The 115343-nt window shown below is 60.2% G+C and carries 106 protein-coding genes and 3 pseudogenes (2 of these 109 running past the window's edge); 66 read left to right on the top strand and 43 right to left on the bottom strand.

The features are described from left to right. Positions 1-1204 carry the 5' portion of an NADP-dependent isocitrate dehydrogenase gene (gene icd / locus ACA065_RS11965; RefSeq protein WP_065931181.1) on the bottom strand. It extends 53 nt beyond the left edge of the window, so 1204 of the gene's 1257 nt are visible here — the first part of the coding sequence; its start codon is at positions 1202-1204; the stop codon falls past the left edge of the window. Between the two features lie 493 nt (positions 1205-1697). On the opposite strand from icd, the gene ACA065_RS11960 reads away from it, so the two are divergent. The 9 genes from ACA065_RS11960 to aceA all read left to right on the top strand — a co-directional run bounded on the left by ACA065_RS11960 (position 1698) and on the right by aceA (position 12365). Then, positions 1698-3923, top strand: a complete 2226-nt coding sequence (locus tag ACA065_RS11960) for an NADP-dependent isocitrate dehydrogenase (protein ID WP_497694684.1) — start codon at positions 1698-1700, stop codon at positions 3921-3923. Between the two features lie 227 nt (positions 3924-4150). Continuing rightward, complete coding sequence (locus ACA065_RS11955; RefSeq protein ID WP_497694683.1) at positions 4151-4597, top strand: NUDIX hydrolase; 447 nt, start codon at positions 4151-4153, stop codon at positions 4595-4597. Between the two features lie 59 nt (positions 4598-4656). Next, positions 4657-5781: a tRNA 2-thiouridine(34) synthase MnmA gene (mnmA, locus tag ACA065_RS11950; protein ID WP_497694682.1), complete on the top strand. Its 1125-nt coding sequence runs from the start codon at positions 4657-4659 to the stop codon at positions 5779-5781. Next, positions 5778-6401 carry a high frequency lysogenization protein HflD gene (hflD, locus tag ACA065_RS11945; RefSeq protein WP_046068637.1) on the top strand — a complete coding sequence of 208 codons (624 nt, stop codon included), beginning with the start codon at positions 5778-5780 and terminating at the stop codon, positions 6399-6401. The genes mnmA and hflD overlap by 4 nt, the downstream gene beginning before the upstream one ends. A gap of 124 nt (positions 6402-6525) precedes the next feature. Next, positions 6526-7896 carry an adenylosuccinate lyase gene (purB, locus tag ACA065_RS11940; protein WP_497694681.1) on the top strand — a complete coding sequence of 457 codons (1371 nt, stop codon included), beginning with the start codon at positions 6526-6528 and terminating at the stop codon, positions 7894-7896. Positions 7897-7981: 85 nt separating this feature from the next. Next, entirely contained in the window at positions 7982-9148 is a 1167-nt protein-coding gene (locus ACA065_RS11935; RefSeq protein ID WP_497694680.1) for a ribosomal protein uL16 3-hydroxylase, read from the top strand. Further along, the gene (locus tag ACA065_RS11930) at positions 9141-9563 is read left to right on the top strand and encodes a GNAT family N-acetyltransferase (RefSeq protein ID WP_145164686.1); all 423 of its coding nucleotides are present in this window, start codon (positions 9141-9143) and stop codon (positions 9561-9563) included. The genes ACA065_RS11935 and ACA065_RS11930 overlap by 8 nt, the downstream gene beginning before the upstream one ends. Before the next feature lie 231 nt (positions 9564-9794). Further along, positions 9795-10532, top strand: a complete 738-nt coding sequence (locus ACA065_RS11925; protein WP_497694679.1) for a secretin N-terminal domain-containing protein — start codon at positions 9795-9797, stop codon at positions 10530-10532. A 507-nt stretch (positions 10533-11039) separates the two neighbouring features. Beyond that, the gene (aceA, locus tag ACA065_RS11920) at positions 11040-12365 is read left to right on the top strand and encodes an isocitrate lyase (RefSeq protein ID WP_003219577.1); all 1326 of its coding nucleotides are present in this window, start codon (positions 11040-11042) and stop codon (positions 12363-12365) included. A gap of 1117 nt (positions 12366-13482) precedes the next feature. Here aceA and ACA065_RS11915 read toward each other — a convergent pair. Genes ACA065_RS11915 through ACA065_RS11905 form a run of 3 tightly spaced genes read right to left on the bottom strand, consistent with a single transcriptional unit; the run spans position 13483 to position 16163 of the window. After that, positions 13483-14646, bottom strand: coding sequence for a lipase family protein (locus ACA065_RS11915; RefSeq protein ID WP_497694678.1), 1164 nt, complete (start codon positions 14644-14646; stop codon positions 13483-13485). A 6-nt stretch (positions 14647-14652) separates the two neighbouring features. Further along, positions 14653-15240 (bottom strand): NUDIX domain-containing protein, encoded by a 588-nt coding sequence (locus ACA065_RS11910; RefSeq protein WP_497694677.1) that lies wholly within the window; start codon positions 15238-15240, stop codon positions 14653-14655. Between the two features lie 53 nt (positions 15241-15293). Further along, positions 15294-16163, bottom strand: coding sequence for an SDR family NAD(P)-dependent oxidoreductase (locus tag ACA065_RS11905; protein WP_497694676.1), 870 nt, complete (start codon positions 16161-16163; stop codon positions 15294-15296). Positions 16164-16325: 162 nt separating this feature from the next. On the opposite strand from ACA065_RS11905, the gene ACA065_RS11900 reads away from it, so the two are divergent. Continuing rightward, on the top strand, positions 16326-17252 hold the full coding sequence (locus ACA065_RS11900; RefSeq protein ID WP_497694675.1) for an alpha/beta hydrolase: 927 nt from the start codon (positions 16326-16328) through the stop codon (positions 17250-17252). A gap of 192 nt (positions 17253-17444) precedes the next feature. Here ACA065_RS11900 and ACA065_RS11895 read toward each other — a convergent pair whose 3' ends face one another. Then, complete coding sequence (locus tag ACA065_RS11895) at positions 17445-18605, bottom strand: alpha-hydroxy acid oxidase (RefSeq protein WP_497694674.1); 1161 nt, start codon at positions 18603-18605, stop codon at positions 17445-17447. A 121-nt stretch (positions 18606-18726) separates the two neighbouring features. Here ACA065_RS11895 and ACA065_RS11890 point away from each other — a divergent pair, with 121 nt between their 5' ends. After that, the gene (locus ACA065_RS11890) at positions 18727-19512 is read left to right on the top strand and encodes a DeoR/GlpR family DNA-binding transcription regulator (RefSeq protein ID WP_497694673.1); all 786 of its coding nucleotides are present in this window, start codon (positions 18727-18729) and stop codon (positions 19510-19512) included. On the opposite strand, the gene ACA065_RS11885 is transcribed toward ACA065_RS11890, so the two are convergent. From ACA065_RS11885 to ACA065_RS11875, 3 genes are read right to left on the bottom strand one after another with little or no spacing between them, the layout of a single operon-like run. After that, positions 19477-20166, bottom strand: coding sequence for a DUF72 domain-containing protein (locus ACA065_RS11885; protein ID WP_497694672.1), 690 nt, complete (start codon positions 20164-20166; stop codon positions 19477-19479). The two genes, ACA065_RS11890 and ACA065_RS11885, sit on opposite strands and share 36 nt — an antisense overlap. A gap of 35 nt (positions 20167-20201) precedes the next feature. Continuing rightward, positions 20202-20633, bottom strand: coding sequence for a DNA methylase (locus ACA065_RS11880; protein ID WP_497694671.1), 432 nt, complete (start codon positions 20631-20633; stop codon positions 20202-20204). Positions 20634-20635: 2 nt separating this feature from the next. Further along, positions 20636-20848: a hypothetical protein gene (locus ACA065_RS11875; protein ID WP_497694670.1), complete on the bottom strand. Its 213-nt coding sequence runs from the start codon at positions 20846-20848 to the stop codon at positions 20636-20638. Between the two features lie 202 nt (positions 20849-21050). On the opposite strand from ACA065_RS11875, the gene ACA065_RS11870 reads away from it, so the two are divergent. Then, entirely contained in the window at positions 21051-21554 is a 504-nt protein-coding gene (locus ACA065_RS11870; protein WP_497694669.1) for a DUF4142 domain-containing protein, read from the top strand. 28 nt (positions 21555-21582) lie between these two features. Continuing rightward, positions 21583-22143 (top strand): type 1 glutamine amidotransferase domain-containing protein, encoded by a 561-nt coding sequence (locus tag ACA065_RS11865; protein WP_497694668.1) that lies wholly within the window; start codon positions 21583-21585, stop codon positions 22141-22143. A 63-nt stretch (positions 22144-22206) separates the two neighbouring features. Here ACA065_RS11865 and ACA065_RS11860 read toward each other — a convergent pair whose 3' ends face one another. Next, entirely contained in the window at positions 22207-22413 is a 207-nt protein-coding gene (locus ACA065_RS11860; RefSeq protein WP_497694667.1) for a PLDc N-terminal domain-containing protein, read from the bottom strand. Positions 22414-22575: 162 nt separating this feature from the next. On the opposite strand from ACA065_RS11860, the gene ACA065_RS11855 reads away from it, so the two are divergent. The 4 genes and pseudogenes from ACA065_RS11855 (at position 22576) to ACA065_RS11840 (ending at position 24430) form a co-directional block, all read left to right on the top strand. Then, positions 22576-23133: an ATP-dependent Clp protease proteolytic subunit gene (locus ACA065_RS11855; RefSeq protein ID WP_159955561.1), complete on the top strand. Its 558-nt coding sequence runs from the start codon at positions 22576-22578 to the stop codon at positions 23131-23133. 189 nt (positions 23134-23322) lie between these two features. After that, on the top strand, positions 23323-23799 hold the full coding sequence (locus tag ACA065_RS11850) for a PA2171 family ribosome-binding persister protein (protein WP_497694666.1): 477 nt from the start codon (positions 23323-23325) through the stop codon (positions 23797-23799). A 161-nt stretch (positions 23800-23960) separates the two neighbouring features. Next, positions 23961-24080 (top strand): annotated as a pseudogene (locus ACA065_RS11845) (KGG domain-containing protein); the annotation flags it as partial. A gap of 59 nt (positions 24081-24139) precedes the next feature. Beyond that, positions 24140-24430 (top strand): hypothetical protein, encoded by a 291-nt coding sequence (locus tag ACA065_RS11840; RefSeq protein ID WP_497694665.1) that lies wholly within the window; start codon positions 24140-24142, stop codon positions 24428-24430. Here the strand turns inward: ACA065_RS11840 and ACA065_RS11835 are convergent. Continuing rightward, entirely contained in the window at positions 24427-24831 is a 405-nt protein-coding gene (locus tag ACA065_RS11835; protein ID WP_497694664.1) for a winged helix-turn-helix transcriptional regulator, read from the bottom strand. The genes ACA065_RS11840 and ACA065_RS11835 overlap by 4 nt on opposite strands. 91 nt (positions 24832-24922) lie before the next feature. On the opposite strand from ACA065_RS11835, the gene ACA065_RS11830 reads away from it, so the two are divergent. Continuing rightward, entirely contained in the window at positions 24923-25837 is a 915-nt protein-coding gene (locus ACA065_RS11830) for an aromatic alcohol reductase (RefSeq protein ID WP_497694663.1), read from the top strand. Here the strand turns inward: ACA065_RS11830 and ACA065_RS11825 are convergent. Both ACA065_RS11825 and ACA065_RS11820 read right to left on the bottom strand, forming a co-directional pair. Beyond that, positions 25812-26357, bottom strand: a complete 546-nt coding sequence (locus ACA065_RS11825) for a putative natural product biosynthesis protein (protein WP_497694662.1) — start codon at positions 26355-26357, stop codon at positions 25812-25814. The genes ACA065_RS11830 and ACA065_RS11825 overlap by 26 nt on opposite strands. A gap of 62 nt (positions 26358-26419) precedes the next feature. Further along, positions 26420-26803: a DUF2946 domain-containing protein gene (locus ACA065_RS11820; protein WP_497694661.1), complete on the bottom strand. Its 384-nt coding sequence runs from the start codon at positions 26801-26803 to the stop codon at positions 26420-26422. A 180-nt stretch (positions 26804-26983) separates the two neighbouring features. Here ACA065_RS11820 and ACA065_RS11815 point away from each other — a divergent pair, with 180 nt between their 5' ends. The 4 genes from ACA065_RS11815 to ACA065_RS11800 all read left to right on the top strand — a co-directional run bounded on the left by ACA065_RS11815 (position 26984) and on the right by ACA065_RS11800 (position 30892). Next, positions 26984-27592: an SCO family protein gene (locus ACA065_RS11815; protein WP_497694660.1), complete on the top strand. Its 609-nt coding sequence runs from the start codon at positions 26984-26986 to the stop codon at positions 27590-27592. Beyond that, a complete protein-coding gene (locus ACA065_RS11810; RefSeq protein WP_497694659.1) occupies positions 27592-28059 on the top strand; it encodes a copper chaperone PCu(A)C in 468 nt (155 codons plus the stop codon). Before ACA065_RS11815 ends, ACA065_RS11810 begins: the two co-directional genes overlap by 1 nt. A 205-nt stretch (positions 28060-28264) precedes the next feature. After that, positions 28265-29887, top strand: a complete 1623-nt coding sequence (locus ACA065_RS11805) for an argininosuccinate lyase (RefSeq protein ID WP_497694658.1) — start codon at positions 28265-28267, stop codon at positions 29885-29887. A 90-nt stretch (positions 29888-29977) separates the two neighbouring features. After that, positions 29978-30892, top strand: coding sequence for a LysR family transcriptional regulator (locus tag ACA065_RS11800; RefSeq protein WP_497694657.1), 915 nt, complete (start codon positions 29978-29980; stop codon positions 30890-30892). A gap of 82 nt (positions 30893-30974) precedes the next feature. On the opposite strand, the gene ACA065_RS11795 is transcribed toward ACA065_RS11800, so the two are convergent. From ACA065_RS11795 to ACA065_RS11775, 5 genes are all read right to left on the bottom strand, one after another. Next, entirely contained in the window at positions 30975-32201 is a 1227-nt protein-coding gene (locus ACA065_RS11795) for a biotin carboxylase (protein WP_497694656.1), read from the bottom strand. Positions 32202-32332: 131 nt separating this feature from the next. Further along, on the bottom strand, positions 32333-33436 hold the full coding sequence (locus ACA065_RS11790; RefSeq protein ID WP_497694655.1) for a mandelate racemase/muconate lactonizing enzyme family protein: 1104 nt from the start codon (positions 33434-33436) through the stop codon (positions 32333-32335). Between the two features lie 4 nt (positions 33437-33440). Beyond that, positions 33441-34505 (bottom strand): hypothetical protein, encoded by a 1065-nt coding sequence (locus ACA065_RS11785; RefSeq protein WP_497694654.1) that lies wholly within the window; start codon positions 34503-34505, stop codon positions 33441-33443. Between the two features lie 47 nt (positions 34506-34552). Beyond that, positions 34553-35527 carry a hypothetical protein gene (locus tag ACA065_RS11780; RefSeq protein ID WP_497694653.1) on the bottom strand — a complete coding sequence of 325 codons (975 nt, stop codon included), beginning with the start codon at positions 35525-35527 and terminating at the stop codon, positions 34553-34555. A gap of 450 nt (positions 35528-35977) precedes the next feature. Further along, positions 35978-36307 carry a DHCW motif cupin fold protein gene (locus ACA065_RS11775; RefSeq protein WP_497694652.1) on the bottom strand — a complete coding sequence of 110 codons (330 nt, stop codon included), beginning with the start codon at positions 36305-36307 and terminating at the stop codon, positions 35978-35980. Between the two features lie 140 nt (positions 36308-36447). Between ACA065_RS11775 and ACA065_RS11770 the strand changes: the two genes are divergently transcribed. Further along, positions 36448-36933, top strand: a complete 486-nt coding sequence (locus ACA065_RS11770) for an HIT family protein (protein WP_497694651.1) — start codon at positions 36448-36450, stop codon at positions 36931-36933. Positions 36934-38120: 1187 nt separating this feature from the next. Here ACA065_RS11770 and ACA065_RS11765 read toward each other — a convergent pair. Continuing rightward, on the bottom strand, positions 38121-38594 hold the full coding sequence (locus tag ACA065_RS11765; protein WP_497694650.1) for a GNAT family N-acetyltransferase: 474 nt from the start codon (positions 38592-38594) through the stop codon (positions 38121-38123). Between the two features lie 176 nt (positions 38595-38770). Between ACA065_RS11765 and ACA065_RS11760 the strand changes: the two genes are divergently transcribed. After that, complete coding sequence (locus tag ACA065_RS11760) at positions 38771-39106, top strand: hypothetical protein (protein ID WP_497694649.1); 336 nt, start codon at positions 38771-38773, stop codon at positions 39104-39106. Here the strand turns inward: ACA065_RS11760 and ACA065_RS11755 are convergent. Continuing rightward, the gene (locus ACA065_RS11755) at positions 39096-40709 is read right to left on the bottom strand and encodes an ATP-binding response regulator (protein ID WP_497694648.1); all 1614 of its coding nucleotides are present in this window, start codon (positions 40707-40709) and stop codon (positions 39096-39098) included. The genes ACA065_RS11760 and ACA065_RS11755 overlap by 11 nt on opposite strands. Positions 40710-40823: 114 nt before the next feature. On the opposite strand from ACA065_RS11755, the gene ACA065_RS11750 reads away from it, so the two are divergent. After that, on the top strand, positions 40824-41426 hold the full coding sequence (locus ACA065_RS11750; RefSeq protein ID WP_497694647.1) for a LuxR C-terminal-related transcriptional regulator: 603 nt from the start codon (positions 40824-40826) through the stop codon (positions 41424-41426). Here ACA065_RS11750 and ACA065_RS11745 read toward each other — a convergent pair. Then, positions 41423-41857, bottom strand: a complete 435-nt coding sequence (locus ACA065_RS11745) for a GNAT family N-acetyltransferase (RefSeq protein ID WP_497694646.1) — start codon at positions 41855-41857, stop codon at positions 41423-41425. The two genes, ACA065_RS11750 and ACA065_RS11745, sit on opposite strands and share 4 nt — an antisense overlap. A 209-nt stretch (positions 41858-42066) precedes the next feature. Here ACA065_RS11745 and ACA065_RS11740 point away from each other — a divergent pair, with 209 nt between their 5' ends. The 4 genes from ACA065_RS11740 to argE are packed head-to-tail and all read left to right on the top strand — an operon-like array spanning position 42067 to position 45663. Next, on the top strand, positions 42067-43398 hold the full coding sequence (locus ACA065_RS11740) for a flavin-containing monooxygenase (protein ID WP_497694645.1): 1332 nt from the start codon (positions 42067-42069) through the stop codon (positions 43396-43398). 24 nt (positions 43399-43422) lie between these two features. Then, complete coding sequence (locus ACA065_RS11735; protein WP_497694644.1) at positions 43423-43833, top strand: RidA family protein; 411 nt, start codon at positions 43423-43425, stop codon at positions 43831-43833. A 10-nt stretch (positions 43834-43843) separates the two neighbouring features. Then, entirely contained in the window at positions 43844-44521 is a 678-nt protein-coding gene (locus ACA065_RS11730; RefSeq protein WP_497694643.1) for a DUF1028 domain-containing protein, read from the top strand. Continuing rightward, a complete protein-coding gene (gene argE, locus ACA065_RS11725; RefSeq protein WP_497694642.1) occupies positions 44518-45663 on the top strand; it encodes an acetylornithine deacetylase in 1146 nt (381 codons plus the stop codon). The genes ACA065_RS11730 and argE overlap by 4 nt, the downstream gene beginning before the upstream one ends. 1158 nt (positions 45664-46821) lie before the next feature. Here the strand turns inward: argE and ACA065_RS11720 are convergent. Next, positions 46822-47733 (bottom strand): LysR substrate-binding domain-containing protein, encoded by a 912-nt coding sequence (locus ACA065_RS11720; protein WP_010171799.1) that lies wholly within the window; start codon positions 47731-47733, stop codon positions 46822-46824. A 250-nt stretch (positions 47734-47983) separates the two neighbouring features. Here ACA065_RS11720 and ACA065_RS11715 point away from each other — a divergent pair, with 250 nt between their 5' ends. The 14 genes and pseudogenes from ACA065_RS11715 to ACA065_RS11650 all read left to right on the top strand — a co-directional run bounded on the left by ACA065_RS11715 (position 47984) and on the right by ACA065_RS11650 (position 62149). Continuing rightward, positions 47984-49399: a purine-cytosine permease family protein gene (locus ACA065_RS11715; protein WP_497694641.1), complete on the top strand. Its 1416-nt coding sequence runs from the start codon at positions 47984-47986 to the stop codon at positions 49397-49399. 198 nt (positions 49400-49597) lie between these two features. After that, positions 49598-49987, top strand: a complete 390-nt coding sequence (locus ACA065_RS11710; protein WP_497694640.1) for a hypothetical protein — start codon at positions 49598-49600, stop codon at positions 49985-49987. A gap of 565 nt (positions 49988-50552) precedes the next feature. Continuing rightward, positions 50553-51281, top strand: coding sequence for a hypothetical protein (locus ACA065_RS11705; RefSeq protein WP_497694639.1), 729 nt, complete (start codon positions 50553-50555; stop codon positions 51279-51281). A 31-nt stretch (positions 51282-51312) separates the two neighbouring features. Continuing rightward, positions 51313-51573: pseudogene (locus ACA065_RS11700) on the top strand (transposase domain-containing protein); the annotation flags it as partial. A 149-nt stretch (positions 51574-51722) separates the two neighbouring features. After that, positions 51723-52289: a GNAT family N-acetyltransferase gene (locus ACA065_RS11695; RefSeq protein ID WP_497694638.1), complete on the top strand. Its 567-nt coding sequence runs from the start codon at positions 51723-51725 to the stop codon at positions 52287-52289. Between the two features lie 809 nt (positions 52290-53098). Continuing rightward, entirely contained in the window at positions 53099-53629 is a 531-nt protein-coding gene (locus ACA065_RS11690; RefSeq protein ID WP_497694637.1) for a hypothetical protein, read from the top strand. A 647-nt stretch (positions 53630-54276) separates the two neighbouring features. Further along, on the top strand, positions 54277-54570 hold the full coding sequence (locus ACA065_RS11685) for a fructose-bisphosphate aldolase (RefSeq protein WP_497694636.1): 294 nt from the start codon (positions 54277-54279) through the stop codon (positions 54568-54570). Between the two features lie 145 nt (positions 54571-54715). Beyond that, a pseudogene (locus ACA065_RS11680) lies at positions 54716-55028 on the top strand (GNAT family N-acetyltransferase); the annotation flags it as partial. Between the two features lie 266 nt (positions 55029-55294). Continuing rightward, a complete protein-coding gene (locus tag ACA065_RS11675; RefSeq protein ID WP_497694635.1) occupies positions 55295-55681 on the top strand; it encodes a hypothetical protein in 387 nt (128 codons plus the stop codon). A gap of 187 nt (positions 55682-55868) precedes the next feature. Further along, positions 55869-56360, top strand: a complete 492-nt coding sequence (locus tag ACA065_RS11670; RefSeq protein ID WP_497694634.1) for a GNAT family N-acetyltransferase — start codon at positions 55869-55871, stop codon at positions 56358-56360. 322 nt (positions 56361-56682) lie between these two features. Continuing rightward, positions 56683-57123, top strand: coding sequence for a hypothetical protein (locus ACA065_RS11665; RefSeq protein WP_497694633.1), 441 nt, complete (start codon positions 56683-56685; stop codon positions 57121-57123). A 70-nt stretch (positions 57124-57193) separates the two neighbouring features. Then, positions 57194-57619: a GNAT family N-acetyltransferase gene (locus tag ACA065_RS11660; RefSeq protein ID WP_497694632.1), complete on the top strand. Its 426-nt coding sequence runs from the start codon at positions 57194-57196 to the stop codon at positions 57617-57619. 121 nt (positions 57620-57740) lie between these two features. Next, a complete protein-coding gene (locus tag ACA065_RS11655; RefSeq protein WP_497694631.1) occupies positions 57741-61202 on the top strand; it encodes a hypothetical protein in 3462 nt (1153 codons plus the stop codon). Positions 61203-61273: 71 nt separating this feature from the next. Beyond that, complete coding sequence (locus ACA065_RS11650) at positions 61274-62149, top strand: AraC family ligand binding domain-containing protein (RefSeq protein WP_497694630.1); 876 nt, start codon at positions 61274-61276, stop codon at positions 62147-62149. Here ACA065_RS11650 and ACA065_RS11645 read toward each other — a convergent pair. Further along, positions 62091-62678 (bottom strand): LysE family translocator, encoded by a 588-nt coding sequence (locus tag ACA065_RS11645; RefSeq protein ID WP_497694629.1) that lies wholly within the window; start codon positions 62676-62678, stop codon positions 62091-62093. The genes ACA065_RS11650 and ACA065_RS11645 overlap by 59 nt on opposite strands. Before the next feature lie 203 nt (positions 62679-62881). On the opposite strand from ACA065_RS11645, the gene ACA065_RS11640 reads away from it, so the two are divergent. Further along, positions 62882-63469, top strand: a complete 588-nt coding sequence (locus ACA065_RS11640) for a TetR/AcrR family transcriptional regulator (protein ID WP_497694628.1) — start codon at positions 62882-62884, stop codon at positions 63467-63469. A gap of 45 nt (positions 63470-63514) precedes the next feature. Here ACA065_RS11640 and ACA065_RS11635 read toward each other — a convergent pair whose 3' ends face one another. Beyond that, the gene (locus ACA065_RS11635; protein ID WP_497694627.1) at positions 63515-64399 is read right to left on the bottom strand and encodes an NAD(P)/FAD-dependent oxidoreductase; all 885 of its coding nucleotides are present in this window, start codon (positions 64397-64399) and stop codon (positions 63515-63517) included. A 144-nt stretch (positions 64400-64543) separates the two neighbouring features. Between ACA065_RS11635 and ACA065_RS11630 the strand changes: the two genes are divergently transcribed. Continuing rightward, positions 64544-64990 carry an Rrf2 family transcriptional regulator gene (locus ACA065_RS11630; RefSeq protein ID WP_497694626.1) on the top strand — a complete coding sequence of 149 codons (447 nt, stop codon included), beginning with the start codon at positions 64544-64546 and terminating at the stop codon, positions 64988-64990. Here ACA065_RS11630 and ACA065_RS11625 read toward each other — a convergent pair. From ACA065_RS11625 to ACA065_RS11615, 3 genes are all read right to left on the bottom strand, one after another. Next, on the bottom strand, positions 64987-66432 hold the full coding sequence (locus ACA065_RS11625) for a mechanosensitive ion channel domain-containing protein (RefSeq protein WP_497694625.1): 1446 nt from the start codon (positions 66430-66432) through the stop codon (positions 64987-64989). The two genes, ACA065_RS11630 and ACA065_RS11625, sit on opposite strands and share 4 nt — an antisense overlap. 177 nt (positions 66433-66609) lie before the next feature. Then, on the bottom strand, positions 66610-67476 hold the full coding sequence (locus tag ACA065_RS11620) for a pirin family protein (RefSeq protein WP_497694624.1): 867 nt from the start codon (positions 67474-67476) through the stop codon (positions 66610-66612). Between the two features lie 76 nt (positions 67477-67552). Beyond that, positions 67553-68758, bottom strand: coding sequence for a multidrug effflux MFS transporter (locus ACA065_RS11615; protein ID WP_497694623.1), 1206 nt, complete (start codon positions 68756-68758; stop codon positions 67553-67555). 101 nt (positions 68759-68859) lie between these two features. Between ACA065_RS11615 and ACA065_RS11610 the strand changes: the two genes are divergently transcribed. The 5 genes from ACA065_RS11610 (at position 68860) to ACA065_RS11590 (ending at position 79099) form a co-directional block, all read left to right on the top strand. Then, positions 68860-69966 carry an efflux RND transporter periplasmic adaptor subunit gene (locus tag ACA065_RS11610; RefSeq protein ID WP_497694622.1) on the top strand — a complete coding sequence of 369 codons (1107 nt, stop codon included), beginning with the start codon at positions 68860-68862 and terminating at the stop codon, positions 69964-69966. Positions 69967-69968: 2 nt separating this feature from the next. Continuing rightward, the gene (locus ACA065_RS11605) at positions 69969-73052 is read left to right on the top strand and encodes an efflux RND transporter permease subunit (protein ID WP_497694621.1); all 3084 of its coding nucleotides are present in this window, start codon (positions 69969-69971) and stop codon (positions 73050-73052) included. Positions 73053-73198: 146 nt separating this feature from the next. Beyond that, on the top strand, positions 73199-77992 hold the full coding sequence (locus tag ACA065_RS11600) for an RHS repeat-associated core domain-containing protein (protein ID WP_497695336.1): 4794 nt from the start codon (positions 73199-73201) through the stop codon (positions 77990-77992). A gap of 2 nt (positions 77993-77994) precedes the next feature. Beyond that, the gene (locus tag ACA065_RS11595) at positions 77995-78375 is read left to right on the top strand and encodes a hypothetical protein (protein WP_497694620.1); all 381 of its coding nucleotides are present in this window, start codon (positions 77995-77997) and stop codon (positions 78373-78375) included. 307 nt (positions 78376-78682) lie between these two features. Next, positions 78683-79099 (top strand): hypothetical protein, encoded by a 417-nt coding sequence (locus ACA065_RS11590; protein WP_497694619.1) that lies wholly within the window; start codon positions 78683-78685, stop codon positions 79097-79099. Between the two features lie 212 nt (positions 79100-79311). Here the strand turns inward: ACA065_RS11590 and ACA065_RS11585 are convergent, their stop codons facing one another. The 4 genes from ACA065_RS11585 to ACA065_RS11570 all read right to left on the bottom strand — a co-directional run bounded on the left by ACA065_RS11585 (position 79312) and on the right by ACA065_RS11570 (position 83206). Next, the gene (locus tag ACA065_RS11585) at positions 79312-80541 is read right to left on the bottom strand and encodes a M20/M25/M40 family metallo-hydrolase (RefSeq protein WP_159955491.1); all 1230 of its coding nucleotides are present in this window, start codon (positions 80539-80541) and stop codon (positions 79312-79314) included. A 49-nt stretch (positions 80542-80590) separates the two neighbouring features. Continuing rightward, positions 80591-81649 (bottom strand): diguanylate cyclase, encoded by a 1059-nt coding sequence (locus ACA065_RS11580; RefSeq protein WP_497694618.1) that lies wholly within the window; start codon positions 81647-81649, stop codon positions 80591-80593. A gap of 88 nt (positions 81650-81737) precedes the next feature. After that, a complete protein-coding gene (locus ACA065_RS11575) occupies positions 81738-82370 on the bottom strand; it encodes a LysE family translocator (RefSeq protein WP_497694617.1) in 633 nt (210 codons plus the stop codon). A gap of 11 nt (positions 82371-82381) precedes the next feature. After that, complete coding sequence (locus tag ACA065_RS11570; protein WP_497694616.1) at positions 82382-83206, bottom strand: sugar phosphate isomerase/epimerase family protein; 825 nt, start codon at positions 83204-83206, stop codon at positions 82382-82384. A 138-nt stretch (positions 83207-83344) separates the two neighbouring features. On the opposite strand from ACA065_RS11570, the gene ACA065_RS11565 reads away from it, so the two are divergent. Then, positions 83345-84754 carry an aminotransferase-like domain-containing protein gene (locus ACA065_RS11565; RefSeq protein WP_497694615.1) on the top strand — a complete coding sequence of 470 codons (1410 nt, stop codon included), beginning with the start codon at positions 83345-83347 and terminating at the stop codon, positions 84752-84754. Between the two features lie 4 nt (positions 84755-84758). Here ACA065_RS11565 and ACA065_RS11560 read toward each other — a convergent pair whose 3' ends face one another. Then, entirely contained in the window at positions 84759-84890 is a 132-nt protein-coding gene (locus ACA065_RS11560) for a hypothetical protein (RefSeq protein WP_497694614.1), read from the bottom strand. A 157-nt stretch (positions 84891-85047) separates the two neighbouring features. Here ACA065_RS11560 and ACA065_RS11555 point away from each other — a divergent pair, with 157 nt between their 5' ends. From ACA065_RS11555 to ACA065_RS11545, 3 genes are all read left to right on the top strand, one after another. Beyond that, positions 85048-85788 (top strand): response regulator, encoded by a 741-nt coding sequence (locus tag ACA065_RS11555; protein WP_159955481.1) that lies wholly within the window; start codon positions 85048-85050, stop codon positions 85786-85788. After that, on the top strand, positions 85785-87089 hold the full coding sequence (locus ACA065_RS11550) for an ATP-binding protein (RefSeq protein WP_497694613.1): 1305 nt from the start codon (positions 85785-85787) through the stop codon (positions 87087-87089). Before ACA065_RS11555 ends, ACA065_RS11550 begins: the two co-directional genes overlap by 4 nt. A gap of 177 nt (positions 87090-87266) precedes the next feature. Then, complete coding sequence (locus tag ACA065_RS11545; RefSeq protein ID WP_497694612.1) at positions 87267-88349, top strand: LLM class flavin-dependent oxidoreductase; 1083 nt, start codon at positions 87267-87269, stop codon at positions 88347-88349. Positions 88350-89377: 1028 nt separating this feature from the next. Here ACA065_RS11545 and ACA065_RS11540 read toward each other — a convergent pair. After that, positions 89378-90172, bottom strand: a complete 795-nt coding sequence (locus tag ACA065_RS11540; RefSeq protein WP_497694611.1) for a class II aldolase/adducin family protein — start codon at positions 90170-90172, stop codon at positions 89378-89380. Between the two features lie 147 nt (positions 90173-90319). Continuing rightward, entirely contained in the window at positions 90320-91225 is a 906-nt protein-coding gene (locus ACA065_RS11535) for a LysR family transcriptional regulator (RefSeq protein WP_177019188.1), read from the bottom strand. 211 nt (positions 91226-91436) lie between these two features. Here ACA065_RS11535 and ACA065_RS11530 point away from each other — a divergent pair, with 211 nt between their 5' ends. The 7 genes from ACA065_RS11530 to ACA065_RS11500 all read left to right on the top strand — a co-directional run bounded on the left by ACA065_RS11530 (position 91437) and on the right by ACA065_RS11500 (position 98456). After that, positions 91437-92048, top strand: a complete 612-nt coding sequence (locus ACA065_RS11530; protein ID WP_497694610.1) for a cysteine dioxygenase family protein — start codon at positions 91437-91439, stop codon at positions 92046-92048. Next, positions 92045-93628 (top strand): rhodanese-related sulfurtransferase, encoded by a 1584-nt coding sequence (locus tag ACA065_RS11525; protein WP_497694609.1) that lies wholly within the window; start codon positions 92045-92047, stop codon positions 93626-93628. Before ACA065_RS11530 ends, ACA065_RS11525 begins: the two co-directional genes overlap by 4 nt. Before the next feature lie 99 nt (positions 93629-93727). Then, positions 93728-94702 carry an ABC transporter substrate-binding protein gene (locus ACA065_RS11520; protein WP_497694608.1) on the top strand — a complete coding sequence of 325 codons (975 nt, stop codon included), beginning with the start codon at positions 93728-93730 and terminating at the stop codon, positions 94700-94702. Between the two features lie 14 nt (positions 94703-94716). Next, a complete protein-coding gene (locus tag ACA065_RS11515; protein WP_497694607.1) occupies positions 94717-96081 on the top strand; it encodes an LLM class flavin-dependent oxidoreductase in 1365 nt (454 codons plus the stop codon). Beyond that, complete coding sequence (locus ACA065_RS11510) at positions 96078-96203, top strand: hypothetical protein (protein WP_497694606.1); 126 nt, start codon at positions 96078-96080, stop codon at positions 96201-96203. Before ACA065_RS11515 ends, ACA065_RS11510 begins: the two co-directional genes overlap by 4 nt. A gap of 125 nt (positions 96204-96328) precedes the next feature. Next, positions 96329-97495 carry an acyl-CoA dehydrogenase family protein gene (locus ACA065_RS11505; protein WP_497694605.1) on the top strand — a complete coding sequence of 389 codons (1167 nt, stop codon included), beginning with the start codon at positions 96329-96331 and terminating at the stop codon, positions 97493-97495. 13 nt (positions 97496-97508) lie between these two features. Beyond that, positions 97509-98456, top strand: a complete 948-nt coding sequence (locus tag ACA065_RS11500; RefSeq protein WP_497694604.1) for a D-isomer specific 2-hydroxyacid dehydrogenase family protein — start codon at positions 97509-97511, stop codon at positions 98454-98456. Between the two features lie 131 nt (positions 98457-98587). Here ACA065_RS11500 and ACA065_RS11495 read toward each other — a convergent pair whose 3' ends face one another. From ACA065_RS11495 to ACA065_RS11475, 5 genes are all read right to left on the bottom strand, one after another. After that, complete coding sequence (locus tag ACA065_RS11495; protein ID WP_497694603.1) at positions 98588-99475, bottom strand: LysR family transcriptional regulator; 888 nt, start codon at positions 99473-99475, stop codon at positions 98588-98590. Positions 99476-99641: 166 nt separating this feature from the next. Further along, entirely contained in the window at positions 99642-100259 is a 618-nt protein-coding gene (gene ycaC / locus ACA065_RS11490; RefSeq protein ID WP_128590381.1) for an isochorismate family cysteine hydrolase YcaC, read from the bottom strand. A 23-nt stretch (positions 100260-100282) separates the two neighbouring features. After that, entirely contained in the window at positions 100283-102121 is a 1839-nt protein-coding gene (locus tag ACA065_RS11485) for an amidohydrolase (RefSeq protein ID WP_497694602.1), read from the bottom strand. After that, the gene (locus tag ACA065_RS11480) at positions 102118-102708 is read right to left on the bottom strand and encodes an antibiotic biosynthesis monooxygenase (RefSeq protein ID WP_497694601.1); all 591 of its coding nucleotides are present in this window, start codon (positions 102706-102708) and stop codon (positions 102118-102120) included. The genes ACA065_RS11485 and ACA065_RS11480 overlap by 4 nt, the downstream gene beginning before the upstream one ends. Positions 102709-103756: 1048 nt before the next feature. Beyond that, the gene (locus ACA065_RS11475) at positions 103757-104665 is read right to left on the bottom strand and encodes a LysR family transcriptional regulator (protein WP_497694600.1); all 909 of its coding nucleotides are present in this window, start codon (positions 104663-104665) and stop codon (positions 103757-103759) included. A 204-nt stretch (positions 104666-104869) separates the two neighbouring features. Here ACA065_RS11475 and ACA065_RS11470 point away from each other — a divergent pair, with 204 nt between their 5' ends. Then, complete coding sequence (locus ACA065_RS11470; RefSeq protein ID WP_497694599.1) at positions 104870-105268, top strand: helix-turn-helix domain-containing protein; 399 nt, start codon at positions 104870-104872, stop codon at positions 105266-105268. Between the two features lie 58 nt (positions 105269-105326). Then, positions 105327-108089, top strand: coding sequence for an ATP-binding protein (locus ACA065_RS11465; RefSeq protein ID WP_497694598.1), 2763 nt, complete (start codon positions 105327-105329; stop codon positions 108087-108089). Here the strand turns inward: ACA065_RS11465 and ACA065_RS11460 are convergent. Both ACA065_RS11460 and ACA065_RS11455 read right to left on the bottom strand, forming a co-directional pair. After that, complete coding sequence (locus tag ACA065_RS11460) at positions 108036-109535, bottom strand: ATP-binding protein (RefSeq protein ID WP_497694597.1); 1500 nt, start codon at positions 109533-109535, stop codon at positions 108036-108038. The genes ACA065_RS11465 and ACA065_RS11460 overlap by 54 nt on opposite strands. Positions 109536-109630: 95 nt before the next feature. Beyond that, positions 109631-110581 (bottom strand): GlxA family transcriptional regulator, encoded by a 951-nt coding sequence (locus ACA065_RS11455; protein ID WP_497694596.1) that lies wholly within the window; start codon positions 110579-110581, stop codon positions 109631-109633. Between the two features lie 181 nt (positions 110582-110762). On the opposite strand from ACA065_RS11455, the gene ACA065_RS11450 reads away from it, so the two are divergent. Both ACA065_RS11450 and ACA065_RS11445 read left to right on the top strand, forming a co-directional pair. Next, positions 110763-111485: a pirin family protein gene (locus tag ACA065_RS11450; RefSeq protein WP_497694595.1), complete on the top strand. Its 723-nt coding sequence runs from the start codon at positions 110763-110765 to the stop codon at positions 111483-111485. A 147-nt stretch (positions 111486-111632) separates the two neighbouring features. Beyond that, on the top strand, positions 111633-111980 hold the full coding sequence (locus tag ACA065_RS11445; protein ID WP_094953413.1) for a hypothetical protein: 348 nt from the start codon (positions 111633-111635) through the stop codon (positions 111978-111980). Between the two features lie 62 nt (positions 111981-112042). Here ACA065_RS11445 and ACA065_RS11440 read toward each other — a convergent pair whose 3' ends face one another. Continuing rightward, positions 112043-113041, bottom strand: a complete 999-nt coding sequence (locus ACA065_RS11440) for a quinone oxidoreductase family protein (RefSeq protein ID WP_497694594.1) — start codon at positions 113039-113041, stop codon at positions 112043-112045. Positions 113042-113143: 102 nt separating this feature from the next. On the opposite strand from ACA065_RS11440, the gene ACA065_RS11435 reads away from it, so the two are divergent. Further along, positions 113144-114007 (top strand): LysR family transcriptional regulator, encoded by an 864-nt coding sequence (locus ACA065_RS11435; protein ID WP_497694593.1) that lies wholly within the window; start codon positions 113144-113146, stop codon positions 114005-114007. Between the two features lie 220 nt (positions 114008-114227). Here the strand turns inward: ACA065_RS11435 and ACA065_RS11430 are convergent, their stop codons facing one another. Further along, positions 114228-115016 carry an ABC transporter ATP-binding protein gene (locus ACA065_RS11430; protein WP_497694592.1) on the bottom strand — a complete coding sequence of 263 codons (789 nt, stop codon included), beginning with the start codon at positions 115014-115016 and terminating at the stop codon, positions 114228-114230. Next, a protein-coding gene (locus ACA065_RS11425) for an ABC transporter permease (RefSeq protein WP_497694591.1) crosses the window boundary here: on the bottom strand, positions 115010-115343 show its 3' portion. The gene runs 656 nt beyond the window's last position; the window shows 334 of its 990 coding nt (coding positions 657-990); the start codon falls outside the window, past its right edge — the gene reads right to left on this strand; the stop codon is at positions 115010-115012. The genes ACA065_RS11430 and ACA065_RS11425 overlap by 7 nt, the downstream gene beginning before the upstream one ends.

Below are 115343 nucleotides of genomic sequence, written 5' to 3'. Positions count from 1 at the left end.
CGCCCTCCATCAAGCGCTCGAAGTCATAGGTCACGGTCTTGGCCGAAATGGCGCCATTGGTGCCCTTGATAATCAAGTCAGCCGCTTCCGTCCAGCCCATGTGCCGCAGCATCATTTCTGCCGACAGAATCAATGAACCCGGGTTGACCTGATCCTTGCCGGCATACTTGGGCGCAGTGCCGTGGGTGGCTTCGAACATGGCCACGGTGTCCGACAGGTTGGCCCCCGGTGCAATACCGATACCGCCCACCTCCGCCGCCAGGGCGTCGGAAAGGTAGTCACCGTTAAGGTTGAGCGTAGCGATCACATCATACTCAGCCGGACGCAGCAGGATTTGCTGAAGCATGGCGTCGGCAATTGCGTCCTTGACCACCACATTCTTGCCGGTTTTCGGGTTTTTGAACTGCATCCATGGGCCGCCGTCGAGCAGGGTCGCGCCAAACTCTTTCTCGGCGATGCCGTAGGCCCATTCTTTGAAGGCACCCTCGGTGAACTTCATGATGTTGCCTTTGTGCACGATGGTCAGCGAATCACGGTCGTTATCCACTACATATTGCAGGGCTTTGCGCGCCAGGCGCTCGGTGCCCTCTTTGGAAACTGGCTTGATGCCAATCCCGCAGTCCTGATCGAAGCGGATTTTGGTGACACCCATTTCTTCTTTCAAGAACTTGATGACCTTGATCGCCTCCGGCGAACCGGCTTTCCATTCGATACCGGCGTAAATATCCTCGGAGTTCTCACGGAAAATAGTCATGTCAACATCGCCGGGCTTCTTGACCGGGCTGGGCACACCTTCAAACCACCGCACCGGGCGCAGGCACACATACAGGTCGAGCTGTTGGCGCAGCGCCACGTTCAACGAACGAATGCCACCACCGACCGGGGTCGTCAACGGGCCTTTGATGGAAACCACGTAGTCCTTGACCGCATCCAGGGTTTCCTGGGGCAGCCAGGTGTCCTGGTCGTAAACTTGAGTTGCTTTCTCGCCGGCATACACCTCCATCCAGGAGATTTTGCGCTTGCCGCCATAAGCCTTTTCAACAGCTGCGTCGACTACCTTGATCATCACCGGGCTGATGTCGACGCCAATACCGTCACCTTCTATATAAGGGATGATCGGTTGATCAGGAACATTGAGAGAATGGTCTGCATTGACGGTGATTTTGTCGCCGACTGCCGGAACCTGAATCTTCTTGTATCCCATGCTGAACTCCATCTATGGATTGAACATCTGGCTGCGTTCGAGCCTACTCCAGATAAAAGGCGACTGAAACCTCGCGCCCCGCTCATTTGCCTCGAAAACAGCATAATTTGTCGCCTACAAGCCTGAAAGAAACGGCAAAATCGCCAATCTTGAGCATATCGTGCGACTTTGGTCGCACCTGGCAACCTGCGACCTTTAGACCAATGGACGACACACCTTTTGTATGAAGGCTCGGCGTAAGCATAGCGACCTATGTATAATGCCGCCGCTGACCCAAGAGTCACGACGGTGGACCGCTCTAGAACGATGCCCTCCGCCAGAAAGCAGGACTACTACAATAGTCCACCCGCTTGACGCTCGACTGATGCAACCCAACATCACCGCGAAGAAACCTCGACATTTCGCTCATGGATGACTTTGAACGAACGCGCTCCACCCGGCGCATCTCGAGTTTCTGCGCACGCTTTCAGCAAAGAAGAGAGTTAATCCGAATATGCCCACCCGCTCGAAGATCATCTACACCTTCACCGACGAAGCCCCAGCCCTCGCCACCTATTCACTGCTGCCTATCGTAGAGGCCTTCACCGCTTCCGCTGATATTGCTGTGGAAACCCGCGACATTTCCCTCGCCGCGCGCATCCTCGCAAGCTTCCCCGAGCAACTGGGCGCCAAGGCTATCCCGGACCACCTCGCCGAACTGGGCGACCTGGCCGTTACGCCTGAAGCCAACATCATCAAGCTGCCTAACATCAGCGCCTCGACGCCGCAGCTGCAAGCGGCGATCAAGGAACTGCAGGCCCAGGGCTACGCCCTGCCGGACTACCCGGAAACCGTAACCACCGACGCGGAAAAAGAAACCCGTGCACGTTACGACAAGGTCAAGGGCAGCGCCGTGAACCCGGTACTGCGCGAAGGCAACTCCGACCGCCGCGCACCGCTGTCGGTCAAGAACTATGCGCGCAAGCACCCGCACAAAATGGGCGCCTGGGCAGCTGACTCCAAGTCGCACATCGCGCACATGAGCAACGGCGACTTCTACGGCAGCGAAAAAGCCGTACAGATCGAAGCCGCTGACGCGGTGAAGATCGAGCTGATCGCCAAAGACGGCACCGCGACCGTCTTGAAAGAAAAGACCTCGCTACAGGCCGGCGAAATCATCGACACCGCCGTGCTGAGCAAAAAAGCCCTGCGCAGCTTCATCGCCGCTGAAATCGAAGACGCCAAGAAACAAGGCGTGCTGCTGTCGGTTCACCTCAAAGCCACCATGATGAAGGTCTCCGACCCGATCATGTTCGGCCAGATCGTTGCCGAGTTCTATAAAGACGCCCTGGCCAAGCACGCCCCGTTGCTTGCGCAGATCGGCTTCAACCTGAACAACGGCATCGGCGACCTGTACGCTCGCATCAAGGCCCTGCCTGCCGAGCAACAGGCGCAAATCGAAGCTGACATTCAAGCGGTCTACGCCGCTCGCCCATCGCTGGCGATGGTCAACTCCGACAAAGGCATCACCAACCTGCACGTGCCGAGCGACGTTATTGTCGACGCCTCGATGCCGGCCATGATCCGTGACTCCGGCAAAATGTGGGGCACCGACGGCCAGCTGCACGACACCAAGGCGGTGATCCCGGATCGCTGCTACGCCACCATCTACCAAGCCGTCATCGAAGACTGCAAGGCCAATGGCGCTTTCGACCCAACCACCATGGGCAGCGTGCCAAACGTTGGCCTGATGGCGAAGAAAGCCGAAGAGTACGGCTCCCACGACAAGACCTTCCAGATCAAGGCTGACGGCGTTGTCCGCGTCACCGACAGCAAGGGCAACCTGCTGATGGAACAGGCTGTTGAAGCCGGCGACATCTTCCGCATGTGCCAGACCCAAGACGCGCCGATCCAGGACTGGGTCAAACTGGCCGTCAATCGTGCCCGCGCCAGCAACACCCCGGCCATCTTCTGGCTGGACCCACAGCGCGCGCACGACGGCGTGGTAGTCGAGAAGGTTCAAGCCTACCTCAAAGACCACAACACCGACGGCCTGGACATCCGCATCATGTCGCCGGTCGACGCGATGAAGTTCACCCTGGAGCGCACCCGCAAGGGCCTGGACACCATCTCGGTGACCGGTAACGTATTGCGCGACTACCTGACCGACCTGTTCCCGATCATGGAACTGGGCACCAGCGCCAAGATGCTGTCGATTGTGCCGCTGATGAATGGCGGCGGCCTGTTCGAAACCGGCGCCGGCGGTTCGGCTCCCAAGCACGTGCAGCAACTGGTTGAAGAAAACTTCCTGCGCTGGGATTCCCTGGGCGAGTTCCTGGCCCTGGCGGCCTCCCTTGAGCATTTGGGTGTGACGTACAACAACCCGAAAGCCCTGGTACTCTCCAAGACCCTGGACCAGGCCACCGGCCAGTTCCTTGACAACAACAAGTCGCCATCGCGCAAAGTTGGCAACATCGACAACCGCGGCAGCCACTTCTACCTGGCGCTGTACTGGGCTCAAGCCCTGGCCGCCCAGACCGAAGACACTGCACTGCAAGCGCAGTTCGGCGAACTGGCCAAAACCCTGAGCGACAACGAGGCGACCATCGTTGCCGAGCTGAACGCCGTACAGGGCAAGCCAGTGGACATCGGCGGCTACTACGCGCCGAGCCCAGAGCTGACCAGCAAAGCCATGCGTCCAAGCAACACCCTCAACGCGGCCATTGCCAAGTTGAAGTAAGGTTGTAAGGATGCAAAGAAGCCCCGGCCCCGTGCCGGGGCTTCTGTTTGTGCCCAGCGTTTTTTTTCTGAAACAACCGGATAAAAATGTGGGAGCGGGCTTGCTCGCGAATGCGGTGTACCAGTCGCCCGATGCATAATCTGACCCACCGCATTCGCGAGCAAGCCCGCTCCCACACTGACCGGTGCCGACAGTAAAATTCCTGCACACTTGATCGAGGCCGTTTTATGACCTGGCAACCCCACATCACCGTCGCCACTATCGTCGAAGACAACGGCCGCTTCCTGATGGTCGAAGAGCTCAAAGGCGGCCGCGCCGTGCTCAATCAGCCTGCCGGCCACCTGGACCCGAACGAAACCCTGACCGAAGCCGCCATGCGCGAAACCCTCGAAGAAACCGGCTGGGACGTCGAAGCCACCGGCATTGTCGGGATCTACCTGTACACCGCGCCCAGCAATGGCGTGACCTATCAGCGCGTGTGCTTCACCGCCAGGGCCTTGAAACACCACCCGGACTATCAGCTCGACGACGGCATCGTCCGCGCCCGCTGGCTGACCCGTGACGAGCTGATGGCCCTGCGCGACGACTGGCGCAGCGAGCTGATCATCCGCTGTATCGATGATTATCTGGCCGGCCAGCGCCACAGTCTCGAATTGATCCGCCCTTCTCTTTAGCCTTGCGGGCGCGAGCCTGCTAGAATCGCGTCCTTTTTCAAGACACCCGTTGAAACCCTATGCGTGATCCAGCCCCTTCTGACACACAAAAGAAGCGCGTCATCGTCGGCATGTCCGGCGGCGTGGATTCTTCCGTTTCCGCCGTTCTGCTCATGGAGCAGGGTTATGAGGTGGAAGGCCTGTTCATGAAGAACTGGGAAGAAGACGATGGAACGGAATATTGCACCGCCATGGACGACCTGGCGGACGCCCAGGCCGTGTGTGACAAGATCGGTATCAAGCTGCACACCGCCAACTTCGCCGCCGAGTACTGGGACAACGTGTTCGAGCACTTCCTGGCCGAATACAAGGCCGGCCGCACGCCGAACCCGGACATCCTGTGTAACCGCGAAATCAAGTTCAAGGCGTTCCTCGACTACGCCATGATCCTGGGTGCCGACCTCATCGCCACCGGCCACTACGTGCGCCGTCGCGACGTTGATGGCCGCACAGAGCTGCTCAAAGGCCTGGACCCGAACAAGGACCAGAGCTACTTCCTGCACGCCGTCGGCGGCGAACAGATCGCCAAGACCCTGTTCCCGGTGGGCGAGCTGGAAAAACCCGAAGTGCGCAAGATTGCCGAGCAGCACGGCCTGGCCACCGCCAAGAAAAAGGACTCCACTGGGATCTGCTTTATCGGCGAGCGCCGCTTCAGCGATTTCCTCAAGCAGTACCTGCCGGCACAACCGGGCGAAATCAAAACCACCGAAGGTGAGGTCATTGGCCGCCACCACGGCCTGATGTACCACACCATTGGCCAGCGCCAGGGCCTGGGCATCGGCGGTTTGAAAGACGCCGGTGAAGAGCCGTGGTACGTGCTGGTCAAGGATCTTGAGAACAACGTGCTGATCGTTGGCCAGGGCAATGAACACCCGTTGCTGTTTTCCGGCGCCCTGCTCGCCTCCGAGATCTATTGGGTCAACCCAATCGACCTGAGCACCCCGCGCCGCCTGACCGCCAAAGTGCGCTATCGCCAGAGCGACCAGCCCTGCACCCTGGAAAAAACCGCCAACGGCTATCGCGCCACCTTTGATGACCCGCAACGCGCGGTCACACCCGGCCAGTCCGTGGTGTTCTATGACGGCGAAATTTGCCTGGGTGGCGGTGTGATTGAAGTCGCCGAAGCCTGGAGCAACCCGGCATGAGCCCGACCCAGGAGCAATTGACCGCACTGGGCGGGGTTTTCCTCGCTGCGGTGCTCGTAGACAAGATCGCCAAGACTGGCCAGGTCACCGAGGCAGGCCTGACCTGCATGCTCGGCAGCCTGCTGATCCGCGACCCCAAGGACACCTTGGAGGTCTACGGTGGCGACGATCTGGCGTTGCGTGAAGGTTATCGCGCGCTGATTGGCGCCCTGGAGCGCGACCCCAGCACTCTGCAGCGTGAGCCCTTGCGCTACGCCCTGTCGATGCTCGGCCTTGAGCGCCAGCTGGCCAAGCGTGACGACATGCTCGAAACCATCGGCAAGCGCCTGCCGCAGATCCAATCCCAGGTGGAACACTTCGGCCCGGCCCACGAAAACGTGATCGCCGCCTGTGGCGCGCTGTACCAGGACACCTTGAGCACCTTGCGCCAGCGCATTCAGGTGCACGGCGACATGCGCAACCTGCAACAACCGAACAACGCCTCGAAAATCCGCGCCCTGCTCCTGGCCGGTATTCGTTCGGCGCGGTTGTGGCGCCAGTTGGGCGGTCATCGCTGGCAGTTAGTGATCAGCCGACGCAAATTGCTCAAAGAGCTTTACCCGTTGATGCGCAACGAATAAGTCGCAGCAACCTGATTGTTTATCGCCTCACGCGTAATACGCCGGTCAGTTGGCAACGGACCGGCGGATTTTTTCATGTATGATACGCGCCCCATTTCGTTGCCCGACTGTCCGAGAACACCCCATGCAGCTTTCTTCGCTCACTGCGGTTTCCCCTGTTGACGGCCGCTACGCCGGCAAAACCCAGGCCCTGCGCCCTATTTTCAGCGAATACGGCTTGATCCGTGCGCGTGTCCTGGTTGAAGTGCGCTGGCTCCAGCGCCTCGCCGCCCACTCTGCCATCAGCGAAGTGCCGGCGTTTTCCGCCGAAGCCAACGCTGTATTGAACAGCCTGGCGGAAAACTTCTCCCTGGAGCACGCCGAGCGTGTGAAAGAGATCGAGCGCACCACCAACCACGACGTTAAAGCCATCGAATACCTGCTCAAAGAGCAAGCGGCCAAGCTGCCGGAACTGGCCAAGGTCAGCGAGTTCATCCACTTTGCCTGCACCAGCGAGGACATCAACAACCTGTCCCACGCCCTGATGCTGCGCGAAGGCCGTGATGACGTGATGCTGCCGCTGATGCGCCAGACCGCCAACGCCATTCGCGAACTGGCCATCCGTTTCGCCGACGTGCCGATGCTGTCGCGCACCCACGGTCAGCCGGCCTCGCCGACCACGCTGGGTAAAGAACTGGCCAACGTGGTGTACCGCCTGGAGCGCCAGATCGCTCAAGTCGCCGCCGTACCGCTGCTGGGCAAGATCAACGGCGCCGTGGGCAACTACAACGCCCACCTCTCGGCCTACCCGGAAATCGACTGGGAAGAAAACGCCCGCGCCTTCATCGAAGACGAGCTGGGCCTGGGCTTCAACCCGTACACCACGCAGATCGAACCGCACGACTACATTGCCGAGCTGTTCGACGCCATTGCGCGCTTCAACACCATCCTGATCGACTTTGATCGCGATATCTGGGGCTACATCTCCCTGGGCTACTTCAAGCAGCGCACCATTGCCGGTGAGATCGGTTCGTCGACCATGCCGCACAAGGTCAACCCGATTGACTTCGAAAACTCCGAAGGCAACCTCGGCATCGCCAACGCCCTGTTCCAGCACCTGGCCAGCAAGTTGCCGATCTCCCGCTGGCAGCGCGACCTGACCGACTCCACCGTACTGCGCAACCTCGGCGTGGGCTTCGCTCACAGCGTGATCGCGTACGAAGCCAGCCTCAAGGGCATCAGCAAGCTGGAACTCAACGCGCAGAAAATCGCCGCTGACCTGGACGCGTGCTGGGAAGTATTGGCCGAGCCGATCCAGACCGTGATGCGCCGCTACAACATCGAAAACCCCTACGAGAAGCTCAAAGAATTGACGCGCGGCAAGGGCATCAGCCCCGAGGCGCTGCAAACTTTCATCGACGGCCTGGACATGCCAGCCGCTGCCAAGGCCGAGCTGAAACTGCTCACCCCGGCCAACTACATCGGCAACGCGGTGGCCCAAGCCAAGCGCATCTGATTTAGCGCAAGCCCTCTTGAGACGCCCGGCCGCGCCGGGCGTTTTTATTCCTGTCTTAAAAGTGCTTTCTTTCAATAGGTTACACATGAATCCTGATATTCCTCTTCAACTTCTGGGCGGCATCACGGCACGCGAGTTCCTGCGCGACTATTGGCAGAAAAAACCGCTGCTGATCCGCCAGGCCATTCCTGATTTCGAAAGCCCGATTGATGCCGACGAACTGGCAGGCCTGGCGCTGGAAGAAGAAGTTGAATCGCGCCTGGTGATCGAACACGGCGAGCGCCCCTGGGAACTGCGTCGCGGCCCGTTCGCCGAAGATGCCTTCAGCACCCTGCCAGAGCGTGAGTGGACCCTGCTGGTGCAGGCCGTCGACCAGTTCGTGCCGGAAGTGGCCGAGCTGCTGGAGCACTTCCGCTTCCTGCCAAGCTGGCGCATCGACGATGTGATGATCAGCTTCGCCGCACCCGGCGGCAGCGTTGGCCCGCACTTCGATAACTACGACGTGTTCCTGCTGCAAGCCCAAGGCAAGCGCAACTGGAAAATCGGCCAGATGTGCAACTCCGAAAGCCCGCTGCTGCAGCACGCGGACCTGCGCATCCTGGCCGAATTCGAACAAAGTGAAGAATGGGTGCTGGAGCCGGGCGACATGCTTTACCTGCCGCCGCGCCTGGCGCACTTCGGCATTGCCGAAGATGATTGCATGACCTACTCGGTGGGCTTCCGTGCGCCAAGTGCGGCTGAAGTGCTGACCCACTTCACCGACTTCCTCAGCCAGTACCTGACGGACGAAGAGCGCTACACCGACGCTGACGCCCAACCGGTCAGCGACCCGCATCAGATTCAGGGCGACGCCCTCGACCGCCTGAAAAGCCTGCTGGCCGAGCACATGAGCGATGAGCGCATGCTGCTGACCTGGTTCGGCCAGTTCATGACCGAGCCACGCTACCCGGAACTGGTGGCCGGCGAAGAGTTGGGCGAAGAAGACTTTATCAACAGCCTGGAAGGCGGCGCGATACTGATCCGCAACCCAAGCGCGCGCATGGCGTGGTCGGAAGTCGACGACGACGTGCTGCTGTTCGCCAGCGGCCAGAGCCGTTACCTGCCAGGTAAACTGCGCGAGCTGCTCAAGCTGGTGTGCTCGGCCGATGCACTGCACAGCGAAAACCTTGGCGCATGGCTCGCGGACGAAGATGGCCGCGATCTGCTGTGCGAACTGGTCAAGCAAGGAAGCCTGGGATTTGCCGATGAATAAGATTCACGTAAGTGTCGCGGACTGGCGAAAGGATATCGACGAGATTCGGCGCATTCGTGAAGCGGTGTTTATCGCTGAACAATCGGTTCCACCTGAGCTTGAGTGGGACGCGGACGACGCGGACGCCGTGCATTTCCTGGCATTCGAAGGCGACTTTCCGATAGGCACCGCACGCCTGCTGCCCAGCGGCGAGATCGGGCGCGTATCGGTGCTCAAGGACTGGCGCGGCTTGAAAGTCGGCGACAAGCTGATGGAAGCCGTGATTGGCCTGGCCGAGCAACGTGGCCAAACCAAACAGTTCCTGAGTGCCCAGGTGTATGCGGCGCCGTTTTATGAGCGGCTGGGTTTCAAGATTGTCAGCGATGAGTTTCTTGAAGTCGGGATTCCGCATGTCGATATGGTGCGCGAGGGCTGATCCAAAACCCAGTCGCTCCCTTCGCGAGCAAGCCCGCTCCCACACTTGACCGAGTAGATCCTTTGGAATGCGGTCGAATGTGGGAGCGGGCTTGCTCGCGAAGGCAATTTCAGCAACACCCAAAAATGCCCTGCTACGCCAGGGCATTTTGCCGTCTACGATTCAACTTGCGACCTGCCAGGCCGACAAACTGGCACTATCACGCCTAAATGACTCGCAGAGATAACGGACATGTCCCTACGCACCCTGCTCACCGCCCTCCTCCTGACCGCCAGCGCCTCGGCAATCGCCGACACCGCAGTCGTCAACCTGAGCAATCGCACCAGCGCCGACCTGCTGCCTGTGGCGCAGAACTTCATCGGCAAGGACGGCACCGTCAGCGCCTACGGCAACCAGCTTATTGTTAACGCTGACCCTGGCAAGATCCAGGACCTGCGCGCCCTGCTCGCGCAGCTGGACACGCCCGCCAAGCGTCTGCTGATCACCGTCGACACCAATGAAAACAACCAGCAGAACAGCGGCGACAGCCAGACCCGCATCATCAGCTACGGCACCGCCAGCCGTGACGGCGGCATCCAGCAGATCCAGGCCAGCGAAGGCGTGCCCGCGCTGATTCAGGTCGGCCAGAGCGTGCCGCTGACCACCACCCAGCCTGACGCCTATGGTCGCCCGCAAAACCAGACCCAGTATCGCAACGTCACCCAAGGCTTTTACGTCACTGCCAGCGTCACCGGCGAGACCGTACACCTGGCCATCAGTACCAACCGTGACCGCATGAGCCAGGAACGTCCCGATGTAGTGAACGTGCAAAGTACCGACACAACTGTCAGCGGCCGCTTGGGTGAATGGATCCCGCTGGCCGGCATCAATCGCGAGACCCAGGCCGATAAATCCTCTACAACCCGCAGCTACTCTACTCAGGGCCGCGATGACCTGACTTTGCGGGTCAAGGTCGACGCCCTGAACTGAAGCACCGAAAACTGACTGATGAGTCGTCTTAGACTAAAGATGTAGTGCTTTGAAAAAAGCACTACAAAACATTTGACGATCCAAAAAAGCCTGTGCATGATGGCCTCGCTCCCGCTAATCAGGGGCCCTGGCAAGGGCCTTCGGATCGCCGCTCTAAGCTACCCACCTGAGCCGATTCGTGTCTGTACCGCCCACAAGGTGTGTTTGACGAGGTTGCGACTGGAACGAAGTTGTCCCGAGGGACGGAAGCTAACCAGGTAACCCGGCTACACACTGATGAACCGTACAAAGGCCCACGATGCCCGAAGACCGTTCGCAGTTCGCCCTTACCTGCTCGACTCCTCCTCTCGCAATGCGTTCGTCCCGTCGCCTTCCCCGCCAAACCTGACTTGACCGCCTAAGCTTCTGGTCAGCGAGCAGCCATCACCACGCATTGATTACGTGGCTGGCAAACGGAATTTTCAACCTAGTAGATTTTCCATAAAAGACGCGACGAGGTTTTTCCCCATGGCACTGACACGCGAACAGCAAATTGCAGCCCTTGAAAAAGACTGGGCTGAAAACCCACGCTGGAAAGGCGTAACTCGCGCTTATTCCGCTGCTGACGTCGTCCGCCTGCGTGGCTCGGTTCAACCTGAGCACACCTTTGCAAAACTCGGCGCCGAGAAACTGTGGAAGCTGGTCACCCAGGGTGCCAAGCCGTCCTTCCGCCCCGAGAAAGATTTCGTCAACTGCATGGGCGCCCTCACTGGCGGCCAGGCAGTCCAACAGGTGAAAGCCGGTATCCAGGCGATCTACCTGTCCGGCTGGCAAGTGGCAGCGGACAACAACTCCGCTGAATCCATGTACCCCGACCAATCGCTGTACCCGGTGGACTCTGTACCCACCGTGGTCAAGCGCATCAACAACTCGTTCCGCCGTGCCGACCAGATCCAGTGGAAAGCCGGTAAAGGCCCGGGCGACGAAGGCTACATCGACTACTTCGCACCGATCGTGGCCGACGCTGAAGCCGGTTTCGGCGGCGTACTGAACGCCTACGAGCTGATGAAGAGCATGATCGAGGCTGGCGCTGCCGGCGTGCACTTCGAAGACCAGCTGGCTTCAGTGAAAAAATGCGGCCACATGGGCGGCAAGGTACTGGTTCCGACCCAGGAAGCTGTGCAGAAGCTGACCGCTGCTCGCCTGGCCGCTGACGTGGCCGGTACACCGACCATCATCCTGGCCCGTACCGACGCCAACGCGGCTGACTTGCTGACCTCCGATTGCGACCCGTATGACCAGCCGTTCGTCACCGGCGAACGTACCCAGGAAGGCTTCTATAAAGTCCGCGCCGGTCTCGACCAGGCCATCGCTCGCGGCCTGGCCTACGCACCGTACGCCGACCTGATCTGGTGCGAAACCGCCAAGCCAGACCTGGACGAAGCGCGTCGCTTTGCTGAAGCGATCAAGAAGGAATACCCGGACCAACTGCTGTCCTACAACTGCTCGCCTTCTTTCAACTGGAAGAAGAACCTGGACGACGCGACTATCGCCAAGTTCCAGCGCGAACTGTCCGCCATGGGCTACAAGCACCAGTTCATCACCCTGGCCGGCATTCACAACATGTGGCACAGCATGTTCAACCTGGCGCACGACTACGCTCGCAACGACATGACTGCCTACGTGAAACTGCAGGAGCAGGAGTTCGCTGACGCGGCCAAGGGTTACACCTTTGTGGCGCACCAGCAGGAGGTGGGCACTGGCTACTTCGACGACATGACCACCGTGATCCAGGGCGGCACCTCGTCCGTGACTGCGCTGACCGGCTCGACGGAAGAAGAACAGTTCCATTGATTGATTGATTGATTGATTGAGTACACGGCCATTGCGGCTCCATGGAAGACCTAACCGCAATGCCGCACGATCTGACGCCCCGACTGGTTCGGGGCGTTTTTTTGCGTGTTTGAATGGGGGTGTATATCCGTTATTTGGGTGATGGCGGGTATCGGTTCCGCTCTTACAGCGGGTCACTTTTGGAAAAGAGCCCCAAAAGTAACCAAAAGGGCTCTTGCCCCACCACTCGGCACCTCGCTTAGGCTCGGTGTGCCCGCACTCCGGCTTTGGAGCGGGGGCCGCCGCGATGGGCCATCCATGGCCCAGCGCGGCTAAACCGGCGTCCTGCCGGTTTACCCCCGCTCCAAAGCCTGCGTTCGGCCAGCGTGGTTTAACGGGGCGCCTAAGATCAAGATCAAGATCTACAGCACGGCGGCCTAGTAGCCGACCTGAGTGGTTGAATCAAAAGCAAAGCCAAGGCGGCCTGACAGCCGACCTGCTTACTGAATCTGTTCTCGGTCTAATTGTGGGAGCGGGCTTGCTCGCGAATGCGGTGTGTCAGTCAGTTTATTTGTAACTGGCCCACCGCATTCGCGAGCAAGCCCGCTCCCACATTTTGGATCTCAGTACATCAGGTAGATGTGTGTACTCGGTCAAAGGTGGGAGCTGGCTTGCCTGCAAAGGCATCAACTCGGTGTACCTGATGTACCGAGGTGTCTGCATCGCAGGCAAGCCAGCTCCCACAGAAAAGCAGCTCTGCTTCTGATCTGCTTTTGCCCTGTTTTTGCCCTGCTTTTGCTTCAACCACTCAGGTCGGCTACTAGGCCGCCGTGCTGTAGATTTTGATCTTGATCTGACAGGCCCCGTTAACCACGATGGCCGAACGCAGGCTTGAATCCGTGGGTAACCCGGCAGGACGCCGGTTTAGCCGCGCTGGGCCAAGGATGGCCCATCGCGGCGGCCCACGGATTCAAGCCGGAGTGAGGGCATGCCGAGCCTAGGCGAGGCACCGAGTGGTGGGGCAAAGACCTTTTGGTTACTTTGGCTGGGCCGGCATTCCGGGCGTTTGCCAAAAGTGACCCGCTGTAAGAGCGGAACCCCACGAAGCCGTTACCGCAGCAACGGATATGCACACCAATCACCCCCCACAATTCCCCAAAATCCCCTCCCCCGCAAACGCCCGCCGAACAAACCCGGTCGAATCCCGCAGCGACCCATTAACCGCCCCGGAATGATCCAACTCCGGATAAAAATGCCATTCAACCCGATCCCCCGCCTTACACGCATCCCGCACCAAAGCCTTCTGCCCCGGCACAAACACATCACGGTCCTTGCCCCCGGTGCCAAAAAACACCGGAATATCCGTCTTCAGCGAGGGATACGCCGACTCACGATTAACGAGGTCCAGCGCCCCCGTGGGCGAACGCTTGAAACTGTTATTGAAGGTCAGCCCATCCGCCACCACTCGCTGCTCAATAGCATGCAGACACGCCTCCTGGCTGGCCTTGAACGCCGGCAGCGCCTGCTCGGCCAGGTAATCAGCCGGCACAAAAGACGAATCCAGCAAGCTGGCAGTGCTCAGGCGCAACACGTTATAGGCAAACGTCGGCACCACCGAACGCCGCGCATTTTCAAGCTCCAGGCTTTTGCCCTGGGCATGCACAGAAGCATAGGGCGTCCCCGTCGCCACCACCCCCACAATGTCCACCTCCGGCGCGTAGCCCTTGGCCGACACCGCCGTGGCAAACGCCGCCCGGCCGCCCTGGGATTGCCCAAACACCACCACCCGTTTCGACAACCTGAACTGCGCAGCGCCGACCGCACGGATGCTGTCCAGCACGCCATAAGCCAGCGGCCGCGTCAGCCCGTAAGGATGCAACCCCGGCGTACCCAGCCCCTGATAATCGGTGGCAACAATCGCATACCCCTGGTCGAGCCAATAATTGAGGTAGCGTGTATCCCGTGGGCTGCGCGCGTTCAGCGATGGCGCGCAACGATCAGCACTGCCGACCGTACCATGCGCCCACGCCATCAGCGGCCAACCACCCGCGGGCGGTATGCCCTTGGGCACAAACAGCGCACCGGACACCGCAATGGGTGTGATGGTGTCGAGCCCATCGGTGGAGGAATACAGAATCCGCAGGTTCTGCCCAGCCGACGCCAAACTCTGTTGCGGCGTCAATGCTTCGCTGCGCAGCAGCGTCCCCGGCGCTTTCGGCACCGGGTCAGTCCAGGTATAGAACGTGTCGGCAGCGCTGCTACTGCCCACCACCAGCACACACAGCCAGGCACACCAGCGCATCAAACGTCACCAGCCTTCTTTCAACATGCGCAACTCCAGGTGCTGCAACAGCATGATGGTTTTGCCGTCGACAATCTCACCGCTTTGCACCATCGACAAGGCGTGCTCAAAGCCCAACTCCAACACTTCAATATCTTCCCCCTCGTCGATCAGGCCGCCGCCGCTGCCGACCCGATCCGCCGCGTGGTACTCGCCGATAAAGAAGTGAATCCGCTCGGTCACCGAGCCTGGGCTCATGAACGCCGCATAGATTTTTTCTACACGGCCGACGCGGTAGCCGGTCTCCTCTTCGGCCTCCAGGCGAATGCGTTCCTCCGGGCTGGCGTTATCCAGCAAACCGGCTGCAGCCTCGATCAAGTAACCGGGGTAATCATTAACGAAGGTGGGCATGCGGAACTGCCGGATCAACAGCACCGTGCGCTGCTCGCGGTTGTACAACAGGATGGTCGCGCCATTACCCCGGTCATACACCTCACGGGTCTGGGCTTGCCAGCTGCCATCCCTGCGACGCAGGTCGAAGCTGTATTTTTTCAACAGATACCAGTTGTCCGAAAGGGTTTCTTCGGCGGTGATGCGCACGGGACTGTTCTGCATGGTCGGGCCCTTGTTCAAATGCGCAGGAGCATGTCGCGCCGACATCGTCAGCGTCAAGCCGGCCCGGCCTCAACCACCGGGGTTTGCTTAATGCGCTCCCACGCGGCGGCAACCGCTTGAGCGCTGTCGGCCTTGATCCGCGCCAGATTGCGCGGGTACTCCACCCCGGGGTTTTCAGTGAACCGCGTTGCGGTAAATTGGCCATTGCTGGCACGCAGGATGTAGCCGCTGTCCTGGCACTGCGCCGAGGCGAGGAACAGCACGCCCGGCGTCACCCAGTCCGGCTTGAGTTCGTCCGGCTCCTCGGTCACGCCCCACATACGCGTCTTGGCCACCGGCGAGATCGCGTTGACGCGTATCCCGGCTTCAGCACCTTCATGGCTCAGTGCGTTCATGATGCCCAGTTGCGCCATCTTGCCAGCGCTGTAGGCCACCAGGCCGGTTTGCTCGTATTGCGTGTACATAGCGCGGTCGCTGGTGGTCAGGATGATACGCGGCGCGGTTGACTGCAGCAGGTGCGGCCACGCGTGCTTGCACAACCAAAGCGGCGCGTAGAGGTTGATGTCCATGGCACGTTGCAGGAACGCAGCGTCGAGGTCGGCAATGTTCTGGTAACCCACCCAACCGGCGTTGTGGATCAGAATATCGAGCTGGCCGAATGCCTCGATGGCATCAGCGATCAGTTGCCGGCAGCCTTCATCCGTGGATAAGTCGCCGCCATGCCCCACCACCGTCAGCCCTTCGGCACGCAGGGCCTCGGCAGCCGCTTGAACCACCGACGCATCGGTGCCTGCGCCGACCTTGTCGGCCCCACTGTCGCTGATCACAACACGCGCGCCAGCAAGGGCCAGTGCCCGTGCATAACTGAGGCCCAGCCCGCGTGCGCCGCCGGTGACGATTGCGGTTTTACCGGTGAAATCCATGTGTTTGCTCTCCTGTTCAGCCCACCACCCTAACAACCCGTGTGCGCATTGTTCAATGCTGTAACACTTTGCAAGCAATCCCCATTCACGGCTGTCGAATTAATTCCTGCCACCAGAAGCCATCTGGTAAAACCCGAGCTTCGCTTTAGTCCTGGAACCTTCATGTCATCTCGTTTTCTCTCTCGCCTGGGCCTGCGCTGGTTTCCCCTGCTGTGCATGGCGCTGTTGATCGTCGGCCTGCCGGTGGGTTGCGCCGTGCTGCAACACAAAGAGCGCGAGCTGGTGTTTCGCATCGAGCCGGGCACGGCCGGTTGGTTTACCGGCCTGCCCAAGGCGGTACAGGAATTCGATATCAAGCCCGCCAGTTTCAAATCGGGGCAGAACCTTCACGGCTGGTGGTATCCGGCAGACAACAAGGACGCGCCGGCGATCCTCTACTTGCACGGCGTACGCTGGAACCTCACCGGCCAGCTGTTTCGCATCGAGCAATTGCACGCGCTGGGCTTCTCGGTGCTGGCCATCGACTATCGCGGCTTCGGCCAAAGCCACGGCGATTTACCTTCGGAAACCACCGTGTATGAAGACGCACGCATCGCCTGGGAACGCTTCCAGGTGTTGCAACCCGACCCAGGCAAACGCCTGATCTACGGGCATTCCCTGGGGGGCGCAGTGGCCATCGACCTCGCGGCAGAGTTGAGCAAGCAGACACCCGTGCCCGTGCGCGGGCTGGTGATCGAATCCACCTTCACCTCGCTGGGAGATGCGGCCGCCGCCGTGGCCAATACCTCATTGCCGGTGCGTTGGTTGCTGTCGCAAAAATTCGACTCCATCGACAAGATAGCCGACGTGCATATGCCGCTGCTGGTGGTGCACGGCCTGGCCGATCAGTACGTGCCGCCGCGTTTCAGCCAACAATTGTTTGAAGCCGCGCAGGAACCCAAGCGGCTGTTGCTGGTGCCGGGCGCCACCCATAACAACAGCATGAACCTGGCCGGGCGCAGTTACGGGCAGGCGCTGGACACCTTGATGCGAACCAAGGCGCCAGCACAGGTCGTGACGCACTCCACAGGCCGTGATGGCGACTCATAAAACTGCTTTTCGGCACTGGGTTCGCGCTTGGCTGTCAAGCGTAAACCCTGCCCATACTGGCCCGCGTCGAAAGTTGATCAAATATTAACCGAGGGTTAAATCGCCAACCCTGCCGGGCCTTCGCAAAGTTATCCACAGAGATACCCACGGTTTTCGTGGACAACTCTTTTTACTTTTTTACGTTTTTTTTGCTCAGTAAACGCCTGTGGGAAACGTACCTGGCAGCAAAATCTCGCGATTCACAGCGCGTATATCGTTATAGCCACACAGCGCCATCGACACGTCCAACTCACGGGCGATGATGTCAAGGGCCCTGGTCACGCCCGCTTCGCCCATAGCACCCAAACCGTACAAATGCGCTCGACCGATCAGGGTGCCTTTGGCACCCAATGCCATCGCCTTGAGCACGTCCTGGCCGGAGCGGATGCCACCGTCCAGCCACACTTCAATCTGCTCTCCCACCGCCTCAACAATTGCCGGCAGCTGGCTGATACTCGACGGTGCGCCGTCCAGCTGACGGCCACCGTGGTTGCTCACCACCAACGCATCCGCGCCGGAATTGGCCGCCAGGCGCGCATCTTCCACATCGAGGATGCCCTTGATAATCAGCTTGCCGCCCCAGCATTTCTTGATCCACTCCACATCGTCCCAACTCAGGCGCGGGTCGAATTGCTGGGCGGTCCACGACGACAGCGAACTCATGTCCGCCACGCCTTTTACGTGGCCGACGATGTTGCCGAAACCACGGCGCTTAGTGCCCAGCATGCCCATTACCCAGCGTGGCTTGGTGGCCATATTGAGGATATTCGGCAGGGTCAGTTTGGGCGGCGCCGACAAGCCGTTAATCAAGTCCTTGTGGCGTTGCCCAAGGATCTGCAAATCGAGGGTCAGTACCAGCGCATCGACGCCGGCAGCTTTGGCGCGCTCGATCAACTGCTCGATAAACCCCCGGTCGCGCATCACATACAGCTGAAACCAGAACGGCTGGCCGACGTGCTCGGCGATGTCCTCGAGCGAGCAGATACTCATGGTCGACAAGGTGTAGCGCAGGCCGAACGCGGCAGCGGCGCGGGCGGTGAGGATCTCGCCATCGGCATGCTGCATCCCCGCAAGCCCCGTCGGCGCCAGGGCAACCGGCATGGCCATGTCCTGGCCGATCATGGTGGCGCGAATCGAGCGCTCATCAATATTGCGCGCCACACGCTGGCGGAATTTGATGCGGGCAAAATCACTTTCATTCGCCCGGTAAGTGCTTTCAGTCCAGGAGCCGGAGTCGGCGTAGTCGTAGAACATCCGTGGGACACGTTTTTGCGCCAGCTTGCGTAAGTCTTCGATGGTTGTAATCAACGACATCTAGGTCACCTCTCCCTGAACTGAGCCCAGAGAGTAACCGCCCATCGACCGTGCAACCAGTCATTGCGTTTGTATCGACAGAAGCCTAATCTCGCATAAAACCGCACAAAGACGCACAAACATGCATAACACTCATCAAGCCATTGACCTGCCTTCGTTACGCAAACAGAAAATCCTGTTGCTGCTGGAGCGCGACGGCAAAGTCACCGCCTCTGAATTGGTTGACCACTTTGCCGTGTCCCAGGACACCATTCGCCGCGACCTGGGTGAACTGGCCGCCGCCGGACTGTTGCAACGTGTGCACGGCGGCGCCCTGCCCCGGCCCAAAGACACCGGCAAGGACTTCTTCACCCGCGTCGGCGAGACCAACGAGGTCAAGCGCCACTTGGCGCAACTGGCGGCTGATCGCGTGGAAGACGGCCAGATTGTGCTGTTCGATTCCGGCTCCACCACGCTGCAGATTGCCCAATCCTTACCGCGTTCGATCCGCCTGACCGTGGTCACCCCGTCGCCGATGATTGCCATCGCCCTGGCCGACCATCGCGATGTGAAAGTGATTTTGGCCGGCGGCCAACTCAACCCTGCCACCTTGTCGACCAGCGGCCAGGAAGCCGTGCGCCTGATCCAGAGCATCAAGGCCGACCTGCTGTTTACCGGCGTGTGCGCATTGCATCCGCAAGTTGGCATCAGCTCGCTGCATTTCGATGAAGTGGCGGTCAAGCAAGCTCTGCTCGACAGCGCCTCCCACGTGGTGGCCGTGACCATGGCGGACAAGCTCGGCGCGGTGGAACCCTTTGTGGTGGGCCCCTGCAGTCGCATCCATACGCTGATTACCGAATGGCATGTGCAGGGTGTTGAGGCGTATGAGCAGTTAGGGCTGGAAGTGCTGCGGGTCGAGGTCGAGTAGGTATAAGGCGTCGGCCACGGCATGGCCGCTGGCGGTGTTGTCGAAGATGCACCAGGTGGGAATGCCCGCTGCAACGGATGCGTTCAGCTGGCGCGCAAACGCCTGCACACGTTCCGGCCCATAAGCGCTGTGATAAATGCGCGGCGAGCCATGCAGACGCCAATACTGCACACCCTGCCAGCCTGGGCCCGCGTCGATGACGGGTGGGTCGGCGACCACCCGGCCGATGTGCAACGCCTGCAACAACGCCTCAGCTTCAAGCCATGAGGGGTGACGCGGTTCGAGTACTACGGCACCGAAAAACCGCTGGCGTAATGCAGTGAAAAACGCCGTAGCGACAGCAGGTTCATAGCTCAGCGAAGGCGGTAATTGAACCAGCAAACAACCCAGCTTTTCATCCAATTGCAGGCTCTGCTCAAGAAACTCATCCAGCGCCGTTTCGCATCGCTGCAAGCGCAGTTCATGGGTGATGCGTTTGGGCACCTTGACCGAAAAACGAAACGCCGGCGGCACCGATTGCGCCCAGCGCTCATAGGTCTTGGGCAGGTGCGGCCGATAAAACGAACTGTTGATCTCCACCGCATTAAAGCGCGAGGCATAGCGCTGCAAATGCGTGCCTTCACCTGCAAACGCCGGCCAGTGCTCACGGGGCAAACTCCACCCCGCACACCCGACGTAAAGCGCTGGCGTCAAAACAGTACCTTGGCGGCATCGCGCATGAAAATCTCGATGGTTTTGGGCCCCACGCCGTCGAACTCACCCAAGCGTTTTTCGAAGGCCAGGCGATCTTCGCTGGCGCTGCGGATATGGCTGATCTTGCCGCCGTACTCGGCGTTCAGTTTGGCACTGAGGTCGAGCAGCCGCTGCGCGGTGGTTTCGTCATAACGCACGTAATGCGCGCGCCCGAGCATCGTCACCAGCTCACGCGAGGTGCAGTGCTGCAACTTGCGCGCGGTATCGCGGCCCTGCTCCTCCACAATCACCTTGTAGGCCTGCGCCGCGATCGGCGCCTGAATGCGCTTGCCCATCAAGAAACTGGCGATAAACCACTTGAACAAGCTGCCGTCATCTTCGGGCTTGAGCTCAATGCCCAATTCAGACGCCGTAATCGACTTGGCCATGCTCAGTGGCCCAGCTTGCGCTCGGCCTCGGCGGCCTGCTCGTTGATGGCGTCGGTCTGACGTTCGGTGTCCTTGATCGAGGTGGGCGTGAGCACCTTGTCAACGGTTGCAGTCTTCGGGTTAGGGCGCTCCAGGGTCTGGCCCTTGGCGGGCTTTTCAGTGCCTTTCTGAGCGTCTTGCGAACTGATAGGGGCTGGGGTTTTATCGGCAGTCACAGTCTTTCTCCAAGCAGTTGAAGGCCCGCAAAAAATAGCGGGCAGCTATGCAGCAGAGCCCGTCGGATTTCGATAGTTCAAGGAAATTGCCGTGCAGCACCACCGGAGAAAAAAGCGCGAATTAATTTAAACCTTTTGCCGAGGGCCCCGCTCAACAGTCAGGTACGGCATCACGCCACTGTTGATTTCAAGGAGATCCACCATGACTACTCTGCTGATGAAACAAATGGGCCTGACCTTTGTGCTGGTTGCAGGCTCGATTTCCACGGCCATGGCCGCCACGTCCAACAGCTTCGTCGACGACGCCGCGCAAGGCGGTATCACTGAGGTGGAAGCCGGCAAGCTGGCCCTGGAAAAAAGCCGCGCGGCCGACGTGAAAACGTTCGCCCAACACATGGTCACTGACCACACCAAAGCCAACGAGGAACTCGCGGCATTGGCGAAGAAGCTGGATATCGAAGTGCCGGATGATGCCGCCCTGACCGACAAGGCCAAGAAAGCCATATTGGAAATGCGCGACGAATCGTTCGACAAGGCTTACGCCAACAACCAGGTGGCCGCCCATGAAAAAACCGTTGAATTGTTCAAGAAGGAAGCCGCTTCCTCGGACCACGCCGAGTTGAAGGCTTTCGCCAGCAAGACCCTGCCGACCCTTGAAGCCCACCTGAAAATGGCCAAGGAGCTGCAAGCCAAGTACGACCATTAATTTTCACTGACCCAGGAGACACTCGACCATGAGTTCGCAACTCAACGGCAAGAAAATCCTCATCATCACCTCCAACACCGGCATCGAGCGCGATGAGCTGGTCAAGCCGCTGGAAGCGCTGCGCGGGTATGGCGCCACGGTGATACACGCTTCCAGCAAAGGCGGCACCACCCAGACCTTCGTCGGTGACACCGAGAAGGACAAAACGGTGGAGTCCGACGCGAAGCTGTCGGAGGTGGCGGGCGGTGATTTTGACGCGCTGGTCATTCCCGGCGGTACTGTCAACGCCGATACATTGCGCCAGGATGCTGCGGCGTTGGCCCTGATCAACGACTTCGCCAAGGCGGGTAAAACCATCGCCGCGATCTGCCACGGGCCGTGGGCGCTGATCAACGCAGGCGTGATCAAGGGCAAGACCCTGACCTCCTACAAAAGCGTGCGCATCGACCTGGAAAACGCCGGTGCGGCCGGTTGGGTGGACGCAGAGGTCAAGGAGTGCAAGGCCAATGGCTGGACCTTGATCACCTCGCGTACGCCGGATGACTTGCCGGCGTTCAGCGAGGCAATTGCCAGGGCGGTTGCCGGCTAAACCAGCCGTTTGACGCAAAAAACAGGCGCCCCATGGGGCGCCTGTTTATCGTGTTGCTTGGCGTCAGCTTTTGCGCTGATCAGCCATCTCGCGTTTTGGCCCGAACATGGCCCAGACAATCAGCCCGAACAGCGGCACAAAAATCAGAATAATCAACCACAACCCCTTGGTCTCCCAGCCACTGGTGCTGCGCAATACGACGTTGATGGCCCACAATTCCAAAATCAACAGAACAACCGCCAAAATGATCCAGATAGTTTCCAATTGCATAGTTCACCTCCTGAGGTCTATGCATTAGGTCAAGCAGATCGCCCGAGGGTTCCATCCGATTTGCAGCCAAGCGCTCACGCCCAACGGTTGCGGCTAATCCGGCGCGACCTTCTAGACTGAACACTGAATCACCTCGCCTGCATTGAATTAAGGAGGTTTGGGATGACCGAGCACGTTATCCACTTTCACTGCCAGATCGACCAGGGCACCACGGAACGCTTTCGCGACTGCTGCCTGGATGCTATCGGCGAAGGCGCCAGCTCCCTGCTGCTGAACCTGTCGACCACCGGTGGCAGCACCAATTTCGGCTTTACCCTCTACACCTTCCTCAAGGCGCTGCCGGTGCCGTTGTGCGCGATTAACGCGGGCAATATCGAATCCATGGGCATCATCATGTTCCTGGCGGCCGACCGCCGCATCACCACGCCGCACTCGCGTTTTCTGATCCACCCGATGAACTGGTATTTCAGCCAGAGTTCAGTGGACCACCAGCGCCTGCGCGAATACCTGTCGAGCCTGGACAACGACCTGGCGCGCTACGTGAAGATCTATGAGCTGGAAACCACTCAGGCCGAGACCCAGCTGGATATTTTCAAGTGCCTGTCGGCTGAGGAAAAAGTCATCGCCGCGCATGAATCGCTGGCTTACGGGATCGCCCATGAGGTGCAGCAGGTGGTGTTTGCTGAAGACATCAAGCATTGGAAGGTCAGTGGTGGCTAGGTGTGGTGTATTGCAATCCGCCCGGTGCCCGACCATGCAAGCTGCACGAAGACGGTGACGGCCGACTACGTTTATATCGTTGATTAACAAAGAATTTATAAAATCGTTCAAGTTGGTACACCTGATGCAACCTTTAACGCACGAGGTGCGCATTTCGACGCGCCCGCACGCTATCCGTGAGGTTCCACCATGAATGCCATCGACCTTCTCAAGGCTGACCATGAACGCGTCAAAGCGCTGTTGACTCAACTGAGCGAGTCCACCGAACGCGGTGTCAAGAAACGCACTGAACTGTTGGCCAAACTCGAAATGGAAATCAGCCTGCACACAAGGCTTGAAGAAGAGATTCTGTACCCCGCCTTTCGCAAAGCCGGCGGCAAAGAGCAGGACATCATGTACCACGAAGCCAAGGAAGAGCACCGCACTGTCGACGCCTTGGTACTGCCCGACCTGAAACAGACCGAGCCTTCGACCACCGAATTTTCCGGCCGCGTAAAAGTGGTCAAGGAACTGTTGGAGCACCATATCGAAGAGGAAGAAACCGAAATGTTTCCTCAGGCGAAAAAACTGCTCGGCAAGACCGTGCTTGAAGCACTGGGCGCAGAAATGGAAGCCATGAAAGCGGCGCACAAAAAAGCCCTGGGCGCCAAGCCGCTCGCGGCTTGATGGCCGTTCGTCGCATGGGCCCGAACTTTTTCAAACTTTGATTCCGATTACGCATTCCCAATTATGCGACACCGTTGATTCATTCATTGAAGAGGGATTTGAAGATGGCTACCAGCGGAAAACCCACCCCAGGTGCAGGCGGTAAAGCCAAGCCAGATGCAGCCAAGAAAAGCGGCGGCCAAGGCTCCGGCGGCAATGTTGCCAATGACCGTGAAAAAGCTTCTGAAGCCGGTAAAAAAGGCGGGGCACACAGCTCCGGCGGCGGCAATAAGAAGTCTTGATTGACGCGTTACCGTGGCCCGGGTTTTCCGGGCTTCGGTTCAAGCAAGGGGATAGAGTCATGAAGACCAGTATTTCCCACAGGATGTTGCTTATCGCCGGTTTGTCAGCCCTGCTCGCAAGCCCTGCCTTCGCCGCCTTCGGCGATGCCATTACACCCGCGACGAACTCGCTGAGCGGTAACAGCGCCGCCGGTTCGGCCTTGCCTCCAGGCACCTACCCCAGCAGCCCTTCCGACAGCGATAAAAAAGCTGACACGCCGCCAAAAGAAAAGGCGTCTACCAGCGGCACTACGCCCAAGCAGCCCGACAGCAAAAAAACCAAGAAGAAGGCGCCGCGTAACGGCAGCTAACGGCCCTCGCGTTGGTCAAACTGCTCCCGCGCGTGGCGAAAACCCTCGCCGTTTTCCACCACCCAGGTCCACAGCGGAATCATGTGTACCAGCAACTGCGTGCCGAGCGCCGACAGCGCGTATTCGACCTTGGGCGGCACTTCCTGAAAGTCATGGCGCACCACCAGCCCATCGCGTTCCAGCTGGCGCAAGGTGCGCGTCAGCATGCGCTGGGTGACGCCCTGCATGCGCCGGCCGATCTCGGCGTGGCGTAAGCGTCCGGACACGCCCAGCACGTGCACGATGCCCAATGACCAGCGGTTGCCAGCATGCGTCAGCACCTCGCGCTTAAGGCCGTCATCGTCAGCGCTCAAGGCGTCGCAAGCGGCTTGCGAGCGGCGGATGATCTCGTCGTTATCCATGCGGGTCTCCCGGTATCACTGGTGTGCCTTCTTATGCGCGGCGATTAATTCTGCAAGCATGCCACGACTTTCAACACAGACGGAGAACCCTATGAGCGCCTCTTCCATTCTGGTACTCGGTGCCGGTGAACTGGGCATGGCCGTACTGCGCGAACTGGCCGCCTTGGCCACGCCGCAGACCACGCGCATTGCCGTGTTGCTGCGCCCCGCCAGCTTGCATGCTGCGCCGGCGCAGACATTACGTGCGCTGGGTGTCGAGTTGTTGGCCGGCGACCTGCAGCACGACAGCCAAAGCACGCTCGCCACGCTCTTTTCGCCCTTCGCCACCGTGATCTGCTGCACGGGTTTCGCCGCAGGCCCCGGCACTCAAACCAAACTCGCACGGGCAGCCATTGAAGGCGGTGTACAACGTTATATACCTTGGCAGTTTGGCGTGGATTACGACGTGATCGGGCGTGGCAGCCCGCAGGATACGTTCGATGAGCAACTGGATGTACGTGACCTGTTACGCGGGCAACAAGGCACCCAATGGCTGATTATCTCCACCGGCATGTTCACCAGCTTTCTATTCGAACCCGCGTTCGGCGTGGTCGACCTGGCGCAGAACCGCGTGCATGCGCTGGGTGACTGGGACACCGCCGTCACGGTGACCACACCGCACGATATCGGCCGGCTGACCGCACAGATCGTGCTGGCCGAACCCGCGCTCAGCAACCAAGTGGTGTACACCGCTGGCGATACGCTGACCTATGGGCAGTTGGCCGATACGGTGGATGCAGCACTTGGGATCACACTCAAGCGCGAGCGTTGGTCAGTGCCGACATTGCTGGAGGGCTTGGCCCACAACCCCGACGACAATTTGCAGAAGTACCGCGCGGTATTCGCCCAAGGTCACGGCGTGGCCTGGGACCCCGCCGCGACCTTCAACGCTCAGCAACACATCGGCGTGACCAGCGTCGCGCAATGGATTCGCCAGCACCTCACGGCACCGGCAACCAGCCACTGAAACCACCCTGCCGGGTCAGCGGGCACCAGGCAAAATCCCACGCTGTGGCCGGTAAGCCTTGGTGTTCCACGCCAGCAACCGCGGCGCCCTTCCAATCGACAACCCTGGAACCTCGCCAGGCCAGGACCACGCCCTGCGCCTGGCTGTCATCGGTATTAATCCAACAGGCAGCCGCCGCGGCCATAAAGGCTTCGATGGGCTCGTCATCAATGTGCGCTCGATAGGCCGAGCCCAACAGCCAACGGCAGACGTTCAGGTGATACGTCCAATCCAGCGGCGGTTGGTTGCGATACGCCCAGGTCATGAAGCTGCGAAACAGGTTCAACCCTTCTGGCGGGTCGAGCTTGAGCAGCGCCGGGCAGATGTCGAACAAGGTGTGCCAATACGGCAGCAGACGCGCATCCAGGTGCACGAAGCAGCGGGAGTTGCTCGGGTATTCAGGCAGTGTGGGTTCCGCGCGCAGGCGGCGGGACGCCTTGCTGGCCAGGCGGCTGGCGCCTGCAGGCAATAGAGGGGTCATGAAACGCACTCACAGTCGTGACGATAGAACGCCTCCTGATCACAGGAAGCCCAAGGCACACGTCAGAATGCAGGGGAAGCGCGGGGGTTGGCCGAGGGCCAGGAATAGCGTGGCGGGGCCTTGTTGCGTCGCTCATGGGCCGGGCGCGGAGTTTGCCCCAGGCCCAACAGCCACGCCAGGCCGATGAGGAATACGATGGCGACGGTCACGGCCGAACACACCGGACAGGCAAAGTAGTTCGAGATGTTGCCAGAAGACGGGTTACCTAACCCTTTGTCGGAAAGTGGCGCCTGGCTACCGTCCACCGAACAGAAGGCCCCGCCGATGCCATTGAGCTGCTGGCCGAGCATCTGCCCATGCCCCAAACCGCAGGCGAACAGGTTCATCAGCACGCAAAAGTACAGGGCCCAGGCGATCAGCGAACGGTCAGGGTGGCTCAATTTCATGGCGGCGACTCTACCACCGAAGCCCTGACGGGATGAAGCATCGCGCGCCCCTGTGGCAGAACGTCGCAGATTACGTGGGCTGGCCGGGGTTGATAGACTGTGCACCCGCATCATTACTCCTTTTCAAAGCCTGAACTGTAGATCCAGAGCAATGCAGGCGTTTCACAGGATGCACAGTTGATGAGTACGTTATTCACCCGCCGCAAAGTGCTGACCGGTATGGGCCTGCTGGGCCTGGGCAGCCTGCTGGGCGGCTGTGACTACAGCCCCAAGCTGAACTTCAAGTACGGCAAGGACCTCAGTGACAAGATCATGGGCCGCACCTTCAAGCTCAAGAACACCGACGGCGAAACCGTCACCCTGAGCTCGTTCCGTGGCCTGATGCCGGTGGTGTTCTTCGGCTTTACCCAGTGCCCCGCCGTATGCCCGACCACCCTGGCGCGCGCCGCCCAGGCCAAGAAGCTGATGGGCCGCGACGGCGAGATCATGCAAGTGGTGTTCATCACCCTCGACCCCGAGCGTGACACACCGCAAATTCTCGACAAATACGTCAAGGCCTTCGACCCAAGCTTCGAAGCGCTGTATGGCACCCCGGAAGAAATCGCCGTGGCCGCCAAAGAGTTCGGGATCTTTTATGAAAAGATCCCCGCCGGCGACACCTACACCCTGTCGCACACGGCCACCAGTTTTGTCTTCGACACCCGCGGCAACCTGCGCCTGGGCCTGTCGGCATCCCTTACCGCTAAAGAGTGCGCAGAAGACCTGCTCACCGTCATGGAGGTCTGCTAATGACTGCCGCTCAACACCTCAAACGCACCCTGATCGGCTTGTCCTTGCTGGGGCTTGCGGCGCACGCCAGCGCCCAGGTAATGGTGACCGATGCGTGGGTGCGCGCTTCTGTGCCGGGGCAGCCGTCCAGCGGCGCGTTCATGACCGTGACCGCCGACAGCGACAGCAAACTGCTCAGCGTGGCGTCGCCGGTGGCCAAGGACGTGCAGATCCATGAAATGAGCATGAAGGACGATGTCATGCGCATGGGCCCGGTGGATTCGGTGGCGCTGCCTGCCGGTAAAGCGGTCAAGCTCGACCCGAACGGTTACCACGTGATGCTGATGGGCCTGACCGGGCAGATCAAGGAAGGCGACGTGGTGCCGCTGACGCTGACCGTGGAAAACGCCAAGGGTGAAAAACAGTCGATTGAAGTGAAAGCGCCGGCCCGTGGGTTGGATGGTATGGACCATAGCAAGATGCACTAAACCGCTTCTGTGGTGACGGTGGCTGTTGTGACAAGCCCACTTAGTGTGGAAAGCGGGCTTGTCGCACGCACTCCATATCTAAAACCTCTGCCATCAACACTTACGCAATATTTTCAATCTGCCAACCAACCCGATAGCCTGATTCTGCCGCGCGCGCATCACAGCGCACGACGGCTCATAATTCCAAAAATAATCGGGTATCCCTGTGAACACATCCCCCCGCGCCCTCAAAAGCCTGCTTCACCTGGCTGTGGCCTTCGCCCTGTTCAACAGCGTCAGCGCCTATGCGGCCAACACCGGCGAACTGCCCTGCACCACCACCGAGCAATGCGCGGCCCAGGCGGCCAAAGTCGGCGCCACGCCCGATAGCTCCAACACCGAGCACAAGGCCAAGGGCGACCCGACGCAAACCCAGTTCGCCTGGCTGAACCGCATCAACAAAGCCTCAATCGTAATGCTCACCGAAGAAGGCATCGTCAAGCCCGAGATGGGCCAGAAGATCGCCGGAGGCGTGCGGTACGCCATCGCCCAGGCCGACCAGCCCGGCGGTACACGCCCCAGCGACGTGCTGCAGCTGGAAAAAATCATGACCGACAAGATCGGCCCTGAAGCCTCGTTGATCCACTCCGGCCGCAGCCGCCAGGACATGCTCGCCACCTACCGCCTGGCCGCCCTGCGCAGCCAAGTGCTGGCCTACAGCGAGGCCCTGAATGCCACGCGCTTGCGCCTGCTGAACATCGCCGACAAGAACGTCGACACGCTGGTGCCTGCCTACACCAACGGCGTGCAGGCCATGCCCATCAGCTATGCGCATTATCTGCTGGCGTTTGAAGCTGCGTTCGACCGCGATGGCCAGCGCATACGCGAGCTCTACACCCGCTTGAACCAGAGCCCGATGGGCACCGCCGTGTTGGCGAACTCAGCTTACCCGCTGAACCGTGAACGCCTGGCTGAGTTGCTGGGCTTTGATGGCGTGCGCGAGAACTCACTGGATTCGAGCCAGGTCTCGACCTACGACATTCCCATCGAGGCAGCCAACCTGGCGTCGTCGTCGGCGATTCGCGTGGGCGCGATGATTGGCGATATCCACACCCAGTACCACCAGATCCGCCCATGGTTACTGCTGGATGAAGAAGCCACCTACACCAGCAGCGCCATGCCGCAAAAACGCAACCCCGGTTTGCTGATGCGGGCACGTGAAAGTGCCTCGGACGTGGTCGGCCTGGCCCAGGCCGTCACCTTGCGTGCACACAACGTCACCCCCGGCATGACCGACTACAAGTTTGCCTTCGACTCGCTGGGCGTGTTCCGCTCGACCCAAGAGATGTTCAACAGCATGGACGCGGTACTCGACGCGCTGCGGATCAACCCGCAGCGCGCGCTGCAAGAACTGGAAGCGGAATGGACCACCTCAATGGAGCTGGCCGACACCCTGGAGCGCCAATACAAGGTGCCGTTCCGCATCGGGCACAGCTTTGCCTCGTTGATCGTCACCGAAGCTCGCAGCAACGGCACCACACCGAAAACCTTCGCGTATGCCGACGCGCAAAAGCTGTATAGCCAGGCGGCCGACAAGTACAAGTGGACGCCCAATACCTTGCCGCTGGATGAGGCGGGCTTTCGTGCGGCGTTGTCGCCGACCACCATGGTACAAACGCGCAAAGGCACCGGCGGCCCGCAGCCGCAAGAGGTCAAGCGCATGCTGGTGGAGGCGCGCACGGCGTTGGAAGCGGATCAGCAATGGTTGAAAGAGCGGCGTGAGAAGCTGCAGAAAGCTGAAAGCAATCTGGACAAGGCCTTCGACAAGCTGGCCGACAGCAAGCGCTGAACAGATTGTGGTGACCGGGGGCTTTGGGCATATTGACTGCCGGGCCGCCTGCGGCCGCACACCTCACGTCTTGTCACGGGATAGGCCACCATGGAACTTCGCCATTTACGCTATTTCATCATGGTGGCCGAAGAACGACATTTCACCCGTGCCGCTGCGCGCCTGAATATGCAACAACCCCCCCTCAGCCAACAGATCCGTGCCCTGGAGCAAGAGCTCGGTTTCGACCTGTTCAAGCGCCACCCCAAGGGCGTGGACCTGACCGCCGGTGGCCTGGTGTTCCTTGAAGAAGCACAGATCATCCTCGCCCGTGTGGAGCACGGCGCCCTCAAGGCCTCGCGCGTCGCCCAAGGCGTCGAAGGCACCCTGGCGCTCGGCTTTACCAGCTCCGCCGCTGCTCACGCGCTGATCCCGCGCATCATCCGCGCTTACCGCGAGCGCTATCCTGCCGTCGAATTGACGATCAACGAAGGCAGCGCCCGCGAATTGACCGAAGCCGCCATCGAAAAACGCATCGACATCGGCATCCTGCGCGCGCCGGTCAGCACCCATCAGAGCCTGACCTTCCACCGCCTGCTTAACGAAGAAATGCTGCTCGTCCTGCCCATCGGCCATCCGCTGCTAAGCGACGCCGGCAGCGCCCTGCCGCTCACCGCGCTCAAAGACGAACGCTTCATCCTGGTCCGCCGCCCTGGCGCGCCGGGCATGTACGCCAACCTGATCAAGGCCTGCCAGAACGCCGGTTTCGAACCCAGGATCGCCTTTGAAGTGGAACGCATGCTCACCAACGTCAGCCTGGTGGCGGCCGGCGAAGGCATCTCGGTAGTGCCGGCCTCGATGCGCGATGTGCACCGCGAGAGCGTGGTGTACTGCCGGATCAAGGACGCCAGGCCAACGCTGCTGGCGCCGATCACCCTGGTGCGGCGCGCGTTCAATCCGTCGGCGCCACTGCAGAATTTTATTGGCTTGGCACGTATGTTGGCGGTGGTTTATCGCAAGGGTTGAGTCATCGCGTGAACGCGCTTGGTGAGCAGTTCAACTGCGCTAGTAATCAGGTAAATGATAGGCCCGCGAGCTTCAATGCCCATCATAAAATACACATCCTGGACTCAATTGCCGAAGTAAACTCAAGCAACCTCGCACGCAGGTCGTTGTACTCAGTAGCGCAGATTATGATCTCACCTAGAAAGTCCGAGTTATCTTGGGGGCTGTCGGTAACGTAATCTCCAACGTGCTTTGAGTATCGATAATCGCTCACCTCTACGCCAAGCTCAGCGCCGATTTGTTCGATATCCGCAAGCGCCGTTAGTGTCCCAGACGTTGGAGCTTTAATTAGCCGGATACCGGCGTAGCACTGAGCAACTGGCGACATGGGGTGAACAACACCGGTAACAGCCCACCGCACCCACATTTCCCAAGGATTGAGATCCTTAAATGATAACTGGGCCAAGTCCCAAATGTGCAGACCTGCCGGTCGCATGTTTGTTTCTACTGCTGCGGTAAATCCTGATCGAGAAAATATTTCGTTATGATAAGCCCCACCACTTGGCACAAGTCGGCGCATGTGATGCCCTGCTGCGTCAACCTGGAGGCGGATATCTTCGGATAAGGGTGCAGGCACAATTTGCTGTATTTCTGCGCGGAACGCCCCCGTTGTTGTCTGCTTTTCGGTGATCCATGTGCATCCCGCCACATAGTCCCAGCTGTACTCTTGAGCGTTCTCGATCAACTCTTCAACGATAACGCCGGCAGTGTGATAGCGGCTCATGTCCGACCAGATGGCATCACACTGGTCGAGGGACGAAACGACGTGGCAGCCGCGGCTATTCCCTTCGTTCGCCGGTTTGACGAACGCCCGACCGCCGAGCTCAGCTACAACGCTCTGGAACTGCTCTTTTGATCGGACATGAACGCAACGAACGGGCTTATAACCTGGAATGTGAGCCCGACTGTTCGCATCCCGGTCACGAAAGACGCGTTTATCGAGGCCCGCGAGCGCATCGCCCGGATCAATCCCCGGCAGGCCAAAATGTTTGGCAAGGTTCGCCCCAAGCGGTACTCCGGCATCTGAAAACGGCAAGATGCCGATTGGCTCAAACTTGAAATACTCGAGTGCTCGGCACACCCTTTGAGTCGCCTCATCCAACGAGTCGTAGGTGAGCGTGCACGCGAGTACTTCATCTGCGGCGTGGCGATCAGCCTCTTCAATTGTCGGCGTCACCAGTAGCAGTTTCGCTCCGAAGAGCTGTTGGCAGGCGTTGCGTATTTTTGGGATGTCATAAATTCGGACATTATTGTATCCAACGACGATCAAGCATTTTTCCATTTCTCTACCCGCCCTTCGGTTAAATATTACCCAAGCAAACAGTTAGCCGCACCTCGATCGGTCAAACTCAAGAGCACGCTCATGCCCCTGCGGGCGTCACCAGAAACAATGGCCACCCGCTAATTAACAGTAACGACTGGCTCTACGCCCTCAATGCCGTCTATTCCTAATCCGGGACCGTCACTGAGTACCAACTTATTCGCCAACATAGTCACCCCACCCATAACAGGGTTGTGAGCGATCAACGCCATGGGGTCGAGATCAATAAACCTGAAGTTCCGGCCGGAACAAAAACTCGCGATGGCTGCGACCCCTATGGGCGATTCCATCAGGCAGGTGGCTGCGCAAATTTTTGAGCGTAGCTGAGCGAGGTCGTAGACCATCCTCGCGGCGCGGATACCACCCAGTTTCATGAGCTTGATGGCGACCCCATCTATTAACTCGTCACTGATGAGATCAACGGCTGCGTGCGGTGATGAACAACTTTCGTCCGCTAGCACAGGAATGCGTGAGGCCGCGGCTAATCGAGCAAGAGAGGAAGGTTCGGTTGACAACACTGGCTGCTCTATAAAAGAGAGATTTGCTCCGATAGCGTCCATGCGCACCGCAAATTTCAAAGCGTCCTTTTCACTCCACGCCTGATTGGCGTCGACGCCGATCTCAACCTGCCCCCCTACCGAACGTCGTATTTCCTGGACCCGTCTAATATCGGTGTCTATTCCCTGATCGGACCCAAGTTTGAGCTTCAACGTAGTAAAACCATTGCTGACAGCGGCGCAGGCGTCGCTGACCATTTCATCAAGCGAATTGTGGGAAATGGACATGCCGGTTGTTAGCTGATTGTTATTACCACCGAGAAAGCGATAAAGAGGAAACCCTGCTGCCTGAGCGATCAGGTCGTGTACGGCCATGTCAATTGACGCTTTGGCGGCCGAGTGTCCGACAACAGCATGGTCTATTGCGGTCAGGAGCTGTTCGAAGCCAGCGATATCATTGCCGATCAATCTTGGCGCGAACATGTCTTTCACAACCGACAGTATTGAGTCGACACTTTCGCCGTTCATTCGCACAGCGGGGGTCGCAACGCCATGACCCCGTAGACCGCAATCCGTTTCGATCTGGACAACGACGTCCTCAATACTTTCAACATAACGAAGTGCTGAAACAAACGGCTTGCGCAGTGGTATCCGCAGCACACCAAGTTTAATTCTTTTAATTCTCATTCTATCAAACCGCCTTTGATCTGCTGGGCACATTCGAGCCTACGATAATCAGCACCGCCGTTATCAGAAAGACACCGCCCAGCACTGACACTATTGAAGCGGCCATTTCCGAAGTATAGTAACGTGAGACCAAGGCACATAAACCACCGCCAACGCCGACGGAGACCTCCTTGATAAACAGGCAGTTGTTTCGCGCACCGAAAACGTCCAGGTAACTGGCAAAGCATTCGACTATTGAAAGCGTCAACACCCACATAAGTGCCCCGTAGAATGTGGCAGCCTGAAATACTCCCGGGTTTGCAATCACACAGAGGCCAATGAACATCGCCAAAAACGTTGCAGTCATCGCCCCCCTGTCGCCGGTGATCCGCCCTGTAATCCTGACGACCGCCTGTTGAAAAGCAACTATAAAAAAGCTGCTCGCAAGGACAATCAAACCGTACCACTGCGCAAGGCTTCCCGTGGTTGTAACGATGTACTGCGGCAGCAGGGTAAATGGGCTGTACAACTTGATGCCCATTGTTAACCCCAAGAGCACCCACGCCAGCCGGACAGCCATTGATGCATTACTGCCTGCGGGAAGATCGACGCGCGCCCGGGACAGAGCGGCGTATCGGGCAATATACGCAGCAATCAACAAAACCATAAAACAGACTGACGCAACAACAGCGTTACTCTGCACCGGTAATGAAAGGGCGATGCCGGCAACTATCACGCCCGAGTTTATCGCAATTTTATTCCGTGAAGCGGCACTAATATTTTCGGCAGCATACGCTCTTATCAGGTAGCCAGCGACACTGACACCCGTGCCTATCAACACAGCCCCCATCACCAGAAAAATCTGGCCAGGCAGTAACAACAACAGGGTGCCGAGCGCCGCGACCAGTATAGCTACAGGGATTGAGTTCCTCCTGAAATGTAAAAAAAACAAAGGAGAAAAGATCAAACAAAAACGACTACCAAAGATAAGTAGCGCGTTCGATATGGGATCAAACCATAACGTAGCACGCCCCAAAATTGTATACAGCGCGGCCGCGACAATCAGCCTGACAATGAAAATACCTTTCATTAGTTATCCTTGATGTAACCGAAGACACGAGCCGGCTGAGCGCTCTCTCAGGGTAACAAATACGCGCCGTACTCCTGTACCAAGGACAAATTGTGCCGAGGGCCTTTGCTTCGAAAGAGAAGACGTGGTGTGTCATGAAAATTTATTGCATGGAGGTTAGCGGGGTACTCAACACCCAACGGTATGACTGGCCGGGCATGCAAAACCTTGTAATTTGCCATGATAAAAAAAGTGCCCGTCGCGGCAGCTGAATATACGGGCGTCCATGAGGGGATTTTCAGGCGTAGCGTTCGAAGAAACTCGGCGTCATCAGAGCGGGTCGGAATCATACGTTCGCCAACGTCGGTATCAATGCGAAAATCAAGGTAAAGTTGAACCCCATAAACCGGGTCATATTGAACAAGTTTACGCTCAAAACTTTTTGATGAACGGACGTTCTTTCCTGATCGAAAAACAGCGGTTATCTGTGCAAGTCGCGATAACTCTGCCTCACTCAGACACTCAATAATCGTTTTTACTGGAAAACATTGTGTTGGGGTGGCTGTTTTGTCTCGACAGACTGTGAGTGCAAGAAGGTCAGTTGATTCAGCCTCGTACAAATCATCGCAGTGAGGTGTAATTTCGCCGGCACCGTTCCCCCAGTCGCGATATTTTTCACCGCCGGCTTTCAGAAACAGAGCCTTGTGATGTTCATAGGGATACTTAACATCTCGAAGATGAAACAGTTCACACAGCGCTTCATGAACGATCAGCGCAAGGCGATAGTTGTCCGTATGGAAGACACCTGTCAAACACACTGCCGACACCCCATTCTTTCCGACACGCTCAAAATAATCTTTGTCGTCTTTTCGCAACACAGTGCTCAACAAAGAGATCAACTGTAGCTTTAACGCATGATTGGACGGGTCCGAATGATGAGCCTCCCACCAGCGTTCCACGTGCTCGGCTACATAATTTACATCCCGCGTGACGACGTGTTCTCGGCGAATCTGATCGCGTATAAAACCAGGCGTTAGTTTCATTTAAAATCCCTTTAAATCCCATGGGCATCTTGCCTTGTTAAGGAGAGATCCTGCTTCCTAGCATCGTGCAACACACATGATGGTAAATCCCCGTCGACCGCCAATACCTGACAGGTGCTTAACCAACGCGTAAATTCGAATTTATACTAGTCCAATGATCACAAATAACCAGTCCAACCCCGAAAAAAGCTGCTTCCTACAGACCAACAGGAAGTGACTGTAGTACCCAACGAGGCATCCCCTCGTTATTTTTTATGGATATCGTACTGTCTGAAACAGCAGTCCAGCGCTTAGTAATGATAATTCAGGGTATTAATGCCAGGTTGTATCAACAACAGTAAGGGGAACAGCAACTGGGTTCGCTTTTTGGAAAACGCCTAACCAAAGGCTGAAAAACGCTTGCCCGTTAACCTAATGGGCAAGCTGGTTCCTGGCTTAATACCAGAGAGGTCAATCCACCACAAATAGCTTGGCGCCAGTGACCGTAGATGACCGATGCCCTTCCATGTCATTGCCCACCTGGTAACTCATCCCGGCCGTCAGGGTGAACTGGCGGCCGTCTTCCAGCTCTGTGTGCAATTCTCCTTCGAGACACAGCAGCACATGCCCGCGCCAGCACCAGTGATCGGCCAGGTAACCTGGGGTGTACTCGACCATGCGCACGCGGGTGGTGCCAAAGTGGCCGGTGCGCCACAGCGCACTGCCGGTGACGCCTGGGTGAAGTTCGGGTTCGACGGTGGACCAGTCGGTGGTGCCAAACGGGACAGCGGTCAGTTCCATGGTGAGCTCGGTGGTCAGTTAACGTGCCTCGACCCTATCCGCCCGACACGCGTAGCGATAGACACAGATCGACGGCTTTTGTGGGATACAGCCGCCCGCGCTTGTTATCCTGCCTGCCCTGCTCTCATGGACGCGTGCTTATGCAGATCGACCCCGCTTTCATCCTTTACGAAACCGAGCACTGGCAGCTTAACCACCACCTGGCGTCGAAGCTGCCAGGTTACCTGATGCTGGGTGCCAAAGCGCCAATCGACTCGCTCGCCGATATGCCGGAGGCCGCGCTGGCGGAACTGGGGGGCTTGCTGGCGAAAACCCAGCGGGTGATGGAGGCGCAGTTGCAGCCAAAATGGTTGTATATCAGCCGCTATGGGCACATGCCGGGCTTGCCGCTGCACTTTCATTTCATCCCGGTATATGACTGGGTAGAGCACGCGTTCTGGCAGGACCCGCGTTATCGCCTGCTGCAAAACTTTGGCGCGCAGGACCTGGCGCAGACGCTGACTGATGGGGCGGAGTTGACGCTGTTTGTGTGGCGCGAATTCAGTGAGAGTCTGACACCGCCGGTGATTCAGGGGGATTCGGTTGAGCGGGTTATCGAGCGGTTACGCGCGGCATTTCAAGCCTGACCGTGCCCCCTGTGCGAGCTGGCTGCGAAGGCGGCGGCACTGTTGGAATAGTTGTTGCCTGACCCACCGCTTTCGCGGCCTCGCTAAAGCTCGACGGCTCCCACAGGGGATTCGCTGTGTGGGTTAAATCGCGGTTTGTTGCTTGACCATCGGGGCGGTGAGTGAAGATCCAGTGTGGGAGCTGTCGAGCCTTGGCGAGGCTGCGAAGGCGGCGGTACTGTTGGAATAGTTGTGCCTGACCCACCGCTTTCGCGGCCTCGCTAAAGCTCGACGGCTCCCACAGGGGATTCGCGGTGTTGGTTAAATTGCGGTTAGGCGCTTTACCATCGGGGCGGTGAGTGAAGATCCAGTGTGGGAGCTGTCGAGCCTTGGCGAGGCTGCGAAGGCGGCGGTACTGTTGGAATAGTGTTGCCTGACCCACCGCTTTCGCGGCCTCGCTAAAGCTCGACGGCTCCCACAGGGGATTCGCTGTGTGGGTTAAATCGCGGTTTGTTGCTTGACCATCGAGGTGGTGAGTGAAGATCCAGTGTGGGAGCTGTCGAGCCTTGGCGAGGCTGCGAAGGCGGCGGTACTGTTGGAATAGTGTTGCCTGACCCACCGCTTTCGCGGCCTCGCTAAAGCTCGACGGCTCCCACAGGGGGTTCGCTGTGTGGGTTAAATCGCGGTTTGTTGCTTGACCATCGGGGCGGTGAGTGAAGATCCAGTGTGGGAGCTGTCGAGCCTTGGCGAGGCTGCGAAGGCGGCGGTACTGTTGGAATAGTGTTGCCTGACCCACCGCTTTCGCGGCCTCGCTAAAGCTCGACGGCTCCCACAGGGGATTCGCTGTGTGGGTTAAATCGCGGTTTGTTGCTTGACCATCGGGGCGGTGAGTGAAGATCCAGTGTGGGAGCTGTCGAGCCTTGGCGAGGCTGCGAAGGCGGCGGCACTGTTGGAATAGTTGTTGCCTGACCCACCGCTTTCGCGGCCTCGCTAGAGCTCGACGGCTCCCACAGGGGATTCGCGGTGTGGGTTAAATCGCGGTTTGTTGCTTGACCATCGGGGCGGTGAGTGAAGATCCAGTGTGGGAGCTGTCGAGCCTTGGCGAGGCTGCGAAGGCGGCGGCACTGTTGGAATAGTTGTTGCCTGACCCACCGCTTTCGCGGCCTCGCTAAAGCTCGACGGCTCCCACAGGGGATACGCGGTGTTGGTTAGATCGCGGTTAGCCGCTTGATCATTGGGATGCACGCCAGCGCTAGCCCCGATGGTGAGTGGTAGACCGCCTGTACATCACCCACGTAACCGCACGCCCGGTAGAAGCTCGTCGCGTTCAAGGTCGCGTCCAGCACCACCGCTTCAATCGCCAGTTCCCGCGCAACGTTTTCCAAGTGATCCAGCATCGCCTTGCCATACCCGCGCCCAGTGAAGGCGGGCAGCACAAACAACGCACCCACTTCGTTGTTGTCGAGGTCGAGCATGCCGGTGACCACCGGCTCACCGTTCACCCAGCCCAGGTAAAACAGTTTATCCATCAGCGCGCTGTAACCGTCTTCGGCGCGGCCACGGGTCCACAGCAGCATCTGTTCGCAAGTGTAGGCGCCGATGCATTGGCTGCGGATGGCCAACAGGCGAATGTCAAACGCCGCCTGGGCGTCCGCTGGGGTGGCGCGTTTGATCTCTAGCATTGCTCTCTCCGTCCATGACCTCATCGTGCCATTAGCACACTTGTGCTAATCGACCCCTGTACCCGGCGGCGCTATATTCCCCGGCACTTCCAGCGCTCCCCCCGGCACCGTGCGTTTATCGCGCGTGGGCGTAGTGCGCGCTGAAAAAACCATAACAACCCCAAGGAAGAAACACCATGAACCTGCACTCCCCCGTTACCCGTCTCACCCTGCTTGGCGCCCTGATCATTGGCGCTGCCGGCTGCAGCAATATGAAACCCACCGAAGATCACCTCAAGACGCTGTCGGAAACCAACCTGGGTGAACCGGTGAAACGTATTTCCAATGTGCGCAGCGACACCACGACGACCTATTACACTGCCAACACCGCGTCCGGTGATTACAACTGCACAGTCCCGAGCGGCGTTGCCGGGGCACTGCACGTTATAGGCAGCTACGGGATGATCAAGCCTGCAGCCTACTGCCAACCCAAAGGCGCACGAGGTAACCCACTGCAGGGGTTCATTCGGTAATGGCCTGCTGGCTCAAGTCCCGCAGAACACCGCGCAGTTCAGCGGGCCGCACCGGTTTGGAGAGAATCGCGATCTGACGGTCATGCAAGGCGGCCTGGATTTTCTCCACGTCGTGCCCGGTCAGGATCAACGCCGGCACCGCCCAGCCGCGTTGCTGGCGCAGGGCGTCGATGCACTCGATGCCGGTGGCGTGGTTGCCCAGGTCATAGTCGGCCACGATGATGTCGCAGCCGCTGACCAGGTCCTGCCCGCTGGATTCGGCCTGCACCTCACACCCCCAGCGCTCCAGCAAGGCCTGGGTGGCCAGCAGCACGTTGTGGTCATCTTCCACCAGGCAGACTTTCAGACCGGTCAGCAAGCCGGCCTGGCGCGCATCGTCGCGCACGGCCGGTTGGCGTGGCGCGGTAGCCCGTGCCAGGCCATACAGGCTCACAGAAGTGCCATGCCCCACCCGTGAACGCAGGCTCACTTGCACGCCCATCAACTGCCCCAGGCGCTTGACGATGGACAGCCCCAGGCCCACGCCTTCGACGTCCTTGTCACGCAATTGGCGCACCCGATAAAACTCTTCGAAGACCTTCGCCTGATGCTCCTCGGCAATCCCCCGCCCTTGGTCATGCACCTGCACCGACAAACCACCGTCGCGCATGCGCACGCCGATCAGCACCGGTCGTTGCGCGCCGTATTTAAAGCAATTGGAGAGCAGGTTTTGCACCATCGTCGCCAACATCGCGGGGTCGACCTGCACCCAATACGCACACGGCCGCAGGCGCAGTTCCACCCCAGCCCACTGCGCCGCCTCGGCGTGCTGACGCACCAGGTCGGCGAGGAATTCGCCGAGGTGGATCACCTGGTATTTGGGCAGCAAGCGGCCGTTGTCGAGCGTGTAAAGGTCAAGAATCGAGCGAAACAGCTGCGACACGTTGAGCAGCGAGCGGTCGATATTGTCCACCAACCGCTGCTCGTCATCCCCGAGCTTTGCTTCACGCAAGCACGCAGTGAACAGGCCAATGGAGTGGATAGGCTGGCGCAGGTCGTGGCTGGCCTGTGCCAGAAAACGCGACTTTTCCAGGTTGGCGGCGATGGCTTCTTCGGAGGCCTTGCGCGTGCGTTCGAGCAAGATATGGGCGTACACCGGAATCACCGTGCTGGTGATCATCAGCATCAGCACCATGAACGGCTGCGCCTGCCAGAGTGGCGTCAGCCGATACACGATCAGCAGTGCAAGCAAGGCCAAGCCCGTGGCAATCGCCAGGTAGCGCGAGCCATAGCGCATGCCATTGCCGAGGTTGACCCACACCATCACTGCATACAGCGGCAACGCCGCTTCACCGCCCACCACCAGGCCGAACGAGGTGCCAGTGTAGTCGTGGACCATGCCGAAAACCCGCCGCGCCGGGTAATGCCCGGGCCAGCGCGCGATCACTTGGCGCAGCGCGATGGAGGCCAGCAAAAACACGAAGATATACAGGACGACCGGCAGGTAGGTGCTGATCGAATGCCCAGGCAAAAAACCCAGCGCGCCGATGTACACAATGGCGATGGCGGCCACCACAATGCGCAGGTTGGCCTGGTCGAGTTCGGAGTTGGTCTCATGACTCATGGGGTACGTCCTTGTGCGGCAATCGATCTATCCTCTACGCCCCAGCGGCGTCCCTGTGGCGCGGTGCTAAAGTAGCATGCCACAGCACAATTTTGCCCCAGGAAGGAGCACACCATGACCGGCCGGATCATCATCGCCGACGACCACCCGATGTTTCGCGAGGGCATGCTGCGCACCGCGCAGCGACTGCTGCCCGAGGCCGTGGTGCACGAGGCTGGCGACCTGGACACAGTGCAGGCGCTGATTGGCGATGGCAGCGACGTCGACACGCTGATCCTCGACCTGCGCTTTCCCGGCCTGACCTGCATGAGCCAACTGGCCGCCCTGCGCCAGCAACTGCGGCGCACCACCTTGATCGTAGTGTCGATGGTGGATGACCCGGCGCTGATCGATCAGGTCATGGCCTTGGGCGCCGATGGTTTTATCGGCAAAAACATCACCCCGGATGAAATCGGCCAGGCGCTGCTGGCGATCCGCGAGGGCGAAGTGCTGGTCAAATTCGCGCCTTCGGGCCTGCTGCCGCTGGACACCCACACCCTCACCGCCCGCCAGCAAGAGGTGCTGCGCCTGATCGCCCAAGGCAAGACCAACAAGGAAATCGCCAAGGCCCTGGCGATCTCGCCGTTTACCGTGCGCATTCACGTGTCGTCACTGCTGCGCAGCTTGAAGGTGCCCTCGCGCGCGGCGGCGGCCGTGAAGTATTCCGGCGAGTTCTAGGCGTTTTCGTGGCCGGAGCGCGTGAATGAATAACGGTCGATATCCGTGCGCAGTGTCCAACCCTGGCCCTGCCAATACTGGGCGGCGCGGGTGTTGGTTTTGAACACGTCGAGGTGGCATTTGTAGATGCCCAGGTGCTCCAGCGCATCCAGGCAACGCTGGGTCAACGCCTGCGCGATGCCCTGGCGGCGATAGTCCGGCAGCACCAGTAAATGTTGCAGATAACCCCGCCGGCCGTCATGGCCGCACATTACGCAGGCGATCACCTGGCCGTCAGCTTCAGCGACAAAGCTCATCTGCGGGTTGCGCGCCAGGTAGCGTTCGGTGGCCGCGCGAGAGTCGGCATCGCGCAGGGAAATGCCAGGAGTGTTTTGCATGAGGGCGAGAATGGCGTCGTAGTCGGCGGTGGTCATTACGCGGATCGTCGGCATGACATCTATCCAATCTGGGAGCGGCTTGCTCGCGAAGGCGGTGGGTCAGTGAAGGCTATAGTGACTGAAAAACCGCCTTCGCGAGCAAGCCCGCTCCCCTATTTTTTGATCGGCGGCGTTACGCACACCGCTCTGCATCCGATATTTATGCTCTGTTCAAAGCTTAATAATATTTTATTAAAAACCGCCCTCCCCCTAGCCTTTAAGTCATGCCCAAGCTGAATCCAACTGCATTACGCAAGGACAGACACATGACGCAAGCAATAACAACAATAGACACGCTGGTAGTCGGCGCCGGTCAGGCTGGCGTGGCCATGAGCGAGCACCTGAGCAAGCAAGGCGTGCCGCACTTGGTGCTGGAGCGCAGCCGTATTGCCGAGCGCTGGCGCACCGGGCGTTGGGATTCGTTGGTGGCCAACGGGCCGGCCTGGCATGACCGCTTTCCGGGCCTGCAATTCGATGACGTGGCCGCCGATGGCTTCGCGCCAAAAGAGCGTGTGGCGGATTACTTTGAAGCCTATGCACGCAAGTTCAACGCACCGATCCGCACCGGTGTGGACGTGACCTCAGTGGTACGCAATGTCGGCCGCCCTGGCTTTACCGTGCACACCAGCGAAGGCGTGATCGAAGCCAACCGCGTCATCGCCGCCACCGGGCCGTTCCAGAAACCGGTGATTCCGGCGATTGCGCCTAAAGACACCGCGCTGCATCAGATTCACTCCGCCGACTACCGCAACCCCGCGCAACTGCCAGCCGGCGCCGTGCTGGTGGTAGGCGCAGGCTCGTCCGGCGTGCAGATCGCCGATGAGTTGCAGCGTTCCGGTCGCCAGGTGTACCTGTCGGTCGGTGCTCACGACCGCCCACCACGCGCCTACCGCAACCGCGATTTCTGCTGGTGGCTGGGGGTGTTGGGCGAGTGGGATCAAGCCGCGATGAAGCCCGGCCGCGAGCACGTGACCATTGCCGTAAGCGGCGCCCACGGCGGCAAGACCATTGATTTTCGCGAGCTGGCCCAGCAAGGCATGACCCTGGTCGGCTTGACCCAAGCCTTCAACGGCACCACCGCCACGTTCCAACCCAACCTGGTGGAAAACCTGGCACGCGGCGATGAGAACTACCTCGCCCTGCTGGATGCGGCGGACGCCTATATCCAGCGCAATGGCCTCGACCTGCCGCTGGAGCCCCAAGCCCGCCGTGTGTTCCCGGATGCCGAGTGCATCAAAAAACCGATTCTGGAACTGGACCTGGCCAAGGCCGGTATTACCTCGATCATCTGGGCCACCGGGTTTGCCGTGGACTACAGCTGGCTGAAAGTCGATGCGTTTGACGCCGCCGGCAAACCGCAACACCAACGCGGCGTGGCCGCCGAGTCGGGTATCTACTTCCTCGGTTTGCCGTGGCAATCGCGCCGTGGCTCGTCATTTATCTGGGGCGTATGGCACGACGCCAAATACGTGGCCGACCATATTGCCATCCAGCGCCAATACCTCGAGTACCGCGCAGCCGCACCGGTGGTTCACACATCGCCTGTCAGCGCCTGATCACTATTTTCTGGAGTTTTTTTGATGCCTACTCACACTCGCATCCGCATGTTCAACACCAAACAAACCTACCCCAACCAGAGCCTGGATAACGACCTGTGCCAAGCCGTGCGCGCCGGCAATACCGTGTACGTGCGCGGTCAGGTGGGCACTGATTTCGACGGCAAACTGATTGGTCTCGGCGACCCGCGTGCCCAAGCCGAACAAGCGATGAAAAACGTCAAGCAACTGCTTGAGGAAGCCGGTTCCGACCTGTCGCACATCGTCAAGACCACCACCTACCTGATCGACCCGCGCTACCGCGAGCCGGTGTACCAGGAAGTCGGCAAGTGGCTCAAAGGCGTGTTCCCGATCTCCACCGGGCTGGTGGTGTCGGCCCTGGGCCAGCCGCAGTGGCTGATGGAAATTGACGTGATCGCCGTTATTCCCGAATAAGGAGCCACCCATGACCTTTTCCATCGTCGCCCGTTGCGCGGACACCGGCCAGCTGGGCATCGCCATCAGCTCATCGAGCATCGCCGTGGGCGCCCGTTGCCCGTGGTTGCGGCCCGGTGTGGGTGCGGTCTCGACCCAAAACATCACGTTGCCGGCGCTGGGCCCGGACGTGCTCGACCTGCTCGAACAAGGCCTTGAGCCGGCCGCCGCCGTCGACAAAGCCCTGACGCGCAACGGCTATAGCCAATACCGGCAACTGACGGCGATTGATCACCTGGGCCGCAGCGTGCATTTCAGCGGCAGCGAAACCCTCGGCACCCACAACGCGGTGTCGGGCGAACAGTGCGTGGCGGCGGGCAATATGCTCGCCGACCGCGCGGTGATCGAGGCGATGGTCAAGGCGTTCGAACACGGCGAAGGCCAGCTGGCAGACCGGCTGTTGGCCGCCATGCACGCCGCCATCGCCGCCGGCGGCGAAGCCGGGCCGGTGCATTCCGCCGCCGTGGTGGTGGTGGGCGAACTGACCTGGCCGATCATCAACCTGCGCGTGGATTGGGCGGATGAAAACCCAATTGGCGAACTGCAAAAACTCTGGGACGCCTACCGCCCGCAGGTGCAGGACTACATCGACCGCGCCCTCGCCCCCGACCGCTCCCCCGGCTACGGCGTGGCCGGTGACGCACGATGAGCAGCAGCCGCCAATTGCTGCAAACGCTGGTGGGGTTTGATACCACCAGCCGCGAGTCCAACCTGCAGTTGATCGAGTACGTGCGCGATTACCTTGCAGGGTTCGGCGTGGCCAGTGAGTTGGTCTACAACGAGGAACGCAGCAAGGCCAACTTGTTTGCCAGCCTCGGCCCGGCGGACCTGCCGGGCATTGTGCTGTCGGGGCACACCGATGTGGTGCCGGTGGACGGCCAGCCGTGGACAGTGCCGGCGTTTGAATTGACCGAGCGCGACGGCAAGCTGTTTGGCCGTGGCACGGCGGACATGAAGGGTTACATCGCCTGCGTGCTGGCGCTGGTGCCGGCGTTGGTCGAGGCAGATCTGTGCCTGCCGGTGCACATCGCCCTGTCTTACGACGAGGAAGTCGGTTGCCTGGGTGTGCGCTCGTTGCTCAAGGTGCTGGAGCAACGGCCAGTGAAGCCGATGCTGTGCATTATCGGCGAGCCCACTGAGCTTAAGCCGGTACTCGGCCACAAGGGCAAGTTGGCGATGCGCTGTGATGTGCATGGCGAGGCGTGCCACTCGGCGTATGCGCCGTATGGCGTGAATGCCATCGAACACGCGGCCGAGTTGATCGGTGAACTGGGCCGCATTGGCCAGCGCCTGCGCGAGCAGCAGGACCCGCGCTTTGACCCGCCGTTCAGCACGGTGCAGACCGGTGTGATTTCGGGTGGCAAGGCGCTGAACATCGTGCCAGCGGATTGCCGGTTTGATTTCGAAATTCGCGCGTTGCCGTCGCAGGATCCCGGCGAAGTGGCTTCAGCACTGCAGGCTTACGCTGAGCAACAGGTGTTGCCGCGCATGCAGGCCGTGAGTGCGCAGAGTGCGATTCGGTTTACTGAGTTGTCGGCGTATCCCGGCTTGGTCACCGACGAGCGTAGCCAGGCGGCGCAGTTGATTGCGGCGTTTTGCGGCTCCAGGGATTTTGGCACGGTGGCGTTTGGCACCGAGGGCGGGTTGTTTGACGCGGTGGGCATTCCCACGGTGGTGTGTGGGCCGGGGAGCATGGACCAAGGGCATAAGCCGGATGAGTTTGTGAGTGTGGAGCAGTTGGCCGGCTGTGATGCCATGTTGCTGCGCATGCTCGATTCGATTCGCGCCTGAGCCGAATACCAACCTGTCACCCTATGCAAAACCCTGTGGGAGCCGGCTCGCCCGCGATGGCGGTGGTTCTGTCAGCACATGAGCCAGCCGACCCACCGCCATCGCAGGCAAGCCAGCTCCCACATTTAGACCTGTGCTCATCCTGGCCGCCCGATAGTCAGTCGCCCTCATGCAGTACGAGCCTGGGCCGCCTATTTACCCGACAACACAGGGCAAATGTGGGAGCGGGCTTGCTCGCGAATGCAGTGTGTCAGTCACCCGATGTGCTGGCTGACCCACCGCTTTCGCGAGCAAGCCAGCTCCCACATTTTTGACCTGTGCTCAGGCCCAATCCTCGCGCGTCCACCGTGAATGCTGGGTTCGATTGGCACGTGAGCCGAGCACAGCCCTGACTGGCAAGATACATCTACTGTGGGAGCTGACTTGCCAGCTCCCACTGTAGATGTGTGCTCATCCTGGCCGCCCGATAGTCAGTCGCCCTCATGCAGTACGAGCCGGGGCCGCCTATTTACCCGACAACACAGGGCAAATGTGGGAGCGGGCTTGCTCGCGAATGCAGTGTGTCAGTCACCCGATGTGCTGGCTGACCCACCGCTTTCGCGAGCAAGCCCGCTCCCGCATTTTTGACCTGTGTTCAGGCCCAATCCTCGCGCGTCCACCGTGAATGCTGGGTTGGATTGGCGCGTAAGCCGAGCACAGCCCTGACTGGCAAGATACATCTACTGTGGGAGCTGGCTTACCAGCTCCCACATTTAGATCTGTGTTCATCCTGGCCACCCGATAGTCAGTCGCCCTCATGCAGTACGAGCCTGGGCCGCCTATTTACCCGACAACACAGGGCAAATGTGGGAGCGGGCTTGCTCGCGAATGCAGTGTGTCAGTCACCCGATGTGCTGGCTGATCCACCGCTTTCGCGAGCAAGCCAGCTCCCACATTTTTGACCTGTGTTCAGGCCCAATCCTCGCGCGTCCGCCGTGAATGCTGGGGTCGATTGGCGCGTGAGCCGAGCACAGCCCTGACTGGCAAGATACATCTACTGTGGGAGCTGGCTTGCCTGCGATGGCGGTGGATCATTTGCAGAAGTGCTGGCTGACACACCGCCATCGCGGGCCCGCTCCCACAGGGGTTCTCTATGGGTTGTTAGATAGCATTTCAGGTTTAGCCGAGCAAACGGGCAAGTTCTTCGCGGCAGTAATCGACGAATAGCTGCACCGGCTTGGTCAACGGCGCTCGTCGTAGCCAAACGGCCGACAACCCCGAACCCGTGACTGTTTCAGCCAATGGCACACACACCACCTTCTGCCCGTCATAGGTGTACTCGGTAAACGGCTTGGTCACCAAAATCGAAAACCCAAACCCGCGCCCCACCATGCCCCGCACCATCTCAATCGACGGTGAGCTGAACACGATATTCGGCGTCAACCCACGTTCTTCAAAGATGCTCACGAAGTACGTCCGGCTCGGCAGCACATCCAGCAAAATCATCGGCTCGAGCACCAGATCCGCCAGCGACACTTTGGCCTGCTGCGCAAAGCGGTGATCTGCCGGGAGCAACGCATACGGCTGCTGCGGCGGCATCAACGGCGTGGTCTCGATGGTGCCACCCAAGTCATGCTCAAACAGCATCGCCACATCGATACTGCCCGCCGTCAGCGCCTGCACCAGCTCTTGCTGCTCGCCGTCGCGAATACGGATTTCCACCCCCGGCCACAGCGCCTTGAAGCCGGCAATCAAACGCGGCAAGTACAACGGCGCCACCGTTTCAAAGCAGCCGATGTCGATCTGCCCCGCCACCACATCATTGTCCGCCAGGGCGTTTTGCTCGAACTCATGGGCCACCCGCAGCAGCTCCAGCGCCTTGCGATAAAACCGCGCGCCGCTGGGCGTGAGCGAAACACCCTGGGCGTGATGGCGGATAAACAGCTGCACGCCAAAGCTGTCTTCCAGCTGCTTGATCGCCGTGGACACCGACGGCTGCGCGATATACAGCTTGCGCGACGCCTCGGCAACGCTGCCGCACTCGGCCGTGGTAACAAAATATCTGAGCTGGCGCAGGTTATAGGCAGCCATCGGGACCTCCGAAAACGTGGGGCTTCGCCCCAAACAAGTGCGCGAAAATCGGCTTTTTCACACTGATTCAAGCACCTGCAACATACCGGAGCAAAAAATCCGGCGAGATACTTTTTTTAAGGTCTATAGCAACAAACTTACTAATTTACCTCCCCGCGCCCATTGCAGATGATCACTCCAACAACAAAGCGCCGCACGTGCAGCGCACAGCGAAGTACGTCAACGTACTCACCTTGCCTTGGAGCTCGTCATGGTTACCACTGCAACATCCTCCGCCCCGCTTATCGAAAAACACACGATTGGATACGTGCCCCCGGAAGATCGCCATGGAAAGGTAAGAGACCTGTTCACCCTGTGGTTCGGCGGCAACATCGCGCCGTTGCCGATCGTTACCGGTGCGCTGGGTGTGCAACTGTTTCACCTGAACCTGCTGTGGGGCATCGTCGCCATCCTCGTCGGCCACCTGGTTGGCGGCGTGCTGATGGCGCTGCACTCAGCCCAAGGCCCGCAAATGGGCATCCCGCAAATGATCCAGAGCCGCGCGCAATTCGGCTCACTCGGCGCACTGCTGGTGGTGGTGATCGCCGGCGTCATGTACATCGGCTTCTTCGCCTCCAACATCGTGCTGGCGGGTAAATCCCTGCACGGCGTGGTCGACAGCGTGCCCGTGCCGGTCGGCATCGTGATCGGCGCCATCGGGTCCGGCATCATCGGCATCATCGGCTACCGCTTTATCCACGTGCTCAACCGCATCGGCACCTGGGTGCTCGGCGCCGGCATCGTGCTGGGCTTCGGCTACATCTTCACCCACGTGCAAACCACGGACTTCCTGACCCGTGGCAGCTTCAACATCGCAGGCGTGCTGGCCACCGTGTCCCTCGCCGCGCTGTGGCAGATCGCTTTCGCGCCCTACGTGTCGGATTACTCCCGCTACCTGCCGGCCGACGTGCCCGTCGCCTCCACCTTCTGGACCACCTACCTGGGCTCCGCCCTCGGCTCCAGCCTGGCCTTCATCTTCGGCGCCGTCGCCGTGCTCGCCACCCCAGTCGGCATGGACACCATGGACGCCGTCAAACTCGCCACCGGCGCCATCGGCCCGCTGATGCTCGTGCTGTTTTTGCTCAGCGTGATCAGCCACAACGCCCTCAACCTGTACGGCGCGGTGCTGTCGATCATCACCCTGGTACAGACCTTCGCCTACCGCTGGATACCCACCGCCAAAAGCCGCGCGGTGATCTCCATCCTCGTACTCGCCGCCTGCGCCATTGCGGCCGTGTTCGCCTCCAAAGACTTCATCGGCCACTTCGTCGACATGGTGCTGGTGCTGCTGGTGGTACTGGTGCCGTGGACGGCGATCAACCTGATCGACTTTTACGCGATCCACAAAGGCAAATACGACATTGCGTCGATCTTTCGCGTGGATGGCGGGATATACGGCAAGTACAACCCGCAAGCGCTGCTGGCGTATGCCATCGGGATTGCGGTGCAGATTCCGTTTATGAACACGCCGCTGTATGTAGGGCCAATTTCGGAACACATTAACGGCGCGGATTTGTCCTGGGTGGTGGGGTTGGTGGTGACGTCGCCGTTGTATTTTTGGTTGGCGAGTCGGGACAGTGCGTATAAGCGCCGAATGGATGGGGGGAAGTTGGTGAGTGGGGTTTGAGGTAGCTGAATGTAGTGGTTTGAGAGTGATTGAAAGGACCATCCATATCGTGGCTTTGCGGCTGGGGTGTGGGTGGTTTTTTCGTTTTTGGAGGGGCTGCGAAATTGAGCGCCGTGTGAGCGACAAAATAAAGCTGCCCGTTATTCCTGTGCCTAGGACAGAATGAGATCTTCCTCAGACTCTTCGGCGTTGCACACCATGGACGACTGTCGCTTCACACCGGAACAGGTGGCATCCCGATCTGGCATTGCTCAGGTGGATAAGGACGTGAGGCAATGGTTAGTGGGACTTCCCATCGCTGAGAGACTCGATTTTCTAAAGCAACTGTGGCCACTGAACTACCGATACACACTCAAACTGCTCCAGGCTGCACAGCTACCGAGGCAGGAAAACGAGGGTATGTTCAGGCACTGGCTGCGTACTGGCCAGCACAATACGGCGCAGGAACTTATCAAGCGGTTAGAGCCGGTTTTGGGGGAGAGAAAGTTCTGGCAGATTGCTTCGCAGGAGGCGCTTTCGCCGATTATGCGGGAGTTCATGAATTACTATGGCGGTGGGCGCCTGGATTCTCAACTCGACGAAAAATAAACCTCGTGAACTCCAGCCGTTCCAAATATCGGGTATCAGTGCCAATCCTTTATGCAGTGCATGCATTGTCGCGCCTTCCAGGTTCTCAGCTGCCCACCGCAGAACGAGCAGAAGGCCACCTTTTACGCGCATCGCATCCTCATTCGATGGGCGAAGTACTCCCACACAATTTTGGGATCAATATTTTCCCGTCGTACTATCTCGTCTACTACTGCCTGATCACCCGCCTCATGGAAGATTCCGATAGTTGATAGCGTTTCAAGCGAAGGGCAAAAAGCCGTTATCAAATCGCCGCATCGATCACAAATGCGTTGGGCGTTCTGGGAAATCATAAGCTCAATCCATGCGCGTAAACTCCGAACGGTATCTTGAGCGTGCATCGCTGGAAATAGAAAAACAAAAAATTGGTGGCAGACCATAATTTTCAAATGCACGTAAACGTGGTCTTCGCCCTATTGCACTAGGCTGGCTTGCGAACAGAGCAACGCAGACTGGCCACTGACCTAAAGCTTGCTGCATACCCGTCGATAACCTCTAGGAAACCCGCCAATCATGGAGTGATTAAATGGCACTTTCCGTCAGCGCAACCTACCTCCCACCGGCTAACACCCTTCTCACGCCTTCCGGACAGAAGCTCGAGCCCCAGCCGTTGACGGATGCCAACAAGAACACCCTGGCCAATGCCACACCAGCGGCCATCTACCACCCCAGTGAAGGCGCCAGCACCATGACGACACCGCTGGAGGTCGTCGACACCTGGGTCGGCCGCTCCCAGTCACCGGACTTCCGTCGATTCGCTGATATCGCCGCCGGCGCACACCAGACGCTGAAAACCTCCTTCCAAGCCTTCCAGGCAACGCTGTCGACCAACGCGCCCGACCTTGCCAGCAAAAAGTACGGCTTCACGGTCGAGGCCGACGGCACGCTCAAAGTGCTCGATACCGCCGGCCAGCTCAGCAGCTCGGACACCCAGCGGCTCACGGACCTGCTCAACAAATCCCTTGGGCTTAAAGCGGCAGCCGTGGCGTATCGCGATGCGTCCATTGATTTGGTGGACGCTGATTCGCCATGGTCGGGGAGTTATATGGGGTTCTACAGCCTGACTAAGGAGAATTTCGCTAAGACTATTGATCTGGCGCCGTTGTTTAAAGATACGCACACCATGGTGCCCGGAGAGTTCAGGAGCGCGACGTTTTTCACTCAGTTGTCTGATAAAGGCGAACGGGCGACGCGGGAGACGGAGGCTGCGATGTTTGAGCGGCGGGCGGCGCAGGGGTTTGTGGTGCGGGTGTGATTTTAGGAAAAACGGGGTCTGACCCTGAGGGATCCATGACGGGGCCGTCCCCATTGATAATAATTGGGCAGAGAACCAGATCCGACCATAGGCTCTTGGGCGCAAGAACTGGCTCTTCGCCGGGTCGCTACGCAGCGGAAAGCGGGCGGCGGCGATCATGAGCTTGATCCAGTCTGCGCGGCTGAATGGTCATGATCCGTATGCCTATCTAAAGGATGTTCTCACGCGCCTGCCGACGCAGCGGGCGAGTGAAATCGAGCAACTGCTTCCGCATAAGTGGCAGCCGGTTTGATCACGCAAGACTTGATGCCCGGACGTATACCGAGAAAACACCGTTACCGAACGTCATATTTGCGTACAAATTAGGCAGGGACTTCACATTGAAACGCTTCAAGTGCCCACGCTATAAGGAGCCAATTCCTTGGCGTTTGGAGTCATTGCATGACTGTCAAATTTCGTTCGGCCCGCCGCGATGATGCGCGCGAAATTGCTCGTTTATTCCAAATCACTTCTGAAGGGGCGTCGAATTACATCTGGAGCCAGTTGGCGGAGCCTGGGCAAGACCTACTAGACGTCGGTGCCATCCGATACGCTCGAGAAGAGGTCGATTTCTCATACCAGAACTGCCTCATCGCTGAAGCCAAAGAGCGTGTTGTTGGAATGATGCATAGCTACGTGATGCGTGAAGATCCCAACACCATTCCCACCTCCGACCCTGTGCTGGCGCCCTATTGCGAAATGGAGATCCCCGGCACACTCTATATTTCAAGCTTAGCGCTTCACGATGGCTGGCGAAATTTGGGCTTTGGAGTGCGCTTTCTTGAGTTCGCTCAGGTGCGCGCCGAGGAACTAGAGCTAAACGGCCTAAGCCTCATAGACTACGCGGCAAACACGGGAGCCCGGCGTTTCTACGAGCGACAGGGCTTCAAGATCGTAAAGACTTGCCAGGTCGTGCCCCATTCGATGATCCGCGTTACCGGTGAGGCCTACCTCATGCATCGGCCATAGATGACTTGGCCGGACGCATACGCAGCTGAGTTCAATATTCTGCTTTCACACAGCTTAACGATAAGAACGTCGTGACACGAAAACGCTCGCCGTCTTGTCGCACGCTGATCGCGGCAGCCCAAAAAGTGCCTAGATCTGGGTCTAGCAAGCGCTCGAATACCTTGAGGCTGAAATAGGTAACTACTCGATGAGGGTCGGCTGTTAGATGACTGAACTGCGCACTCAGGACATGATAGAACTTGGCGAACTTGCGTTCTTTGAGACATCTGCCCAGACCTGAGGGCGCCGACCATAAAGTTGAAACAGCCGGATATTTGCTTTGGCCTCGTTCCCTGAGCTCACTCCATTGAGGAATGCGGCTAGGTCCTTAGCTAGGGATCGGGATGCATTTGGCGTCAGGATCTCGTGCAGCGCATCCAAAACGTCTCCATGCCGGCTCGCAACCGTTGTCACGGCCGTACCCAAGGCGCTGCCCTAGGCTATCCCGCCACGCCGTCAAACGTGAGGCTAAGCCAGTAGAAAACGTGCAGAGACGGGCTATATTTTAACGCCAACGATGAATTGCCCCACGTGCTGAAAGCTGCCCTTGGATTCCTGCTCGTGAGGGTCCAGGCTAATGACCGCCTCAGGCCGTTTGCTGCGTTAACGTTCGAAGTCTCGCGGCTATTTTCGCCCCGTTGCGCGAGGAACCAACCGCCACTTTCTGGTAATCACATCTGCAATCTGGATCCCTCAGGGTCTGCCCCCGTTTTTTTCCAGAATGAGTTCGCGGTAAATGGCCGTGAATTTAACAATGATAGGAATCTCATATGACGAACAAAACGACAACACCCCCCGCAATACTGTTGGCAGCATCGCTGCTGCTGGCATGTGCCAGCACCCAGGCGACTCCCCTCCAATGCACCTGCAGCGCAACCATGTCCAATCTGACGGTGGCGCGCGACGCGCGCGCTTCTCCAGCATTAGACGCCGCGCAATTACGCTATCGCAGCCCCGGCAAGTGCGAGGCGGAGGTAAGTAGTGACGGCAATCAGATCAATGGCTACTTCAGAAGCAAAGTAGAGATCCGGCCGTTGCATGCGAAGAAGAGCAGCATAGAGAACGACACCATCTGGTTCGACTATGACAAAGCCGAAGGGGCATTACTGAGGACCAACTATGTAGCGGTAGACAAGGATGCTGCCGACAAAATGCACTATGAAAAACAGGGGCAGACCTTGAGTTTGAAGGTCATTGAAGACATCCGCTATGCTCCGTCCGCAGGCACGGTGCCTTATACGCTGCGCAAGGATGGCAGAGTCACAATCACGCTGACGTGCCCGACGTCCGGCCGCAATTGAGGTCGCAGGAACCTACATTGGAGAATGGGAAAACTTAGGCACAATCGAACACTATATCCATACCGCCAGTGGCGTCGGCCAATAAGGGGACGTTTGTCCCTAATGCACTGAGAGTTGATGGGCGACCTCCGAGTGCAGGCTGATAGAACATCTATAACCAGTCAGCTGGAGCTCTAATTTCTGAGACTGCAAAACAGCGATGGCTTAAGCGATGATATCAGTCGTCGCGGCCTGCCCGATCGTACCAGGTCGAACGCACATGCCTGAGCAGGTCTGGGAATCGACGCAAACTCTCCTAAAATCCCGCCAGAAACGTCTCACAAGCTTGAGAGACGCATCCACTTTACCAACCCTCTCTACATCCCAATTGCCTTTAAAAATAAGGTGTAGAGCGCTTAACCGTAGCTGTGACCGGACGCCCAAAACAGTCACCGCTTGCGCGAACCATACCTACGACCACGACACCCTCCGTTGCCTCACCACAATCAGCTCTCTATAGTTCGCTCCGTCGCCAGCTTGATCGGCGATGGGATTCGCAGCCCTAAAAAAGAATTACCACCAAACCCGTTAAACCCGACAGACCCGATTCCCGGTGATGCCCTGTTCGACGGCTATTCAATACTTTTTCTTTCTTAGGGATTTCCACCTTGAAAACTCAACAGCCGCCCCGCCGCTTCACCCCCATGTCCCAAACCGCAACCGACTACCCCGTGCTCCTCATCGACAGCGACGCCCCGCTCAGCGAGCTCCACGCTTGCGCCAGCGAGCGCCTGAACGCTGCCCTCGCCTACCTGCACCTGATGGCCTGTTCCAATGTGTCCGACTATGCCGAGCACGACATCAATACCGTCGCCAATACCGCTCGGATCATGGTTCAGGATGTGGCGGATGTGTTTACGGTGATGGAGCGGCGGGGGTTTGATTTGGCTGCTGTGGGTTGATGTGATGTGAGTTGTGAGGAAACCCGCTTCGGCGGGTTTTCTGGTTTTTGGGGAGGTGGGAGTTGGGGTTGGTCTGGATGTTCGGGTGTCTGTGCGGCCGCCTTCGCAGCCTCGCTGGGGCTCGACAGCTCCCACAGTTTGAGCTTTGTTCGACGCCCTGCCCGGCGATGCCGCCCGCTGTTTTGAAATCGAAACCACTGCCTATGAAGGCGACGAAACCGCGACGCTGAAAAAGATCGCTACGCGGATTGCGCAGTACTCCGAAGGCTTTTTGATTCTGGAGGCGGACGACGAGGTGGTGGGTTTTATCAACTGTGGTTGAGCCCATCAGGTGGTGATGTCGGATGAGGCGGTCAAGGGGTTGATGGGGCATTCGGCCGTGGCGCCGAATGGGGTACAGCTATGTGCGGCCTTCGCCTTCGGATCATGGCGGAATGGCGTGGCATAAGAGGGTGATGGCTTTTTTTAATTGCCATCCTGGGACTAATCCTTTTTGTCGCGGCCCTCGTAATGAGGCCCCTACCCCGATGCCGAACGCATGCTTGATATGGCGCGCAGTTGTCTCGGGTGGCGTCGGTGCGGGGGGGTTGGGCCCACTGGCGCTATAGAGCAGGCAAAAACTCGTCTCGATTTTCTATAAAAATATAGCGCCATGGCAGGTTGAATGCTCTGCAAGATCGGTGGACCGTCGTCACTTGACGATCACTGCACAGGAATATTCACCATGATAGGAATCAAGCCGCCATGGCTATCGAACAACCCTCAGCCAGAAGTTGCGCAAATACGCATGCCGCCGCCGCCTGGCATGCCTGATCGGGAACAGATTCGAGTGATAGTGGACGTAAAAAACATACTCAAAGCGATAGAGGTCTTTTTTGCCGTTGCAGAATCAAACGGCCTGCTACAACCGGATGTGAGCGTCGGGAAGCCGTTCTTGATTGCGCAAGGTCGTCCTGCAAAGCGGGGGCTGCGCCTCTCGTTAAGGTTTCATCCAGACCGTGCCGATGGCACTTTCAGCCCAGCCCATTTGGAGAACGTCAACCGTGTTGGCCCTCAAATTGATGGGGCGCTGCACAAGGCCAGAATCCCGGACTACTCCCCAATGGAATAACGCTGCCGATCAGGATTGCGGTTGCACCTCGTCGATAGGCACTGGGCGCTGACCCGGCCTTGATGGTGTTGGTGCGGCCGCCTTCGCAGCCTCGCTGGGGTTCCACAGCTCCCACAGTTTGAGCTTTGTTCGACGCCGCCACGGCCGTTATGATGTGGCCTTTCGCTTAACGCCCCAGGAAACGCCCATGCCCGCCCTCACCTTTCGCAACGCCCTGCCCGGCGATGCTGCCCGTTGTTTTGAAATCGAGATCACCGCCTACGAAGGCGACGAAGCCGCGACCCTGGAAAAAATCGCCACGCGCATCGCGCAGTACCCCGAGGGCTTTTTGATTCTGGAGGCCGATGGCGCGGTGGTGGGTTTTATCAACTGTGGTTGCGCCCATCAGGTGGCGATGTCGGATGAGGCGTTCAAGGAGTTGGTGGGGCATGCCGCCGAGGCGCCGAATGTGGTGATCATGTCGGTGGTGGTCGACCCGGCGCATCAGGGCAAGGGGTATTCCAAGCTGCTGATGACTGAGTTTGTGCAGCGCATGCGCGCGCTGGGCAAGCAGACGATTCACTTGATGTGCAAAGAGCAGCACGTGCCGTTGTACACGCGCATGGGGTACAGCTATGTGCAGCCTTCGCCGTCGGATCACGGCGGCATGGCGTGGCATGAGATGGTGATGGCGCTTTAAGCGGTTAGCTTTCTCAGCGCCTTTGTGTGTCGGGATTTGTGACGGTAACTCGGTGCTCAGAGGGCAACTGTATTTCAGCACGTAAGAACCTTTTCTCCCTCGCCAAACGCTGATGATCATCGTGAAACTTCAAACGATGATTTCAGCCATGTACTACAGCCACACAGCTCACACCGTGAGCACAGCGAGTGGGGGTATTGCCTCGTAACATCCGCCCGAAATCACCTCATTGAACGCCCTCCCACTGCTCGGTAACTTAGGTTCCGATCAGTCAAAAAAGTGTTGGCTGTTCTTTTTTGTTAAACATCAGAGAGGTGCAATCATGGTTTCAATCGGTGTTTCTATCGGTTCAGCGCACGCTTATTACGAAGCCCGCACGCACGGCAATGAAAAACCAACCCCCACGCCTCCTGGAGACGGGCGCGGTAATGACACCCTGGAGGCGGACAAACCACGTGGTTTTCCACATGATCGGATTTACGAGCATGTAACACCGGCCCAGGTCGACGACGATGATTTTAATTCGTACTTCGGCTCACTGCGTGAACAACATTTCAAGCAGCCTGAAGCAGCTCATGCCGACAGCGACAAACCAAGGCTCAACCGTACCGATACAACTGCGGGGAATGATGCCGAAGTGTTCGACCACACCACACAACATTGGCAACCCACCCAGAACGCCGGCAATGGCCAGTACAAAGCGCTTGGCGATCCTTACCGTGAGGCTATAGATTTCGAGATCTACGCCGGGCAGCAGGCGTAAGGTAACCGGCGGTAGGGAGTGCGGCGAACGTGCTGCGTACCGCCTGACAGGCACCTATTGAGAGGCAATGATGAGCGCACCCCTCGTTGAAATCAGCGACCAACCCAACCCCGACGCCGAGCGCCTGCTGGGCAACGGCCTTGCCGCGTTCAATGAGGCCATCACCGGTGCCAATGATCGCCTGCCGCTCACGGTGTTGATCAAAGACCCCATCACCCAGGAAATTCTCGGCGGTATTACCGGCAAAACCTCTTTGGGCATGGCCTTTCTCGATCTTTTCCACTTGCCCGACTCGCTGCGCGGCGCGGGCCTGGGCAGCCAGTTGCTGCACGCTTTCGAAGACGAGGCGCGGCGTCGGGGTTGCCGGAATGCGGTGTTGTACACGATCAGCTTCCAGGCGCCGGGGTTTTACGAGAAGCATGGGTGGGTAAGGTTTGGCGAGATACCCTGTACGCCAGCGGGCAGCAGCCGGGTGTTTTTGTCCAAACAGCTTTGAGCATTGGGGTTCTACGACGTGCCGTGGTTGATACAAGCCACGGCCATTGCGGAAACACCTGCTACTGAGCGCCTTTGGCCCAATGGGATGATCCGGGTTTGATCAACCCGGAACTGCCCTCATGGAAGACTTTCGCGCCCTCGCTCAGACGTGGGGTACGCCGCCCGACGATACCGCGCAGGCTGTCACGTTCAGCCCATCGGCCACCTACTTGAATGCGCGCCAGGCCCTGCGCGTCACAGGTGACCGCGCGTTGCTCGATCAATTGATCAGCCTGCTTTCTCCCACGCAGGGCCAGGCATTGTCGCTCCCCTCTCGGCCGGTGCCGATTGCCGAGCACTCACTGCTGGGTCAGTGGAGCAAGGTTTTTATCAAAGCTATCAACGGCAACGGTTTTATGGCCTGGGCCCACGCGCGGGGTTTTGATTTACAGACGCTGCGTCTGCGCACCAGCACATTGCGTGTTATCGCCCACGGCCAGCTCAAGGTGTTTAACCTGGCCGACGCGTCGGCTTGGTGGGCGCTCGCCAACCCCATCATCTACATCGGCCAAGTGGTCGACCCGATGGCACTGGGCTGGCCCTACATTGACCCGAAAACGGAGGCCGCAGCACTGACGTTGCCGTTGAACCTGGTACTGGCCTTCCATGGTTTGCCGGTGCCCGCCAATCGCCTCCAGGCACTCACCCTGGTCGAAGAGCTGCGTGCCTTGCAGAGCTTCCCTGGGTTTGACGACAGCGGCCGCAGCAAATCGATGATCTACGCTGAATTGCGCGAACAGTCGCGCGACTACCTGCAACTGGCCGACGCCCTGCACCCATTCGCCGAGGGGCAAGACGCCGCTTCGGGCATAGACGTTTACCGCCGACGCCTGCAGTTGGCATCCGACTCGCGGTTGGCCAAACACATCAAAGAGGCGGCGGACTTGTTACAGGCGATTAACGCCGAAAACGACCCGTGTTCGACAACCGATGCGCCGGGCTCTGCGTACTTCGACTATCAGCGAAAACGCCTGTGTGTAGCCGTGCGTGACGATGAGGGTGAGTTGCAAACCCGCATACCGGCCGAACCTGATGCGCGCTGGCACAGGCTGGTGGCGCTCAGCGAACAACTGCAAATTGATATCTACCCGGACCATAGCCTCAGCGTTGCCAGCGTCTTGCAAGCTTACGCCATTGATCGCCCGCTGGATGCGCCAGCGATCAGCGCCCTGACGCAACGCCTGCGCGAATGGCCCATGCCGGCAGTGCCGGTGGTGCTCAGTTCTGCGCGGGCCTTTACCGAGCTTTACTACTATGTTCAATATGTTGGCCTGTTAAATGATCACTATACGATCTGCACTGGGCTGGCCAAGGTGATCGGCGGCGGGGTATTAGAGGGGCCTGGCGGCCTTGGGATGTTTGTCAACGGCGACCCGGACACGCTTCAGCCGCTGGTGAACAAAGCCTATGCACAATTGCGTGTTCTGACTGAGAACCCAGCCTTCCTGGCCATTCGTAAGCGCGAACGCATCGCCCCCGACAGCCATGTATTGCTGGGAGCCTCTGGCAGCGTTGGCGCAATCGACCTGGACGGCAACTGGAAAATACTGACCGATGCGGTGATGAGCGACGCCGATTTGGCAGAGCTGCTGCAGCGGCTCCAGAAAGTAGCCGCCAAGGCCGGTGGTCATCTGCGCACCAATGACCTGATCAGCCTCAGCCAGGCGTTGAAGATGTACAAAGTCAGGTTGCCCGATACGCTGCAAGAGGCTCGTCAAATACTGCAGCGCCTGGAACTCAACCCGCCCTCTCCGCCCGGCCAAAATGATTACTGGCGGGCACTCAAGCCGCTGGATGACGCTCAGCCCTCGGCGTGGAAGCTGTTGGTTCTGCATCGCCAGCCGATCTTGACAACCAGCGCCACGTTCCTGGAAGGCCAGAGTGTGCCGCTGTTCGAGTACCTGGGGAGTGCCGGGCTGGCCGGCAAGTCCGTTGCGGATGTGCGGGCTGAAGCGGATTTTCTGATGGTACGCCTGTTGGCATCGCCCCAGGCCCAGCAACTCGGCGAAGCACTGTCGAACACCTTGCAGTGGCACGGCAGCCGCAACGGGCTGATACTGGCCGCGTTGATCCTGAGCCTGGACCCCGCGCCGGAAACCCATCCCACACGCCTCAATTACCTCGACTGGCACGCTGCCGACTGCTGGGGCGAGCCCGTGTCGTTTGTACGCTACCAGATCGAGGTCAGCCTGCGCGGGCTCAGCGCGCCGGTCGCAGCCCTTGCAGCCCATCTGATCCTCTGTGAAAAAAGTCCGCAGTTGCTCGTGCGTGACATCCCTGAAATAACCCCCTGCCTGAGCTCGCAAGCCTGGGTGCTGTTCCGCCATCATGTCGACTGGATGGAAAACGTCATTCCGGGCAGCTCGCGTCTGTTGAACTACAAGCACACCATGACCCTGGCGAACCTTACGCCGCAAGACGGCTGGAGGCTCTATCTCGCCAGCAACGAAGTCAAGTGGCCGATCCTGGAGTGGGCCGTGGTCAATGGCGTGCTGCCACCCAAGACAGGTTATGACTCACAGGAATTTAGCAGTGCACTGAAGGCGCTGAACGGTCAACGTGCGCGCCTGACATCAACGCTGCAAGCGTTTGACCGGCCCATTGTTACGCTGCGCCAGACGGCCCTGGATGATTTGCGCAGGGTCTACCCCGACAATGGTTTATTGGAAGCCCGTGTATTGATGTGGCTGCCGGAGCATTCGCCCTTTTCCGAAGACGGCCAGTTCGAGGGCGTGCATACCGGCCCCAAGTACTCGTTCGTCGACCTGCATATGGCTGCAAGCCTGGACGTTACCTCACACCGCTGGCATTCCTCGAACAAGGCGATCAAGTACAGAGAAATGGCCAAGCGCTTTCATTTGCTGGGGCAGATCAACGGCGTGTTTTTTAACGCCTTCAGTCAGAAGCTTGGGCAGTTGCAGGCCGCCTATGGGGAGTCGATCCGTTGTGGCTTGGCGGACCTGACGTTGGCGCGGCGCGAAGCCCTGGAATATGGCGAGGTGCGGTTTTTCAGCCTGAGCCGGCTGAGCTCCACGCCGAACACCGCCGCCGAAGTAGGTCGCCTGGGTGTGCTGGTGTACGTGTTCTATTACCACGACGAACACTTCTATGAGTTTTTCCCCCGACAACTGTTGATCCGTCCTCGACGCGACCTTGATTACAAACAAATCATGCACGCCGTCAACGCTGCCACCCCGCAACCCTGGATGCGTTTCGACTGGCCAGCCTATAAACACGGGGCGCTGCCTGCCGAGATCGCCGCCACTGCGCCAAGCACGGACCTGCTGATCAGCAAGCTCGACCGCGACCTGCCGGGCGCTACCGATATTCCAGGGTTGGATGCCCTGGGCCTGCGCGTACCGCGCACCTTCGATTCAGCACGCTCGCGCGCGCTGACAAAAATCATCGTCGAGCACCACCTGCTGCAGGATGGCCAGGCATTGCGTGCAAAAGCCAGGCAGCCGATCACCCTGCAGGCCGCCGCGAGCGGCCGCGACCCTTGGGCGGAATACCTGCGCGACAGGGCGCTGGTGCTGGGTTGAGGCTTGAACAATGGCGGGTTTTGTATAAGGCTGCTCTCCTGCGCATTTGATCGCCGCAAGGGAGCCTGCCCATGACCGCCGCTACAGCACCGCGCTTCTGGCGTGACGCGCGCTTGCCGTTCATCGAAGCGCGGACCATCGCCGACGGGCGCAAGGTCACTTACACGCGTCACGCCCACGAGCATTTTTCCATCGGCGCGATCACCACCGGGCGCAGTTATTACCACTATGGCGCGCAGACCTTCCAGATCAGCGCCGGTACGGTGGTGTTGATGAACCCCGGCGATGTGCATGCGTGCAACCCGATCCACGACCAGCCTTGGTCGTATCACATGCTGTACCTCGACACGCCCTGGCTGACCGACTTGCAATACCAGTTGGGCTTCAGCACCGAGCAGGGTTATCGCCCGTTCAATACGCCGCACACCCGCGATACGGGGCTGTATAACGGCTTGCTCGAGCTGTACGCGATTCTGCTGGATGAGCACGCCGAACTGCTGCAAAAGCAAAGCGCATTGGTGAGTTATTTCACTGAGGTGCAGCAGCGCTTGAACCCCTCTCTGACGCCGGTGCGTGAGGTTAATCACAAGCTGGAGCGCGCCGCCGAGTTCATCCGCGCGCACTGCACCGAGGCGTTGAAACTCGAAGAAATTTGCCTGGCGGCTGAGTTGTCGCCGTCGTACCTGATCCGCGCGTTCAAGCAGTATTACGGGCTGACGCCGCACGCCTTTCTGGTCAACCGGCGCATTCAGTTTGCGCGCACCCAATTGCGCAACGGCGAGCTGATCGCCGATGTGGCGCTGGCCGCCGGTTTTGCCGACCAGGCGCATTTTCAGCGCGCGTTCAAACAGCATTTCGCCGCTACACCGGGGCAGTACCGCGACTTGCTCAAGCCATCAGCAAATAACCCACACTGGCCACCAGCAACGCGGCCATTGAGCGGTTGAACAGGCGTACGCCTTGCGGGTTGCTCAAGTAGCGCCGCAGGAAGGTCCCGGCGTAGGCCCAGCACGCTACCGACAGGTAGCAGATCACCAGGTACAGCGCCGCGAACAGCCATACTTGCGCGGCGTCGCCATCGGCCACAAACAAACCCATCCCCGCCACGCAGGCCAGCCAGGCTTTAGGGTTGAGCCATTGCATGATCGCGCCGTAGAGCATCGACGGCGCGGTGGCGGTGCCATCGGCGTCGAGCCGGCCATTGTCCACCGCGAGTTTCCAGGCCATGTACAGCAAGAAGGCCACACCGCCCCACTGAATCAGCTGGGTCAGGATCGGCCAGCGCACCAGCACTTCATGCAGCCCCAAGCCAATCAACACCAGCAACAAGGTGAAGCCGACAGCGGCGCCGAACACGTGCTTCTGGCTGGCAGCAAAGCCGAAGCGCGCGCCCGAGCTGAGTGCGACCACATTGACCGGCCCCGGCGTGATGGAGGTGGCTAAAGCGAAGGCAGCCATGGAAATGATCAAGCTCATTGCAGTTCCTTTTTGTGATGCCAAGCGACGATGGCCTCACGGTAAACGGCTGAACGGGCGTGGTATTGAACAAAATCACCCTGAGCCCAAGACCCGGCATTGTTCAATGCCGCACTCTTGGGCTTCCTCGGCAGCAAATAGACCCTGTACCCTGTCGGCGCGCACCGGTTGCGCCCACAGTTTCCAGCCATGTCAGGACGCCAATGCCCAACCCCATTCCTCGCCGGCGCGATGCCGCCGTCACCCGCGACGCCATTTTGTTGTCTGCGCGCAAGGCGTTTGCCCTAACCGGCTACGAAGGCACCGGGCTGGGTGAAATCGCCGCCGGTGCCGGGGTGACCGTGATGCTGGTCAACCGCTACTTCGCCTCCAAGGAGCAGCTGTTTGCCGAGGTGATCGCCGAGGCATTGGCCAACCCCATGGTCCTGACGCCAGACAACCTCAGCTCAAAAAACCTTGGCCGCACCATCGCTACCGCCTTGGTCAGCATCACCGAAGCCGGCAGCACGCCGCTGGAAGGTTTCCTGATCATGCTGCATTCGGCGTCGAGCAAACGCGCGGCGGCGATTGGTCGCGAGCACCTCGAAAAAGGTCACCAGGCGACCATGGCCGCCGCGCTCCAGGGCGCGTATCACCAAGAGCGCGCAGCGCTGGTGATGGCCTTGGTTGCGGGCTTTCAGGTGATGCGCCAGATGCTGGAACTGTCGGCGCTGGCCAAGGCGGACCCGCAGGTGTTGATCGACTTGCTGACGCCACTGTTCCAGCAGTTGGTAGATGGAAAACCCGCCTGACTCACCTGCGTGACAATGTCTTCGAGGCCCAGCACACGGCCATCTTCAGCCGTTGATCAATGAAAAGTGCGCGCCCACCCCGGCGCGTACGCCCTCGCCCACCGCCAACGCCACGGAGCCGGCGGCCAAAGAGGTGTCGCCACAGGCAAACACACCGGCCACGGAGGTCTGGCGGGTGTCGATGGTGTGCACGTAGGCGCCCGTGGGGCCGTCGACCAATTCACAGCCCAACTGCTCGGCCAACGGGCTGATGCGGGTGCGCGACATCGTGAAGACGCCGTCCAGCGCAATGACGCGGCCGTCTGCCAATTCCAGATCGGCGCGTTCGCCGCTGATGCGTCTGACCGGTGTGCTTTCCACCGAAACGCCACGTCGATCCAACTGCGCCTGTTGCTCGGCATCCGGCGTGAACACGCCATTGGTGAACAAGGTGGTAGTGCCCCAGTCCGGCAACATCAGCGCGTGATGCATCGCCAACGGTGAGGTGGCCAACACGCCGATGCGGCCCTGGTCCAGCTCGTAGCCGTGGCAGTAAGGGCAGTGAAACACCCGCGTGCCCCAGCGTTCCTGCAGGCCTTCGATGGCGGGTAATGCGTCGACCACACCGGTGGCGAGGATCAAACGCTTGGCTTTGAACTCGCCATTGCATTGGGTGCGCAGGCTGAAACCGCCCTGCTCCGCCACAGCCTGCACCACGCTGTCCTGCACCCAGGTCACCGTCGGGTATTCCATCAACTGGCTGCGGCCCTCGGCAGCAATGACGCCCGGTGCCTGGCCGTCCTGGCCGAGGAAGCCATGGGAAGTGGCGGCAAACCGATTACGCCGCTGCCCCGCGTCGATCATCAGCACATTGCGCCGCGCCCGCGCCAATTGCAGGCCCGCGGACAGGCCGGCATAGCTGCCGCCCACAATAATGACGTCATGCACCATGACAGTAACCTCAGGTTATGCGCACACGGTTGTCCGCGCGCTTTCACGACACACCATAAGTTACGTAAAAATACCGCGTCAAGAGTCTCGCAACTTTTTAGGTTACGAACGATACTTTGCGTCGAATCGACTTGAGGTTTTTTGATGAGAAACGACACCCGCCTCTCGCGCATGCTGCATGTGCTGATCCATATGGGCCGCCATGAAGAGCGCGCCACCTCGGACACCATCGCGCAGATGCTCGGCACCAACCCGGTGGTGGTGCGGCGCACCCTGGGGTTGCTCAAGGAGCAAGGCTACGTGCGCTCGGAAAAGGGCCATCAGGGCGGCTGGAGCCTGGGCAAACCCTTGAGTGAGATTACCTTGCTGGATATTCACAACGCGCTGGGCACGCCGTCGATATTTGCCGTCGGCTTGTCCACCGACCACCCGCAATGCCTGGTGGAACAGGCCGTAAACGCGGCGCTGACGGACGCGTTCGACCAGGCGCAGGCGCTATTGATGGCGCGTTTGGGCGATGTGACGCTGGCGCAGTTGGCGGATGATTTTGACGAGCGCTACCGCGTCGCGATGGCGCCTTCAACGGATTAAAGCCCGCGACTGCGCAACCACTGCAAAAAGCCTTTTTTGACCGGCACCACGGGCGCTTCCTGGGTAAGGGCCTGCGCCGCGTGCACGCGGAAATCCAGCAGCGCCTTCATCGCCTCGCTGATGTCGTGGCGCGCATCCAGGCAGGGTTTCAGGTATTCCTTTTCGATGCGGTACAGCGTGCAAAAGGTCTTGGCGGAAAAATCCGCCAGCGTCGCCTGATCGGACAGGATTCCCGCCTCGCCAATCACCTCGCCTGGGCCCATGCGCCCGGCTTCGAAGGTGTGGCCGCCCTTGATCAACATCACCGAGACCACGCCGGACTCGACGATAAACAAGTGATCGCTGACCTCGCCTGCCGGCAGAATCATGTCGCCGGCGCGGTAGGTGTGCAGGGTCATGTTCTGGCTGAAGGTGTCTTTCTCCTCCTGGCGCAGCGTGGAGAAAATCGACGAACGCTCCAGCAGCGCCCGCGCGCCAGACATCGCCGCTGGCGTGCTGCCTTCGGTGGCGGACAGCAGGCCCACGCCCGCCGCCTGCAAGTGCCGGAAGGCCAGGTCATAAAGTTGGTTGCGCACTTCGCGCTTGAGGGGCATGGCCGGCACAAAGCCGCTGATTTCGTATTCGACGCCGCCGCTGGCGGAGGTCTTGAACGCTACGCTCGGCGCGGGTTTGGCCAACAGCGGCCGGCAACCTTGCATGGCGCGCTCCAGCGCCTCGATCACGGTTTGCGGGCGCGCATGCGGGCTGACTTGCAGGCTGACCGCCAGGCCGAACATGTCCGCCGGGCGTGAGAAATTGATGATCTTGGCCTTGGCCGCCAGCGAGTTGGGGATCACCGCCATGCTGCCCTGGGAGGTTTGCAGGCGTGTGGCGCGCCAGTCGATGTCGGTGACGCGGCCTTCGGTGCCGTCGATGGAGATCCAGTCATCCAGTTGATACGGCTTGGTGGTGTTGAGCACGATCCCGGAAAACACGTCGCTCAGGGTGCTTTGCAACGCCAGGCCGACGATGATCGCTACGGCGCCGGAGGTGGCGAGCACGCCCTTGACCGGCAGGTCGAGCACGTAGGCCATGGCGGCGATGATCGCGATCAAGAAAATCACCGCGCCCATCAAGTCCTGCAGCAGCCGCCCGCCGTGCCCGACGCGCTGCATCATCACCGTGCCAAGCAACACCGTCAGGGTGCGCGCAGCGAACAGCCACCAACCAATTTGCAAGGCCGTGGCCGCCAGGTGCAAGGCAGTGTTGTCGGCATACGGCGCGAGTTGCATGGGGTTCATGCCGTCGTTGAACAGCACGGCGCTGTACACGGCAAAAATCGCCAGGCGCGCCGCGAGTTTCCAGTTGGCGAGGTTGGCGGAAATAAGCCGCCACACGGCGATGTCGATAAAGATCAGCGCCACGGCGCACAACATCGGGTGATCGGCGATAAATGAGGGCATCCAGGCGACTCCACAGTACGTGCCGAGAAGATCGCATGAATTGCAGATGTGGGGTATAGCGCAGAACAAAATGTGGGAGCTGGCTTGCCTGCGATACAGACACCTCGGTGTATCAGTGACTCCGAGGTGATGCTATCGCAGGCAAGCCAGCTCCCACAGGGGTATTGCGGTGAGCCGTTAGTTTTGCATCTGCCCAAACTGGCCGGATTGGTAGTCGGCAAACGCCTGGTGAATCTCCTGCTCGGTGTTCATCACGAACGGGCCGTGGCCGACGATAGGCTCATCAATCGGTTCACCGCTGAGCAGCAGCACTTTGGCGTCGTCGTTGGCCTCCAACGTGATGTGTTCACCGTCGCGCTCGAACAATGCCAGTTGCCCTTGGCGTGCGACTTCCACGCCATTGACCAGCACGGTGCCGCGCAGGATTACCAGCGCGGTATTGCGCCCGGCATGCAGGTCCAGCGTGACCGCTTTACCGGCGTTCAGCCGCAAGTCCCACACGTCAATCGGCGTGAAGGTACGCGCCGGCCCTTGAGTACCGGAAAATTTACCGGCGATCAGGCGCAATTGCCCGGCGTCGTTGGCCAACGGCAGCACCGGAATATCGCCGTCGACGATAGTCTGGTAACCGGCGTCGGCCATTTTGTCCTTGGCCGGCAGGTTGACCCACAGTTGCACCATCTCCAGCGCCCCGCCGCTGCGGGCAAAGGCTTGGGAATGGAATTCTTCGTGAATGATGCCTTTCGCCGCTGTCATCCATTGCACATCGCCGGGGCCGATTTTGCCACCGGCGCCAGTGGAATCGCGATGCTCGACTTCGCCGTCATACACGATGGTCACGGTTTCAAAGCCGCGATGCGGGTGTTGGCCTACGCCACGACGTTGCTCGGTGGGGGTGAAATCGGCGGGGCCGGCGTGGTCCAGCAACAGGAATGGGCTGATGTGCTTGCCCATGGCGTCGTAGGAAAACAGCGTGCGCACCGGAAAGCCGTCGCCGACCCAATGGGCGCGCGGGCTGGTGTAGATGCCGATGATTTTTTTCATGGTGGTCCTCCAAAGTACCTACACCCTAAGTCCGTAGGCCTTGGAGCACTAGCCGGCAAAAGCGGCCCTGATCGTCCTACGTATAGGACAATCCCTTGACCGGGCGTTGTCGCAACAGGTGGAACGCCACAAACGCCGTGACCGCAAAGCTCGCCTGGATAATGATCATTGGTGTGGCACTGCCATCGCGTAAATGGCTCAGCAACAGACCGCTGCACGTCGCGCCAAACATCTGCGAAAAACCCATCAAACCTGCCGCCAAGCCCGCGCGGTGGGCGTTGGGCATTACCCCGCCCGTTACCGAGCCGGGCAGTACCAGGCCGCCGCCGAGTGTGACCAGCGCCACCGGAATATCCAGGCCCAGCACCGACAGGCCGAACAGCTCATAAACCAGCACCGCCGAAACCCCGCCGAGGGCCACCAGTGTCACGCCCATCGCCACAATCCGTTGTGGCCCCAGGCGCATGATATTGCGCCGGGTGTAGGTGGAGCCGACGATCAGCATCGACACAATCACACCAAAGTTGATGCCGTACTCAAGGCTGCTGAAGCCCAGCAGGTTGATAAACACCGCCGATGAACCGGCGATCACCGCAAACATCGCCCCATAGGTACAGGCCAGGGCCACGGCATAGGCCCGGTATTGGCGGCCCTTGAGCAAGTCCAGGTATTGCCCGCCCAGGGTGCGCCAATGGCCGGCCTTGGGGTCGAGGGTGTGGTTGCTCTCGCGAAAGAACAGCAGCGCCAACACCAGCACGACGCTGCCAATGATCAGCGCCAGCACGATCGGCGCATGCCAGCCCAGCAGCTTGATCAGCAGCCCGCCAATCATCGGCGCGACGACGATGGCGTAGAGCATGCCGATCATGGTCAGCGCCAGGGCCGGGCCCGCTTCGGCCTGCCACACATCGCGCACCACGGTGCGCGCCAACACCAGCGCAGCGCAGGCGCCGAGGCCTTGCAGCACGCGGGCGGCAATGAACTGGCCGATGTCGTTGACCAGCAACATCGCCAAGGTCGCCAGCACATACAACGCCAGGCCGCCGATCAGCACCGGGCGGCGGCCGATACGGTCCGACAGCGGCCCGAACAGCAACTGCCCCAGGCCAAAGGCGGCGACAAACGCCGACAGCGCCATCAAGGCCGCACCCGCTGGCGCCGCCAGCGCCTGCTCGATGGCGCCAAGGCCTGGGATGATCAATTGGGTCGACACTTCACCCAATGCCGTGAGGGCCACCAGTAAAAACAGCAAGCTAAGCGAGGGTGCCGGGGCGTTTGCCATGGGGAATATCCGGGGGCTGGATTAATTTATATTTCGACCATAATATGCGTAAAAAATTATGTCCATAATTTTTTATTCGCTGGTCACCTCTGGAGCCCGTCATGAACCCTCTTCCCCTGCGTCTTCTCACGCCGCTGGCCCTGTTGATCTTCCTCAGCGGCTGCAACAGCAAGGCCGACACCGCCGCCGATGTGCCCCAGCCGCGCCCGGTGCTGGCCGCCAAGGTAGAAGCGGCCGGCACCCAGCAAAGCGCCTATACCGGTGTGGTGGCTGCCCGCACAGAAAGCGACCTGGGCTTCCGGGTCAGCGGCAAGGTCATCGAACGCAAGGTCGACCCCGGCCAGCACGTTTCCCGTGGCGACACCCTGCTGGTGCTGGACATCGGCGACTTCGAACTGGCCCTGCGCTCAGCCAAGAACCGCGTAAACGCCGCTCAAGCGCAACTGCGTCAGCGCCGTGACGATGAAAACCGCTACCAGCGCCTGGCCAATACCGGCGCGGTGTCGCGGCAGGTCTTCGACCAGTCGGCGACCAACCTGCGCGTCGCCGAAGCCGAGCTGGCCTCGGCGCAATCGGACGCCAGCCAGATCGAAAACCGCCGTACTTACTCAGTGCTCAAGGCCGACGGCGACGGCATCATCACCGACGTGCGCGTAGACCGTGGCCACGTCGTCGCCGAAGGGCAAATCGTCGCGCGCCTGGCCCATGACGGCGCCCGCGAAGCCATCGTCAACCTGCCGGAAAACCAGCGCGACCAAGCCTCGCAGAAAGCCCTGGCCTTCCCTTTCGGCGCGCCGGACCAGGCCGTAACCGCCACTCTGCGCGAGCTGTCCGCCAGCGCCGACCCGACCACCCGCACCTACCGCGCGCGCTACGTGTTGCACGGCGCCGTTGACCGTTTCGCCCTCGGCTCGACCATCACCGTCCGCCTGCAAGGCAACGGCCAGGCGCAACAAACCCGCGTGCCCATTGGTGCGCTACAGGACGCCGGGCAAGGCACCGGCGTCTGGTTGATCGGTGATGACGACAAGGTTAGCTTCGCGCCCGTCAAGGTCGCCAGCCTCGGCCAGGAAGACGCCCTGCTCGACAGCGGCCTCACACCCGGCCAGACCATCGTCGCCCTCGGCGCTCACCTGCTGCACAGCGGCGACGCGGTGCGCTTGCTGCCCGCCCAAGCACTGGCCCTCAACCGCAAACAGGACCACTGAGCATGCGCGGCATCAACCTCTCCGAGCTGGCGGTGAAACACCGCGCAGTCACGCTGTTTCTGATCATCGCGATCCTCGCCGCCGGGGTCTTCTCGTTCGGCAAACTGGGGCGCGCCGAAGACCCGTCGTTTACCGTCAAGGTCATGACCATTACCGCCGCCTGGCCCGGCGCTACCGCCCAGGAAATGCAGGAGCAAGTCGCCGACCGCCTGGAAAAGCGCCTGCAGGAACTGGACTACTACGACCGCGTGGAGACCATCGCCCAGCCGGGTTTTGTGTCGATGCGCATGACCTACAAAGAGTCCACACGCCCGAGCGAAATCCAGGAGCTGTTCTACCAAACCCGCAAAAAACTCAGCGATGAAGCGGCGAAACTGCCCAAAGGCGTGATCGGGCCGTTCTTCAACGATGAATATTCCGACGTGTACTTCGCCCTGTACGCCCTCGAAGCCGAGCACCTGCCGCATCGCCAGCAAGTGCAAATGGCCGAAGAGTTGCGCCAGGGCTTGCTCAACCTGCCCGGCGTGAAAAAGGTCAATATCCTTGGCGAACAGGCCCAGCGGATCTTTGTCGAGTTCTCGTATGAACGCCTGGCGACACTGGGCATCAAGCCGGACCAGATCTTCGCCGCCCTCGCCGCGCAGAATGCCGTGGCGCCGTCGGGCTTCGTCGAAACCGCGGGCGCCCGCGCCTATATCCGCATCGACGGTGCCTTCGACAGCCTCGCGCTGATCGAAAACGTGCCGCTGGAAGTCAACGGCCGCGTGCTGCGCATTGCCGATGTGGCCAAGGTCAGTCGCGGCTATGAAGACCCGCCCAGCTACCGTATTCGTCACCAGGGCGACCCGGCGTTGATGCTCGGCGTGATCATGGAGAAGCACTGGAACGGCCTGGAACTGGACAAAAGCCTCAAGGCCCAGGAAGCCAGAATCCAGGCCGACCTGCCGCTGGGGGTGAACTTCGCCAAGGTTGCCGACCAGGCAAAAAACATCAGCCTGGCGGTGAATGAATTCATGCTCAAATTCTTCGTCGCCCTGGCCGTGGTGATGGTCATCAGCCTGTTGGCGCTGGGTTTTCGCGTCGGGTTGGTGGTGGCCGCTGCAGTGCCGCTGACCTTGTCGGTGGTGTTTGTGATCATGCTGCTGACCGGGCGTGAGTTCGACCGCATTACCCTCGGCGCGCTGATCATTTCCCTGGGTTTGCTGGTGGATGACGCGATCATCGCCATCGAGATGATGGTGGTGAAACTCGAGGAAGGGTTTGACCGGGTTCACGCCGCCACCTTCGCCTGGAGCTCCACTGCCGCGCCGATGCTGACCGGCACGCTGGTGACCATCATCGGCTTTCTGCCGGTGGGTTTTGCGCGCTCGGGCGCCGGAGAATATGCCGGCAATATCTTCTGGATCGTCGGCTTTGCGCTGATCTCGTCGTGGCTGGTGGCGGTGGTGTTCACGCCGTATCTAGGCGTGAAATTGCTGCCGCAAATCAAGCCGGTGCCTGGCGGCCACGATGCCATTTACGCCGGCCGTTACTACCAGAAACTGCGTCATTTAGTCGAAGCCTGCGTGCGCAGGCGCTGGTGGGTGACTGGGCTGGTAGTGGCCGCCTTTGTGGTGTGCGGCTTGGGCATGGGCGTGGTGAAGAAGCAGTTTTTCCCCAACTCCGACCGTTCCGAGTTGATTCTTGAGGTGTACATGCCGCCCGGCAGCGCGTTCAAAAGCACCGAGGCGGTGGCGGCGCAGCTGGAAAAAGCCCTGCTGCAGGAGCCACAGACAAGCGTGGTCGATACCTATGTGGGCGGCGGCGCGCCACGCTTTTTCCTGTCGCTGAACCCCGAGTTGCCCGACCCGGCGTTTGCCAAGCTGATCGTGCAAACCCCGGACTCGCATGCCCGCGATGCGTTGAAACTGCGCATGCGTGAGCGCATTGCTGCCGGTGAGTTCCCCTCCGCGCGGGTGCGGGTCACGCAGCTGCTGTTCGGGCCGCCCGTGCCGTTTCCGGTGGTGTTTCGTGTGTCGGGGCCAAATGTGGATGTGCTGCGTGGGTTGTCTGAAGACGTGCGCCGAGTGGTGGCTGCCAACACGCTGACCAGGGACGCCTTCCTCGATTGGGGCGAACGCACCAGCGGTTACCGCCTGGTGCTCGACCAAGATCGCCTGCGCTTGCTGGGTTTCACGCCTAACGAGGTCAAATCGCAGCTCAACGCCTTGCTCAGTGGCAACCCGATCACCGAGGTGCGCGAAGGCAATCGCACGGTGTCTGTGGTTGCGCGCGCCCAAGGCAACCAGCGCGAAAACCTCGGTAACCTCAACAACATGACCCTGACCAACAGCGCCGGCACCTCGGTGCCGCTGGCCCAGGTCGGGCATTTTCAGGCAGTGATGGAAGAACCGATCCTCAAGCGCCGCAACCGCGCCAGCACCGTGGAAGTGCGCGCCGACATCATCGACGGCGTGCAACCGCCCGACGTGGAAATGGCCGTGTACAAAGACCTGCAGCCACTGATCGCCAAATTGCCCGCCGGTTACCAGATCGACATCGGCGGCCCGGTGGAAGAAAGCGCCAAGGCCAACGTCGCCCTGGCCGCGCTGTTTCCGATCATGATCCTGCTGACCCTCACGGTGATCATGTTCCAGGTGCGCTCGTTCGGCGTAATGTTCATGGTCTTCGCCACCGCGCCGCTGGGCCTGATTGGCGCAGTGCCAACCTTGCTGCTGTTTAACCAGCCATTCGGGTTTAACGCCATTCTGGGGTTGATCGGGATTGGCGGCATTCTGATGCGCAACACGCTGATCTTCACCGACCAGATTCGCCAAAACCAGGCACACGGCATGCCGATTCACGAGGCGATTGTCGAAGCCACGGTGCGCCGCGCACGGCCGGTGATTTTGACGGCGTTGGCAGCGGCGCTGGCGTTTATCCCGCTGACGCTGTCGGTGTTCTGGTCTTCGTTGGCCTATGTGCTGATCGGCGGCGTGCTGGTGGGCACGGTGTTGACGCTGTTATTCCTGCCGGCGCTGTGCAGTTTGGTGCTTGGGCGGGAGAGGACGAAGACTACCGAAACATCCCACGTAACCGCCGGATAAGCTCTACAGATATCGCCTGAAAACCTCTGCAAAGTCCTTCGCCTGATCACACAGTGCGAGGGATTGCAGATGGTTTCTTTGGTTAAAGCCTCGGTTCATGGGGCTGTCGCTTGAACACGGCCATCGGCAGGCTGGCCCTGGCCCCAATGGATGCAAAGACGGTGGACGTTGAAACCGTCTTGCGTGACTTTCGGGAATGCCTGAACACCTTTGATGAATGGGCGTCCAGCTTCTGGAGCTTTTCGGCGCTGGACGTCGAACAGGTATTTAAAGTCGGGGAGGAAGTGGCGCTGGTCGCCCCCATCAACCGCTCCATCATTCCCAGCAGCACCGTCGCCACCTGCCAGGCCAACGGCACCTTGACCCTGGTGCACATGTTCCAGAGTGCTCAGTTCGTGCCCATTGGCAACACGCCCGTGGTGTTGCAACGCATCGACCCCAACGGTGGCCCGCTGGGCGAGCCGATCCACAAGACCATCGGCCCCAGCGGCGTTCTCGAAATCACCGAGTGTGATCGCAACCAGCAGTACCGAATCAATTTCTATCCCAACGTTTCCAAGGATCACGTCAAGGCGCTGTATGCGTCTTATCAGTCGGTGATCGAAGATCTGGAAGTGCGTCTGCACGACGAGTGGAACGGCACGTTTCAGGCGCAGTGGAAAACCTATACGGACGCTACTCCGCTGGACCGGCGTCGGGTGCTGGAGGCAGCCTTTCTCAATGGCATGGGCAAAGCGCTTTACAGCCTGTGGGACAACATAACGCAGCTGTTCGACATGTTGGCGGACATCAAGCCCAACAGCGAAAAGTTGCTGCACTACATCTCCCAAACCGAACTCGATGAGCTGCTGAAGCTCGGCAACGACGCGATCGCCATCGGCCTGCTGGTGCTCAGCGATGAGCCGCTGTTATTCATCTATGTGTCGGCGATGGTCAGCTGGATGCGCATGCTGCCACCGCAAGAAATGAATGAGCTGATGGGGCAAATCACTGGCGAGGTATTGATCAACCTGCTGCTGATCTGGGCGACGGCGGGTATGGGCGTGGCGGTGCGTCTGGGTACGCAGGTGCTGGGGCACATGAAGTCTGGACGCGGGCGGGATCTGCTGGAGTTGCTGGCTAAAAAGCTGGTGATGCCCCGGTTGGAGTCGCATGCCGAGGTGGTTAAGCCGTTGCTGCTGGGTAGTGCGGCGACGCCGATCAAGACGGTGCCGGTTGCGTCGTTGAAGGCAGGGGATCAGTTGGTATCCAACCCGGTGCCTGCGGTTCGCAGCAAAACGCAGCGGACGGCGTTGGTGCGCCAGGAACCTGTCGATGATGTGCCGGCCTCTGCGAAGAATCCCCAGGGCGATGCGGCAGCACCTGCGGATAAAACCGCCACCAATGGCTGCCCGGTGTCGATGGTCACCGGGGAGGAATTGCTGACCCTTACCGATGGCGCGCTGGACGGGATTTTGCCGTTTGAGTGGACGCGGTTGTACCGCACCAGTGCGGTCGAAGTGGATTGCGGGTTGGGGTTTGGTTGGAGTCATGCGCTGGCGCAGCGGTTGGTGGTTGCGGGTAATTCGGTGGTTTGGACGGATCATGAGAATCGCTCGACTGCCCTGCCCTTGCCGACTGTTGCTCGTCCGGCGATTACCAATAGCTTGGCCGAAGCGGCGATCTATTTGGGTGCTCTGCCCGATGAGTTGGTGCTGGCTCAGGCATCAAGGTTTTATCACTTCCGCGACGGTGTGCTGACGGCTATCAGCGATGCGTATGACAACCGGCTGCGGATTTCTCGTGATCGTTTGGGGCGGATTGAGCGGCTGGATAACGGTGTCGGCCGTTGTTTGTTTTTGCGCTACGAACTGGGCCGCATTGTGGCGGTGGACTATCAGGTTCATCGCGCCAAAGGGCGAGAGCCGTATGTGTGGGTGACCGAGCAGAACGTCGTTTCCTACGCATACGATGATGCTGGACGACTGGTATCGGCGACCAATGCTGTCGGTGAAAGCGAGGTTTATCGGTACGACGCTCAGCATGTCATTCTTGAGCGGCAGTTGGCCGGTGGGGCGAGTTTCTTTTGGGCGTGGGAACGGTCTGGTAAGGCCGCGCGATGTGTTCGGCACTGGGCCAGTTTTTCGCAGATGGACACGCGGTATGCGTGGGAGGACGGCGGCAAGGTCACGGTTCACAACGCTGATGGCAGCCAGGAAGTGTATGTCCATGACCAGCGCGCGCGGCTGGTGCAGCGGATTGATCCTGACGGTGCTGAGCACTTCAAATCCTATGACGACCAGGGCCGGCTGACGGTTGAGCAGGACCCGCTGGGGGCGGTGACGGCGTATCAGTATGACGACGCCGGGCGTCTAGTGGCGCTGTTTCCGGGAGAGGATGAGCCGACTGCCTACGAGCATGACAACGGATTCGTACGGGTTGTGCGGCGTGGTCTTGCCGTCTGGAAGTATGAGCGGAACGACCAGGGCGACGTCATCCGTAAGACAGATCCTGACGGTCACGCTACGGACTACACCTACAACAAGCACGGGCAACTGTCCGGGGTTTGGTATCCCGATCACAGTTGTCATCGGCTGGTTTGGAATGAGCGTGGGCAGCTTACCGAAGAGCAACTGCCCAATGGCGGGATCAAGCGTTATCGCTATGACGATGTGGGACAGCAGGTTGCGCGTGAGGATGAACATGGGGCGCTGACCCAGTATCAGTGGGACGCGGCCGGGCGCTTGTTGAAACTCACCCAGCCCGATGGCGCCACGCGCGAATTCAGCTACAACCCCTACGGAAAAATCACCTCCGAACGTGACGAATTGGGCCACGTCACCCGCTACGAATACGCCGACGGCCTGCACCTGATCAGCCGCCGCATTAATGCCGATGGCACCCAGGTCAACTACCGCTACGACAACACCCGGTTACTCCTGACCGAGATCGAAAACGAAGTCGGCGAAACCTACCAACTCGACTACCACCCCAACGGGTTGATCCAGCAGGAAACCGGTTTTGACGGTCAGCGCACGGCGTACGTCTACGACCTCAACGGCAACCTGCTGGAGAAAATCGAACACGGCGACGATGGCAGTCAGCTCATCACCCGTTACGAGCGAGACCCTTCCGGCCGCCTCGTACGAAAAACCCTTCCCGACGCTGGCGTTGTTGATTACGCCTACGACCGCCAAGGCAACCTCCTCAGCGTCGACGACGGCCACTGGGCGTTAGCCTACGAGTACGACAGCCAAAACCGCCTCACCGCCGACCACCAAGGCTGGGGCACCCTGCGCTACGGCTACGACACCTGCGGCCAACTGAAAAACCTGCGCCTGCCGGACAACAACCGCCTCACCTTCAACCACAACAAAGGCGGCCACCTCGCCACCGTCGAACTGAATGGCAAAACCCTAACGTCCCACCTGTTCAAAACCGGCCGCGAACGCCAACGCCAACAAGGCCAACTGCTCAGCCACTACCACTACGACGAACAAAACCGGCTGCACGCCCACGCGGTGACCCAAGAGGACCACAAGCACTACCGCCGCCACTACGACTACGACAAAACCGGCAACCTCACCCGCCTGCTCGACACCCGCAAAGGCGAGCATCACTACCACTACGACCCCCTCGCCCGCCTGACCCGCGCGGATCACTCGCAAGACCAGCAGGAACGCTTCGGCCACGACCCGGCCGGCAACCTGCTGATGCAAGACCGCCCCGGCCCGGACATCGTGGCGGGGAATCGGTTGATGATTCAGGGCGATCATCATTATGACTATGACGCGTTTGGCAACCTGATCCGCCAACGGCGCGGCAAGGGCCATCAACTCGTCACCGAGTATCGCTACGACTGCCAGCACCGCTTGATCGGCATCACCCAGCCCAACGGGCAAACCGCCAGCTATCGCTATGACCCGTTTGGTCGGCGCATCAGCAAAACCGTCGAAGGCATAACGACGGAGTTTTTCTGGCAAGGCGACAAGCTGGTTGCGGAGCATCACGCCGATCGGCATCGCAGTTATATCTACGAGCCGGACAGCTTCCGTCCGTTGGCCCTACTGGAAGGCTTTGGACCGAAAGACACCCAGCCCTTCCACTACCAACTCGACCACCTAGGCACACCACAGGAACTCACCGCCCCCGACGGCGAAATCGTCTGGTCCGCGCACTACCGCGCCTACGGCCAGATCAGTCGCCTCGACATAGATAAACTCGACAACCCACTGCGCTTCCAAGGCCAATATTTCGATCAGGAAAGCGGCCTGCACTACAACCGCCATCGCTACTACAATCCAGATATTGGTCGTTACCTGACGCCTGATCCAGTGAAGCTGGCGGGTGGGATCAACGCGTACCAGTACGTGCCCAATCCCACCGGATGGGTAGATCCGCTAGGCTTGAACACATGTCCCGGGGGGGATGGATGCAAGCCAGACAGTTCTGTTCAAAATCCGACAGCAGGGGTTGAACACGGGGAACCCGCTTTACCGCAACAGGCACGCGCACAGCGACAGGCACGCATTAGTAAGCTTGGAGAAGCCAACGCCTACCGGCGTTTATCAGAACTAGAGGGGTCTATTCCAAGGGCACACTTCTTGGAAAAACACGGTGCTCAGACGACACTGGAATCTCAACGTGAGCGAGTAATAACAGCTAGAAACCCCACCACAGGGGAAATTGAGACGTTCGATAGAGGGCGAAGAGCGGGTGAACCAAGGCCACCCAGTGCGGCCACACGCTTTCTGAGCCATAGAGATCAATTAAATGCAATTGACCGTGCACTGTTAATTTTCAGACTTAATGGTAGACCAGACACACCTGACCCGATGGATATGGGAAAGATTATAGGTGAGGGCTACAGAAGAGATGGCCTGACATATGGAACACAGAGAAAAGCAATCGTCTACTTGAACCGAGACGGAAAACCTATCACTGCCTTTACGGAGTTTTAAAAATGAAACGACGCCCAAAACTTACCATACTTCGCGGACTGCTATTTACTTACTGCATTGAAAACACTAGGAACCTAGAGAGAGAGGAAATTATAGCTTCGAAAAACATCAACGACCCCAAAGAGCTTGCGGAACTTTTCGACGTATTGACTAAGCCAGAATTCTTCTCATATAAAGAAGATGAGCAACAGTGGTTTATAGATACGCTCGATTATTTTTTGGCTATAGATGAAGATTTTGAGTCTGTCTTTTACCTCTTTGACACATACTTCGAAGATGAAATAATTGACAAGAAAGCCTTCATGATGGTGCTACTCGGACAGCTCAAAAACTACAAGAGAGAAACGATCGAAGGAAAACCAATACAAGATCAAACCCTCTAAAACCTTCTACCCAAAAGTAAAATAAATCTATGCAGCTTAGCACTCAATTCAAAAGCCACAGGATGCAACTCGCTGCCCTGAATGAAGCCACCACAAGAACAGATCGTAACTTGGAGCCTTTCACAGGGGAGGATTACTACGGAAACCCTATAGCCCGAGTGGAATTACAGGGCTGTGGAAAAGGATACATACCAAACCCCTGCGACCCGAACAATCCAATATATGACGATGACATGAATACAGCGATCGCGAAATTTGACCGCGAAACCAAAAGCCTCTATACCGTATTTCCAGTGAGTGACGATCAATGTTAAAACACCCTTTTCTAAATACACCCTACCAACCAAAGATTCGTTACTTCCTTTCACCATTCGATATTTATGACCGTGAAGAAACCTTGGGCGAGACATTTTCAACCTACAACATCGACCTTAGATCAGACAGAGAAAAATTAATAAAAAAATACATAATAGACAAAAGCTCAGATTTGAATTATCGGCATCGAAAACTTTTAGTCGCCACTTTAGGAACTGCGCTTGATGACAAAACTTATGACTTTTCGCGAGAGTTGAACCAGGCCCCGGGATTTTACTGCTCCTTACCCTGGGGATGGAGCAATATGGAGAATCCAAGAGGTTTCTTCGAGGACATTTATAGGTTGACGAATGAGTGGTGGAAAGATGACCTCAAAAAAGCCAGCCTCGAAGACCAGTCAAAATGGTGAAACACCTGTATCACAGGCGCGCCCCCAACCGTGTGGCGAGCGAGCTTGCTCGCGCTGGGCTGCGAAGCAGCCCCAATAAATCCGACGCGGTTCTACAGCCAGATCCGCGTCGCCAGTTTCAGGGCTGCTAGGGCAAGCCTGCTCGCCACAATGAGCCTGCTCACCAGAGAACGAGGTTCACCCTCAGAAAATGAGTGAACCCAGCGCCCCAATCACCGCTTCGAAAGCTCCACAATCATTCGGCTAAGCAGATAAATCCGCGGCGCCACACTCTCCACCTCGGCATACTCCTCAGGCGTATGTATGTTGCCCCCGACAATCCCAAACCCATCCAACGTCGGCGTGCCAACCCCGGCCGACAAGCTCGCATCCGCCGCCCCGCCGCTGCCTTCAATGGTCAACTTACGCCCCAACTCCCCGTAAATCCCTTGGGCGATCGCCACCAACTTATCCGACTCGGGCGTTTGTGGCATCGGCGGTAAACCGCGCAGCAAACTGGTCTTCACTTCGGTGTCCGGGATCAATTTGTTGGCCGACACGCGGGCCAGGTCTTTCTCGATCCGATCAAACTCTTCCGGCAACGCCGCGCGTACATCCGCCTTGGCGGTGGCTTGGTCGGGAATGACGTTGGTGCGGTCACCGGCCTTGATCACAGTGAAGTTGATGGTGGTTTTCTTCTCTTCATCGCCCAGTTTGCCCAGTTGCAGGATCTGGTGCGCCGCTTCCATCGCGGCGTTACGACCCAGCTCCGGGGCGACGCCGGCGTGGGCGGCTTTGCCTTTGACTTCGACCACGGCGGTGGCACTGCCTTTGCGCCATACCACCAGGCCATCGGCTGGGCGGCCGGGTTCGAGGTTGAGGGTAACGTCGTGGCCTTTGGCGGTGGTGCGGATCAGCTCGGAGGCGGCTTCGGAGCCGGTTTCTTCGCTGGCGTCGAGCAGGAAGGTGATTTGGGCGTAGTCCTTGAAACCTTGGTTTTTCAGGACTTTCAACGCGTAGATGCCGGCGACGATGCCGCCTTTGTCATCCATCACGCCGGGGCCATAGGCGCGGCCGTCTTTGATGTGGAATGGGCGCTCGGCGGCCGAACCTTCCTTGAACACGGTGTCCATGTGCGCCATCAGCAGGATCTTGGCTTTGCCGGTGCCTTTGAGGGTGGCGATCACGTGGCTGTTGTTAGCGGCCTTGTCCGGCACCAGTTCGATGCTGAAACCCAGCTGCTTCAATTCATCCACGGCGATGTCGCGCACTTGGGTCAGGCCGGGCTCGTAGCCGGAGCCCGAATCAATATTCACCAGGCGTTCGAGCAGTTTCAGCGCCTCGGCCTTGTACTGTTCAGAATCGGCCTGGATCTGTTTGTGGGGTTCGGCGCTGTAGGCCGGCACGGCGAAGGACAAGGCCAGGGTCGCGGCCAGGAGGGTACGGGAGAAGGTGAAGAGCATGGACCGATCCTTGTGTTTTTGTTGGGAGGGGCTGCAACACCCTACCCCACTAGACCGAACGCAACCAACTCCCTTGCACGGAACTCACGCGGTTACGCCCGCTGCTCTTGGCCTCGTACAACGCCTGGTCGGCGTCGTTGAGCCAACTGGTGGAATCGGCGTGCGCCGCTTGGTATGGCGCCAGGCCGATGCTCAAGCTGGCGCGCAGCGTCGGGTCCTGGGCATACGCCAACGCGTTGAAGCGGTCGCGCAAGGCGTCCATCACTTCGGTGGCGCGGTGCAGGGGCATGTCCGGCAGGATCACACAGAACTCATCGCCGCCATAGCGCCCGGCGAGGTCGGTGGCGCGCAGGTTCTGGCGCAGTATTTTGCTCAATTGGCGCAGCACGATATCGCCGGTGACATGGCCGTAGGTATCGTTGATGGTCTTGAAATGGTCGATGTCGATCAGCGCGATGGCGGCGCCCACCTGCTCCCGGCGGCAGCGTTGGAATTCGATCTCCAGATGGTCCTTCCAGGCGCCGTGATTGAGCAGGCCGGACAGGCTGTCAGTGCGGCTCAGGGCCAGTAACTCGCGTTTGTGTCGGGCCAGGGTCACGGCCTGGCGATAGCAGATCCAGCCCAGGACCAACGGGTACACCATCAAGATCGGCAGGCAGGCGTAGAGCTGGGCCTCGGTGGTCACGGCGATAAACGCGGGGGCGAACAGCAGCAGCGACGTGCCGATGCCCAATGCCTGTGCCACCCAGCCCGCCAACATGAAGCGTGGCCCGCCGATGGCGACGTTATTCATGGTCATCATCGACAGCGTGGTCACGCTGGGCAGCGGGTTGAAGTGCATGGCGCCGACCCAGAACCCGCCGCAAAAGGAATCGAACAGCAGGTTACGGCGTTCGCTGCGCAGTGAGTTGCTGGCGCGGCGCGACCATTGATAGGCAATGTGCGGCCAGACAAAGGCATTGATCAGCATCCAGGCCCACACCCACAGCGGCGGGTGCAAGGGGTACATGCCAAACACCACGCACACAAAACCCAGCGTCAGCCCCAAGGTGCGCGATTTATACAACCGTGAAGCGAGCGGAAGTCCATTTCCTCCGGCAGCTGACATGGTCTGGTGTGATCCTGGATGAATGCCTGGAGTCTATCAGGGTAACGGCAATGCGCCACTACCGCTCATAAGCCCGATCTAAAGGGCATCAGTGCGAAAAACCGCGCGCCAACATCAACGCTACACCCAGCAACAACAATGCCGTCACCCGCTGCAACAACACCCGACGCCTGGGGTTTTCAAGCACGTGCTTGATGCGCTGGCCGAAATAGCAGTACAGGCAACCGCTGGCAAATTGCAGCGCCAGAAATGTCAGCCCGAGGATGGCGATATCCACCGCCGAAGTGTGCTCCCCGCCCCCGGCAAACTGTGGGAATACGGCGCTGAACAGGATGATGGTCTTGGGGTTGGAAAACCCGGTCAACAGGCCTTTGCCGAACAGGCTGCGCGAACCTTCCACAGCACCGCCCTGGTTGATCGACACGCCGCTGCTGGTCCACTGTTTGTAGGCCAGATAAAGGATGTAGGCCACGCCCACACACTGGAGGGTCTGGGTAATGGCGAGGTTGCCTTTGATCAATTGTGCAAAGCCCACGGCAAAGATCAGGATCGAAATCAGGTACGACACACTGGCGCCGACCTGCGCCGGGATCGAGCGGCGCAAGCCGTCCTTCAAGCCCAGGCTCAACAGCAGCAGGGTCATCGGGCCGGGGCTGAAGGTCATGGTGGCGCAAAACAGCAGAAAGTAGAGAAACGAAGAAAGTGTTAACGCACTTGTCATGGGCCCAGACCTCAGTTGGAAGAAGCAACAGCGAAGGAACGGGCCAGCTCAGCCAGGGCGGCCTTCGCGCTCTGGTGAGCGGTTTCAAATGCCACCAGGCCCTTCCAGTGGGTGTCGACGATAGCCTGCACCACATCGGCGTAGTCGCCATTGCCAGCGCCTTGCACACCAGTGTTGTCGCTGAAGCAAATACCCTTGATCAGCGCGTGGTACTTGCGCACCACCTGCGCCGACAAGCCGTTATCGAGGTGGGCGTTGCCCGCGTCGAGCAAGCAGTACACGTTGCGGTGCGCGTGCAGGTGCTCGAACACAGCGGCGAATTGCGCTTCGTCGGTGAATATCCGGTAGTTGACATAGTGGGACAGGCTCTCCAGGTAGATATCCGTACCGTTGGCCTGCGCATACTGCGCCAGCGCCTGCACCGATTTGAGGTAATACGCCAGGGCAACCTGCTTGGCCTCCTGCACCCTTTGCGGCCCGACGATGCAGCCGCCATGGATGATCAACGGCGCACCCAAACGGCTGGCAATATCGATCTCTTTTTCCACGTACTCCACCGCCGCCGTGCGGAAAGCACCGACATCGCTGCCCAGCGGCGCCTTGAAGTTGCTGTGGAATATCGGCTGAACGCCGCTGGCTGCACTCTGCTCCTGCAGGCCGGCGATGCGCGCATCGGTCCAGTCCTCGACCCTTTCGCCCAACAGGCTGCCGTGGATGTACCAGTGGGTGCAGCCACTTTCAATGGCGCTTTGCAGGCCTTTTTCCGCCCCCAGGTATTTCTGTTGGACCAGGCCGGTACAGAACGGCACGCTGGGGTTGAGCTGTGGGTTTGGCATGGCGTGATCCGTGTCGTTGGTGGCGCGCAGTCTAGAGCGCCAGCCTTGCACAGGGCAGGTAAAGTAATGCCTAATTCGGCCTAACTTTACCGGTAAAAATGACCGGTGAAATCACTGAAAAAAATGCCAGGAAGGTCTATGTTTGTTTCCGCCATCGCGTTTGTGCAAGGCACGCCCAAGGTCCAGCAGATTGTCGAAGCGTTCAGCCAGGCCATCGAGAATGGTGAATGGGCGCCCGGCAGCAAGCTGCCTTCGGTGCGTGCATTGACCCAGACCCTGGGCGTCAGCAAATTCACCCTCAATGAGGCGCTGGACCGCCTGCGCGGGCGCAACCTGCTGACCTCAAGCCAAGGTCGCGGCTACTTTGTGGCGATGGACACCGCCCGCCCCGCGTCGGTGACCTGGGTCGACCTGTTACCCCAAGACTTGCTCAGCGTGTTGCGCCGCCCCTTGGTCACCGCCAGCGGCGAGCTGCGCCCCGGCAGTGGCCACTTGCCGGAAGATTGGCTGAACAGCGAAGCCATCCGCCAAGCCATGCGCAGCGTGGTGCGCGCGCCGTCGTTGCGCATCGCCGGGCTGGGCACGCCAGCCGGGCTATTGCCATTGCGCCAGGCCCTGCAACAGAAGCTGCACGCCGAAGGGCTGGCGGTGCCGGTGGAGCAAATCATCACCACGCCCAACACCGTGCAAGGCCTGGACATGCTCATGCGCTTGCTCGCGCGCCCCGGCGACACCGTGCTGCTGGACGCACCGTGCTACTTCAACTTCCACGCCAACCTGGCCCTGCATGGCGTCAAGGTGGTGACTGTCCAGCGGCGCCCCGACGGCTTTGACTTCGCCGCCCTCGAACAACTGCTGGCCGAACACCGCCCCAGCCTGTACCTGACCACCAGCGTGCTGCATAACCCCACCGGCCACTCTTTCAGCCCCGGCCAGGCGTTTCGCCTGCTGCAACTGACCCAGCAATACCACTGCCATATCATCGAGGACGACCTCTACGGCGACCTGCACCCCAACCCGCCACCACGCCTGGCCGCCCTCGCCGGCCTGGACCAGGTCACCTACCTGTCGGGGTTCTCCAAGATCCTCAGCGCCAACACCCGCGTCAGCTATGTGGTGGCCGCGCCACAACTGGCGGCGAACCTGACCAATATGAAGTTGATGAGCGGCGGCGTGACCTCGGAGCTGTTCGAGCAGATCGTCTACCGCATGCTCAGCGAAGGCAGCTATGCCAAGCATCGCAAACGCATGGTGCAGCGGCTGATGGAAGCCGGCGGGCGCGTTGAGCAATGGCTGAAACGTTGCGGCTGCGAGCTGCCGATGGCGTATGAAGGCGGGATGTTTATCTGGGCGCACCTGCCGCCGGGCGTGAACGGTGAGTTGCTGGCCCAGGAGGCGTTGCAACACAGCCTGGTGTTGGCGCCGGGCGCGTTGTTCGGCTACGACCCGGCGCACCTCAATTCGATGCGTTTCAATGTGGCCCACAGTGATGAGGCGCAGGTGCAGCGCGTGTTCGAGGCGTTGCTGCTCAAGGCCTTGGCAAGTTAAGCGTTTATCGACGATGCGCCAGTGACCTCACACAGCGATCGCCCAGGCCCAGCGTCAACGTCACCCCGGCCACCAGCGCCGGCAACGCTTCGGGCAGCAGTACTTTGAGGATCACATGGCGAACGTCACCGCCCATCGCGTGAGGATGAAGGACGCCGGGCGCTGGCCCGTCGGCTTTTTTGCTTCGCTGTGTATCTCGTTACCGCCAGATACACTGCAATACAAAGGGCACAAGGCAAAGCCTGCGTCGATGGCTAGACTGCGGCCCATGAGCATTTAACGAGGAACGCAGCATGGATCATGTCGACCATATCCTGATCGTCGATGACGACCGCGAGATCCGCGAGCTGGTGGGCAATTACCTGAAGAAAAACGGCATGCGCACCACGGTGGTCGCCGATGGTCGCCAGATGCGCAGCTTCCTGGACACCACGCCGGTTGACCTGATCGTGCTGGACATCATGATGCCCGGCGACGATGGTTTGCAGCTGTGCCGCGAGCTGCGGGTGGGCAAGCACAAGGCCACGCCAGTGCTGATGCTCACCGCGCGCAACGATGAAACCGACCGCATCATCGGCCTCGAAATGGGCGCCGACGATTACCTGGTCAAACCCTTCGCCGCCCGCGAATTGCTGGCGCGCATCAACGCCGTGCTGCGCCGCACGCGCATGCTGCCGCCGAACCTGGTGGTGAGTGAAACCGGGCGGTTGATTCGTTTTGGGCGCTGGCGCCTGGACACCACCGCCCGCCATCTGCTCGACGAAGACGACACACTGGTGGCCTTGAGCGGCGCCGAATATCGCCTGTTGCGGGTGTTCCTCGATCACCCGCAGCGCGTGCTCAACCGCGATCAATTGCTCAACCTGACACAGGGCCGTGACGCGGACCTGTTCGACCGTTCCATCGACTTGCTGGTCAGTCGCTTGCGCCAACGCCTGCTGGATGACGCCCGCGAACCGGCCTATATCAAGACCGTGCGCAGCGAGGGTTATGTGTTCTCCCTGGCCGTGGAAATCCTCGGGGCCGAGCAATGAAGTGGCGCTTGGGCTGGCCACGCACGCTGGCGTCGCAGTTGTCGCTGATCTTCCTGATCAGCCTGGTCTGCGCCCATGGGTTGTCATTCAGCGCGCAGTTCTACGAGCGTTACATCAGCGCGCGCACGGCGATGCTTGGCAACCTGGAGAACGACGTGTCCACCTCGGTGGCAATCCTCGACCGCCTGCCCGCCAACGAGCGTGCCAGTTGGCTGCCGCGTATCGACCGCCAAAATTATCACTACCTGCTCAGTGCCGGCGAGGCCGGCGAGCCGATGAGCCGTGATGACATGCCGATGGCCGCCACCTCGATTGCGGACGCGCTGGGCGAGCAGTACGTGCTGAACTTTCGCGACATTCCCGGCCTGCAGAAGCACTTCCAGGCGCACTTGACCCTGGCTGACGGCAACCCGATCACCATCGACGTGCGCCCCGCCGCTGTGCCCGTGGCGTATTGGTTGCCGGTGGTGCTGACCCTGCAGTTGGCGCTGTTGCTGGGCTGCACCTGGCTGGCGGTACGCCTGGCGATTCGCCCGTTGACCCGGCTGGCCCGCGCCGTGGAAACCCTCGACCCTAACGCCCACCCCACGCCGCTGGACGAACACGGCCCCACCGAAGTCGCGCATGCCGCGGCGGCGTTCAATCAAATGCAACAACGCATCGCCGAATACCTCAAGGAGCGCATGCAGATCCTGGCGGCCATTTCCCACGACCTGCAAACACCGATTACCCGCATGAAGCTGCGCGCCGAGTTCATGGAGGACTGCGCCGAGCGCGACAAACTCTGGAGTGACCTGGGCGAAATGGAACACCTGGTGCGCGAAGGCGTGGCCTATGCGCGCAGCGTGCACGGGGCTACCGAAGCCAGCCACCGCATCAACCTCGACGCCTTTCTCGACAGCCTGGTGTTTGACTATCAGGACATGCACAAGCAGGTCAGCCTCACCGGTAAAAGCTCGGTGGTGCTGGACACCCGCCCCCACGCCCTGCGCCGGGTGCTGGTGAACCTGGTCGACAATGCGCTGAAATTCGCCGGCAGTGCGCAGCTGGAAGTCGGCTCGACGACAGCCGGGCAGCTGTCGATCAAGGTGCTCGACCGTGGGCCGGGGATTGCCGAGGACGAACTGGTGCAGGTCATGCAGCCGTTTTATCGGGTGGAAAGCTCACGCAATCGCGGCACCGGCGGCACCGGGCTGGGCTTGGCGATTGCGCAGCAATTGGCGGTGGCGGTCGGCGGTTCACTGACGTTGAGCAACCGCGCCGAGGGAGGCTTATGTGCCGAGATTCGGCTGAGCCTGTAGCGCCGTCACTTCATGCGTATTGCTAATATATTGATCTTAAAATAATTCACTTTTTTAATACTTAGGTTAGAACCAACAGGCATTTTACAGACTCGGCCAGTCCCCTTACTTTTGACCCGAGTGACCGACCCCACGCCCGGAGGAGGTGTTGAACCCCGTACCTGACAAGGACTGACCATGAGCATTGAATTCATCGGCTATATCGGCGGCCATCACGCTTCCGAGATTTACCCGCGCAGCGGCCCCACCCTGCAACCGGACTACGTCGAAACCGTGGCCCGCGCCCACGAAGAGGCCGGTTTCGACCGCGCCCTGGTGGCCTTCCACTCCAACAGCCCGGACAGCACACTGATCGCCTCGCATGCGGCCAGCGTCACCCAAAAGCTGCAGTTACTGATCGCCCATCGCCCGGGTTTTGCGCAGCCTACGCTGGCTGCGCGCCAGTTCAGCACCCTGGACGTCTTCAACGGCGGGCGCACGGCCGTGCACATCATCACTGGCGGCGATGACCGCGAACTGCGCGCCGATGGCAGCCACATCGGCAAGGACGAACGCTACGCACGCACCGACGAATACCTCAGCGTGGTACGCCAGGAATGGACCAGCGAGAAACCCTTCGATTTCTCAGGCACCTACTACCAGGTAGAAGGCGCGCACTCGACGGTGAAGTCGCCGCAACAGCCGCATATTCCGTTGTACTTCGGTGGTTCTTCAGCGGCGGCGATTGCGGTGGCGGGCAAGCATGCCGATGTGTATGCGCTGTGGGGGGAAACCTATGAGCAAGTGCGCGACATTGTGACCCAGGTGCGGGCCGAGGCGGCCAAGCATGGGCGTACGATTCGCTTCAGTTTGTCGTTGCGGCCAATCCTGGCCGAGACCGAGGAACTGGCGTGGGCGCGTGCTGAGACGATCCTGCAGCAGGCGACGGCGTTGGCTGAAAAGAATGGGTTTGTGCGGCGTGAACCGCCGAACGAAGGCTCGCGCCGGTTGTTGGCGGCGGCGGCGCAAGGGTCGCGGCTGGATAAGCGGTTGTGGACGGGGATTGCAGGGTTATTGGGCGCGCAAGGCAATTCCACCTCATTGGTGGGTACAGCTGAGCAAGTCGCGGAGGCGTTGTTAGATTATTACGATTTGGGGATCAGTACATTTTTGATTCGAGGGTTTGATCCGCTTAATGATGCGATTGACTATGGCAAGAAGTTGATTCCGCTGACGCGGCAACGGGTTGCTGAGCGTGAACAGGCTAAGCAAGTGGCTTGAGTTTGGCTTGGTTGCGGGGGTGCTGGGTACATATCCGTTGTTTGGGTGATGGCTTGGATTGGTTCCGCTCTTACAGCGGGTCACTTTTGAAAAGAGCCCAAAAGTAACCAAAAGGCTCTTGCCCCACCACTCGGCACCTCGCCTAGGCTCGGTGTGCCCGCACTCCGGCTTTGGAGCGGGGGCCGCCGCGATGGGCCATCCTTGGCCCAGCGCGGCTAAACCGGCGTCCTGCCGGTTTACCCCCGCTCCAAAGCCTGCGTTCGGCCAGCGTGGTTGACGGGGCGCCTAAGATCAAAATCAAGATCAAGATCTACAGCACGGCGGCCTAGTAGCCGACCTGAGTGGTTAGATCAAAAGCAAACTCGAGGCGGCCTGACAGCCGACCTGTTTACTGAAGCTGTTCTCGGTCTAATTGTGGGAGCGGGCTTGCTCGCGAATGCGGTGTGTCAGTCAGCTTATTTGTAACTGACCCACCGCATTCGCGAGCAAGCCCGCTCCCACATTTTGAGCTCAGTACATCAGGTAGATGTGTGTACTCGGTCAAAGGTGGGAGCTGGCTTGCCTGCGAAGGCATCAACTCGGTGTACCTGATGTACCGAGGTGTCTGCATCGCAGGCAAGCCAGCTCCCACAGAAAAGCAGATCTGCCTTTGCCCTGTTTTTGCTGTGCTGTTGCCCTGCTTTTGCTTCAACCACTCAGGTCGGCTACTAGGCCGCCGTGCTGTAGATTTTGATCTTGATCTGACAGGCCCCGTTAACCACGATGGCCGCAAGTAGGCACGGTGGAGCGGGTAAACCGGCAGGGATGCCGGTTTAGCCGCGCTGGGCCAGGGATGGCCCATCGCGGCGACCCGCGGAAACGGGCCGGAGTGCGGGCATGCCGAGCCTAAGCGAGGCACCGAGTGGTGGGGCAAAGACCTTTTGGTTACTTTTGGGGCGTTTGCCAAAAGTGACCCGCTGTAAGAGCGGAACCCTAAGTGGCCGTTACCGCAGCAACGGATATGTACTCAAATCTACCTAACCCCAAGATCAGTTCTTATACTCGGTATCAGCCCGCTCAAGCTGGCGAATCAACGCATTCCAATGCCGCGCCACCCCCGGCCCAGCCCCATTGCTGAACACCTTGGCCTGCTCTTCAACCTTGGCCACCACCTCCACCGGTGGAAAGATCAACTGCGCATTCCCCCCCACCTGCGCCGCCACCTGGATAGTGCACGCACGCTCCAGCCCCTGCAGCTGCTGAAAGGCATGCTCCACACTGACGCCCGCCGTCAACAACCCATGGTTACGCAAAATCATCACACTCTTATCGCCGAGGTCCGCCACCAACCGCTCACGCTCATCCAGGTCCAGCGCCACGCCTTCATAACCGTGGTAAGCCACACGCCCGGAGAACGCGATGGAATGCTGGGAAATCGGCAACAAGCCATCCTTCTGCGCCGACACCGCAATACCGTCTCGGGTGTGAGTGTGCAGCACCGCTTGCAGGTCGTGGCGAGCGCCGTGAATGGCACTGTGAATCACATAGCCGGCGTAGTTGATACCCAACCCCGTAGGGTCATCGACGATGGTGCCATCGAGGTCGACCTTGACCAGGTTGGACGCACTGATCTCATCGAACAACAACCCAAAGGCATTGATCAGGAAATGCTCGTCCGGCCCCGGCACACGGGCGGAGAAGTGCGTGTAGATGTGATCGGTCCACTTGTACAACGCTGCCAGCCGATAGGCCGCGGCCAGTTTGACGCGCACCTCCCACTCTTCTGGCGTGACGCGCTGGCGAACATTGCTGGAGACGCTGGAGATCGAGGTGACGCTGCTCATGGCAAAACTTCCTGGATGGCCTTAAGGACTTCCAGTCAGCCTATGGGATGCAAAAAAATATTAAAAAGCACATTTTAATCTAAGCTAATTATTATATTTTTTTATGATAGTTCCCACGCAGAGCGTAGGAACGAGCATCAACAGGGATCAGGCGGCGTTGCGGATTTTGTGCAACGACGCCGCCACCAACTTGCCAAACGCATCCACCGGCCCTTGCAGGTTGCCGAGAAAATGCGGATAGATCAGCCACAAATCCATCACCGGCTTGAAATCCTTGAGCGGCATGACCGCCAGTTGATCACGGTGAGCGCTGCGTTCCAGTAATGGCCGTGGCACCAGGCCCAAACCCAGACCGTCTGCCACCAAACCCAACTGCAACTCCGTGCCGAAGGTTTCCAGGTTCACCCGCAGCGCCAAACCCTGATCGGACAACGTACGCTGCAAACCCGCACGGAAACCGCAGCCATCCGGGTTGAGAATCCAGCCGTTCTGGTACACATCCGCCAGCTTGCACGGCTTCTTCGGCAACTGCGCCTTGGCGCACACCACCACCAGTTCCATCTTGCCGATGGACTCGCCGACGATGTTATCGGGAAAAATCTTGCCCGCCGGAAACAGCGCTGCCGCCGCGTCCAGCTCGCCGCGCTCGATCTTGCCGACCAGTTGGCTGCCCCAGCCGGTGGCGACCTGGGCGCGCAGGTCGGCGTATTCGGTGCGCAGGTGCTTGAGCGCATCCAGCAGCACCACATCGCCGATGGTCTGCGGCACGCCCAGGCGCAACACGCCGGTGGGCGGCGCATCGGTTGCCACCAGTTCGCGCAGGGCATCCATTTCACGCAGGATCAGCCGGCATTGTTCATAAACCCGGGTGCCGATCAGCGTAGGCTTCAGGGGCTTGGTATTGCGGTCGAACAGTTCCACACCCAGCGCCTGCTCGAAGTTCTGCACGCGGCGGGTGATGGCCGGCTGGGTCAATTGCAACGACTCGGCGGCATGGCTGATGGACTGGCAACGAATCACTTCGACAAAGGCATCGATATCGTCAATTTTCATTTGGGCCGCACATAGAGAACAGTCATTAAGATGTGTGTGAAGCATAGTTGCCGGAACGCTGGCTGGATAGCCCGGGCTGCGATCGATAACGTATAACGCTATGCAGAACGGGCCTAAATTACCTTCGGCTATAAGCTAATCATTAAAAAATAGCATATTAACTATAAACATTATGCTTATATAAACCCATCAACAGAACGATGGAATTGCCATGACCCAGGCCCGACACCCCGAGAGACTCCGAGCCTTTATTGGCGCCCTGGCGGAATTGATCGACGGCAACCCACGTGAAGGCGACCTGCTGCACCGTGGCGGCAAGCTGTTGGCGCAACTGGTCAGTCATGATGACTGGCTCCCCGACGAATACGCCCAACCCGACCCCGAGCGCTACCAGCAATTCTTGCTGCATGCCGATTCGCGCCAGCGCTTCAGCATCGTCAGTTTCGTGTGGGGGCCGGGGCAAAGCACGCCGATTCATGACCACCGCGTGTGGGGCCTGATCGGCATGCTGCGCGGTTCGGAGTTTTCCCAAGGCTTTGAGCGCGCGCCCGACGGCAGCCTGATCGCCGAAGGCAAGCCGATTCAGTTGCTGCCGGGTCAGGTCGAGGCCGTGTCGCCCAAAGTCGGCGACATTCATCAGGTCAGCAATGCCCACAGTGACCAGGTGTCGATCAGTATTCATGTGTACGGCGCCAATATCGGTGCCGTGCGCCGCGCGGTGTATCAACCCGACGGCAGTGAGAAACTGTTTATTTCCGGTTATTCCAACGCCTACCTCCCGAACATCTGGGATTTGTCCAAAGAAAAGAGCCCTGCCCTATGACCACCGTATCGAACCGCAGCTTTGCCCAGATTCGCCAGGCCCTGTTGGACCGTGAAGAAGTCGCCCTGATCGACGTGCGCGAAGAAGCGCCGTTTGCCGAGTCCCACCCGCTGTTCGCTGCGAATATCCCGCTGTCCAAATTGGAGCTTGAGGCGTACGCACGCATTCCGCGCCGCGATACCCAGGTCACCGTTTACGATAATGGCGAGGGGCTGGCCGCGCGTGCCGCCGAGCGCCTGGTTGCGCTGGGCTACTCCCAAGTCAGCCTGCTTGAAGGTGGGTTGAACGGTTGGCGCGAAGCCGGTGGCGAGTTGTTTATCGACGTCAACGTGCCGAGCAAAGCCTTTGGCGAGTTGGTTGAGAGCGAGCGTCATACGCCGTCCCTGGCCGCCGAAGAAGTGCAGGCCCTGCTCGACAGCCAGGCCGACGTGGTGGTGCTCGACGCGCGCCGCTTCGACGAATACCAGACCATGAGCATTCCTACCGGCATCAGCGTGCCCGGTGCCGAGCTGGTGCTGCGCGCCCGTGAACTGGCGCCGGACCCGGCCACGCGCATTATCGTCAACTGCGCCGGGCGCACGCGCAGCATTATTGGCACTCAATCGCTGATCAACTCTGGCATCGCCAACCCGGTGTCGGCGCTGCGTAACGGCACTATCGGCTGGACCCTGGCCGGGCAGACACTCGCCCATGGCCAGTCGCGCCGCTTTGCGCCAACCTCTGAAGCACATCGCCAGATCGCCGCCCAGGACGCTCGCCGTGTTGCCGACAAAGCCCGCGTCGGCCGCGCCACCCTGGCCGACCTGCAACGCTGGCAGCAGGAAACCACGCGCACCACTTACCTGTTCGATGTGCGCACCCCGGAAGAATTCGAAGCCGGCCATGTGCCCGGCGCACGCTCCACACCGGGCGGCCAGTTGGTGCAGGAAACCGACCACGTCGCCAGCGTGCGCGGCGCGCGCCTGGTGCTGGCGGATGATGACGGCGTGCGCGCCAATATGTCTGCCTCCTGGCTCGCACAGCTGGGCTGGGACGTGCAGGTGCTGGACGGCCTGCAACTCGCGCACTTCAGCGAAACAGGCGCCTGGGTCGCGCCGGTTCCGGCGCCGCCGCAAGCCGAACTGATCAGCCCGCACACCCTGGCAGAGTGGCTCACCCACGGCGACACCGCCGTGCTGGATTTCACCCCGAGCGTCAATTACGTCAAGCGCCACATCCCCGGCGCCCACTGGGTCTTGCGCGCGCAATTGCCGCAGGCGCTGACCAAAGTGCCGCCCGCCGAACGTTATGTGCTGACGTGCGGCACCAGCCAGCTGGCACGCCTGGCGGTGGCCGACGTCGAGGCGCTGACCGGCAAGCCGGTGTTCCTGCTGCAAGGCGGCACCACCCACTGGATCGCCGAGCAACTGCCGTTGCAAGCCGGTGAAACCCACTTGGCTTCGCCGCGTATCGACCGCTACCGCCGACCGTACGAAGGCACCGACAGCCCCAAGGAAGCCATGCAGGCTTACCTGGATTGGGAGTTCGGCCTGGTCAAGCAACTGGCCCGCGACGGCACCCATGGTTTCTATGTGATCTGATTCACCTGCACGCCTGCCCCGGACCGGGGCGGGCCTCACCGACCCCTTTCCAGGCGGAGGTAAACCACACCTTTTTACTTTGCCTGGAATCTATAACTCATGGTTTTTACCACTGCGTTCAAACGCCTGATGCTGGGCGCCGCCCTCGCCTTTGGCCTGATCACCACCGCCCAGGCCGCCGACCTGCAACCGCTGCGGGTGGCCAACCAAAAATCGACGATCAAGGCACTGCTGCAAGCCAGCGGCGAAACCAACAATGTGCCTTACGAAATCCAGTGGTCGGAGTTCCCTTCCGCCTCGCCGCTGGGCGAAGCCTTGAATGCCGGCGCCGTGGATGTCGGTGCGCTCGGTGATGCGCCGTATGTGTTTGCTCTGGGTGCCGGCGCCTCGCTCAAGGTGGTCAGCATCATCCACGCCGAAGGGCGCAACACCACCGCCCTGGTGGTGCCCAAGGATTCACCGATCAAAAACGTGGCCGATCTCAAGGGCAAAAAAATCGTCACCGGGCGTGGCTCCATCGGTCATTACCTGGCGATCAAGGCTCTGGCCAGCGCGGGACTGACGACCAACGATGTGCAGTTCATTTTTCTGCTGCCCGCCGAATCCCGCCTGGTGCTGGATAACGGCACTGTCGACGCCTGGGCCACATGGGACCCTTACACCACGGTCGTCACCTCTCAAAGCCAGGCCAGGGTTCTGGTCAGTGGCAACCATCTGCTGAGCAACCACCTGTACTTCGCCGCCACAGACCAGGCCATCAGCGAAAAACGCGTACAGCTGGACGACTTTGTCGCCCGCGTCGATCGCGCTTATGCGTGGGCCAACACGCACCCCAATGAATACGCCGCCGCCCAATCGAAAATCACCGGCCTGCCGTTGGCGGTGCACATCGAGGTGGCCAAAGACACCCATTTGAGCCCCGTCGTGATCGACGACAGCGTGATCAGCGGCCTGCAAGCCACGGCCGACACCTATCAGAAAGAAGGCCTGCTGCCCAACCACATCGACGTGTCGCAGGGCTTCGACAAGAGCTTTAACGCCAGCCGTTTCCCCACTTCCCAAGCATCGCGCTAAGCAAGGAGCAGCACATGAGCAAGCCAGGTCAATTGAAGCCACGCCATTTGAAGCTAGGTGCCATGGTTCACGGCGTCGGTCACGGCTGGGGCGAATGGCGCCACCCGCAGGCGCAACCGAATGCCAGCACCCATTTTGGTTTCTACAAGCAGCAGACTGAGCTGGCCGAAGGCGCCAAATTCGACTTCGTGTTCATCGCCGACAGCCTGCATATCCACGCCAAATCCAGCCCGCATTACCTCAACCGTTTTGAACCACTGACGATTCTCTCGGCCCTCGCCGCGTTGACCACCCACATCGGCCTGGTCGCCACGGTGACGGTCAGCTACACCGAGCCCTACCAGGTGGCACGCCAGTTCGCTTCCCTGGACCATATCAGCGGCGGCCGCGCCGGTTGGAACGTGGTCACCTCATGGCTCAGCGGCACCGCCGATAACTTCGGCAAGGCCGAGCACCCACCGCATGCCGTGCGCTACCGCATCGCCAAGGAACACCTGAACGTGGTCAAGGGCCTGTGGGACTCCTGGGAAGACGACGCCTTTGCCTACAACAAACAAAGCGGCGAGTTTTTCACCCCGGGCAAGCTGCACGCGCTGAACCACAAAGGCGAGTTCTTCTCGGTCAAAGGCCCGCTGAACATCGCGCGCTCGCGCCAGGGCCAGCCGGCGATTTTTCAAGCGGGCACGTCGGAGGATGGACGCAACTTTGCCGCCGAGCACTCCGATGCGATTTTCGTGCACGTTGAAACGATCGACGAAGGCAAGGCCTACACCGCTGACTTGAAGCGCCGCGCCCAAGGTTTTGGCCGCGACCCCGCCAGCCTGTCGATCCTGCCGGGCATCCGCCCGATTGTCGGGCGGGATGCGGCCGAGGTGGAAAGCCGCTATCAACAGGCCGTGGACCTGGTCACCGTGGAGGACGCGATTGTCGCCCTCGGCCGCCCGTTCAATGACCACGACTTCAGCAAGTACCCACTTGACGCGCCGTTCCCGGAGCTCGGCGACCTGGGTGCCAACAGCCAGAAAGGCGGCTCCGAGCGCATCAAGCAACTGGCCAAGGACGAAGGCCTGACCCTGCGCGAAGTCGCCCTGCGTTTCTCACGGCCCAAGCGTGATTTCGTCGGCACCGCCGAACAAGTCGCCGATGCCATCCAGACCTGGTTCGAGACCGGCGCCAGCGATGGTTTCATCATCAATTCGGTGCTGCCCGATGGCTTGCAGTACTTCACCGAATTGGTGGTGCCGGTGCTGCAAGAGCGCGGCCTGTTCCGTACCGAGTACAGCGGCCACACGCTGCGCGACAACCTCGGCCTGGAGGTGCCCGCCAACCGCTACAGCGTCGGTGCCGATGTCGAAGAACCCCAGGAGGCGCTGGCATGAGCGAACCCCTCAACCGTCCGTTGGCCGAGCTGCATGCCGACCGTGTGGCTACCGGGGCGCCGGCGGCGTTGCGGGTGGTGGAGCGGTTATTGGGCCAACAGCCTGTGCGACTGGCCATCTAAGCCCACAATTCCCATGTGGGAGCGGGCTTGCTCGCGAATACGGTGGCTCAGTTAATGAATATGTCTCCTGACACACCGCTTTCGCGAGCAAGCCCGCTCCCACATTTTTGACCGAGTACATTCTCATGACGTCCCAACCTTCCTTACGCTCCGTGGAAGTCGCCAACTTCGACGCCTTGCTCGAACGCCTCAGCGTTGAGCTGGCGAGCACCGCGCACCTGTACGACGACAGCGGCGCCTTCCCCCACGAGAATTTCAAGCTGCTGCATGACCACGGCCTGGTCGCCCTCACCGTGCCCAAGGCCCTGGGCGGCGGCGGTGCGAGCCTGCCCCTGGCGCGCAAGGCAATCAGCGCGATTGCCAAGGGCGAGCCGTCCACCGCGCTGATCCTGGTGATGCAGTACCTGCAACACACGCGCCTGCAAGACAGCAAGACCTGGCCACAACACCTGCGCGTGCAAGTCGCCGCAGATGCGGTGCGCAACGGCGCGCTGATCAACGCCTTGCGCGTCGAACCCGATCTGGGCACGCCAGCCCGTGGCGGCCTGCCGGCGACCACCGCCGTGCGCACCGCCGAGGGCTGGCGCCTCAGCGGGCGCAAGATTTACTCCACTGGCAGCCACGGCCTGAGCTGGTTCAGCGTGTGGGCGCGCAGTGATGACGCCGACCCGTTGGTGGGCGCCTGGCTGGTGCGCAAGGACAGCCCCGGCGTGAGCATCATCGACACCTGGGACCACCTCGGCATGCGCGCCACGTGCAGCCATGAGGTGGTGCTCGACAACGTGCTGGTGCCGCTGGACCACGCCGTCAGCGTCAGCCCGTGGAGCGCGCCACAGCCGGAGCTCGATGGTGATGGTTTTGTGTGGATGTCGGTGCTGCTGTCGTCGGTGTATGACGCCGTGGCCCAAGCCGCACGCGACTGGCTGGTGAACTGGCTGGCAGAGCGCAAGCCGTCCAATCTCGGCGCAACCCTGTCGACCTTGCCGCGCTTTCAGGAAACCGTCGGCCATATCGACACGCTGCTGTTTGCCAACCGCAGCCTGCTGGATGCCGCCGCTGAGGGCCACACGCCTGCCGCAAATGCCGCGCAGTTGAAGTACCTGGTGACCGGCAACGCGATCCGCGCGGTCGAATTGGCCATCGAAGCCTCGGGCAACCCTGGCCTGTCACGCCACAGCCCGCTGCAACGCCACTACCGCGACGTGCTGTGCAGTCGCGTGCATACCCCACAAAACGACGCCGTACTGCAAGGCGTCGGCAAAGCTGTGTTCGCCCAACGTGGCCCAAAATGAATAAGGAGCGCTCATGAGTCAGGTGATTATTGCCAGCCAGCTGGACGAAGATTACAACGCAGTGATCCGCGAACGCCTCGCCTCGATTCATCCCGAAGCCCAGGTGATCGGCGTGCCTGTCGGTGTGCCGAGTGACCTGCCGCCCCAGGCCAATATCCTGCTGCTGCGCCCGATCAACGTGCGTGGCTACACCGCACCGGTCACCCCGCCGCCCGGCTGGCCGTATGGTGCGCAGTGGGTGCATCTGGTCTCGTCGGGCATCGACTTCTACCCGCAATGGCTGTTCAACGGCCCACCGGTTACCACCTCGCGCGGCAGTGCCGCCGATAACCTCGCCGAGTTCGCCCTGGCGGCGATCTTTGCCGCCTCCAAGCATTTGCCGGATATCTGGGTGAAGGATGCCCAGTGGAATTTCACCGCACTGCGCCCCCTCAAGGGCACCACCCTGGGCATTCTCGGCTTTGGTGCGATTGGTAAAAGCCTTGCGCAAAAGGCCTTGGCACTCGGCATCAACGTGGTCGCGTTGCGCCAAAGCCCTGCATCTTTTGAAGTGGACGGCGTAGAAGCCGCTCGGGATATTCACGACCTGTTCGCCCGCGCCGACCATCTGGTGCTGGCGGCGCCACTGACCGAGCGCACGCGGCATATCGTTAACCGCGATGTGCTCGGCAGCGCCAAGCCGGGGTTGCACCTGATCAACATTGCGCGCGGTGGTTTGCTGGATCAAGAGGCGTTGTTGGAGGCGCTGGACAACGGGCAGATCGGGCTGGCCTCCCTGGATGTGACCGAGCCGGAACCGCTGCCGGATGGGCATCCGTTGTACAGCCATCCGCGGGTAAGGTTGTCGCCGCATACCTCGGCGATTTCGACTAACAGCAAAGAGGAGATTGCCGATACGTTCCTGGCGAATTTGCAGCGGTATGTGGACGGTTCGGAGCTGGCCAACCTCGTCGATCTCTGAGCCGCACATCAATCAAAATGTGGGAGCGGGCTTGCTCGCGAAGGCGGTGGATCAGTCAGCTTATTTGTAACTGATGCATCGCATTCGCGAGCAAGCCCGCTCCCACAGTTGTTCTGTGTGGTGTCAGTGATTTAGCAACCACCCGCCAGGCGTTCACGCAAGAATTCCACCAGCGCCTGCACCGGCCGTGAGCTTTGTCGGTGCTGAGGATACACGGCCGACAGCGTCAGGGCTTCCGGGGCGAAGTCTTCCAGAAGCGTGACCAGGCGCCCATCTTTCAACGCCTCAGCGACGATAAACGTCGGCAGGTACGTGACGCCCAGCCCGGCAATCGCTGTGTCGCGCAACAACTCGCCGTTATTCACGCGCATGCGCCCGCTGACATTCACCGCGTGCAGCTTGCCCTTGGTCTGGAAACGCCATTGCACTTGGCGGCCGTGGCCGTAGGGCAGGCAGTCGTGGTGGGCCAGGTCTTCGGGTTTAAGCGGCGTGCCGCGCTGGGCCAGGTACGCGGGGCTGGCGCAATACACGCGCTCAACGCTGGCGATACGCCGCGCGATCAAGGTGGAGTCTTCAAGGGTGCCGATGCGTAACACCAGGTCGTAACCTTCGCCGATCAAATCCACCGGACGGTCGCTGAGGTCGACTTCTACCGACACGTGCGGGTGGCGTTGCAGGAACGAAGGCAACAGGCAGCCCAAGTGGGCCATGGCAAACGACAATGGCGCGCTGAGGCGGATGGTGCCGCGCGGCTCGCTGTTCTGGCCGGCGATGCCCTGCTCCACTTGCTCGACGTCACCGAGCAGGCGCAAAGCGGATTCGTAGTAACTCTGGCCGAGCGGCGTGACGTCCAGGCGGCGCGTGGAGCGGTTAAGCAGGCGCACGCCCAGGCGATCTTCCAACTGGATCAGGCGGCGGCTGACGAACTGCTTGGACAGCCCCAGTTGCTCGGCGGCAGCGGTGAAGCTGCCAGACTCCATGACCTGGCAGAACAGGCGCATGTCTTCAAAGGGGTTCATTGTCACTTCTCGGTGGACATTTAGCGGCTTTATAGCGGGTCTGTCGCCACATCACAACCGATCGTTCCCACGCTCTGCGTCCCGCTTGCGACTTGTGTGAGCTGACGCGCAGCGTCACAGGAGGCATTCCCACGCGGAGCGTGGGAACGATCGGATCGGGTGGGGGTTACTTAGCCGTAAACGCCGAGTAGCTGTTCATCAGGTTGCGGTAGTTGGGAATGCGCGGCGACAGCAGGTTGGCCAGGCCTTCCATGTCGTTGCGCCAGTCGATCTGCAGCTCGCAGGCCACCGAGAACCAGTTCACCAAGTGTGCACCGGCCGCGCTCATGCGCGCCCACGAAGCGCGTTGCACGGCCTCGTTGAAAGTGCCGGAAGCATCGGTGACCACAAACACTTCAAAACCTTCAGCCAGCGCAGCCAGGGTCGGGAAGGTCACACACACGTCGGTGACCACACCGGCAATGATCAATTGCTTGCGGCCGGTGGCTTTCACTGCCTTGACGAAGTCTTCGTTGTCCCAGGCGTTGATCTGGCCTGGGCGCGGGATGTACGGCGCGTCCGGGAACAGCTCTTTAAGCTCCGGCACCAGTGGGCCGTTGGGGCCGGTTTCAAAGCTGGTGGTGAGGATGGTCGGCAGCTTGAAGAACTTGGCTACATCAGCCAGCGCCAGCACGTTGTTCTTGAATTCGTTGGGCGAGAAATCCTGCACCAGCGAGATCAAACCGGTTTGGTGATCCACCAACAGCACCACGGCGTCGTCTTTGTTCAAGCGTTTGTAAGTCATGGTGAAGCTCCTTTGGGGTTTTTTTAAAAAGCAAAACACGAGCAGCCAAACGCGCCCCAGAAACCCTGGAAGTCGCTGACCGGCACGCTGGAAAGGCGCGCTTTTTCATGGCTATGGGCATGCACGCCGCACGGGCCGCTGCATTGATGGACTTGGGCTTGCACAGGCGAGCTTGGGCGCCAGTGGCCCGGCACCTTGACCACTGGCGACCAGTCCGGCAGCACCGGCACGCGCGGCGGTGCGAAATCTTCGAAGTCGCCGGCGCCATACACCACTTTGCCGCCGACCACGGTCAGCACCGATTCGATCCACTTGATTGCTTCTTCATCGACGCTGAAAAAGTCCGCCGACAGGGCCGCCACGTCCGCCAACTGGCCGACCTTGATCTGGCCTTTCTTGCCCTGCTCCGACGAGAACCAGGCGCTGCCGTGGGTGAACAGCTCCAACGCGGTGAGGCGCGGCAGGCCTTCGGCGTGCAGCTCCAGGCCACCGACCGTGCGGCCGCTGACCATCCAATACAGCGAGGTCCAGGGGTTGTAGCTCGACACCCGCGTGGCGTCGGTGCCCGCCCCTACCGGCACGCCTTCAGCGAGCATGCGCTTGATCGGCGGCGTGGCTTCGGCGGCCTTGGCGCCGTAGCGCTCGACAAAATATTCGCCCTGGAACGCCATGCGATCCTGGATCGCAATACCGCCGCCCAAGGCGCGCACGCGCTCGATGTTTTTCGGCGTGATGGTTTCGGCATGATCGAAAAACCACGGCAGGCTATTGAACGGGATGTCGCGGTTGACCTTCTCGAACACGTCGAGCATGCGCGAGATGGATTCGTCATACGTGGCGTGCAGGCGAAACGGCCAGCGCTGCTCGACCAAATGGCGAACCACGGGCTCCAGTTCCTGTTCCATGGTCAGCGGCAAGTCGGGGCGCGGTTCGAGGAAGTCTTCGAAGTCCGCCGCCGAAAACACCAGCATTTCACCGGCGCCGTTGTGGCGCAGGTAGTCATCGCCCTGGTGCAGGGTGACGCTGGCGGTCCAATGCTTGAAATCGCTGAGCTCTTCCTTGGGCTTTTGCGTGAACAGGTTGTAGGCGATGCGCACCGTCAACTGCTCATCCTTGGCCAGTTGCTCGATCACCGCATAGTCATCGGGGTAGTTCTGGAAACCACCGCCGGCATCGATGGCACTGGTGAGGCCCAGGCGATTGAGTTCACGCATGAACTGGCGGGTCGAGTTGACCTGGTATTCCAGGGGCAATTTCGGCCCCTTGGCCAGGGTTGCATACAGGATCATCGCGTTGGGCCGCGCCACCAGCATGCCGGTGGGGTTGCCGTTGCTGTCGCGCACGATCTCGCCGCCCGGCGGGTTCGGCGTGTCCTTGGTATAACCGGCCACACGCAGGGCGGCGCGGTTGAGCAAGGCGCGGTCGTACAGGTGCAGCACGAACACCGGCGTATCCGGTGCGGCCTGGTTCAACTCTTCCAGGGTCGGCATGCGCTTTTCAGCGAACTGGAACTCGTTCCAGCCGCCTACTACGCGCACCCATTGCGGCGTGGGCGTGCGGTCCGCCTGATCCTTGAGCATGCGTAGCGCATCGGCCAGGGACGGCACGCCTTCCCACCGCAGTTCGAGGTTGTAATTCAACCCGCCACGGATCAGGTGCAGGTGCGAGTCGTTGAGACCGGGGATCACGGTGCGGCCCTTGAGGTCGATGACCTGGGTGCCACTGCCCCGCAAGGCCATGGCTTCGCCGTCGGTGCCGACCGCGACAAAGCGGCCCTGATGGATGGCGACGGCGGTTGCGCGCGGGTTTTCACGGTCCACGGTGTGGAACTGGCCATTGAACAGAATCAGATCGGCGTTCATAGGGTTTCCTTTACAGAGGCTTCAAGCCAGGGAGCGAACAGGCGCGTGGCGGCCGGCATCAGCAGGTAGACCACCAGCACCACGATGGTGACGGTGACCAGGAAGGTGGCGACCACGTAGTTGGACAGGAACGGGTGCAGGCGTAACACCGGGCCCCAGATGATCGGGATCAGCAGGGTCAGTGGCAGGATCACAAACAGGGTCACCACCGCTTGTTTCCAGCGCGGGGGTTTGGCGGCGCTGTCGGCCAGGGGGGCGAACCAGAATTCGTTGACGGCACCGATTTCGGTGTTGTCGCCGTCGGCGAGCATGGGTGTGGCTTCGTTGATCAGGGCTTGGCGTTCGGGGGAGTCGAGCCAGCGTTTGAGGTCGTCGGTGGAGCGGTAGCGCAGGACGCAGGTGAACAGCGCCAGGCGGTTTTGTTTGCTGCGTACGACGTCGACGCCGAGGTGGCCGGGGCGTTCGCCGGCGATGCGCACGATGCGGCGTAGCCAGGCTTCGTAGTCGGCTTCGTGGCCGGGTTTTATGAGGTGTTTGACGACCAGGGTGACGACTTCGTCGGGGCTGGTTTTGGGTGTTGGGTCCATGGTTTTGATTCCCCCCTGGAGAGTTGTGCGATGGGGGGAGTTTGGGGGGCTTTGGGGTTTGGGAATTGGATGTATGTGCTGTTTGGCGTGGCGGCCTCTGGGCCGACCAGGCTGGCTTTTTCGGAGTACATATCCATTTCTGCGGTCACGGCGGGTATTGGTTCCGCCCTTACGGCGGGTCACTTTGGAAAAGCACCAAAGTAACCAAAGTGCTCTTGCCCCACCACTCGGCACCTCGCCTCCGGCTCGGTGTGCCCTCACGCAGGCTTTGGAGCGGGGGCCGCCGCGATGGGCCATCCTTGGCCCAGCGCGGCTAAACCGGCGTCCTGCCGGTTTACCCCCGCTCCAAAGCCTGCGTTCGGCCAGCGTGGTTGACGGGGCGCCTAAGATCAAAATCAAGATCAAAAGCAAGAGCACGGCGGCCTAGTAGCCGACCTGAGTGGTTAGATCAAAAGCGAAAGCGAGGCGGCCTGACAGCCGACCTGTTTACTGAAGCTGTTCTCGGTCTAATTGTGGGAGCGGGCTTGCTCGCGAATGCGGTGTGTCAGTCAGTTTATTTGTAACTGGCCCACCGCATTCGCGAGCAAGCCCGCTCCCACATTTTGAGCTCAGTACATCAGGTAGATGTGTGTACTCGGTCAAAGGTGGGAGCTGGCTTGCCTGCGATAGCATCAACTGTGTCTTACTGATGTACCGAGGTGTCTGCATCGCAGGCAAGCCAGCTCCCACACAAAAGCAGCTCTGCTTCTGATCTGCTTCTGATCTGTTTTTGCCCTGTTTTTGCCCTGCTGTTGCTTCAACCACTCAGGTCGGCTACTAGGCCGCCGTGCTCTGCTTTTGATCTGCTTTTGATCTTGATCTGACAGGCCCCGTTAACCACGATGGCCGGAGTGTGGGCACACCGAGCCTAGGCGAGGTGCCGAGTGGTGGGGCAAAGACCTTTTGGTTACTTTTGGCTGGGCCGGCATTCCGGGCGTTTGCCAAAAGTGACCCGCTGTAAGAGCGGAACCCTAAGCCGCCGTTACCGCAGCAACGGATATGTACTCAATCAAAAAGCCCGCGACATATGCTCCCCGATCCGCGCCCGCAACCACCGCTCCGCCGGATCATTATCATGCACCCCACTCCAAACCATCGACAACTGCGCCGCCTCTATCTCAAACGGCGGATCCTGCGCGCGTAACACCGTCCCCTCAGTCAAAGCACACGCCGCATAATCCGGCACCGTCGCAATAATCTGGGTCCCCGCCAACAACGCGCGCAACCCACTGAATTGCGGCACCGCCAACACCACACGCCGAGCCCGGCCAATCCGCGCCAGGTCCAGGTCGATATTGCCACTCAGATCCCCCGAAAACGACACCATCGCATGCGGTCGCTCACAGTAATCATCCAGGCTTAACGGCGCCTCCCCGTCATCCCCACGCAATACCTTGCACGGAATATCGCGCAGCTTCTTGCGCTTGGCATTCGCCGGCAATTCCGTGGTGTAACTCACCCCCACGGAAATCTCCCCACTGGCCAACAACGCCGACATCAACAGGTAATTGGCCCGACGCACCACCACCACAATCCCGGGGGCCTCCTCGCGCAGTTGACTGAGCAACGGCGGAAACAACCCAAACTCCGCATCATCCGACAGGCCAATACGAAACACCGCGCAACGGGTGGAAGGATCAAAATCCTTGGCACGGCTGACCGCGCCCGAAATGGTGTCCATGGCCGGTTGTAACTCCTTGAGTATCGCCACCGCTCGCGGCGTAGGCTCCATGCCCCGCCCGCTGCGCAGCAGCAACGGGTCGTCGAACAAATCCCGCAGCCGCCCCAGCGCCGCACTCACCGCCGGTTGGCCCATAAAGAGCTTTTCAGCCACCCGGGTCAGGTTCTTCTCGAACATCAACGCTTCGAAAATCACCAACAGGTTCATGTCGACGCGGCGCAGGTCGTTGCGGTTCATGGCGGTTTCCAAACAGTTTTCAGACCAGCAGATAAGCACACAAATCCGCCCGGCGGTTGCACGCGTGTGCTGTCTTTTCCAGGCCATGACCTGGCGAAATTAACAACGATTAACTCGTCAGCCAGGCGGTCCGGCGCCAACAATGAAGCGGTCTACACTGGATCCATTCACCGGGAACGCTCCCATCGACTACGGAAATTTGTCATGGCCCGACTTGAGTACTGTGCTCCGCGTTTTTCCACGACCGGCGGCCTCTGCCCTCGGCGCGAGCGTATTGCCAAACAGCTGATCCTCGCCAACCTCGGTGAAAGCCTGGCAATTGCCGACCTGGCGCAGGCTTGCGCGCTGTCGCGCAGCCACTTTTCCCGTGCGTTCAAATGCACCACCGGGCTGTCGCCGCAGGAATGGATTCGCCAACAGCGCATCCAACGGGCCAAGGAGTTGATCGTCGAGTCGTCCTTAAGCCTGACGCAAATCAGCCTGGAATGCGGTTTTTGCGACCAGGCGCACTTCTGCCATATGTTCACGCGCAGTGAAGGGGTCAACCCGATGACCTGGCGAAATCACCACCTACGTCACAAACCGCAAGTGATTGCGGCCTAGTGGTCTGCACACGCCTGGAATATGCTGGCCAGACCCTTTTCCCCGAGCATCGGCCGCCATGAGTGACCTCCGCGACCAGGCCGTGCATTTCGGCCCTTACCGCATCCACCCGGGCCAACGCCTGGTGCTGGAGGCCGGTCGGCCGTTGCGCCTGGGGCGGCGCGCGGTGGACATCTTGCTGATCCTGCTGGAGCATGCCGGCAATGTGGTGAGCAAGCAGGAACTGATCGCACGGGTGTGGCCGAAAACGGTGGTGGAAGACGGCAACCTGCGGGTGCACATGGCCGCGCTGCGCAAGGCGTTGGGCGATGGCCAGGCCGGGCAGCGCTATATCGTCACCGTGGCCCAGCGTGGCTACAGTTTTGTCGCGCCACTGAGCATCGAACCGATGACGATTGCCGCCGATGGCGTTGCCCACAGCCAGGGCCATAACCTGCCGCTGCGCCGTACCCGCATGATCGGCCGCGAGGCGCTGATCGATGCGCTGGTGCAGCAACTGCCGCAACACCGCTTTATCACCCTGACCGGCGCGGGCGGCATCGGCAAGACCACCGTGGCGCTGCGTGTGGCGGAATTGCTGATCGGGCATTACCGCGACGGCATTCGCCTGCTCGACCTGGCACCGCTGAGCGCACCGTCGATGATCGTGCCCAACCTTGCCGCGCTGCTCGATCTTACGCCCGCCGAGCATGAGCCCCTGCTCACCCTCGCCCGCAGCCTGCACACACGTCAGTTGCTGCTGGTGATCGACAACTGCGAACACCTGCTCGACGACATTGCCCTGATCAGCGAAACCCTGCTGCGCCATGCGCCCCACGTGCACATCCTCGCCACCAGCCGCGAAGCCCTGCGGGCCGAGGGTGAATACGTGCAGCGCCTCGAACCGCTGGCCTGCCCGCCCGCCAACGGCAATCGTGCCCAAGCCCTCGGCTACCCGGCATTGCAACTGCTGATCGAACGCGCCATGTCGCATCACGACAGTTTTGAACTCAGCGAAGCAGAACTGCCGCTCGCCATCGATATCTGCCAGCGCCTGGAGGGCATTCCCCTGGCGATTGAGTTGGTGGCCGCGCAGATCCAGCGCTTCGGCCTGCCGGAGCTGCTGGTGCAGATGGAAGACAACCTTCGCCTGCTGACCCGTGGCCGACGCAGCGCCCTGCCCCGCCAGCAAACCCTGCGGGCCACGCTGGATTGGAGTTTTGAGTTGCTCACGGCGTGCGAGCAGGTTTGCCTGCGCCGCCTGGCGGTGTTTCGCGGCGGGTTCAGTTTGGCCAGCGCGGCGGCAGTGATCGCCGGGGAGCGGATCGCGCCGAACGAGGTGCTGGGCTCGATCACCCAGTTGGTGGCCAAGTCGCTGCTCAACGTGGAAGCTGGCGACGATGAAATGGCCTACCGCTTGCTGGATATCACCCGCACGTACGCGCTGGAAAAGCTCAGCGTGGCCGCCGAACTCGAGGCCACCCGTGAACGCCATGCAGCACGTTGCCTGGCGCTGATGGAGCAGGCGCAGGAGGACTGGGAACTGATCGCGACCCAGGCGTGGATCAACCGCTATGCCCCGCTGCGCGAAGACATCCGCGCCGCCCTCGACGGGTGCCTGGGCGACCAGGGCGTGCACCTGCTGGGTATTCGCCTGACAGTCAGCGCAATGCCGCTGTGGCAGGAATTATCCCTGCTGCGCGAGCACGGGCTGTACGTGGGCAAAGCCCTGGCGCGACTGGCACAGTCGAGCGCGCCAAGCCAGCGCTTGCACATGGCGCTGCAACTGGCGCTGGGCAGCTTTTCCTATCACGCCCAGGGCGGTACGCCGCAAACCCTTCAAGCGTTTGCCTGCGCGCGGCGCCTGGCCGAAGCCGGCAAAGACCTGGGCGGGCAGTTACGCGCGGTGTCAGGCCATATGGCGGTCAACCTGTGCAGCGGCAACTACCGTGAGGCCTTGGCGCAGAGCCTGCATTTTGATCAACTTGGCCCGCAATCCGAGCCCTTGCTGGACCTCAGCGCCCAGCGCTTGCGGGTGCTGGCGCAACACTTTGCCGGCAACCAGGCGTTGGCGCTGCACAACGCCGAACAAGTGATCCAGCGCATGGCCCACAGCGGCCATCTCAATCGGTTTACCCATGGCTTCGGCGTGCAATACGACCAGAGTGTGGCGTCCTTGACCATTCTTGCGCGCACCCTGTGGCTACGGGGCTTTCCCGAGCGCGCCTGGCGCACCGCGAACCAGGCGTTGGAACTGGCGCTGCAAATCAACCACGGCACCTCGATTTGCTACACCCTGGCCCTGGCCGGCGTGGTGATCGCCCGCTACAACGGCGACAGCGCCGCGGCGCGTACGCTGCTTGACCTGTTGCTGCAACAGGCTCAAAAACACTCGGTGCAGTTGTTCCACACCTGGGCGCGGCACTACCAGGGCACGGCGCCGCCTGAGGATTTGCAAGGGCTGGGCCTGGTCCAGGACACGCTGGTGACCTTCAACGCCATCGACGTCGATGACGTCATGTTTGAGCGCGCCAGAAGCGGCGCAGCCGGTTGGTGCACCGCCGAGATTCTGCGTGTGCGCGCCGAGGCATTGGTTGACACGCGCATGCGCGAAGCGCTGCTGCTGGAGGCGCTCGGCCTGGCGCACCAGCAAGGCGCCCTGGCCTTTGAATTACGCAGCGCCACGTCACTGGCGCACGTGTGGCAAAGCCAAGGGCGCGTGCAGGCGGCTCGCGAGCTGTTGACCTCGGTCTACCAGCACTTCAGCGAAGGTTTTGCCACCCACGACCTAGTTCGCGTACGCCGCCTGCTCGACGAGTTGCAAGACAAACGGCCGGCCTGAGAACGGCCCCAGGTAATGCCCATAACCTTGCTGCAAACGCGCCACCTGCACAGGGTCGCGCAATTGCGCCAGCGCGTAGCTGCGCAGGCTGTTGAGCAGGCGGTAGCGCGCAGGACCAGGGCCCGGTTCCACCGTCAGCATCGAGGTGGCCGCCAGACGTGCCAGCAGGTAGGACAGGTCGGCGTGCTCCAGCTCGGTGCCCGCCACCAGCTCGCTCAGAAGCGGCAAGGTCACGGCCATTTTGAACAGCGCCAACTGCAAAAACAGCCAACGCTGCGGCAGACTCAGGCGCTCGTAAGTCCAGTCCAGCGCAGCGGCCAGGGATTGATGGCGCTCCACCGCCGTGCGTCGGCCACGGGTCAACACCTGCACGCCTTTTTGCAGCTGTTCCTGTAAGCCGCGTATGCCCAGGGCCTCGACTTGGGCCGCCGCCAGTTCCAGGGCCAGTGGAATGCCGTCGAGGCGCCGGCAGATATCGCGCAGGGGTGCCAAGTCCTGCGGGCGCAGCACAAACCCCTGCTGACCGGCACGTACCCGCGCGACAAATAATTGCACTGCCGGATAGGCCATCGCCTGCTCGACATTGCCCCAGGCGCAGGGCATCGGCAACGCCAGCCTGGGCACGCGTTGCACCCATTCGCCGGGCACTTGCATGGCTTCGCGACTGGTCACCACCACCGTCACCTGGGGCGCTTTGTGTTGCAGCGCGCGCACCAGATGGCGGCAGGCGCCGAGCAGCACGTCGGCGCCATCGAGTACCAGCAACAGGTGGCGCGCAGCCAACTGCTCGCACAGTGCATCGGCGCTGCCACAGGGTTGCAGGTTCAGGGTCGCGGCCAGATGACGCAGCATTTGGCTAGGCGCTTGCACCGTCGCCAAGTCCACCCACCACACACCGTCGCGATAACGCGGCAGCATCCGTTCGGCCAAGGCCTGGGCCAGGCTGCTCTTGCCCACGCCGGCACAGCCGGTGAGCATGATCAGGCGGTGGTCGGACAGCCGCCGCACCAGTGCGCCCAACAGCTCATCACGGCCTAGCACCGGGCTGAGCCGGGCGGCCAAATTGTGCCAGGGCAGCGCCGATGCAGCCGTCGACGGCGCCATAAAGCAGTAGCCACGCAAGGGCTCATTGAGGATATAGCGCTGCCCGTCCAGCGCACGGCGCAGCGCCGCGATGTGCACGCGCAAGTTGTTCTCTTCCACCACGCTGCACGGCCAGACCCGGGCAAGCAGCGTGTCCTTGCTGACAAAGTGCCCTGGCGTTTCCAGCAATACCGCCAGGATATCCAGTGCACGCCCACCCAGCGGCACCGGCAGGCCTGCCTTGCTGACCAGGCGTTGTTGCCGGTGAAAGGTGTAGGGGCCGAAGCTCACTGCGTGTGGGTTGTTCATCGGGGTAACGGCGCTGAAACACCCGGTCTTGGGCGTTTGCGCATCCTTTTCCATGGGCCTGTCGCTATCTTGCCAGCTCGCCGTGACAGGACAATGCTGGCACGGGGAGCGACACGGACAATCAGGTGCGCGAAACAGACATGCCGTTGTTAACTGAACTGCTGGCGGTATTGAGTCGGGTTGAGGCCGAGCTTGTCGCTGAACAGAAAACGCATATGCCGCACGCTGCCAAAACCTGCGTGAAACGCCACGGTCTTGAGCGGCAGGTCGGTGGTTTCCAGCAAGTACCGGGCGCGGTCGATGCGCGCGCCTTGCAGGAACGCCATGGGCGTCATCTGTACCTCCTTGGCGAACAGTCGCGCAAAGTGGCGCGCACTCATGCCCGCCAATGCGGCCATGGCGTCGATGGTAAACGGCTGGTCCAGCTGGGCCAGCACTTGGTTCTGCACGCGGGTGATCGCGGTTTCCAGCGGTGCCACCGCGGCGGTCATCGGGCTGAACTGGGCTTGGCCACCCTGGCGCTTCATCACCACCAGCAACACTTTGGCCACGTCCACCGCCACCTGTTTGCCGTGGTCCTGGGCGACGACCGCCAGCGCCAGGTCGATACCGGCGGTCACCCCGCCGGAGGTGATCAAGCGGCCATCCTGCAAGTAGATGCGATCGGTCTCGACAATCGCCTTGGGGAAGCCTTTGATCAGGCGCTCGGTGTAATGCCAGTGCGTGGTGGCGCGGTGGCCGTCGAGCAGCCCGGCATGCCCCAGCACAAAGGCGCCGGTGCAGATCGAGCCGAAGCGTCGTGCCCTGGGCGCTGCGGCCTTTAGCCAGGGCAGCAGCGCCGGATGACATTCGTTATAGGCACCGGGGCCACCCGGCACCAGCAGCAGGTCATAGGCGGCGTCGGCCTGGTCGAGCAACAGGTCGGGCTGCACGTGCACACCATTGGAAGCGCGCAGCGGGCCCGGCTCGGTACCGATAGTCAGGACCTGATAATGGTCCGCCGCTGGCAGGTAGCGATTGGCGATGGAAAACACTTCAAGTGGACCTGCCATGTCCAGCAGAAGGAAGTCCGGAAACAGCGCCATAGCCACGGTTTTCATGAACAGAAAAGCCCATCGAGAAGGAAGTCGAGGCGGTATTATGGCACGCCGCTTACTGTCAACCTCAACGAGACAGTTATTCAGAATTCAGCTTCTTAATGAATTACCTGCTAACCATTAATCTTCTTCTCAACGCAAGAGCCCTGCATCACGCAGCCCGCTCTCACTTGAGGACAAGACCATGCTGACCCTTCGCAAAGCTTCGGACCGCGGCGCCGCCAATCACGGTTGGTTGAAGTCGTTCCACACCTTCTCGTTCGCCAGCTACTGGAACCCCGCCGAGCAGGGGTTTTCCGACCTGCTGGTGATCAACGATGACCGCGTCGCTGCCGGCAAAGGCTTCGGCCAGCACCCGCACCGCGACATGGAGATTTTCTCCTATGTGCTCGAAGGCGCCCTGGAACACAAGGACACCTTGGGCACCGGCTCGGTGATTCGCCCTGGCGATGTGCAACTGATGAGCGCCGGCAGCGGCGTGGCCCACAGCGAGTTCAACCATAGCCAGACGCAGGGCGTGCACTTCCTGCAAATCTGGATCGTACCGAATGTGGCCGGCGCCGAACCGCGCTATCAACAGGAACACTTCAGCGCGGCGCAAAAACGTGGGCGCTTGCAGTTGATCATCTCGCCGGATGGCGCCGAGGGTTCGCTGAATGTTCGCCAGGACGCACGGGTGTATGCCGGGCTGTTCAACGGTGCCGAAACCGCGACCCTGGACTTGCCGCCCGATCGCCACGTGTACATCCATGTGGCCCGGGGCAGCGTTGACGTCAACGGCCAGTGTTTGCAGGAAGGCGACGGCGCCCGAGTGCGCGATGAACGCCAGATTAGCCTGAGCCACGGCGAGGATGCCGAGGTGCTGGTCTTCGACCTGCGCCCTCAGGACCGGCCGCAGATGCCTTGACTATCACCGCGGTGGCCGGCCCCAAAACGGGTCATCGCTGGCATCGATAGTCACCATCAGTGCAATGAAGTTCTCTTAAAAAAACCAACGCGTAACATCAAACCCATGCCAAACGGCACCCAACTAAAACACTCGGAGCACACCACCATGAAACGCCAACTCTTGCTTAGCCTCGCTTTCTCGGTACTCGCTGCAAACGCTTTTGCTCACCCGGTTGTCGCTGAAGGCGGCGCGGATCGCCTGCAAGGCAACCACGTAGCCGAAGGCGGTTCGGATCGTCTGCTGGAACGTCGTGTGGCTGAAGGCGGAGCTGATCGCCTGCAGGAACGTGGCCTGGCTGAAGGCGGTGCCGATCGCCTGCAGGAACGTGGCCTGGCTGAAGGTGGTGCGGATCGCCTGCAGGAACGTGGCCTGGCTGAAGGCGGTGCCGATCGCCTGCAGGAACGTGGCCTGGCTGAAGGCGGTGCGGATCGCCTGCAGGGTAACAACGCCTAACCCCGCACTGTTCGCGGGGCACCCCAAACCGGCCTGATCAGCCGGTTTTTTTTCGTCTGCGGTTAATGCAGGTCGCGGTCTATCCACAACACCGCTTTGCCGATTTGTTGGCGTGCCTCAATGCGCGCATGAACGTGCTGCACCGTCTCCAGGCTGTAATGCCCTTCGATGTCCACCGTCAGCGAACCCTCGAGCATCGCCGCAAATACCGCGTTGGCACGCCGTTGCACGGTCGAGCCATCGGCCATGTGGTCGGCCAGCCGTGGCCGCGTCAAAAACAGCGAACCCGCCTCACCCAACTCAATCGGGTCAAGGTCTGTCAATGAGCCGGAGACGTTGCCGTAATTGACGATCAAACCGCCTGTGCGACAGGCACGGAAACTTTCGCGCAAGGTGTTTTTGCCCACTGAGTCGAAGACCACGTCCACCCCTCGCCCGCCTGTCGCTTGCAGGACCTGATCGGCAAACCGGTCATAGGTCCAGGCCTGATCAGCGCCGCGCTGAAGCGCAATCGCACATTTCTCGGCGGTGCTGCCGGTGGTAAACACCGTGGCACCCAACCGACGCGCCATTTGCACCAGCAGTTGGCCGATGCTGCCGGACGCCGCATGAACCAGGCAGGTGCTGCCCGCGCGCAACCGGGCGACATCGTCAATCAGGTAGTGCGCGGTGCAGCCCTGAAACATCGCCGCAGCGGCCTGATCGAAGCGAATCGCGGTGGGGATCTGCGCAATTTTTTCGACCGGCACATTGGCGTATTCGGCGTAGGCGCCCCAGGCAATGCACCACGCCACACGGTCGCCCACGGCCAGATGGCTCACGCCCGGACCGACGTCCACCACCACACCGGCGCCTTCCATGCCCAAGGTGCACGGCAGGCGCACCGGGTAGGTCACTGAACTGGCGTATTTGCCCTGGCGCGTATGAATGTCCATAAAATTGATCCCGGCACAGGCCACTTTGACCAAAACATGCCCCGCCGTGACCTGGGGTTTGGCAACGTCGTGGCGCAGTTGGGCGACTTCGGGGCCGCCGTAGGTTTGCAGGGTGATGGCTTTCATGGGGGAACAACTCCGTTTGCACTGGGAAGCGGGCATGGTAAAAGGACCTGTTCGGTTGGAATATTCCCCAATCTTTCCCAGCCTCTGTGCGGAAATAACCCGATGTTTGATTGGCAGGATCTGTATTACTTCACCGTCTTGGCCCGCACCCAGTCGCTGTCGGCGGCCGCCCGTGAGCTGCAGGTGGAACACGCGACCGTCGGGCGACGGGTCGATGCGCTGGAAAAAGCCCTCGGCGTGAAACTCGTCGACCGCCTGCCACGCAGCCGCCCGCTCACGGCGCAGGGCTCGGCGTTGGCCGAGCTGGCGGCAGGCATGGGCGAAATGGCCACCGAAGTCATGCGCCTGTCGCGCGTGGCTTCCATCGAACTGGCCGGCACGGTGCGCGTCAGTTGCCCGCCGTCCATTGCCAACCACTGCATCGCGCCGCACGTGGCAAGGCTGCGCGAGCAATACCCGCAGCTGAACCTGGTGCTGATGCCGTCCACCCAACTCGCCGCGCTGGACAAGGGCGAAGCCGATATCGCCTTGCGCACGGTGCGCCCCGACGAAGACGCGCTGGTGCGCCGCAAGGTCGGCGTGGTGCGCTTCGGGCTGTATGGCACGCCTGCGTACAAACAACTGCCCGCAGCCCAATGGAGGTTTATTGCCTACGACAGCAGCCGTGATCACTTGCCGCAACAGGCGTGGCTGCACCAATTGCGCGGCCAACGCCCGATCGTGTTTGCCGCCAGTGAGTTGATTACCCAGCAAATGGCCGCCCGCGCGCATGCCGGTGCGGTGGTGTTGCCCACGCTGGTGGGCGATCACGATTCGCTGTTGGCGCGGTTACCCACAGCCAGCGACGGGCCGATGCGCGATATCTGGCTCACGGTGTACCCGGATATGCGCCGTTCGCCGTCGGTGAAAGTGGTGATGGAGTTTTTGGTGGCGTGCATCGAAGGTGAGGCGCAGTTGCGCCGGTGAGTCCCCTGAGCCACGACAAAAATATGGTCATCTTCTCTGAGGCGCGCGCTCCTTGGCCAACATATCCTTGGCGACTTTACGCGTGGTCGCAGCGCCCCCAATTGTGCGCTGCAGATGGCCTCGTCCATCATTAAGATGTCGACCAGGTATCGGGTAACGGCGAAAGCGCAACCCTACCCAGCCGTTACCGCAGCAACGGCTATGCCCGCATCAAAAAAAGCTACCAACTACCGCCTAACCCCAACAACCCCAATATCTTGCGCCGCAATTCCACCAGATAAGCATCATCACGATGCCGTGGGTAAGGCCGATCAATCGTCAATTGCGCCTGAATCTTCGCCGGGCGGTCGCTGAACACAATCACGCGATTAGCCAGCAGCAAAGCCTCTTCCACGTCATGGGTCACGAGCAACGCCGTGTACCCCTGACGCTGCCACAACTCGATAAGCTCCTTTTGCATAGTGATACGCGTCAGTGAATCCAGCTTGCCCAGCGGTTCATCCAGGATCAGCAGCCGTGGCTGATTCACCAGCGCACGGGCCAGCGCCACCCGCTGCGCCATGCCGCCAGAAAGTTGCCGCGGGTATGCCCGTGCAAACTGGCTGAGGCCGACTTTTTCAAGCGCCTCATCGACCTTGGCCGAATCGGTCTTGAGCAAGCCTTGAGCCTCCAGCCCCAGCGCGACGTTGTCCCACACGCGGCGCCACGGGTACAGCGTCGGGTCCTGAAAAACCACCACCCGGCTCGGATCCGGGCCGGTGATGGGTTCACCATCGGCCAACAACCGGCCGGCATCCGCCGGTTCCAACCCGGCCACCAGGCGCAGCAACGTAGATTTGCCGCACCCTGACGGCCCCAGCAGCGCGACGAACTCACCCGGCGCCACGTCCAGCGAGACCCGCTCCAGCACCGGCAAATGCTCACCGTCCAGTGCAAAGCCATGGCTGAGGTTTTCAACCCGCAGCGCCAGGCCCCTTGAGGCCTCCACTGCCTGTGCCAGCGCTACCATTTCATCGCTCCTTTCTGCCAGGCCAGTAACCGGTCACGCACCAGGAACAACCCGGTGATCAACCCCGAACACGCCAACGCCATGATCAGTAACGCGGCATACATATTCGCGTAGGCCGCCCACCCCTGAGCCCATTGCAAGTACCAGCCGATGCCGGATTTAACCCCCATCATTTCCGCCACCACCAGCGTCGAAAACGAGGCGCCGAGGCCCATGAACAGACCGACGAATACATGCGGCAACGCGGCTGGAATCGCCACTTTAAAAATCAGAAAACCCGGCTTGGCGCCCAGGGTTCGCGCTACGTCGTAATAGGCTTTATCCACA

It is taken from the genome of Pseudomonas sp. LBUM1640, from assembly GCF_059716225.1.
Note: the sequence above shows the minus strand (reverse complement) of the source record. Positions and strands in the feature narration are given on the sequence as shown.

Coding starts and splice junctions, on each gene's coding strand:
- ACA065_RS11545 (WP_497694612.1), top strand. CDS start 87,267: ATGAGCATTGAATTCATCGGCTATATCGGCGGCCATCACGCTTCCGAG.
- mnmA (WP_497694682.1), top strand. CDS start 4,657: ATGCGTGATCCAGCCCCTTCTGACACACAAAAGAAGCGCGTCATCGTC.
- ACA065_RS11865 (WP_497694668.1), top strand. CDS start 21,583: ATGAGTTCGCAACTCAACGGCAAGAAAATCCTCATCATCACCTCCAAC.
- ACA065_RS11775 (WP_497694652.1), bottom strand. CDS start 36,307: ATGGAACTGACCGCTGTCCCGTTTGGCACCACCGACTGGTCCACCGTC.
- ACA065_RS11430 (WP_497694592.1), bottom strand. CDS start 115,016: ATGGTAGCGCTGGCACAGGCAGTGGAGGCCTCAAGGGGCCTGGCGCTG.
- ACA065_RS11830 (WP_497694663.1), top strand. CDS start 24,923: ATGAGCGCCTCTTCCATTCTGGTACTCGGTGCCGGTGAACTGGGCATG.
- ACA065_RS11630 (WP_497694626.1), top strand. CDS start 64,544: ATGAGAAACGACACCCGCCTCTCGCGCATGCTGCATGTGCTGATCCAT.
- ACA065_RS11455 (WP_497694596.1), bottom strand. CDS start 110,581: ATGAAAACCGTGGCTATGGCGCTGTTTCCGGACTTCCTTCTGCTGGAC.
- ACA065_RS11860 (WP_497694667.1), bottom strand. CDS start 22,413: ATGCAATTGGAAACTATCTGGATCATTTTGGCGGTTGTTCTGTTGATT.
- ACA065_RS11925 (WP_497694679.1), top strand. CDS start 9,795: ATGTCCCTACGCACCCTGCTCACCGCCCTCCTCCTGACCGCCAGCGCC.
- ACA065_RS11675 (WP_497694635.1), top strand. CDS start 55,295: ATGATAGGAATCAAGCCGCCATGGCTATCGAACAACCCTCAGCCAGAA.
- aceA (WP_003219577.1), top strand. CDS start 11,040: ATGGCACTGACACGCGAACAGCAAATTGCAGCCCTTGAAAAAGACTGG.
- ACA065_RS11825 (WP_497694662.1), bottom strand. CDS start 26,357: ATGACCCCTCTATTGCCTGCAGGCGCCAGCCGCCTGGCCAGCAAGGCG.
- ACA065_RS11750 (WP_497694647.1), top strand. CDS start 40,824: ATGACCGGCCGGATCATCATCGCCGACGACCACCCGATGTTTCGCGAG.
- ACA065_RS11955 (WP_497694683.1), top strand. CDS start 4,151: ATGACCTGGCAACCCCACATCACCGTCGCCACTATCGTCGAAGACAAC.
- ACA065_RS11610 (WP_497694622.1), top strand. CDS start 68,860: ATGAACCCTCTTCCCCTGCGTCTTCTCACGCCGCTGGCCCTGTTGATC.
- ACA065_RS11840 (WP_497694665.1), top strand. CDS start 24,140: ATGAAGACCAGTATTTCCCACAGGATGTTGCTTATCGCCGGTTTGTCA.
- ACA065_RS11790 (WP_497694655.1), bottom strand. CDS start 33,436: ATGAGAATTAAAAGAATTAAACTTGGTGTGCTGCGGATACCACTGCGC.
- hflD (WP_046068637.1), top strand. CDS start 5,778: ATGAGCCCGACCCAGGAGCAATTGACCGCACTGGGCGGGGTTTTCCTC.
- ACA065_RS11810 (WP_497694659.1), top strand. CDS start 27,592: ATGACTGCCGCTCAACACCTCAAACGCACCCTGATCGGCTTGTCCTTG.
- ACA065_RS11755 (WP_497694648.1), bottom strand. CDS start 40,709: ATGAGTCATGAGACCAACTCCGAACTCGACCAGGCCAACCTGCGCATT.
- ACA065_RS11740 (WP_497694645.1), top strand. CDS start 42,067: ATGCCCAAGCTGAATCCAACTGCATTACGCAAGGACAGACACATGACG.
- ACA065_RS11450 (WP_497694595.1), top strand. CDS start 110,763: ATGCTGACCCTTCGCAAAGCTTCGGACCGCGGCGCCGCCAATCACGGT.
- ACA065_RS11585 (WP_159955491.1), bottom strand. CDS start 80,541: ATGCTCTTCACCTTCTCCCGTACCCTCCTGGCCGCGACCCTGGCCTTG.
- ACA065_RS11730 (WP_497694643.1), top strand. CDS start 43,844: ATGACCTTTTCCATCGTCGCCCGTTGCGCGGACACCGGCCAGCTGGGC.
- ACA065_RS11540 (WP_497694611.1), bottom strand. CDS start 90,172: ATGAGCAGCGTCACCTCGATCTCCAGCGTCTCCAGCAATGTTCGCCAG.
- ACA065_RS11575 (WP_497694617.1), bottom strand. CDS start 82,370: ATGACAAGTGCGTTAACACTTTCTTCGTTTCTCTACTTTCTGCTGTTT.
- ACA065_RS11495 (WP_497694603.1), bottom strand. CDS start 99,475: ATGAACCCCTTTGAAGACATGCGCCTGTTCTGCCAGGTCATGGAGTCT.
- ACA065_RS11460 (WP_497694597.1), bottom strand. CDS start 109,535: ATGGAAAAGGATGCGCAAACGCCCAAGACCGGGTGTTTCAGCGCCGTT.
- ACA065_RS11765 (WP_497694650.1), bottom strand. CDS start 38,594: ATGCTAGAGATCAAACGCGCCACCCCAGCGGACGCCCAGGCGGCGTTT.
- ACA065_RS11930 (WP_145164686.1), top strand. CDS start 9,141: ATGAATAAGATTCACGTAAGTGTCGCGGACTGGCGAAAGGATATCGAC.
- ACA065_RS11485 (WP_497694602.1), bottom strand. CDS start 102,121: ATGAACGCCGATCTGATTCTGTTCAATGGCCAGTTCCACACCGTGGAC.
- ACA065_RS11745 (WP_497694646.1), bottom strand. CDS start 41,857: ATGCCGACGATCCGCGTAATGACCACCGCCGACTACGACGCCATTCTC.
- ACA065_RS11650 (WP_497694630.1), top strand. CDS start 61,274: ATGACCGCCGCTACAGCACCGCGCTTCTGGCGTGACGCGCGCTTGCCG.
- ACA065_RS11780 (WP_497694653.1), bottom strand. CDS start 35,527: ATGAAACTAACGCCTGGTTTTATACGCGATCAGATTCGCCGAGAACAC.
- ACA065_RS11895 (WP_497694674.1), bottom strand. CDS start 18,605: ATGTCGTTGATTACAACCATCGAAGACTTACGCAAGCTGGCGCAAAAA.
- ACA065_RS11435 (WP_497694593.1), top strand. CDS start 113,144: ATGTTTGATTGGCAGGATCTGTATTACTTCACCGTCTTGGCCCGCACC.
- ACA065_RS11530 (WP_497694610.1), top strand. CDS start 91,437: ATGACCCAGGCCCGACACCCCGAGAGACTCCGAGCCTTTATTGGCGCC.
- ACA065_RS11635 (WP_497694627.1), bottom strand. CDS start 64,399: ATGGTGCATGACGTCATTATTGTGGGCGGCAGCTATGCCGGCCTGTCC.
- ACA065_RS11605 (WP_497694621.1), top strand. CDS start 69,969: ATGCGCGGCATCAACCTCTCCGAGCTGGCGGTGAAACACCGCGCAGTC.
- ACA065_RS11620 (WP_497694624.1), bottom strand. CDS start 67,476: ATGAAAAAAATCATCGGCATCTACACCAGCCCGCGCGCCCATTGGGTC.
- ACA065_RS11870 (WP_497694669.1), top strand. CDS start 21,051: ATGACTACTCTGCTGATGAAACAAATGGGCCTGACCTTTGTGCTGGTT.
- ACA065_RS11890 (WP_497694673.1), top strand. CDS start 18,727: ATGCATAACACTCATCAAGCCATTGACCTGCCTTCGTTACGCAAACAG.
- ACA065_RS11695 (WP_497694638.1), top strand. CDS start 51,723: ATGACTGTCAAATTTCGTTCGGCCCGCCGCGATGATGCGCGCGAAATT.
- ACA065_RS11710 (WP_497694640.1), top strand. CDS start 49,598: ATGGACGACTGTCGCTTCACACCGGAACAGGTGGCATCCCGATCTGGC.
- ACA065_RS11770 (WP_497694651.1), top strand. CDS start 36,448: ATGCAGATCGACCCCGCTTTCATCCTTTACGAAACCGAGCACTGGCAG.
- ACA065_RS11855 (WP_159955561.1), top strand. CDS start 22,576: ATGACCGAGCACGTTATCCACTTTCACTGCCAGATCGACCAGGGCACC.
- ACA065_RS11905 (WP_497694676.1), bottom strand. CDS start 16,163: ATGGATTTCACCGGTAAAACCGCAATCGTCACCGGCGGCGCACGCGGG.
- ycaC (WP_128590381.1), bottom strand. CDS start 100,259: ATGACTTACAAACGCTTGAACAAAGACGACGCCGTGGTGCTGTTGGTG.
- ACA065_RS11535 (WP_177019188.1), bottom strand. CDS start 91,225: ATGAAAATTGACGATATCGATGCCTTTGTCGAAGTGATTCGTTGCCAG.
- ACA065_RS11760 (WP_497694649.1), top strand. CDS start 38,771: ATGAACCTGCACTCCCCCGTTACCCGTCTCACCCTGCTTGGCGCCCTG.
- ACA065_RS11505 (WP_497694605.1), top strand. CDS start 96,329: ATGACGTCCCAACCTTCCTTACGCTCCGTGGAAGTCGCCAACTTCGAC.
- ACA065_RS11515 (WP_497694607.1), top strand. CDS start 94,717: ATGAGCAAGCCAGGTCAATTGAAGCCACGCCATTTGAAGCTAGGTGCC.
- ACA065_RS11690 (WP_497694637.1), top strand. CDS start 53,099: ATGACGAACAAAACGACAACACCCCCCGCAATACTGTTGGCAGCATCG.
- ACA065_RS11500 (WP_497694604.1), top strand. CDS start 97,509: ATGAGTCAGGTGATTATTGCCAGCCAGCTGGACGAAGATTACAACGCA.
- ACA065_RS11445 (WP_094953413.1), top strand. CDS start 111,633: ATGAAACGCCAACTCTTGCTTAGCCTCGCTTTCTCGGTACTCGCTGCA.
- ACA065_RS11565 (WP_497694615.1), top strand. CDS start 83,345: ATGTTTGTTTCCGCCATCGCGTTTGTGCAAGGCACGCCCAAGGTCCAG.
- ACA065_RS11670 (WP_497694634.1), top strand. CDS start 55,869: ATGCCCGCCCTCACCTTTCGCAACGCCCTGCCCGGCGATGCTGCCCGT.
- ACA065_RS11820 (WP_497694661.1), bottom strand. CDS start 26,803: ATGAAATTGAGCCACCCTGACCGTTCGCTGATCGCCTGGGCCCTGTAC.
- ACA065_RS11960 (WP_497694684.1), top strand. CDS start 1,698: ATGCCCACCCGCTCGAAGATCATCTACACCTTCACCGACGAAGCCCCA.
- ACA065_RS11705 (WP_497694639.1), top strand. CDS start 50,553: ATGGCACTTTCCGTCAGCGCAACCTACCTCCCACCGGCTAACACCCTT.
- ACA065_RS11475 (WP_497694600.1), bottom strand. CDS start 104,665: ATGAACCGCAACGACCTGCGCCGCGTCGACATGAACCTGTTGGTGATT.
- argE (WP_497694642.1), top strand. CDS start 44,518: ATGAGCAGCAGCCGCCAATTGCTGCAAACGCTGGTGGGGTTTGATACC.
- ACA065_RS11880 (WP_497694671.1), bottom strand. CDS start 20,633: ATGGCCAAGTCGATTACGGCGTCTGAATTGGGCATTGAGCTCAAGCCC.
- ACA065_RS11470 (WP_497694599.1), top strand. CDS start 104,870: ATGGCCCGACTTGAGTACTGTGCTCCGCGTTTTTCCACGACCGGCGGC.
- ACA065_RS11850 (WP_497694666.1), top strand. CDS start 23,323: ATGAATGCCATCGACCTTCTCAAGGCTGACCATGAACGCGTCAAAGCG.
- ACA065_RS11560 (WP_497694614.1), bottom strand. CDS start 84,890: ATGGGCGGTGACGTTCGCCATGTGATCCTCAAAGTACTGCTGCCCGAA.
- ACA065_RS11640 (WP_497694628.1), top strand. CDS start 62,882: ATGCCCAACCCCATTCCTCGCCGGCGCGATGCCGCCGTCACCCGCGAC.
- ACA065_RS11935 (WP_497694680.1), top strand. CDS start 7,982: ATGAATCCTGATATTCCTCTTCAACTTCTGGGCGGCATCACGGCACGC.
- ACA065_RS11480 (WP_497694601.1), bottom strand. CDS start 102,708: ATGGACCCAACACCCAAAACCAGCCCCGACGAAGTCGTCACCCTGGTC.
- ACA065_RS11655 (WP_497694631.1), top strand. CDS start 57,741: ATGGAAGACTTTCGCGCCCTCGCTCAGACGTGGGGTACGCCGCCCGAC.
- purB (WP_497694681.1), top strand. CDS start 6,526: ATGCAGCTTTCTTCGCTCACTGCGGTTTCCCCTGTTGACGGCCGCTAC.
- ACA065_RS11615 (WP_497694623.1), bottom strand. CDS start 68,758: ATGGCAAACGCCCCGGCACCCTCGCTTAGCTTGCTGTTTTTACTGGTG.
- ACA065_RS11915 (WP_497694678.1), bottom strand. CDS start 14,646: ATGCGCTGGTGTGCCTGGCTGTGTGTGCTGGTGGTGGGCAGTAGCAGC.
- ACA065_RS11665 (WP_497694633.1), top strand. CDS start 56,683: ATGGTTTCAATCGGTGTTTCTATCGGTTCAGCGCACGCTTATTACGAA.
- ACA065_RS11900 (WP_497694675.1), top strand. CDS start 16,326: ATGTCATCTCGTTTTCTCTCTCGCCTGGGCCTGCGCTGGTTTCCCCTG.
- ACA065_RS11600 (WP_497695336.1), top strand. CDS start 73,199: ATGGATGCAAAGACGGTGGACGTTGAAACCGTCTTGCGTGACTTTCGG.
- ACA065_RS11910 (WP_497694677.1), bottom strand. CDS start 15,240: ATGCAGAACAGTCCCGTGCGCATCACCGCCGAAGAAACCCTTTCGGAC.
- ACA065_RS11580 (WP_497694618.1), bottom strand. CDS start 81,649: ATGTCAGCTGCCGGAGGAAATGGACTTCCGCTCGCTTCACGGTTGTAT.
- ACA065_RS11625 (WP_497694625.1), bottom strand. CDS start 66,432: ATGCCCTCATTTATCGCCGATCACCCGATGTTGTGCGCCGTGGCGCTG.
- ACA065_RS11465 (WP_497694598.1), top strand. CDS start 105,327: ATGAGTGACCTCCGCGACCAGGCCGTGCATTTCGGCCCTTACCGCATC.
- ACA065_RS11590 (WP_497694619.1), top strand. CDS start 78,683: ATGTTAAAACACCCTTTTCTAAATACACCCTACCAACCAAAGATTCGT.
- ACA065_RS11660 (WP_497694632.1), top strand. CDS start 57,194: ATGAGCGCACCCCTCGTTGAAATCAGCGACCAACCCAACCCCGACGCC.
- ACA065_RS11570 (WP_497694616.1), bottom strand. CDS start 83,206: ATGCCAAACCCACAGCTCAACCCCAGCGTGCCGTTCTGTACCGGCCTG.
- ACA065_RS11555 (WP_159955481.1), top strand. CDS start 85,048: ATGGATCATGTCGACCATATCCTGATCGTCGATGACGACCGCGAGATC.
- ACA065_RS11550 (WP_497694613.1), top strand. CDS start 85,785: ATGAAGTGGCGCTTGGGCTGGCCACGCACGCTGGCGTCGCAGTTGTCG.
- ACA065_RS11785 (WP_497694654.1), bottom strand. CDS start 34,505: ATGAAAGGTATTTTCATTGTCAGGCTGATTGTCGCGGCCGCGCTGTAT.
- ACA065_RS11735 (WP_497694644.1), top strand. CDS start 43,423: ATGCCTACTCACACTCGCATCCGCATGTTCAACACCAAACAAACCTAC.
- ACA065_RS11510 (WP_497694606.1), top strand. CDS start 96,078: ATGAGCGAACCCCTCAACCGTCCGTTGGCCGAGCTGCATGCCGACCGT.
- ACA065_RS11800 (WP_497694657.1), top strand. CDS start 29,978: ATGGAACTTCGCCATTTACGCTATTTCATCATGGTGGCCGAAGAACGA.
- ACA065_RS11520 (WP_497694608.1), top strand. CDS start 93,728: ATGGTTTTTACCACTGCGTTCAAACGCCTGATGCTGGGCGCCGCCCTC.
- ACA065_RS11715 (WP_497694641.1), top strand. CDS start 47,984: ATGGTTACCACTGCAACATCCTCCGCCCCGCTTATCGAAAAACACACG.
- ACA065_RS11595 (WP_497694620.1), top strand. CDS start 77,995: ATGAAACGACGCCCAAAACTTACCATACTTCGCGGACTGCTATTTACT.
- ACA065_RS11815 (WP_497694660.1), top strand. CDS start 26,984: ATGAGTACGTTATTCACCCGCCGCAAAGTGCTGACCGGTATGGGCCTG.
- ACA065_RS11835 (WP_497694664.1), bottom strand. CDS start 24,831: ATGGATAACGACGAGATCATCCGCCGCTCGCAAGCCGCTTGCGACGCC.
- ACA065_RS11720 (WP_010171799.1), bottom strand. CDS start 47,733: ATGGCTGCCTATAACCTGCGCCAGCTCAGATATTTTGTTACCACGGCC.
- ACA065_RS11440 (WP_497694594.1), bottom strand. CDS start 113,041: ATGAAAGCCATCACCCTGCAAACCTACGGCGGCCCCGAAGTCGCCCAA.
- ACA065_RS11645 (WP_497694629.1), bottom strand. CDS start 62,678: ATGAGCTTGATCATTTCCATGGCTGCCTTCGCTTTAGCCACCTCCATC.
- ACA065_RS11525 (WP_497694609.1), top strand. CDS start 92,045: ATGACCACCGTATCGAACCGCAGCTTTGCCCAGATTCGCCAGGCCCTG.